The sequence below is a fragment of the Siphonobacter sp. SORGH_AS_1065 genome (assembly GCF_030818595.1).
GTDB lineage: Bacteria > Bacteroidota > Bacteroidia > Cytophagales > Spirosomataceae > Siphonobacter.
The window spans coordinates 2,317,060-2,432,402 of record NZ_JAUTAM010000004.1; the positions used below are offsets into that span (position 1 = coordinate 2,317,060).

General features: G+C 44.6%; 95 protein-coding genes and 2 tRNA genes (1 of these 97 running past the window's edge). 55 read left to right on the forward strand and 42 right to left on the reverse strand.

The genetic code is table 11. From position 1 onward, the window contains the following. From QE390_RS10280 to QE390_RS10290, 3 genes are all read left to right on the forward strand, one after another. Nucleotides 1-254 carry the end of an RHS repeat domain-containing protein gene (locus tag QE390_RS10280; RefSeq protein ID WP_307142073.1) on the forward strand. The gene continues 1,096 nt to the left of window position 1, outside the view, so the window shows 254 of its 1,350 coding nt (coding positions 1,097-1,350); the start codon falls outside the window, past its left edge; it ends in the stop codon at nt 252-254. Continuing rightward, nucleotides 254-721 (forward strand): hypothetical protein, encoded by a 468-nt coding sequence (locus QE390_RS10285; RefSeq protein ID WP_307142074.1) that lies wholly within the window; start codon nt 254-256, stop codon nt 719-721. Before QE390_RS10280 ends, QE390_RS10285 begins: the two co-directional genes overlap by 1 nt. Before the next feature lie 331 nt (nt 722-1,052). Next, nucleotides 1,053-3,440: a hypothetical protein gene (locus QE390_RS10290; RefSeq protein WP_307142075.1), complete on the forward strand. Its 2,388-nt coding sequence runs from the start codon at nt 1,053-1,055 to the stop codon at nt 3,438-3,440. Nucleotides 3,441-3,915: 475 nt separating this feature from the next. On the opposite strand, the gene QE390_RS10295 is transcribed toward QE390_RS10290, so the two are convergent. Further along, the gene (locus QE390_RS10295) at nt 3,916-4,335 is read right to left on the reverse strand and encodes a nucleoside-diphosphate kinase (protein WP_106635055.1); all 420 of its coding nucleotides are present in this window, start codon (nt 4,333-4,335) and stop codon (nt 3,916-3,918) included. Nucleotides 4,336-4,681: 346 nt separating this feature from the next. Here QE390_RS10295 and QE390_RS10300 point away from each other — a divergent pair, with 346 nt between their 5' ends. From QE390_RS10300 to QE390_RS10310, 3 genes are all read left to right on the forward strand, one after another. Continuing rightward, nucleotides 4,682-5,719, forward strand: coding sequence for a bifunctional oligoribonuclease/PAP phosphatase NrnA (locus QE390_RS10300; protein ID WP_106635056.1), 1,038 nt, complete (start codon nt 4,682-4,684; stop codon nt 5,717-5,719). A 92-nt stretch (nt 5,720-5,811) separates the two neighbouring features. Then, complete coding sequence (locus QE390_RS10305; RefSeq protein WP_307142076.1) at nt 5,812-6,684, forward strand: FKBP-type peptidyl-prolyl cis-trans isomerase; 873 nt, start codon at nt 5,812-5,814, stop codon at nt 6,682-6,684. Nucleotides 6,685-6,785: 101 nt separating this feature from the next. Next, a complete protein-coding gene (locus QE390_RS10310; RefSeq protein ID WP_307142077.1) occupies nt 6,786-7,664 on the forward strand; it encodes an FKBP-type peptidyl-prolyl cis-trans isomerase in 879 nt (292 codons plus the stop codon). 58 nt (nt 7,665-7,722) lie between these two features. Here QE390_RS10310 and QE390_RS10315 read toward each other — a convergent pair whose 3' ends face one another. The 4 genes from QE390_RS10315 to mnmD all read right to left on the reverse strand — a co-directional run bounded on the left by QE390_RS10315 (nt 7,723) and on the right by mnmD (nt 12,226). Further along, nucleotides 7,723-8,922, reverse strand: a complete 1,200-nt coding sequence (locus QE390_RS10315; RefSeq protein ID WP_307142078.1) for a hypothetical protein — start codon at nt 8,920-8,922, stop codon at nt 7,723-7,725. Between the two features lie 156 nt (nt 8,923-9,078). Beyond that, the gene (locus QE390_RS10320; RefSeq protein ID WP_106635060.1) at nt 9,079-10,602 is read right to left on the reverse strand and encodes a trypsin-like peptidase domain-containing protein; all 1,524 of its coding nucleotides are present in this window, start codon (nt 10,600-10,602) and stop codon (nt 9,079-9,081) included. Between the two features lie 279 nt (nt 10,603-10,881). Next, nucleotides 10,882-11,319: an Hsp20/alpha crystallin family protein gene (locus tag QE390_RS10325; RefSeq protein ID WP_106635061.1), complete on the reverse strand. Its 438-nt coding sequence runs from the start codon at nt 11,317-11,319 to the stop codon at nt 10,882-10,884. 181 nt (nt 11,320-11,500) lie between these two features. Then, complete coding sequence (gene mnmD / locus QE390_RS10330; RefSeq protein WP_307142079.1) at nt 11,501-12,226, reverse strand: tRNA (5-methylaminomethyl-2-thiouridine)(34)-methyltransferase MnmD; 726 nt, start codon at nt 12,224-12,226, stop codon at nt 11,501-11,503. Nucleotides 12,227-12,394: 168 nt separating this feature from the next. On the opposite strand from mnmD, the gene QE390_RS10335 reads away from it, so the two are divergent. The 3 genes from QE390_RS10335 (at nt 12,395) to uxuA (ending at nt 17,068) form a co-directional block, all read left to right on the forward strand. Continuing rightward, entirely contained in the window at nt 12,395-13,912 is a 1,518-nt protein-coding gene (locus tag QE390_RS10335; protein WP_307142080.1) for a tagaturonate reductase, read from the forward strand. Nucleotides 13,913-13,998: 86 nt separating this feature from the next. Continuing rightward, nucleotides 13,999-15,651: a UxaA family hydrolase gene (locus tag QE390_RS10340; RefSeq protein ID WP_106635063.1), complete on the forward strand. Its 1,653-nt coding sequence runs from the start codon at nt 13,999-14,001 to the stop codon at nt 15,649-15,651. Nucleotides 15,652-15,871: 220 nt separating this feature from the next. Continuing rightward, a complete protein-coding gene (uxuA, locus tag QE390_RS10345; protein ID WP_307142081.1) occupies nt 15,872-17,068 on the forward strand; it encodes a mannonate dehydratase in 1,197 nt (398 codons plus the stop codon). A gap of 508 nt (nt 17,069-17,576) precedes the next feature. On the opposite strand, the gene QE390_RS10350 is transcribed toward uxuA, so the two are convergent. After that, nucleotides 17,577-17,726, reverse strand: a complete 150-nt coding sequence (locus tag QE390_RS10350) for a hypothetical protein (protein ID WP_198555123.1) — start codon at nt 17,724-17,726, stop codon at nt 17,577-17,579. Nucleotides 17,727-17,981: 255 nt separating this feature from the next. Here QE390_RS10350 and gcvH point away from each other — a divergent pair, with 255 nt between their 5' ends. From gcvH to gldF, 5 genes are all read left to right on the forward strand, one after another. After that, a complete protein-coding gene (gene gcvH / locus QE390_RS10355; RefSeq protein ID WP_106635065.1) occupies nt 17,982-18,362 on the forward strand; it encodes a glycine cleavage system protein GcvH in 381 nt (126 codons plus the stop codon). A gap of 134 nt (nt 18,363-18,496) precedes the next feature. Continuing rightward, the gene (locus tag QE390_RS10360) at nt 18,497-19,801 is read left to right on the forward strand and encodes a dihydroorotase family protein (protein WP_307142082.1); all 1,305 of its coding nucleotides are present in this window, start codon (nt 18,497-18,499) and stop codon (nt 19,799-19,801) included. Nucleotides 19,802-19,849: 48 nt separating this feature from the next. Beyond that, the gene (locus QE390_RS10365) at nt 19,850-20,401 is read left to right on the forward strand and encodes a DUF4199 family protein (protein ID WP_307142083.1); all 552 of its coding nucleotides are present in this window, start codon (nt 19,850-19,852) and stop codon (nt 20,399-20,401) included. 50 nt (nt 20,402-20,451) lie between these two features. Next, complete coding sequence (locus QE390_RS10370; RefSeq protein WP_307142084.1) at nt 20,452-20,997, forward strand: DUF4199 domain-containing protein; 546 nt, start codon at nt 20,452-20,454, stop codon at nt 20,995-20,997. A 43-nt stretch (nt 20,998-21,040) separates the two neighbouring features. Continuing rightward, nucleotides 21,041-21,766 carry a gliding motility-associated ABC transporter permease subunit GldF gene (gene gldF / locus QE390_RS10375; RefSeq protein WP_106635069.1) on the forward strand — a complete coding sequence of 242 codons (726 nt, stop codon included), beginning with the start codon at nt 21,041-21,043 and terminating at the stop codon, nt 21,764-21,766. A 361-nt stretch (nt 21,767-22,127) separates the two neighbouring features. Here gldF and QE390_RS10380 read toward each other — a convergent pair whose 3' ends face one another. The 8 genes from QE390_RS10380 to QE390_RS10415 form a co-directional block, all read right to left on the reverse strand. Continuing rightward, on the reverse strand, nt 22,128-22,577 hold the full coding sequence (locus QE390_RS10380; RefSeq protein WP_307142085.1) for a DUF4920 domain-containing protein: 450 nt from the start codon (nt 22,575-22,577) through the stop codon (nt 22,128-22,130). Between the two features lie 66 nt (nt 22,578-22,643). Then, a complete protein-coding gene (locus QE390_RS10385) occupies nt 22,644-26,036 on the reverse strand; it encodes a gliding motility-associated C-terminal domain-containing protein (RefSeq protein WP_307142086.1) in 3,393 nt (1,130 codons plus the stop codon). Nucleotides 26,037-26,107: 71 nt separating this feature from the next. Beyond that, nucleotides 26,108-26,725, reverse strand: coding sequence for an ATP-binding cassette domain-containing protein (locus tag QE390_RS10390; protein ID WP_307142087.1), 618 nt, complete (start codon nt 26,723-26,725; stop codon nt 26,108-26,110). A gap of 56 nt (nt 26,726-26,781) precedes the next feature. Continuing rightward, nucleotides 26,782-27,576: an acyl-ACP--UDP-N-acetylglucosamine O-acyltransferase gene (lpxA, locus tag QE390_RS10395; protein WP_106635073.1), complete on the reverse strand. Its 795-nt coding sequence runs from the start codon at nt 27,574-27,576 to the stop codon at nt 26,782-26,784. 57 nt (nt 27,577-27,633) lie between these two features. Beyond that, complete coding sequence (locus tag QE390_RS10400) at nt 27,634-29,028, reverse strand: bifunctional UDP-3-O-[3-hydroxymyristoyl] N-acetylglucosamine deacetylase/3-hydroxyacyl-ACP dehydratase (protein ID WP_106635345.1); 1,395 nt, start codon at nt 29,026-29,028, stop codon at nt 27,634-27,636. Nucleotides 29,029-29,134: 106 nt separating this feature from the next. Further along, nucleotides 29,135-30,196, reverse strand: a complete 1,062-nt coding sequence (gene lpxD / locus QE390_RS10405; protein WP_307142088.1) for a UDP-3-O-(3-hydroxymyristoyl)glucosamine N-acyltransferase — start codon at nt 30,194-30,196, stop codon at nt 29,135-29,137. Nucleotides 30,197-30,570: 374 nt separating this feature from the next. Continuing rightward, nucleotides 30,571-31,431, reverse strand: a complete 861-nt coding sequence (locus QE390_RS10410) for a hypothetical protein (protein WP_307142089.1) — start codon at nt 31,429-31,431, stop codon at nt 30,571-30,573. 30 nt (nt 31,432-31,461) lie between these two features. Beyond that, nucleotides 31,462-32,430 (reverse strand): YihY/virulence factor BrkB family protein, encoded by a 969-nt coding sequence (locus QE390_RS10415; RefSeq protein WP_106635076.1) that lies wholly within the window; start codon nt 32,428-32,430, stop codon nt 31,462-31,464. 223 nt (nt 32,431-32,653) lie between these two features. Between QE390_RS10415 and QE390_RS10420 the strand changes: the two genes are divergently transcribed. The 4 genes from QE390_RS10420 to QE390_RS10435 all read left to right on the forward strand — a co-directional run bounded on the left by QE390_RS10420 (nt 32,654) and on the right by QE390_RS10435 (nt 36,185). Beyond that, entirely contained in the window at nt 32,654-32,806 is a 153-nt protein-coding gene (locus QE390_RS10420) for a lmo0937 family membrane protein (protein ID WP_157830183.1), read from the forward strand. Nucleotides 32,807-32,842: 36 nt separating this feature from the next. Next, nucleotides 32,843-33,019 (forward strand): hypothetical protein, encoded by a 177-nt coding sequence (locus QE390_RS10425; RefSeq protein ID WP_157830184.1) that lies wholly within the window; start codon nt 32,843-32,845, stop codon nt 33,017-33,019. Between the two features lie 301 nt (nt 33,020-33,320). After that, nucleotides 33,321-34,763 (forward strand): TolC family protein, encoded by a 1,443-nt coding sequence (locus QE390_RS10430; RefSeq protein WP_307142090.1) that lies wholly within the window; start codon nt 33,321-33,323, stop codon nt 34,761-34,763. 48 nt (nt 34,764-34,811) lie between these two features. Next, nucleotides 34,812-36,185: an efflux RND transporter periplasmic adaptor subunit gene (locus tag QE390_RS10435; protein ID WP_307142091.1), complete on the forward strand. Its 1,374-nt coding sequence runs from the start codon at nt 34,812-34,814 to the stop codon at nt 36,183-36,185. Nucleotides 36,186-36,377: 192 nt separating this feature from the next. On the opposite strand, the gene QE390_RS10440 is transcribed toward QE390_RS10435, so the two are convergent. Then, nucleotides 36,378-37,589: a DNA replication/repair protein RecF gene (locus QE390_RS10440; RefSeq protein WP_307142092.1), complete on the reverse strand. Its 1,212-nt coding sequence runs from the start codon at nt 37,587-37,589 to the stop codon at nt 36,378-36,380. A 130-nt stretch (nt 37,590-37,719) separates the two neighbouring features. On the opposite strand from QE390_RS10440, the gene pdhA reads away from it, so the two are divergent. Continuing rightward, entirely contained in the window at nt 37,720-38,736 is a 1,017-nt protein-coding gene (gene pdhA, locus QE390_RS10445; protein ID WP_106635082.1) for a pyruvate dehydrogenase (acetyl-transferring) E1 component subunit alpha, read from the forward strand. Between the two features lie 145 nt (nt 38,737-38,881). Here pdhA and glpK read toward each other — a convergent pair whose 3' ends face one another. From glpK to QE390_RS10460, 3 genes are all read right to left on the reverse strand, one after another. Beyond that, nucleotides 38,882-40,378, reverse strand: coding sequence for a glycerol kinase GlpK (gene glpK / locus QE390_RS10450; protein ID WP_307143543.1), 1,497 nt, complete (start codon nt 40,376-40,378; stop codon nt 38,882-38,884). A 68-nt stretch (nt 40,379-40,446) separates the two neighbouring features. Next, complete coding sequence (locus tag QE390_RS10455) at nt 40,447-41,163, reverse strand: MIP/aquaporin family protein (protein WP_106635083.1); 717 nt, start codon at nt 41,161-41,163, stop codon at nt 40,447-40,449. A gap of 121 nt (nt 41,164-41,284) precedes the next feature. Then, nucleotides 41,285-42,439: a DUF748 domain-containing protein gene (locus QE390_RS10460; RefSeq protein ID WP_307142093.1), complete on the reverse strand. Its 1,155-nt coding sequence runs from the start codon at nt 42,437-42,439 to the stop codon at nt 41,285-41,287. 128 nt (nt 42,440-42,567) lie between these two features. Between QE390_RS10460 and QE390_RS10465 the strand changes: the two genes are divergently transcribed. The 8 genes from QE390_RS10465 to QE390_RS10500 all read left to right on the forward strand — a co-directional run bounded on the left by QE390_RS10465 (nt 42,568) and on the right by QE390_RS10500 (nt 52,751). Then, a complete protein-coding gene (locus tag QE390_RS10465) occupies nt 42,568-43,470 on the forward strand; it encodes an AraC family transcriptional regulator (RefSeq protein ID WP_106635085.1) in 903 nt (300 codons plus the stop codon). Nucleotides 43,471-43,557: 87 nt separating this feature from the next. Then, nucleotides 43,558-44,388 carry an SDR family NAD(P)-dependent oxidoreductase gene (locus QE390_RS10470; protein ID WP_307142094.1) on the forward strand — a complete coding sequence of 277 codons (831 nt, stop codon included), beginning with the start codon at nt 43,558-43,560 and terminating at the stop codon, nt 44,386-44,388. 5 nt (nt 44,389-44,393) lie between these two features. Further along, entirely contained in the window at nt 44,394-45,224 is an 831-nt protein-coding gene (locus QE390_RS10475; protein WP_307142095.1) for an SDR family oxidoreductase, read from the forward strand. A gap of 483 nt (nt 45,225-45,707) precedes the next feature. Further along, complete coding sequence (locus tag QE390_RS10480) at nt 45,708-46,109, forward strand: hypothetical protein (RefSeq protein ID WP_307142096.1); 402 nt, start codon at nt 45,708-45,710, stop codon at nt 46,107-46,109. A 164-nt stretch (nt 46,110-46,273) separates the two neighbouring features. Then, entirely contained in the window at nt 46,274-47,356 is a 1,083-nt protein-coding gene (locus QE390_RS10485) for an efflux RND transporter periplasmic adaptor subunit (RefSeq protein ID WP_106635088.1), read from the forward strand. A gap of 25 nt (nt 47,357-47,381) precedes the next feature. Further along, complete coding sequence (locus QE390_RS10490) at nt 47,382-50,549, forward strand: efflux RND transporter permease subunit (RefSeq protein WP_106635089.1); 3,168 nt, start codon at nt 47,382-47,384, stop codon at nt 50,547-50,549. After that, on the forward strand, nt 50,542-51,978 hold the full coding sequence (locus QE390_RS10495) for a TolC family protein (protein WP_106635346.1): 1,437 nt from the start codon (nt 50,542-50,544) through the stop codon (nt 51,976-51,978). Before QE390_RS10490 ends, QE390_RS10495 begins: the two co-directional genes overlap by 8 nt. 200 nt (nt 51,979-52,178) lie before the next feature. Next, the gene (locus QE390_RS10500; RefSeq protein ID WP_307142097.1) at nt 52,179-52,751 is read left to right on the forward strand and encodes a hypothetical protein; all 573 of its coding nucleotides are present in this window, start codon (nt 52,179-52,181) and stop codon (nt 52,749-52,751) included. Between the two features lie 561 nt (nt 52,752-53,312). On the opposite strand, the gene QE390_RS10505 is transcribed toward QE390_RS10500, so the two are convergent. From QE390_RS10505 to QE390_RS10530, 6 genes are all read right to left on the reverse strand, one after another. Then, nucleotides 53,313-54,305 (reverse strand): LacI family DNA-binding transcriptional regulator, encoded by a 993-nt coding sequence (locus QE390_RS10505; protein WP_307142098.1) that lies wholly within the window; start codon nt 54,303-54,305, stop codon nt 53,313-53,315. Between the two features lie 123 nt (nt 54,306-54,428). After that, nucleotides 54,429-55,307, reverse strand: coding sequence for a carbohydrate kinase family protein (locus tag QE390_RS10510; protein WP_307142099.1), 879 nt, complete (start codon nt 55,305-55,307; stop codon nt 54,429-54,431). A gap of 11 nt (nt 55,308-55,318) precedes the next feature. Further along, nucleotides 55,319-56,509, reverse strand: coding sequence for an amylo-alpha-1,6-glucosidase (locus tag QE390_RS10515; RefSeq protein ID WP_307142100.1), 1,191 nt, complete (start codon nt 56,507-56,509; stop codon nt 55,319-55,321). Between the two features lie 12 nt (nt 56,510-56,521). Continuing rightward, nucleotides 56,522-57,862: an MFS transporter gene (locus tag QE390_RS10520; protein ID WP_307142101.1), complete on the reverse strand. Its 1,341-nt coding sequence runs from the start codon at nt 57,860-57,862 to the stop codon at nt 56,522-56,524. Nucleotides 57,863-57,935: 73 nt separating this feature from the next. Beyond that, nucleotides 57,936-58,937: a TonB-dependent receptor domain-containing protein gene (locus QE390_RS10525; protein ID WP_307142102.1), complete on the reverse strand. Its 1,002-nt coding sequence runs from the start codon at nt 58,935-58,937 to the stop codon at nt 57,936-57,938. Further along, on the reverse strand, nt 58,897-60,564 hold the full coding sequence (locus QE390_RS10530; protein WP_307142103.1) for a carboxypeptidase-like regulatory domain-containing protein: 1,668 nt from the start codon (nt 60,562-60,564) through the stop codon (nt 58,897-58,899). The genes QE390_RS10525 and QE390_RS10530 overlap by 41 nt, the downstream gene beginning before the upstream one ends. A gap of 662 nt (nt 60,565-61,226) precedes the next feature. On the opposite strand from QE390_RS10530, the gene QE390_RS10535 reads away from it, so the two are divergent. From QE390_RS10535 to QE390_RS10545, 3 genes are all read left to right on the forward strand, one after another. Next, nucleotides 61,227-62,492, forward strand: coding sequence for a site-specific integrase (locus QE390_RS10535; RefSeq protein WP_307142104.1), 1,266 nt, complete (start codon nt 61,227-61,229; stop codon nt 62,490-62,492). 91 nt (nt 62,493-62,583) lie between these two features. After that, nucleotides 62,584-64,752 carry a hypothetical protein gene (locus QE390_RS10540; protein WP_307142105.1) on the forward strand — a complete coding sequence of 723 codons (2,169 nt, stop codon included), beginning with the start codon at nt 62,584-62,586 and terminating at the stop codon, nt 64,750-64,752. 160 nt (nt 64,753-64,912) lie between these two features. Beyond that, a complete protein-coding gene (locus QE390_RS10545) occupies nt 64,913-65,530 on the forward strand; it encodes a hypothetical protein (RefSeq protein ID WP_307142106.1) in 618 nt (205 codons plus the stop codon). 444 nt (nt 65,531-65,974) lie between these two features. Here QE390_RS10545 and QE390_RS10550 read toward each other — a convergent pair. Together QE390_RS10550 and QE390_RS10555 are read right to left on the reverse strand one after the other, a co-directional pair. Next, nucleotides 65,975-66,048: transfer RNA gene (locus tag QE390_RS10550), tRNA-Pro, on the reverse strand. Nucleotides 66,049-66,180: 132 nt separating this feature from the next. Beyond that, a complete protein-coding gene (locus QE390_RS10555) occupies nt 66,181-68,541 on the reverse strand; it encodes a M1 family metallopeptidase (protein WP_307142107.1) in 2,361 nt (786 codons plus the stop codon). A gap of 320 nt (nt 68,542-68,861) precedes the next feature. Between QE390_RS10555 and QE390_RS10560 the strand changes: the two genes are divergently transcribed. The 6 genes from QE390_RS10560 (at nt 68,862) to purH (ending at nt 78,910) form a co-directional block, all read left to right on the forward strand. Beyond that, nucleotides 68,862-71,696: a TonB-dependent receptor gene (locus QE390_RS10560; RefSeq protein WP_307142108.1), complete on the forward strand. Its 2,835-nt coding sequence runs from the start codon at nt 68,862-68,864 to the stop codon at nt 71,694-71,696. 61 nt (nt 71,697-71,757) lie between these two features. Continuing rightward, entirely contained in the window at nt 71,758-73,431 is a 1,674-nt protein-coding gene (locus tag QE390_RS10565) for an IPT/TIG domain-containing protein (RefSeq protein WP_307142109.1), read from the forward strand. Nucleotides 73,432-73,534: 103 nt separating this feature from the next. Next, the gene (locus tag QE390_RS10570; protein WP_307142110.1) at nt 73,535-73,951 is read left to right on the forward strand and encodes a hypothetical protein; all 417 of its coding nucleotides are present in this window, start codon (nt 73,535-73,537) and stop codon (nt 73,949-73,951) included. 1,046 nt (nt 73,952-74,997) lie between these two features. Further along, a complete protein-coding gene (rpsA, locus tag QE390_RS10575) occupies nt 74,998-76,776 on the forward strand; it encodes a 30S ribosomal protein S1 (protein WP_106635348.1) in 1,779 nt (592 codons plus the stop codon). Nucleotides 76,777-77,155: 379 nt separating this feature from the next. Further along, nucleotides 77,156-77,226: transfer RNA gene (locus tag QE390_RS10580), tRNA-Cys, on the forward strand. A 148-nt stretch (nt 77,227-77,374) separates the two neighbouring features. Next, a complete protein-coding gene (gene purH / locus QE390_RS10585; RefSeq protein ID WP_106635100.1) occupies nt 77,375-78,910 on the forward strand; it encodes a bifunctional phosphoribosylaminoimidazolecarboxamide formyltransferase/IMP cyclohydrolase in 1,536 nt (511 codons plus the stop codon). 145 nt (nt 78,911-79,055) lie between these two features. Here purH and QE390_RS10590 read toward each other — a convergent pair whose 3' ends face one another. Next, nucleotides 79,056-81,725, reverse strand: coding sequence for a glucosidase (locus QE390_RS10590; RefSeq protein ID WP_307142111.1), 2,670 nt, complete (start codon nt 81,723-81,725; stop codon nt 79,056-79,058). 190 nt (nt 81,726-81,915) lie between these two features. Here QE390_RS10590 and QE390_RS10595 point away from each other — a divergent pair, with 190 nt between their 5' ends. Continuing rightward, nucleotides 81,916-82,296, forward strand: a complete 381-nt coding sequence (locus tag QE390_RS10595; protein ID WP_307142112.1) for a DUF423 domain-containing protein — start codon at nt 81,916-81,918, stop codon at nt 82,294-82,296. A 214-nt stretch (nt 82,297-82,510) separates the two neighbouring features. Here QE390_RS10595 and QE390_RS10600 read toward each other — a convergent pair whose 3' ends face one another. Then, complete coding sequence (locus QE390_RS10600; RefSeq protein WP_307142113.1) at nt 82,511-83,785, reverse strand: replication-associated recombination protein A; 1,275 nt, start codon at nt 83,783-83,785, stop codon at nt 82,511-82,513. 282 nt (nt 83,786-84,067) lie between these two features. Between QE390_RS10600 and QE390_RS10605 the strand changes: the two genes are divergently transcribed. From QE390_RS10605 to QE390_RS10620, 4 genes are all read left to right on the forward strand, one after another. Further along, the gene (locus QE390_RS10605; RefSeq protein WP_106635103.1) at nt 84,068-84,403 is read left to right on the forward strand and encodes a hypothetical protein; all 336 of its coding nucleotides are present in this window, start codon (nt 84,068-84,070) and stop codon (nt 84,401-84,403) included. Between the two features lie 118 nt (nt 84,404-84,521). Next, nucleotides 84,522-85,175 carry a hypothetical protein gene (locus QE390_RS10610; RefSeq protein WP_106635104.1) on the forward strand — a complete coding sequence of 218 codons (654 nt, stop codon included), beginning with the start codon at nt 84,522-84,524 and terminating at the stop codon, nt 85,173-85,175. Between the two features lie 166 nt (nt 85,176-85,341). Then, nucleotides 85,342-86,151: a sensor histidine kinase gene (locus QE390_RS10615; protein WP_106635105.1), complete on the forward strand. Its 810-nt coding sequence runs from the start codon at nt 85,342-85,344 to the stop codon at nt 86,149-86,151. After that, the gene (locus QE390_RS10620) at nt 86,148-86,813 is read left to right on the forward strand and encodes a response regulator transcription factor (protein ID WP_232793546.1); all 666 of its coding nucleotides are present in this window, start codon (nt 86,148-86,150) and stop codon (nt 86,811-86,813) included. Before QE390_RS10615 ends, QE390_RS10620 begins: the two co-directional genes overlap by 4 nt. Here QE390_RS10620 and QE390_RS10625 read toward each other — a convergent pair. From QE390_RS10625 to queA, 11 genes are all read right to left on the reverse strand, one after another. Continuing rightward, nucleotides 86,810-87,202, reverse strand: coding sequence for a gamma-glutamylcyclotransferase (locus tag QE390_RS10625; RefSeq protein ID WP_307142114.1), 393 nt, complete (start codon nt 87,200-87,202; stop codon nt 86,810-86,812). The two genes, QE390_RS10620 and QE390_RS10625, sit on opposite strands and share 4 nt — an antisense overlap. 102 nt (nt 87,203-87,304) lie before the next feature. Next, nucleotides 87,305-87,658, reverse strand: a complete 354-nt coding sequence (locus QE390_RS10630) for a hypothetical protein (protein ID WP_106635108.1) — start codon at nt 87,656-87,658, stop codon at nt 87,305-87,307. A 306-nt stretch (nt 87,659-87,964) separates the two neighbouring features. Further along, the gene (locus QE390_RS10635; RefSeq protein WP_307142115.1) at nt 87,965-88,288 is read right to left on the reverse strand and encodes an isoamylase early set domain-containing protein; all 324 of its coding nucleotides are present in this window, start codon (nt 88,286-88,288) and stop codon (nt 87,965-87,967) included. A gap of 209 nt (nt 88,289-88,497) precedes the next feature. Then, nucleotides 88,498-89,313 carry an energy transducer TonB gene (locus tag QE390_RS10640; RefSeq protein WP_307142116.1) on the reverse strand — a complete coding sequence of 272 codons (816 nt, stop codon included), beginning with the start codon at nt 89,311-89,313 and terminating at the stop codon, nt 88,498-88,500. Nucleotides 89,314-89,415: 102 nt separating this feature from the next. Next, nucleotides 89,416-90,717 carry a lipopolysaccharide assembly protein LapB gene (locus tag QE390_RS10645; protein WP_307142117.1) on the reverse strand — a complete coding sequence of 434 codons (1,302 nt, stop codon included), beginning with the start codon at nt 90,715-90,717 and terminating at the stop codon, nt 89,416-89,418. A gap of 138 nt (nt 90,718-90,855) precedes the next feature. After that, nucleotides 90,856-91,281 (reverse strand): energy transducer TonB, encoded by a 426-nt coding sequence (locus QE390_RS10650; RefSeq protein WP_307142118.1) that lies wholly within the window; start codon nt 91,279-91,281, stop codon nt 90,856-90,858. Nucleotides 91,282-91,376: 95 nt separating this feature from the next. After that, on the reverse strand, nt 91,377-92,615 hold the full coding sequence (locus tag QE390_RS10655; RefSeq protein ID WP_307142119.1) for a M56 family metallopeptidase: 1,239 nt from the start codon (nt 92,613-92,615) through the stop codon (nt 91,377-91,379). A gap of 100 nt (nt 92,616-92,715) precedes the next feature. Beyond that, complete coding sequence (locus QE390_RS10660; protein ID WP_106635114.1) at nt 92,716-93,087, reverse strand: BlaI/MecI/CopY family transcriptional regulator; 372 nt, start codon at nt 93,085-93,087, stop codon at nt 92,716-92,718. 784 nt (nt 93,088-93,871) lie between these two features. Then, on the reverse strand, nt 93,872-94,834 hold the full coding sequence (locus QE390_RS10665; protein ID WP_307142120.1) for a YitT family protein: 963 nt from the start codon (nt 94,832-94,834) through the stop codon (nt 93,872-93,874). Between the two features lie 248 nt (nt 94,835-95,082). Further along, entirely contained in the window at nt 95,083-95,769 is a 687-nt protein-coding gene (locus QE390_RS10670; protein ID WP_307142121.1) for a 2-C-methyl-D-erythritol 4-phosphate cytidylyltransferase, read from the reverse strand. A 49-nt stretch (nt 95,770-95,818) separates the two neighbouring features. Then, complete coding sequence (queA, locus tag QE390_RS10675) at nt 95,819-96,874, reverse strand: tRNA preQ1(34) S-adenosylmethionine ribosyltransferase-isomerase QueA (RefSeq protein WP_106635117.1); 1,056 nt, start codon at nt 96,872-96,874, stop codon at nt 95,819-95,821. A 206-nt stretch (nt 96,875-97,080) separates the two neighbouring features. Here queA and QE390_RS10680 point away from each other — a divergent pair, with 206 nt between their 5' ends. The 5 genes from QE390_RS10680 to namA all read left to right on the forward strand — a co-directional run bounded on the left by QE390_RS10680 (nt 97,081) and on the right by namA (nt 101,489). After that, nucleotides 97,081-98,325, forward strand: coding sequence for an ABC transporter permease (locus QE390_RS10680; protein WP_307142122.1), 1,245 nt, complete (start codon nt 97,081-97,083; stop codon nt 98,323-98,325). A 135-nt stretch (nt 98,326-98,460) separates the two neighbouring features. Continuing rightward, nucleotides 98,461-98,838, forward strand: coding sequence for a hypothetical protein (locus tag QE390_RS10685; protein ID WP_106635119.1), 378 nt, complete (start codon nt 98,461-98,463; stop codon nt 98,836-98,838). 141 nt (nt 98,839-98,979) lie between these two features. Then, a complete protein-coding gene (locus tag QE390_RS10690; protein ID WP_106635120.1) occupies nt 98,980-99,819 on the forward strand; it encodes a DUF3822 family protein in 840 nt (279 codons plus the stop codon). A gap of 52 nt (nt 99,820-99,871) precedes the next feature. Beyond that, on the forward strand, nt 99,872-100,330 hold the full coding sequence (gene coaD / locus QE390_RS10695) for a pantetheine-phosphate adenylyltransferase (RefSeq protein WP_106635121.1): 459 nt from the start codon (nt 99,872-99,874) through the stop codon (nt 100,328-100,330). Nucleotides 100,331-100,424: 94 nt separating this feature from the next. Continuing rightward, a complete protein-coding gene (gene namA, locus QE390_RS10700) occupies nt 100,425-101,489 on the forward strand; it encodes an NADPH dehydrogenase NamA (RefSeq protein ID WP_307142123.1) in 1,065 nt (354 codons plus the stop codon). Nucleotides 101,490-101,544: 55 nt separating this feature from the next. On the opposite strand, the gene QE390_RS10705 is transcribed toward namA, so the two are convergent. Then, on the reverse strand, nt 101,545-102,234 hold the full coding sequence (locus QE390_RS10705; protein WP_106635123.1) for an NUDIX hydrolase: 690 nt from the start codon (nt 102,232-102,234) through the stop codon (nt 101,545-101,547). A 207-nt stretch (nt 102,235-102,441) separates the two neighbouring features. Here QE390_RS10705 and pyrE point away from each other — a divergent pair, with 207 nt between their 5' ends. Continuing rightward, complete coding sequence (gene pyrE / locus QE390_RS10710; RefSeq protein WP_307142124.1) at nt 102,442-103,089, forward strand: orotate phosphoribosyltransferase; 648 nt, start codon at nt 102,442-102,444, stop codon at nt 103,087-103,089. 653 nt (nt 103,090-103,742) lie between these two features. Here pyrE and QE390_RS10715 read toward each other — a convergent pair. Further along, entirely contained in the window at nt 103,743-104,567 is an 825-nt protein-coding gene (locus QE390_RS10715; protein WP_307142125.1) for a J domain-containing protein, read from the reverse strand. Between the two features lie 72 nt (nt 104,568-104,639). Beyond that, on the reverse strand, nt 104,640-105,737 hold the full coding sequence (dprA, locus tag QE390_RS10720) for a DNA-processing protein DprA (protein WP_307142126.1): 1,098 nt from the start codon (nt 105,735-105,737) through the stop codon (nt 104,640-104,642). 189 nt (nt 105,738-105,926) lie between these two features. On the opposite strand from dprA, the gene QE390_RS10725 reads away from it, so the two are divergent. The 8 genes from QE390_RS10725 to QE390_RS10760 all read left to right on the forward strand — a co-directional run bounded on the left by QE390_RS10725 (nt 105,927) and on the right by QE390_RS10760 (nt 115,314). Then, nucleotides 105,927-107,702 carry a cytochrome c peroxidase gene (locus tag QE390_RS10725; RefSeq protein WP_307142127.1) on the forward strand — a complete coding sequence of 592 codons (1,776 nt, stop codon included), beginning with the start codon at nt 105,927-105,929 and terminating at the stop codon, nt 107,700-107,702. A 107-nt stretch (nt 107,703-107,809) separates the two neighbouring features. Continuing rightward, the gene (locus QE390_RS10730) at nt 107,810-108,832 is read left to right on the forward strand and encodes an SPASM domain-containing protein (protein ID WP_307143544.1); all 1,023 of its coding nucleotides are present in this window, start codon (nt 107,810-107,812) and stop codon (nt 108,830-108,832) included. 198 nt (nt 108,833-109,030) lie between these two features. Further along, nucleotides 109,031-109,810 carry a ParA family protein gene (locus QE390_RS10735; protein WP_106635128.1) on the forward strand — a complete coding sequence of 260 codons (780 nt, stop codon included), beginning with the start codon at nt 109,031-109,033 and terminating at the stop codon, nt 109,808-109,810. Between the two features lie 65 nt (nt 109,811-109,875). Next, entirely contained in the window at nt 109,876-110,787 is a 912-nt protein-coding gene (locus tag QE390_RS10740; RefSeq protein WP_106635129.1) for a ParB/RepB/Spo0J family partition protein, read from the forward strand. 73 nt (nt 110,788-110,860) lie between these two features. Then, nucleotides 110,861-111,475, forward strand: coding sequence for a DUF5683 domain-containing protein (locus tag QE390_RS10745; protein ID WP_307142128.1), 615 nt, complete (start codon nt 110,861-110,863; stop codon nt 111,473-111,475). A gap of 125 nt (nt 111,476-111,600) precedes the next feature. After that, on the forward strand, nt 111,601-112,320 hold the full coding sequence (gene dapB, locus QE390_RS10750; RefSeq protein ID WP_307142129.1) for a 4-hydroxy-tetrahydrodipicolinate reductase: 720 nt from the start codon (nt 111,601-111,603) through the stop codon (nt 112,318-112,320). Between the two features lie 74 nt (nt 112,321-112,394). Beyond that, nucleotides 112,395-113,528, forward strand: coding sequence for a signal peptidase I (lepB, locus tag QE390_RS10755; protein WP_307142130.1), 1,134 nt, complete (start codon nt 112,395-112,397; stop codon nt 113,526-113,528). A 175-nt stretch (nt 113,529-113,703) separates the two neighbouring features. Next, complete coding sequence (locus QE390_RS10760) at nt 113,704-115,314, forward strand: sodium/sugar symporter (RefSeq protein WP_307142131.1); 1,611 nt, start codon at nt 113,704-113,706, stop codon at nt 115,312-115,314. The last annotated feature ends 29 nt before the right edge of the window (nt 115,315-115,343 follow it).

The window sequence follows — 115,343 nt, forward strand, 5'->3', positions numbered from 1 at the left end:
CATTTGTAACAGACCCAAGCGGTAATAACTTATTTTTAGGAGTTGGGCAAATTGATGCGGGAGTTGGTCGAAATACAGGACCATTTACTGAACTACCAGGAGAAAATCGTACAAATCCAATTACGAGTTTTAATATAACAATTACAACCGATAAAAAAGGGAACTTTACAGGTGTTCAGTCAGGTGGTACAACTTACAGCATTTCAGACTGGAATAAAAAATATTCAAATACTCAACCTCAAAGACAAGAATAATGAAAATATATATTAGTTATTTTTCGACCGCATTTTTCAATTTTTGGCTAATTGCCTTTTATTTGGGATTTTCCGCAGGATTTGCTAGTTACATACCTATATTGGCACTTTTAGGAGCTATACTTTTATTTATAGTAGCTATTCCGATTCTAATTTACAATTCTCGAAGTGGTGTTATTGCAGGTTTACTCGCTTGTTTAATGCTTTTAGCTTATGGTATGTCTACATTTTTAGGAGTTATTGAAGATGGTGTATTTAATTGGGGCATACTTATTCTAACCCCTTTTGTTTTAACTTTAATAAGCATTTATCTTTCTCTTAATGTTTTAGTGGGCAAAAAACAAGTTCCAAACATTCCGAAAGATAAAATTATACGACTCATACTTTCAAGCGTTCCGACTGCATTATTTATACTTTATCTTATTTTTTACGGTGAATTTTGGAATATAAACGAGTTTAAAATTTAGCAAAAAAGCCCGAGCAATCGTTCGTTCCAAGTGGCGTCCTTAGGACGAACACTTGGAACGAACGATTGTAAAAGCGTAACTCAACAATTCGTCTACCTAACTATCCAAGGCAAATCATCTTATGAAAGCACCTGTACTAAGAAGCCTTTTAACGATCGCGAGCGGTTCTTTGTCAGCTCAGGTAAGTGGTTGGGTGTATGAAGATATTAATGCCAATTGGACAGTTCAATGCTTTTGAGTCTAGTAAAATAGGCATAGTTATTAAAGCCTTATCAATTCAAGTAACGTAAAAAGACTTGTGCTATTCAAGAGTTAGTAAAACGTAAATACTATGCGATTAAAATACTTTTTGATCATCCTTTCATTGATTCAGGCCTTAAATTCTTTTTCTCAAAAGCCTGAGGTAATTCCTCCGTCCCCTAACGTGGCAAGTTTTGCAAAGTATGGAGACATTCCCGTTAACTTAAGCACTGGGCAGGTGGGCTTGCAAATTCCCATTTATACGATTCAGGAGAAAGGATTGACCTGGCCCCTATACCTATCGTATTCCTATACGGGCTATCGTCCTTCTGAAGAAGCCAGCTGGGTCGGTAGAGGATGGGCTTTGTCTGGAGGCGTTGTAACAAGAATGGTTAGAGGATTACCCGATGAATCACTGAACAATGGTTACCTTTACACGTATGGTATGGTTAAAAATATTGTTGAATTGCATCAAAACAATGAAGATACTAATTTTTTCTTGCGAGAAGAAGTACCTGCAGGAGTTAAGGATGCAGAACCAGACCTTTTCACTTTTTCTTTTGCTTCGTACAGTGGTAAGTTTAGTTTTGGTTCGGATGGGTTAGTGCATGTGAGTTCAGACAAACCGATTAAAATTACCTATGAAATATCTGGACAGCCTTTAGATGCTGCCTACGCACTCATTAGCCGATCCATAACGAAATGGACGTTCACGGTTGAAGATGGGACGCAATATATTTTCTATGACGCTGAATATGGTTGGAGTGAATCTCCACTAGGAACGAATAATATCAAAAATAGTAAGTCTATTACTTCCTGGCATATTTCCAAAATAAAAAGTACTAATGGGAATATCGTAAGTTTTAATTATACCACTCCTTCAGATGATTATAAAAGAATACAGTGTAGTTATACGCAAAGGAAGATATCATCACTTCCTAGCACTTCCTGTGCGTCTACTGCGTCTACTTTAGATTATGATGGTATACAGTTTAATTATTCGGCGGAACGATATCTTTCATCCATAGAAAGTTCTACTGTAAAAATTAGTTTTAATTCTACTCTTCAAAGCAAATTGTTCAACGGAAGTACTAGTTACTTTCGGAAACTCAATGCCATACAAATTGCCTCTAACATAGGCACTAGTATACCTATCAAAAATTTTAGTTTTAATTATGATTCTGAAGGTCTGGATTTGTTAACAACTTTTCAGGAAAGTGGAGCAAATCCATATGTATTCTCATATGAATCATTAAATAAGCTTGGGACAACCAGAGCTGTTGACTACTGGGGATATTACAATGGTCCCGAACAAAATAGTTTGATTACTTACGGGGACATTATTTCCAATCGAGAGCCCTCTTATATCCATACTCTCATGGGAGCACTCAAAAAGGTGCAATACCCAATGGGAGGGTCATCAAGTTTCGAATATGAGCTTAATACCGCTAGTTATAAACAAGCTACAGTTAGTCCAAGAACTAGAACTGTTTACACAAATAAAGTTTTTGAATGGACTTATAATGGTCAAAGTCTAAACGTAAACAGTAGTAATAACTTTAGTCTATCTGTCACAACTAACTGTAAAATAACGTACTCATTGCGAGACAAAAATGGCAACAACCTTAGTATGTATCAAAGTTGTCAGGGTTTACCTAATTCCGATGTACTTTCCGCTGGTAATTATACAGCAGAAAACTTTATGAATAAGCATTGTCAGCTAGCTCCGTTTAATATGGGGGATGTACTTACGGCTACAGTTACGCTTATTACTACAGTAACTGATTTGATTTCTAATGTCGGCGGTCTGAGAATTAAAAAAATTACAGATTACGTAGGAGGCACTACTGTAGCTAAAGTAAAAGAGTATAACTATAATCGTTTTGATGCTAATAACCTATCTAGCGGAGCTGTGGCAGATTGGCCTATTTATTATTATACCGTATTATTTGACGTTCTATGCCCAGATCCGCTGCGGCCAGGTAAATCGTATGCAGAAAGGTATCAATTAAATATATGGAAGTCAGAACCGATTAACTCCATGGCGGTGACACCTATTCTATATTCTAATGTAGAAGAACGAACAGGTGATAGGGTTACTTCTTATACTTTTTTAAGTTACGAAAATGGCTACCCTGATTATTATGGATATACCTTGTTTGATCCCTCAGATGAACCTATTCGGGAACCGATACCAGGTCCTACAGAAAGCTACGAGTTTGCTCGTGGATTTAATACCTCTACTGTAACCAAAAATACAGCCGGGACTATATTGTTTAAGACAACGCATACCTACCCTACGGATAAAAATATAGTAACACTCCACCGAGCTCCGGGTATTTACATTGAAAATATAACAGGGTTACTATCAGGGGGGGAATTCAAAGTTTACGGGTTTAGCTCAAGAGCCTACAAAGTGCCATTAGGCTATATTCCAAAAACGAAAGAAGTCTCCGAAGACTATGGAGCGAATCCATAAGTCTTCGGGTTGAGGCTTGTTTCCATCGGAAAGATTGAAAAAAGCGTGGGTCATCCGTTCGTCTACCTAACCTAACTATTCAAGGTAAATCATCTTATGAAAGTACCTGTACTAATAAGCCTTTTAACGATCGCGAGTGGTTTTTTGTTAGCTCAGGTGAGTAGCCGGGCGTATGAGGAATATCAATAGTCAGTTGGATACCTTTGAGTCGGTCAAAGTGGGTAGTTTAGTCAAAGTCTACAGTCTGATTCAGGAGTTCGCAGTCCCAGTTGATGACTCAAAGCTGTAGTAATGAGCGTGGTCTGCCTATCGGGATTTGTTATAAAGACTTTAGTAGTTAAAAATCCTTAGAGCGTTTACGTCTAACTAGAACTATTCTCTCCCTTTCATTTTAAACTTATCAATATCTAAATACCATAAAAAACAAACGAGGCTTGAAAAAACTTCAAGCCTCGTTAAGAAAAGAGAAAATTACTTAATACTGTTCGGTCTGAGCAAAGAAGAAATTAGACTCAATTTCAGCGTTTTCATCTGAGTCAGATCCATGGATCGCATTGGCTTCCATCGATTTTGCAAATAATTTCCGGATGGTGCCTTCTTCTGCATTGGCAGGATTGGTGGCTCCAATCAGTTTACGGAAGTCAGCTACGGCGTTGTCTTTTTCCAGAATGATCGGAACGATAGGGCCAGAAGACATATACGCACACAAATCATTATAAAAAGGACGCTCGGCATGCACGGCATAGAACTTGCCCGCCAGCTCTTTCGTCAGCAGTGTTTTCTTCAAAGCAACAATACGAAATCCAGCTTCTTCAATTAGCTTGATGATTGCTCCGGTGTGACCATCGGCTGTGGCGTCAGGTTTAATCATCGTAAAGGTGCGGTTCTGTGCCATACTATTGAACAGGGTTAAAGAATTCAATTTAAAGTGGTGATGAAAAGAAGGGTAGATTCATGACCTGAAAAGCCTTGAATTTTACCATTATGGCCGCAATTTAGGGATACATTTTTACCAGAAGGCTAACCTACGCAGAAATGCAAAGGTTTTTGAACTGTTTTTCAATAACTTTGCCCGCCCAATAGACGGAAGACTTAGCAAAATGCGTTTGATAAAGAATTGATTCACAGAATATTGATGGATCAAATCGCTTCTTTCCAACGGTATGGGGATTCACGAACAGTAATCTTTACAAGCTGAAAACAAGCCTATGGGCCGTTTCAGTAAAGACTACGACTAAAAAATGAACGAATTGAGTATGAATCAGGATGCGTTGCAGGCTTTACAGACTTTGGTCGACACGCCACAACGGGTAGTTATCACCACTCATTATAATCCCGATGCCGACGCACTGGGTTCTTCGTTAGGCTGGGCTGGTTATCTGAAAAAGAAAGGGCACACAGTTAAGGTAATCACTCCGTCAGAGTCGCCAAGATTTCTTTCCTGGATGTCGGGTAATGAAGATGTTATTGAGTTTAGTCACCGAAACGCGGCCCTGGCGGCTCAGACCGTAGCGGCGGCAGACGTAATTTTTTGTCTGGACTTCAATGCTCTGGCTCGTTTGCACGATCTGGAGGCCATTATTCGCAATGCTACGGCTCCTAAGGTAATGATAGACCATCACTACCATCCCGAAGATTTTGCCATCATCGCTATTTCTGAACCCACCGCAGCGGCAACGGCTCAGATGATTTACCAGATCATTGGCGAACTGGGTGGAAAAGATCTGCTGGACGTAAGTATTGGCGAATGCTTATACGCCGGTTTGATGACGGATACGGGATCGTTTCGCCACCCCAGCACCAACCCAGCCGTTCACCGGATGGCTGCGGAGTTAATCGAGTTAGGCGTAAACACGAATCGCATTCACCGGCTGATTTTCGATAACAATTCCCTGACCCGAATGCAGTTTCTGGGGTACGTATTATCGCAAAAATTAATCGTATTACCTGAATACAAAGCTGCTTACGTTGCCCTGACGAACGAAGAGCTTAAACGCTTCAATTCCCAAACGGGCGATACGGAAGGGGTGGTTAACTATATCCTTTCGATTGAAAACGTGGTAATGGCTGTGTTACTCATTGAACGGGATCGCGAGGTTAAGTTATCATTCCGCTCCGTGGGCGACGTATTTGTGAATGAATTTGCCCGGAAGCATTTCAACGGTGGGGGACACCGCAATGCCGCTGGCGGACGTAGTCAGGATTCTCTGGAGGGAACGGTTAACCGATTGGTTTCCTTATTACCTGAAATTAAAGACCAGTTAGATCGGGAAATCTAACCAGTCTACCCCTGGCGGAGTTGAGGCTTTTTTTCTCCATTGTCTTCAATTCCGTACTTTTGTTTTTAAACTCTGAAATAGAATTAATTCTCATGCAAAAAAAACTCTGGATGCTGCCGGTTCTGGCTGCCACCACCCTGTGGTCCTGTAACCAATTTAAGGTCAGCGTCGCTGAAAATGGAGTAAAATACCAATTTCACGAACACGATGAAAAAGGTAAAGTAGCGAAAGATGGCGAAGTAATGACGTTCAACATGGTCGTGAAAACGGCTAGTGACTCTATCCTTCGCGATTCTCAAAAAGAAGGCCAGCCTTTGGTAATGCTGGCTCAGAAAGGCCCCTACAAAGGCAGTTTTGAAGATGGCATGAAAATGCTCGCTGCTGGTGACAGTGCTACGTTCTATATCAGTGTGGACTCCCTCTTCCGTGGAGCAAGTATGCAGGCTCCACCTCCATTTGCAAAACCCGGAACTGATTTTAAATTTCAGGTAAAGCTGCTGAAAATCGAAACCCAGGAAGCATTCCAGAAACGTGCCGAAGCCGAACGTGCGGCTCGTCCGAAGAAAGAAGAAGCGGATATTGCTGCTTACCTGGCAAAAAATAACCTTAAAAACGCGGTGAAGTTACCTTCAGGAGTGCAGTACGCCGTAACAACTCCCGGAACGGGCGTGGCTCCTGCCAAAGGTGATACGGTGAAAGTGTTCTACGCGGGTAAATTATTAAGCGGAAAAATATTTGACGAAAATCACAAAGAAGGCTTAACCTTCCCCGTGGGTGTGGGTCAGATGATTCCCGGTTTTGATGAGGCCGTTCAAAACCTGAAAAAAGGCGAAAAAGCTACCATCCTGATCCCTTCAACTCATGGGTACGGCGAGCAGGGTTCTCCAGGAGCCATTCCTCCAAACTCTATCCTTGTATTCGACGTACAAGTAATTGACATTAAAAAGGGTAAATTACCTGTTTAGTCACTGAATTTCGATTTTTCGACGAAACTTTTCAGGAATCTTCCAACCGAAAGACACCGCTTTGGTGTCTTTCATCGTTTACTAACAAAAATTGTGTCGCAATGAAATTCTATCTCCCTTTCGTATTGGCAGGAGCAAGTTTATTAGCAGGTTGCAAAGGAATTAACAATGAGGCCTCTGAGAAGCTTGATGAAAATGATAAACAAATTCAGGCTTATATCGCAAGTAACAATTTAGCTCCAACAAAGTCGCCTTCTGGTTTATATTATCAGTTAAAAAATACAATTCCTACCGCAAGGGCTCCTAAGGAAGCAGAACTGGTATCCTATACACGTGTAATTTCCCAATTGAACAACAAAGTAGTTGGTGATACTACCAACAAAATTTTCAAAGGCTATTTCGGTTACACGACTGGACCCTTAGCTGTCCACGAGGGCTTGTCTTACATGAAGGAAGGTGAGTCTAGCGTCCTTTTATCTCCTTACTCCATTGCGTTTGGGATGGATGCTATTAAAGATACGCTGGGTAACGTTCTTTTACCGGCTTATGCTCCCGTTCGGTTTGATCTTAAGCTTATAAAAACCCGTAATGAATCCGAACAGATTCAGGATTACATTGCAGAAAACAAGCTACAGGTGACAGGATCAACGACTGATAACCTGAATTACATCCGATTAAAAGAGGGAACAGGCTCCACTATTGCCGCAGGTAAAGCGGTAGTGGTGAAATATGTAGGAAAGCTTGTAACGGGTGCTGTGTTTGATAAAAGCGATTCTTTTTCCTTTACGGTAGGAGTAACTAGTTTGGTAAGTGGATTTACCCAAGGGGTACAAAAAATGAAAGTAGGAGAGAAAGCAATCATCATCTTCCCTTCTGCCTTGGGTTACGGTGTGAATGGCCGAAGAGATGGGTATGGTCAATACATCATTTACCCAAGTGTTCCATTAATATTCGAATTAGAGGTATTATCCGCTAATTAGCATTATGATTGATTAAAAAAAGGAACCCCCGACCTGAGCAGGTCGGGGGTTCCTTTTTTTAATTGAATTTTCTTCGAACAATCTCATAAAAATCGTCGGCCTCGTCGGCTACGTCCCGCCATTTGTACTGGGGAGCATAAACCCGATTCATCAAATCCTTGGCTTGATCGAAGCTCTGGGCTTTTTCCAGTTCATCAATGGCCTGATGGTAGGCGGTAGCGTCACCTTTAAAAAGCTGATTGATGAAAATGAATTTATGGTTCAGCGAAATGAAGCTATGAATGCTGGAAATGGGTCTATGCTGATACTGACTGCCCAGCGTTTCTGCTGGTTTTTCTTCCTTCAGTTTTTCATTAAGCATCGTCGGCTGCATCGAAAATTGATCGTTTACGCTGGCCGTCACGTCTTCGGCAGGGGTAATGGCCGGGGCCGTTGGAATTGCAGCGTAATCGGGAGCGGGCAGTGCCGTTTCCGGAGCTGAAGTAGTCGAAATGCTGGACGCAATAGAGTCAGGGCTGGATTCCGTACGGCTAATACCGGAAGTCGCTACGTAGTATTCATCTCTCGAAGGCGAAGACCCCGCTGTCGTTACTTCCACCTGATCAAAAAAGCTTTGATCCGATTCGGCTGGAATTTCTTTTTCGTACAACGATTGCTCATCAACGGGAAGAGTAGAAGCAAAAAGATCAAGGGTTGCCGGAATAGAATCCGGACGGCTGGCATCGGCGGTTAACTCCTGTACCCATTCAATGGCCCGTGCAGTATAAACGGCAGAATCGTTACCCAGCCGTTCGCTGAGGCCGCTGATAACTCCCTTGTGAAGTCGGTTATATTTCTGAAAAGCTTTCAGGTTTTCGGCTGTCAATCGAAAGTCAGGTAACTCACGTAACCAGCCTTCCAGGTATTCCTGCGGAGCCAGCAGAAACTCCAGACTTTCGTGTGTAGCCTTGGCCAGCAGTGGCTCCAGGTCTTTTTGCTGAACGGAAATATGCTTGGAAACAGTATTAAGAAAACTTTGCAGGGCCTTTTTTACTTCCTCACTTTCGAAATTGAAATAAGGACTACGGAAAGCCGTTGCGGTCTCTTTCCAGACGTCGTATAGATCCCGAACGACAAACAGATTCACTTGGGAAACCGGGCTTAACCGCAGGAGGGTATCTCCGTCAATCCGATCCCGATGAGCATACTGCTCTTTACAAAGCTGTGCCGCATACGCTTTAGCGTAGGTTTCAATGGCGGCAACGTCTAACTTCGGCATAAGGCTTTTACTGTTTTCTCTTCGAGGTAAAACGAAATATTCAATTTAAAAAGTAAGTATCTAAGGTAATTAAGTACGGAAAGTAATGTTTAGAAATCTAGAGAAACAAAAAATCCCCGTCAAATGACGAGGATTTTTTAAATTTTTAATGATTGATTAGCGTAAAGTGCCATCAATGCGGTACTGTTGTCCACTGGAAGGATCAATACCAATGATCCGTACGCGACCTCTGCGGTTCGCCAACAGGTCTCCGGCTTGTTTGGCATCCTTCACGGCCGTATCATCAATTTTCGTGATAATAAAACCAACGGGAACTTCCTGATATTCCATCCAGCCATCTGGCAGAACTTCTACGACTTTCGCTCCTCCGTTAATCCGGAATTTCGCTTTTTCGTTAGAGTTCACGTTATCCAGTTTCGCACCGATGGATTCTACCTGAACTAATGAAGTCACAGGGGATTTCACAATACCGGTGTTACCTTCCATGTTTTTTAGGGTAACGTTGAAGTCTTTCAACTGACCATCGCGGTTAACCGTTACCACTACCACGTCACCGGGTTTGTGCTGAGCACCTACCAGTTCAACCAGACGAGGCAGGTCACGCACTTCTTTACCGTCAATTTTAACGATTACGTCACCAATTTTCAGACCAGCAGCTTTGGCGGCACTGGCGTTGGCGTTTTCACCGAAACTACCGAAGTAGATACCGGAAGTGGCTTTCAGATCTTTCTGAGCGGCAAATTTTTCATCCACGGCTTGCATCTGAGAGATACCCAGGAAACCACGCTGAACATTACCGTATTTCAGCAGATCGCTGGCGACACGTTTCACCAGGTTCGAAGGAACGGCGAAGGAGTAACCTACATACGTTCCCGATTGACCACCGGCAATGGCCGTGTTGATACCAATCAGATCGCCTTTCGAATTGACAAGAGCACCACCGGAGTTACCAGGGTTTACGGCTGCATCCGTTTGAATAAAGGCTTCAATCGGGCTTTGAGCTTTGTCACGATCACCAATGATACCAATCGAACGACCTTTGGCACTAACAATACCAGCCGTTACGGTTGACTCCAGGTCGAAGGGGTTACCTACGGCCAGTACCCATTCTCCTACTTTAATATCGTCAGAGTTAGCAAAGGGCAGGTAAGGCAGGTTGTTAGGGATTTTATCACCCTGCAACTGAATAACAGCAATATCCGTGTTAGGGTCCGTACCGATCAGTTTTGCTTTGTAGGTGCGTTTATCGCTTAATACGACTTCCAGTTCGGAAGCATCGGCTACCACGTGGTTATTGGTGACAATGTATCCATCAGGGCTGATGATTACTCCAGAACCCGAAGAAATACCTTCCTGACGCTGCGGACGACGGCTACCTCCGCCGAAATCTTCATCACCGAAGAAATCGAAGAAGCTAGGCATCTGCCGCTGGCTTACCTGCCGAACGACTTTCGATTTAATATGCACTACCGCGGGCGTTGATTTATCCGCAGCTGAAACGAAATCACCGGGAATGCCGGCCATGTTCGTTGTGAACTTCGCGTTTGATCCTGAAGAGCTCGCCTCTGTGAAAATCACATCGCGACTCGATCCTAATCCTAATAAGTGGGCTCCTCCAAGGGTGATGCCACTACTCAAAACCCCTACAAGGGCTAGAGATTTCCAATTGCTGTTATTCATAGCTGTTAAACGTTGTTTGGAGAGGGAAATTCAAAAAATTTAGTTGAGTAACAGTGCTCCAAATCGATTCAACAAAAGTTTATACCAAAGTTTTGTAAGTACTTAGACTTGCTAACCTTAACGCAGTTTAGAGAAAATCTGTTGCGAAATTAGCGGCTTTAAGCTTTTTTAACAACAGAATGTGATGATAGGGGAATTGCAGGGCTGAAAGTTAAAAAAGCAGAGAGAATTATCAAACTCTCTCTGCTTTTCCTCACAATCCAACGGCACCATTTAAGGTTAGGCAATGGAAATTTCGCGGGGCTGAACTTTCGCTTCTTCTTTTTTAGGAAGCGTAATGTTCAGAATTCCATCGGTATAAGAAGCTTCGATTTTTTCGCCATCTACCGTTTTGGGTAACATGAACGAACGTTGGAAGCTGCTGTAGCTGAATTCCTTCCGGCTGTATTTTTCGGTAGTTTCTTCATTAGAACTTTCCTTTTTCACCGAAATCGACAGACGATTTTCGTGTACGCTGATTTTGAAATCTTCTTTTTTCAGACCGGGAGCGGCCAGTTCAATCTGAAAAGCACCTTCTACTTCTTTCACATTGACCGCAGGCAACGAATGAAACTCATCTTTCGTAGCTACGCCGTTGTAAGTCTTGAAAAAGTCGTCGTTAAAAAAACGATTAACTAAAGAAGGAAAAGCAGGTTGATTGAATTTAACGAGTGTCATGGCTATTCTTACGTTTTTATTGTTTTCGATAGTAACCGACGTATGAATTGTCGGACGCTCTACTTATTTAAACACTTGTGCCGAACGTAAAAAAAGTATTTATAATGACAAAATGACTTAAATTTTGATAGTCTAATTTTTATTAATGACAAAATGTCTCAAACTGCATTAAAATGTCATTTCATTGAAGAATAGCCCGAACAACCTCCCGCTTTCGTCCCGGTCCTGGATGTTTTTCAATGCGAAAACCAGCCGCTTGTAAGGCCCGCCGAACATCTCCTTTCGAGCAATAGGTTGTTAATACGCTGCCCGCATGTAATCGCTGAGCTAAACCTGCAAAGATTTCAGGTGTCCACAATTCAGGCTGGGAGTTAGGGGCGAAGGCGTCGTAATAAACCAAATCGTAAGGTTCGTCCTGAACCTCTTTTTGAATAAAATCCTGAATGGTTGTATGTAATTTGTAAAGCGTAAAATTCGGCTGGATCGTTACCGCTTCGTTCCAGGGAGCCTGATGAAGCGTTTGCAAGGCCGCCGAATGCATAAAGTCATCGTAATTCAGCTTTTGATATTCTTCTGCACTAACCGGATACGCCTCCAGACTGGTATAATGCACCGGAATGTTTTCTTCCTGAGCTTTTAATAAGGTTAGTAAGGCATTAAAGCCAGTACCAAAGCCCATTTCCAGAATGCGTAACGAGCTTTTACCAGAGGCTTTCATATAATCGAAACCCAATTCCAGAAAAATGCGGCGAGATTCTTCAAATGCCCCGGAAACGGAATGATACCATTGATTAAATCGAGCGGAGTATAACGTATGGCTCCCATCTTTAGTCACGACCAATTCATTCGAAAATGCTGGATTTTCCTTAGCGTCCTCTTCATTCTTCCAAGTTCTTTCGTTCATCATTTCTTTTTCTTCAGGGTGTTCTACAGTTTCGCCCGTCCTTTTTATAATTGATCGACGTTTAACAGCTACTTTTTGAATGGATTAAAAGCAGGACAGTGGCAGTGTGGGTTTTCTCCAACTGATCTTTTGTCCGGTCTTTCACCCAAAACTTATCATAACTACTCAGTCATGTTGCTCTCCCGCGAAAATTTGTCTCAAATTTCGGCATCGTCCGTACCGGTTCAATTGCCAGATCCCTCCGTTTTTGAATTGCCCGAACGCATTTTGCAATTCGGTACCGGCGTTTTACTACGTGGTTTATGCGATTATTTCGTTGACAAAGCCAACCGCCAGGGCGTATTCAACGGTCGGATTGTCGTTGTTAAATCCACAGGAACAGATACGTCTGAATTTGATCAGCAGGATCAGTTGTTCACGCAGGCCATTCGTGGGTTGGATGAAAACGGTCAGCCCATTGAAGAGTATATTATTAACGCCAGCATTTCCCGGACGCTGGCTGCTCCCAGCCAGTGGGATGCCATCGTTGCCTGTGCATCCAACCCAGATATGCAGATTGTCATTTCCAATACAACGGAAATTGGTATTCAGCTTGATGAGAATGAAAATCTTCAGGCATCGCCGCCGCAATCCTTTCCCGGTAAATTAACCGCCTTTTTATACGCTCGCTGGAAAGCCTTCGAAGGAGCCGCCGATAAAGGAATGGTAATTGTTCCAACGGAATTGGTACCCGATAATGGCACGAACCTTCGCAAAATCGTGCTGGAGCTAGCCAAACGGGGTCAGTTAGAAACAGAGTTTATCCAATGGCTGGAAACAGCTAACGCGTTCTGTAATTCCCTGGTAGACCGCATTGTTCCGGGCAAACCTAATGCCACCGATCAGGCTGATTATGAACAGAAACTGGGTTATCAGGATCACTTACTCTGTGTATCGGAAGTATACCGTCTTTGGGCCATTGAAGGCGACGAGAAAGTGAAAAGCGTACTAAGCTTCGACGAGGCGGATTGTGACGAAACTAATGCTCTGGGCGTAATTATTAAACCAGATATTGATCGATATCGTGAGCTAAAACTTCGCTTACTGAACGGTTCGCATTCTTTAACCTGCGGATTGAATTTCCTGGCGGGTAAAAATGCCGTTCGTGAAAGCATGGCGGATCCCGTTTCGGCTCGTTATGTGAAAGAGTTAATGTTTGAGGAACTGGCTCCCGCCATTCCGTATGACATTGACTTGGAAACAGCTCGTACGTACGGAGCCAGCTTGTTGAATCGATTTGCGAACCCATTTCTGGAACATAAGTTACTCAGCATTACGTTGTATTATACCTCTAAGATGAAAACACGTAACGTACCGCTATTGCTGAAACATTACCAGCAGGTAGGCACCGCTCCCGAGCGTTTTGCTCTGGGTTTTGCGGCGTATGTGTTATTCATGAAGGCCGTGAAGGAAGAAAATGGCAAATATTTCGGCGAACGTAACGGTGAGTCTTACCTTATTCAGGATGAGCCCGCAGGCTGGTATTTTGAGTGGTGGAACCGCCAAGGTGATCTGTCAGAAGTATTAAGCAATCAGGATTTCTGGGGAACGGATCTGAATGCTTTACCCGGTTTTAACGAACGCGTTTCGTACTACATCGGTAAGCTCCAGGAGAGCCCTAAAGCTGCCTTTGAAGAGGCTCTGGCGTAGTTAATAAACTATCTGTTCTTTTTTAGATAATTTAGGGTAGCAATTCCTGAGATTTTTCTTTTAAAGGAAAGAATCTTTTTACCTCCATGCAGCAACGAGTATTAAAAGTCCACCCCGCAGATAACGTTATTGTAGCCCTCACTGACTTACAGAAGGGCGAAGTCATTACGTTCGAAGGCGTTGAGTATGAGCTGGTCGATGATATTGCGGCCAAACATAAATTTCTTACGGAAGACCGGGCCGTAGATGAAGACATTACGATGTACGGCGTACTGGTGGGTAAAGCCAAACAGTTTATTCCCCGGGGCGGTTTGATGCACACGTTCAATACCCGGCATGCCTCTGAAGACTTCGGTTTAGGCTCGCGAAAGCTGGACTGGGAGAAGCCGGATACGTCTAAATTCAAACAGCGGACCTTCATGGGTTACCCACGTCAGGATGGCAGCGTCGGGACGGGTAACTACTGGATTGTATTGCCTATGGTTTTCTGCGAAACGCGGAACCTGGAAGTAATGCGGGAAGCTCTCGTCGATTCGCTGGGATATGGGAAAAACCAAACCTGGAAAGACCAGACCGAGCAGTTAATCAACCTGTATCGTTCGGGTAAATCCGTAGCCGAAATTCTGGAAGCTGATTTAGCGATTGAAGAGGAAGTGGGTACGCCTACTCGCTTGTTCCCGAACGTAGATGGCGTGAAATTTCTCAATCATGAAATGGGCTGTGGCGGCACGCGTTCCGATGCTCAGGCTCTTTGCGGATTGCTGGCAGGTTATGCCACGCACCCGAATGTAGCCGGAGTTACAGTGTTGAGTCTGGGTTGTCAGAATGCTCAGGTATCCATTCTGAAGGAAGAAATTGCCAAACGCGATCCTAATTTTGCCAAACCGCTGTACGTATTTGAGCAGCAGGAAATTGGTTCTGAAGAAAAACTCGTGGCTGGAGCTATCAAGCAAACCTTCGCAGGTCTGATTGAAGCGAATAAAATTGAACGTCAGCCCACGCCACTTTCTAAATTAGTCATTGGTCTGGAATGTGGGGGCTCCGACGGATTCTCGGGTATTTCAGCCAACCCCGCCATCGGTCATACGTCAGATATTCTGGTATCATTAGGTGGAACCGTTATTCTGGCGGAATTCCCCGAGTTATGCGGTGTAGAACAGGAGTTATCGGATCGTTGCGTAGACGAAGAAACAGCCAAGCGTTTCAATTCTCTGATGAAAGTCTATAACTCTCGGGCCGAAGCGGTGGGTTCTGGTTTTTACATGAACCCTTCGCCGGGAAACATCAAAGACGGATTGATTACCGATGCCATCAAATCTGCCGGAGCAGCTAAAAAAGGAGGTACTTCGCCCGTAGTTGACGTACTGGACTATCCCGAAAAGGTAACGAAACCGGGGTTGAACCTGGTTTGTACGCCGGGTAACGATGTGGAAAGCACTACGGCTGAGGTCGCTTCGGGAGCAACGGTAGTTTTATTTACGACTGGATTGGGTACGCCCACGGGTAACCCCATTACACCGGTAATCAAACTTTCAACGAACACGAAGTTGTACAACAAAATGAACGATATTATCGACATTAACTGTGGTACGATTATCGATGGCGAAGAAGGCATTGAAGAAGCGGGCGAACGTATTCTGGATTATGTGATTCAGGTAGCGAGCGGAACCGTTACGCCTCATTCGGTACGTCTGGGTCAGGATGATTTCATCCCCTGGAAACGCGGCGTTTCGTTGTAATTGACTTTTTGAATTACCATAGATTCCTAAAGAATGAATGTTTCACCGACGTATTTCAACTTCAATCGGTAACTTTCACTCTTTAGGAATTTTTTTAAGTTAGGGGTGAAGCGATTACTGATACGTTAGTAGGTTTAACTCCGCAGTAGACTCCTATTCTTACTTCAAACTCGTTTTAGAAATTAATTCACCACTCTAAACCGAAAACTCTAAACGCATTATGCCTTTATTACAATCATTCCGCTGGTTCGGACCGAAAGATCCGGTTAAGTTGTCGGACATTCGTCAGGCTGGGGCCACCGGAATTGTATCCGCTTTACACGATGTTCCCAACGGTAAAGTCTGGACTTCGGAAGCTATTGAGTCTCGCAAAACCATTATTGAAGCTGCCGGATTAACCTGGGCAGTGGTAGAAAGCGTTCCCGTACATGAGCATATCAAACGGGGTATGCCCGATCGAGATCAGCTTATTGCCAATTACCAGCAAACCCTGCGAAATCTGGCTGAACATGGCATTAAAACGGTTTGTTACAATTTCATGCCCGTTCTCGACTGGACACGTACCGACTTGGCGTATGTCGTAGAAGATGGCTCCGAAGCCTTACGTTTTGATGCGGTAGCCTTTGCGGCTTTTGAGTTATTTATCCTGAAACGTCCGGCGGCAGAGGCAGAATATTCGGAGTCGTTTAAAGCACGGGCAGCGGCTTATTATCAAGCGATGAGCGAAAGTGAAAAAATGCAGCTCATTCGGAATATCATTGCCGGACTGCCCGGTTCGGAGGAAAGCTTTACGGTGGAGCAATTCCAGAAAGTACTGGATTATTATGCTGAAGTAGGGGACTTCGAGTTACGTCAAAACTTATATTACTTCCTGCGGGCGGTGGTTCCGGTAGCGGAAGAAGTGGGGATTAATCTCTGCATTCACCCCGATGATCCTCCACGTCCCATTCTGGGCTTGCCTCGTGTTCTAAGTACAGCAGATGACGTGCGGGAAATGTTTGCTGCGGTGGATTCTCCCGCCAATGGATTAACCTTTTGCACGGGTAGCTTCGGTGTGCGGGCGGATAATGATATGCCTGCCATGCTTCGGGAATTTGGTCCGCGAATTCATTTCTTCCATTTCAGAAGTGTGCATCGCGAAATTGATGAAGTACCCGAAACTTTCCACGAAGCCAATCACCTGGAAGGACATGCAGATATGTATGAGGTCATGAAAGCGGCTGTAGAGGAGATGCGACGCCGTGAAAAAGAAGGGCGTACGGACATTGATATTCCCATGCGTCCCGACCACGGCCACCGCATGCTGGACGATTTAAATCCTGAAAGACGCACTAATCCGGGTTATACCGCGATTGGTCGTTTAAGAGGCTTAGCCGAGTTACGCGGATTAGAACTAGGCATCAGTCAAAGTCTTTGAGTGTTCAGTTGTCGGTTAACTGTTTTCAGCTAAGGACTTGCTTATCGAGGATCTTTTTTCAGCATAAGTTCTCTTCCGCTGCCAGCGTGGTCCGGCCAGCTTTTCGCTGGCAGCAATAAGCGTCTCATTTTGTTACTAGCTAGTCCTAAAGTAGTGCTGCCAGCGAAAAGGCTGGCAGCGGTAGGATAGGCTATTCGGTAATGAAGTTGACAGGTTATCATTTTCAGTTGTGTCTTGCTTGCCGAGGATATTTTTTCAGAATAGGTTCTCTTCCGCTGGCAGCAATAAGCTTCTCGTTTTGTTACTAGGTAGTCCTAAAGTAGTGCTGCCAGCGAAAAGGCTGGCAGCGGCTAATAACTACTTCGGGTTACCTAGTGATCCAAATAGGAAACTTGTTACTACCTGCAAAAAACGCTAGCAGCGATACATACATAAAAGCCGCTTCCATTTCTTTGAAAGCGGCTTTTATCACCTATTCAGTTCAAAACTGACAACTGCAAACGGAAAACTAATTATTGGCCTTTGGTTTGTGCAGTTTCACGTCTTTCTGGTTATTGGAGTTGTTGTTACGTTCTTCCTTTACCCGGCTGTCCAGATTATCCTTGTTTTCGGGTTTATTGATATGGCTTTGGCCTCTGGGTGCTGTGTTCGTTTTCATAGTGATTATTGGGTTGATGTACGGATAAAGGTAAAAACAGCGTACCAAAGTGAGGAAGAAGTCCAATTTTTATGAATTTCTAATACAAACGGAAGCAAAGAGACGGGGTAAAGAACCCTGTATTTCTACAGATCAAAACCCGTAGCCTCAACCCTAAACGCTTAAAGTTTAAAAAAACTCAAAACCCAGAACTCAAAACCCTAAACTCTTTGACTAACTTGCGTGCCATTTAGCACCGATTGGCATCACAAACACATGAACTTTCCCGCAGACCTTCGCTACACTACCGAACACGAATGGATTAAGCTCGTAGACGGTAACGTAGCATTGATTGGTATCACCGATTATGCTCAAGATCAATTGGGCGACGTAGTTTTCGTTGAGGTGAATTCACTGAACGAAGAACTGGCTGCTAACGAAGTATTTGGCTCCGTAGAAGCTGTGAAAACGGTTTCTGACCTGTTTTTGCCCGTAGCTGGTAAAGTTCTGGAAGTGAACGAATCACTCAACGATAATCCAGATACGCTGAACTCTGATCCTTACGGTGAAGGCTGGATCATTAAGCTGGAAGTAAACGATCCCGCTGATCTGGATAACCTGATGGATGCGGCAACGTATCAGCAGTCTGTACATTAATAGAAACGAAATGGGAATGAAAGATGGTAATTTTTCATTCCGCCGTTTTCTCCATTAAAGATCCTGAGCAAGGAACAAAGTGAATCGAGCCATCGGTCTGCTTTGTTCCTTGTTCAACATACGACCCTTCAGAAATGAATCTTCTCTTTCGTTCCGCCCGAATTCTTGATCCTCATTCGCCGCTGCATGGTCAATTGGCCGACGTATGGATTGAAGACGGGGTCATTCGTAAAATTGGTCAAAATCTTTCGTCCGCTTCGGCGGGGCAGGAAATCAACGTTCCCGGCTTGTGCCTTTCTCCCGGTTGGTGCGACTTACGCGTGCACGCTAAAGATCCCGGGTATGAGTCTAAAGAAGATTTATATAGCCTGAAACGGGCGGCAGCGGCGGGTGGTTTTACCGAGATTGTTTTACTGCCCAATACTAAACCGGTCATTCAGAGTAAGGAAAGTCTCAATTACATCCGTCGCTTTTCGGAGCAGCAGGCGGTTCAATTCCTGCCTACGGCTGCCTTAACGCTGGGTTGTGACGGTAAGGATTTTACCGAAATGCTTGACCTGCATCATGCGGGTGCTGTGGCATATACCGATGGCGAAGAACCCATCTGGAACCCTGACATTTTACTTAAATCACTTCAGTATCTGGCTCAGGTCAACGGACTTCTGATTCAGCGTCCAGAAGAACCTTCTTTAACGGTTCACGGACAAATGCACGAAGGTCAGGTAAGTACCTTGCTGGGCATGCGGGGTATCCCAACCATGGCCGAGGAGTTAATGATTCAACGGGATTTACGTTTGCTGGAATACGCTGTGGAAACGTTCGATTTACGTCCTCGACTGCATTTTTCACTGGTATCAACCGCTCGTTCAGTAGAGTTAATCCGTCAGGCTAAAGCTCAGGGATTACCCGTTACCTGCGATACGGCGGCACATTACCTGGCGTTCACGGATGCAGACCTGGTGAGTTTCGACACCAATCTGAAAGTAATGCCTCCCTTCCGTCCGGCTGAGGAAGTAGCGGCCCTGAAAGCAGGCTTAGCCGATGGGACCATCGACGCTCTGGTTTCTGATCATTACCCGCAGGATGCCGAATCTAAGAATCTGGAATTTGATTTAGCTGATTTTGGAATCAGTAGCCTGGAAACTGCCTTTGCTACTGCTATCACTTATGGCGATTTAGAGCTGGATACAGTATTAGCCTTATTTACTTCGCACCCCCGCTCTATTCTGAAACGTAGCCCCGTTACCATTGCCGAAGGACAGGTTGCTCAGTTAACGGCTTTCAATCCCGATGAAGAATGGACGGTATCCGCAGCGGAATGGAAATCGAAAGGAAAAAATACGCCTTTCCTGGGCAAGACCTTACGCGGAAAAGTGTATGGTATTGTTAATCAGGGTAAAAGTACGTTTCATAGTCAGCCCCTGAGTTTTAAAGTATAAACAGAAGGGCTAACGTTTGTCAAGCAAACGTTAGCCCTTCCTTTCTCCATGAAAAGTAAAGCGTTTCTTCAATTATCAGTCATTTCCGGCCTCGTGGCTGGACTGGTGTGTTTTTTATTTTTCTATATTCTGAAAATCAGCGACGCTATGCCGCTGGGGACTCGTCGGAATATCGGCATGATATTCATGTGGATTGCAATGACCGTAGGAGCTTATCGGTATTGGAAAACGGTTCATCAGACGGTTAACTTTCTGGAAATCTTTGGTTTTTGTATCATTGTTGTTCTGATCGCCAGTGCAGTAGATGGGGGCTTGGTTGCTTATTACACTTCTTCGGTTGAACCGTCGCTCATTCCTGAATTTATTGTCGAACTCAAGAAATTAGCTTTGCAGGATCAGGCTTCCATTCAGGAACAATTTGGAGATGACAAAGCCAGCGGACCGATTGATTTTCAGGTCTTCCTTCAGCAGATTGAACAGATTTCGCCTAGTTCAATTTTCTGGAGTAACTTCGGAGTTCTTCGGATGCTTTTTCATTTCCTGTATGCAGCTTTAGTCGGAGTTTATCTTCGAAAAACGAGTTTAAGTACCTATTATTAGCAGAACATTACCTAACTGAAAACAGAAAATACTAAACTGGAAATTGAGTCATGGAGCAGACACCCTCAACCGCCCGGATTGCTTTGAAATGGGGAGCCATTTCTGGAATTGTAACTTCTATAGCTCAGATTGGCTCACAGGTATTAAATCTAATGCCGGAAGATCCTACAAACATTAATGTAGGATTAGGCTTATTTACTAATTTTCTGGCAATAGCATTTGCCGTTTTTATATTAGTAATGGCTATGCGGGAGTTTAAAATTTTAAATGAGGGTTTTATTACGTATGGTCAAGGGGTAGGAGTAGCCGCATTGAGTGGAGCCGTTTGGGGTGTTGTTTCAGCCACTATTACAATGGTTTATACTCAATTTATTGACCCTTCCATACGTGAAAAAATGTTACGTGCCTTTAGAAATACGTACGAACAAAAAGGGATGAGTGATGAACAAATAGAGACTGCTATGAGAATTGCATCCATGATTACTAATCCTGGATTTGGATTTGTTATGACCATATTTACCGGAGTCCTGTCGGGAACACTCTTAGGTTTAATCGTAGCGGCAGTAGTAAAAAAAGACCGGCCGGTGTTTAGTTAATATTAGTTTTTACGTTCCTCCTACGAGCATTCCTTTCATATCCATGTTTACCATTTTCAAGAAAGAAGTCCATTCCTTTTTAAGCTCGCTGGTCGGTTATGTCGTGATGGCGGTGTTCCTCATGGCGATGGGCTTGCTGGTTTGGGTCTTTCCTGATACAAGTGTGCTGGAGGGCGGTTATGCCGATATGGCTTCGTTCTTCAACCTGGCTCCGTACGTTTTTCTCTTTCTGATTCCCGCTATTACCATGCGTTCCATCGCCGAAGAACGTAAAATTGGGACGTTGGAGTTATTGTTTACTAAACCCGTAACGGAGTGGCAAGTAGTAGGAGGAAAGTTTCTGGCTGCCTGTTTCTTACTGTTTTTAACTTTACTTCCTACGCTCCTGTATTATTTCTCGGTGTATCAGTTAGGTAACCCCGTCGGGAACATTGATACTGCCAGCGTGCAGGGTTCATATCTGGGACTTTTTCTATTGGGATGCGTTTTTGCAGCCATCGGGTTATTTACTTCTTCTTTAACGGATAATCAGATTGTAGCGTTCTTACTGGGCGTATTTATCAGCTTTATTCTATACGTAGGCTTCAGTTCTATTGCCGGACTGGAGTTATGGAATGGGGCAGCTTACTGGCTCGGCTGGCTCGGTCTTGATACGCAATACAATGCTCTGGGACGAGGGCTAATCGATTCCAGAAATGTGATCTATTTCCTTTCCCTGGTGCTATTGGCCTTATCCGCCACACGTTGGAAATTAACGCAACGGAACTAAGCCATTCATACCCCATTACAGTCGCTCGGATCTGCCGAGTGACGATCTAACCGTAGGTCTCTGGCCATCTTATGCACTGATTTCCTCGAAACAGAATACGATCACCCTACGCCTTTTGCTGTTTCAGATTTGCAATCCGAAACCTGACTATCGAGGATCTGTGATCCGCTTATAGTAATTACAATCTCATAAAGAGCAGCATTGTCAACATTGCATGTACCCAGACGCCATAAATGGACGTCTCTACAAAAATTGCATTCACAGGTAATGGCAGAAAGTAATCTCGCACCCGTTTTATTATTTATAAAGAAAGCCGGATCAGAAACTGCTGACCCGGCTTTCTTACCTTATAGAATATGTATTATTGCTTGACAATCACTCCGTCCGCAACGAAAACCAGAGCTTTTTCGGGTTCGGTGATTTTAGCAACTTCTTCTTTAGATTTACCCGCGTCTTCCGCGTAATGTTTCAGTTCTTTAATGGGTGTAATGCGGGAAAATGCTTTCCCTTCAAACACTACCGTTTTTCCTTCAATGTCTTTGGGCACGAAGAAATCATAATCCTTAAAGCTTACCCGCATGGTTTTACCTTCGGGTAATTTCACTTTCATCCAACAGCCTTTCATCTTGCAAACGGACTCAACCGTGCCGGTTACTTTCGTATCCAGCGTATCGGTAGTCTTCATTTTCTCAACGAGTTGTTTCGTGGAAAGAGCTTGATCTGCCGTAATTTTTGCTCCGTGATAGGAGTCCTGAGCCTGAGCGGTAGCTATCGAAAGGCCTAAAGCCAGAAAAAAGACGAGTGCTTTCATGGAGATTGGAATGATAGTAGGAAACAAAGATAAAAGATTAAATAAATTCAATGCATTGACCGCTAGTTAATTAACAATCTGAACCCAGCTTTTGCACTGCTTGCCGTCTGGGAAGGTAATGAGGTAATAATACGTTCCGGCGGCTAGTGATGGACTCCAGTCATTTTGATAACTAACCTGCTGAAAAACGGCTTTACCCCAACGATTATATACATCCAGTTTTAAGCCATTCGTGCCAATGACAAAACGATCATTTTTACCGTCCCCGTTCGGCGTTATTACGTTAGGAACATCAAGGGGGGGATCAATGGTCACGGGTGTTGCTGCCGATAAGGTACAGGAACCTCGTTTGGCCGAACCAGTAATCTGATACGTTCCGGGATGGAGATACGTATAAGGGTCGGGTTTCTGAACGCTCAATGAATCGCCGTTACCCATGTTCCAGGAATACTGCTCACCGCCGGAATTAGCCAGATTAATCCGTACCTGAGTAGGTCGGGTACAATCAAAAATGCGATCAACCGTAAAATCGGGCCGAAAGGATTCATCGATGGTGACTGTAGCCGTAGCCTGACCCCGACAGCCTTTTGAATCGCGTACCGTGACCGTGTAAACGGTGGTCTGGGTGGGTGTAACTTTAATATTGGGCTGAGTGACATTCGTAACACCGTCGCCGCTCCACTGGTAACTCGAACCCCCGCTGGCATTGATCTGAACGGTTTGACCTTTGCAGATTGTCGGCTCTGAAACTTGCACGGTTACCGGCAGGGGTTGAATTGTAACCGTAACAGACTTTTCGCCTCGGCAACCTTGGGCATCCGTAGCTTTAACCGTATAAGTCGTGGTTTGGCTAGGGCTGACACTAGGATTGGCCTGCGTCGTGCTGGAAAGGCTGGGGTCGGCGTTCCACTGGTAATTGGTGCCGCCAGTGACCGATAGGCGAGCAGTGCCCCCGAGACACATGGTAGTATCCTTACTAATCTGGAAAGCGGGTTCAGAAATACGAATGGTTCGCTGATAAACGGCTTCCTTTTTACAGCTTAATGGATTTCGTCCTACCAGTGAAATGACATAAATGCCTGGCTTGGTGAAGTTATATTCCGTCATTAATGGATTCGTAGAACGATCCAGGTTACCAATGGTCCACTCATAGTTTTTACCGCCCGTACTGGTATTGACAAATTGCAGTTTCAGGGGAGCACAGGCATTGACGGTATCCTGTTTTTTCCCGTCCAGCATGATGTCAAATTTTACATCAAGATTATCAATATCGAACTTGAAAACGGCATTATTACAATTGTTGGAGCGGTTCGTACTGGACCAGGCTCCCGGCGTAGTAGGAAAGGAAGATGGCTGACAGGAACAAACGGCCTGATAGACATAGCCACGTTTGTCAAAGCGGGAAGTTCCGCCATCCACGTGATCCCCACGGATTCGAGCAGAAACAGTCGTATTACCAAAATAAGTAGCGTATAGCAGCGACTTCGCTCCACTTTCCAGTAGGGCCAGATAGAAGTTATTACCATCGGTAGCTTTTTGGAAAGCGTCGTTGGTAATCGGTAAGCCACGGGTACTACTGGCTATGGCAATGGGGGTGTCCAAGGTATGATTTATCGCCCCGCCCCAGCCTGCTACGTAGATATTTCCGCATTCATTCACCAGAAAAGCCGTAGGAGCAAGGTCAGGGCGACCGCGACCACTGCCGATTACGGTGGAAAATAAGGTGCGGTCAAGCGTCGGGTCAAAGGCATGAATAAATTGTCCGCTGGAGCGATTGGAATAAGTGCCTGAAGTAACCGGATATTGTCCGCCATCGCTCAAACCCAGAATATAGACGTTCTCGTTTTTATCAATATCGAGTAACATGGCTACGTCCGCGTTGTTCGTTCCTACTCGTTTGGTTTTTAATACATTTCCGCTTCGGTCCAGCTTAATAATCCAGCCATCTTCAGGGGTTTGAAGGTTATCACGAACGGCCCCGCATACGTAAATAGTACCGGATGTGGCAGAACGAATGCCATACGCTCCACTAAAACCACCCATAAGCCGTGGTTTTTCCCAGACGAGGGTAGATAAATCAGCGGAAAATTTGAGAACCGTAGCCGCCAGGCGGTCGGGGCGGATTAGGGGAAGTTCGGAAGGTGTTGTCGTGGCGATGATGATGTTATCCTGATCATCCGTAACAATTTCACCTCGGTAAGCATCGCCATAATAACGAATGTCGAGAACCGTGTTCAGGTTCAAGCCATCGTTGGCAGTGGTGCCGTAATACGTAGCCCCCAGCAGGCTTTTTCCGTCGGCACTGAGTTTGGCGACGAAGATATCACTGCCGAAATTATAATCCATTCCAGAGAGGGGGGCTTCCGCACCCGCTAAGGCTTTACCTCCGGTAAAAGTACGTTTGTAAGCTTTCTCGTGCGTAGGAAAGTTCTGAGAGGAAGTTGTTCCGAAAATCAATAACTCGCCTTTACTGTTCACAATCAGGCTGTGCGGAACATCGGTTTGCGTTCCGCCGAGATAGGTGGCATAAAGTAAGCGGGTTCCGGTAGGGTTATACTTTAAAATGGCTACATCCCAAAGGGTACCACTGTTGTTCCCCCGGTAGTTGATCTGGTAAGCCCCTGCCGTAACGGGAAAACCCGAGGCATTAGCCGAGCCACCCGAAATCAGGTTACCTTCTGCATCATACGTAGCTGTGTGGCCCCAGTTATCCGCATAAGAACCCGAAAAAGTGGCAAAGATTAACTCCGGGTCGATTACCAGCGGATGCTTGGGGTCATAGCCGTTGGGTAACCTAAACCCAACCGTATTTTTATTCTGGATGGAAAAATGCCCTTTGACTTCCTTGGTTTTACCGCCAATTTCCTGATAGTTATACGGATTCAACTCCCGAAACCAGCCTACGGAAGTCTTCACTTCCAGATTACCGTGCTCCGAAATGCTCATTTGTTCGGAGCCTTCATATCGCATTTTAATCACCTCAGGGTTTGCCCCGCTGTGAACAATGAATTCGTATTTGATGGTGGCCTGGTGAGCATACAGCCGAAGGTCAATGCCGGGATATAACTCTTTGTAAATAACTTCCCCAAAACCAGTTACGCCCGTGGCCCAGCGGCTCTGGTTATTCCCCAGAAAGTAATTGCGGGAAATACCATCGGAAAGATCATGCTGTAGTGCAGGGCTGGTATTAGAACCCTCGAAATAGACCCGAACGCCGTGGAGTCGCAGAGGTGCATCCGCGTTCAGTTGTTGGTCGTGCAGTTTCCGGAAATAATCCGTGTCGTAAAAGACGTAATCCATACCATCCCGGCGAAGGTCCATCTGGCCGCCCGGAATCTGGACGCGATACAGTACGCCGTCCTCCCACTGACCTTTGTTAGGAACGAAGGTAACTGGCTGATTTTCTGCCTGAACAAAGGTGGTAAGGAAAAGAAATAGACAGGTAAAAAGGTTTCGCATATCTTCATGGGAGGTTATAAAACGAAGATACTACGAATGCCAGTAACCCTGATTAAGTAGGGACCTGAAAATTATTTATACGCCTGAATATCAAGCCTTTTTTCACAAAAGCTATACTCAGCCGGGACGTTCGAACCGATAATAACCAACTGAGAATCATCCAGCTTCTGTACTTCGCGGTAATACCACTCGCTGTTGCGAGCGTCAAGGTTTGAAGTGGGTTCGTCCAGAATGACAACGGGTACCTGACTGTGGAAAGCCAGACCGAGTTTCAGACGCTGTTTCATTCCTGAAGAAAAATTACGAATGAACTTATCGCTGGAAGCTTTCAGATCGAGTCTTTCGATGAATTCAGCCGTTTGAAGATTATTCTTGAAGGGTTTGAATTTCTGATGAAAGTCAACCAGCTCAGTTAAGGTAAACTCTTCAATCAACTCCAGGTAAGGAGCTGCAATGGCCACCTGTCGGAACACGTCGTCCGCTGGAATATCCTGATTTCCGTTGCGGTATGTGAGCTTTCCTTCACTGGCGGCTAAAGCTCCCGCCACGACCTGAAGGAGCGTGGATTTCCCCGAGCCGTTAGGACCGGTAATGGCCATTCGCTGGCCGGAAGAAAGTTCGAGGGATAATCGGCGGAAAATCCATTCCCGAATAAACCGTTTACCCAGCTGTTCGAGAATTAGTTGCATGGGAATCAGAGAAGAAAAAAGGTCAGGAATCGTCATGATAGCCTGACCTTTTTTAATTATTCAGCAGAAGAGCTCTTGTTAGGGCCTTTCATGATACCTCGTTCGGAAGAGCGGATGAAGTGTAGAATTTCATCCCGTTCAGCCGAGGCTGGTAATTCAATTTCAATGCGGTGTAAAGCTTCGGCGTTGTTATATCCCTTCTGGAAAACGTAGCGATAGATTTCCTGGATTTCAGCAATTTTCTCGTTACTAAAACCCCGGCGACGCAGACCGATGGAGTTTAAACCCACGTAAGCAATCGGCTCACGACCCGCTTTGGTATAGGGAGGAATATCTTTCAGGACGTGAGAACCGCCACCAATCATGCTGTGAGCACCGATTTTAGAAAACTGATGAATGGCAGTCGTACCTCCCACGAATGCCCAGTCGCCTAATTCTACGTGTCCTGCCATTTGCACACTATTCGCCATGATGCAGTGATCACCGATGATGCAATCGTGAGCAATGTGCGAGTAAGCCATAATCAGGCAGTTTTTGCCTACTACCGTTTTTCCGGCGGCTTTGGTGCCTTTATTAATGGTGACACATTCCCGAATGGTTGTATAATCACCAATGACGGTCAGTGTTTCTTCCCCTTCAAATTTCAAATCCTGAGGAACGGCTGAGATACTGGCAGATGGAAAAATCTGAACGTTTTTTCCAATGCGGGCACCTTCAAAAATGGTAACGTTAGAGCCAATCCAGCTTCCTTCGCCAATTTCAACGTTTTTATGAATAACCGCAAAGGGCTCAATAACCACATTGGGGGCGATTTTGGCGTCAGGGTGAACGTATGCTAAGGGCTGTATCATTCTTTCATTTACGGATTACGGTAGCGTATGGGAAGCTATTTACCGTAACGTTCTGGCTTATTTTTTACGAACTAAACTCGCAGTCATGTCACTTTCCATGACCAGCTGACCGGCCACCCAGGCCTGTCCGTGCATTTTGGCAATGCCACGTTTCATGGGAGCCATGAATTCGCATTTGAAAATGACCGTATCACCGGGAACTACGTTACGACGGAAACGGCAGTTTTCAATCGCTGCCAGGTACGCCCAGTAATTTTCAGGATCTGGTACGGTGCTCATTACGAGGATACCACCCGTCTGAGCCATAGCCTCAATCTGTAAAACGCCGGGCATTACCGGGTTTTCAGGAAAGTGACCCGTAAAGAAGGGCTCATTGATTGTAACATTCTTAACACCAACAACGCTGGTCTCGTCCATATGAATGATTTTATCAATCAACTGGAAGGGATAGCGGTGTGCCAGCAGATTAGAAATCTGCTTAATATCCATCACCGGGGGGACCTTGGGGTCATATACGGGGATACTGGGTTTTTGAGTTTCCCGCATCAGTTTTTTAATTTTTTTCGCCATTTCAACGTTTGCCGCGTGGCCAGGACGAGCCGCCAGAATTTGAGCCTTCAGGGGACGTCCGACCAGAGCCAAATCTCCTATAACATCAAGGAGTTTGTGGCGGGCAGGTTCATTGGCATAGTGTAAATCGATATTATTAAGAATTCCTTTTCCGGGGACCACACTTACTTTAGGCTTACCTAAGAGTGAAGAAAGGTGGTCAAGCTCGCCATCTTCAAACTCACGATCCACGATCACGATGGCATTTGAAAGGTCACCTCCTTTAATTAGGTTTGCTTTAAACAGAGCTTCCAGTTCGTGTAAGAAACAGAAGGTACGGCTCTTGGCAATTTCCTGTTTGAAAAGCGTAATATCGTTTAGAGAAGCATGCTGACTGCTAAGGACCTTGGAGTTATAGTCCACCATGACCGTTACGCGGTAATCGTCAAGGGGCAGAGCGGCGATTTCAACGTCGCGGTCTTTATCACGGAAGCGTACTTCCGAAGGAACCTCGAAGTAATTTCGTAAGGCATTCTGTTCTTCGATGCCCGCATCATCCAGAGCCTCGATGAACTTAATGGAAGAACCGTCCATGATAGGAGGTTCAGGACCATCTAGCTGGATGAGGCAGTTATCAATCTGAAGACCCACCAGGGCCGCCAGCGTATGCTCTACGGTATGAACACGGGCACCGCTCTGTTCAAGCGTTGTACCCCGGGAAACATCCACTACGTTATCTACATCAGCATCAATAATGGGTTGGCCGGGTAAGTCAATCCGTTGAAACTTGTAACCGTGGTTCGCTGGAGCCGGTAGGAACGTCATGGAGGCAACGACACCGGTATGTAACCCAACACCAGATACGGTGACAGGTTTTTGAATAGTATGCTGTTTAAGATTCATTTTAGACGAATGAGCAGCTATCGACTGGTAAATTCGATGGGCTTTATACACAAAAGGCCTCTTGAAAAAGAAGCCTCCTGCCAGCTTTGATCGACTCGCTGCTGAACTACTGGATGCTATTAGCCGGCAAAGATAATTCTTTCAGGAGTTTTTCCAGTTCTCTTACCCGCTTTTCCAATTCAGGAAGTCGACGAAATACGGCCTGCGATTTGAGGTTCTCCCGGTTTTCGTAGGCCGGAGACCCGGTTAATACGACTCCTTCTTTGGTAATTGTCTTTGAAATGCCGGATTGAGCAGTAATAATGGTATGATTAGGCAATTGCAGGTGACCAGAAATACCTACCTGGCCGCCAATCATGCAATATTCCCCAATTTTGACCGAACCAGACACACCACTCTGAGCGGCCATGACGGTATGACGGCCAATTTCCACGTTGTGAGCGATCTGAATCAGGTTATCCAGTTTAACTCCTTCATGGATAATGGTGGAAGCTTCTGGCATGGTTGCACAGTCAATAGTGGTATTAGAGCCAATGGAAACGTTATCTTCCAGAATCACATTACCCAACTGTGGAATGCTCTTGTACGAACCGTCTTCCTGAGGAGCAAAACCAAATCCGTCTGAGCCAATAACGGCATTGGCATGAATGGTACAATTCGCTCCAATTTTACAGTTATCGTAAATTTTAGCTCCGGCGTAAATAATAGTGTTATCTCCAATAACTACCTGATCTCCAATAAATGCCTGTGGATAGATCTTGACATTTTTGCCAATTCGGCAGTTATCACCAATGTAGGAAAAAGCTCCCTGATAAAGGCCTTCCCCAATTTCGGTATTCTTTCCGCGAGAGCTGGGTTCTTCAATGCCGGATTTACGAAAAGTAATGGCGTTATGATAAACCTCCAGCAGTTTAGTGAAGGCAGTGTATGCGTTATCAACCAGAATTAACGTCGGAGTATAGGCCTTTTTAGGCTCAAAACCTTTATCAACAATCACCGCCGAAGCAGAGGTCGTATAAAGAAAATGTTCGTATTTGAGGTTGGAAAGAAAACTGATAGCTCCTTCAGTTCCTTCCTCGATTTTAGCCAATCGACTTACTTTCTGATCGGCTTGACCTTTAACTTCACCGCCCAATAGCTGGGCCACCTGTGCAATAGTAAACTCCATGGAGAATATAGAAAACGACGGTTAGGAATGCGTTTCTCGGTAGCTCGTTTACTAAGCTTCGGACTTAGTAAAATACAATAAAATTGCCTAAAAACCGGGTTTTTTGTGGCAAAGATACAAGACTTTTGAAATGAAAAAGTATGCAGTACTTTCTAGCGGTAAAAAATGAATATTTTTTTGTAACACTGGCGTTTTCAGAAGGTTAGGTTTTAAAACTCTATTTTTTAAGTAGATTTTATTTTAGCTCATCCTATTTCTGAAAAACGTCCCTCGGTAATAAGTTGTTTTAACATTGGACAGATTATATGAAAAAACCTTCGATCCCGTACTCAAGAACGAAGGCTTTTGGGTTTATAAGTCTATGAATGAGATGGTTATACTTTAGGGTGCGTCCAGTTTAAAACGGGGCGGCGGCGAATCGGAATAACCAGATTGGTAAAGGCAATCAGTACTACGGAGATAGTAAGGACTAGAATACAGATTTCGCTAACGTATACAATAGTCATGTTAGGTTCTGGTGCCTGGTAACGCTGAAGGATAATACCTATTAATGCCCAGATAACCACTAAGCCATAAGCAACACTGCGATACGTGAAAAGTACAATCTGAGCCAGAATGGTACCCGTAATGATCATAATAACTGCCCACGTTTCTTCCGAAAGACCCAACTGATTCCAATTCATAGCAACTAACCAGGCCGTAATGTTAGTAATAGTGGCGATGGAAATCCAGCCCGCATAGAGTCCAAAAGGCGTACGTACCACGAAACGCTGCCACCAGCTCGTTTCTATCGACGATACTTCAAACATTTTAGATAATAACACCAATAAACTCACCAGTAAGCCCAGCATAATTGCTACGGAAAGACTCACGTATTCGTAGTGCCAGGCAATAATCCAACTGGCATTGAGCAGATTAGCCGCGATAAGCCAGCCGCTCGCCCGGGCTACTACCTGCTGTACGTACTCATGCGGGTGACGATTGAAGAGTCCTTTGAGCTGATAAATTATAAAAAGACCCAGGCTCAGATAAATCACACTCCACACAGAGAAAGTTAGGCCTGCCGGAGTAAAGAGATTCGGGTATTGATCCGAAAGCTGCTTGGTGGTTTTATTGTTCAAAGGCAAGCTTACCGCCGCCCAGTTGGCCGCGATGGTTACCAGAAAGGTAAGCAGATTTAAAACCTGTAAACTTTTGACGGCAAATGAATTGGGTTTTTCATAAATCGTATTCATGACCTTGATAAATTGATGGTGGGTAAATAATTAACGTCGCTCGTAATAACCCCGTAGGTTGTTGACATTCACATGGCCCAACTGGCCTTCTTCTAACTGATCGGGACTAATTTCCTGTTCGTAAACAATGACTGTTTCGCTTTTGGGAACAATGCCCCGACCAAAACGTCTGACGTAAACTTTCGTAAACTCTGCCCCGAAGTAGAGAATGGCTGCTGAATAGTTAACCCAAAGCAGCACGATCACAATAGAACCGGCTGAACCATAGGTAGAGCCTACGTTTGATTTGCTCAGGTAAAGGCCAATCAAAAACTTCCCGATCATGAATAGAATGGCGGTAAAGCCCGCTCCTACAAATGAATCTTTCCAGTAAAGTTTTCCGTCTGGTAATACATTAAAAACTAGTGCAAATAGTAAAGTAATGACCGCAAAAATGACCAGTAGGTTAACCACATAAAAAACGACAACCAGATCGTTATTGAAGATGCGTTCAAGCTGGTTGCTGAATACATCAATCATGGAATTCAGTACCAAGGATACCAGCAGTACGAAACCCATGCTGATGATCATAGAGAACGAAAGCAGGCGGTTAATTAATAGTTTCAGCCATCCTTTTTTGGGTTTAGCCCGCAACGACCAGATACGATTAATGGAATCCTGCATTTCACCGAAAACCCCGGTAGCTCCAATCACGAGCGTAATGATACCAACCGTTAGGGCTAAGGGCGAACGATTGGAGAGTTCGGCTTTCTTGATTAGATCCTGAATCTGGAGGGCGGCCTCTTTTCCTACCAACCCCTGAATCTGTCCGAAGACCTGCCCCTGAATGGCTTCCTGTCCATAAAAAATTCCTAACAGAGAAATAATGACCAGAAGCATGGGGGCCATGGAGAAGATCGTATAGTACGACAGAGATGCACTCATTTTTAGTGCATTGTCATTTGAAAACTCATTATAAACTTCCAGAAAAAAGTTACCAATAGACTTTAGACGATTCATACAGTGGAGGGTTGATAATTGATGTATCTATGGAATTACCATTATAATGCCACTTCCGCTCCCCGTTGTACCTCAGGGGTATTTCCCCGCCGTGGGGAATATTGTACTCGTTTTCTTTTTCTTTAAACGTATAGACCTAATATAAGGGCTTCTGGCACTGCTGGCAAACTGTTTTTATCTACCTAGTCAACATCCAAATCACGAAAAAAAAACTTTAACCGTCATGAGAAGTCTATTGTATATCATCGCAGTTATCCTGATTATCGGCTGGCTTATTGGAGTAGTAGGATACAGTGCTGGAGGTCTTATCCACATCCTATTAGTAATCGCCGTGGTATCATTCCTGTTAACCTTTATTCGTAGAGGCACAGTATAAGATTAGATAAAAACCAAGACCACATCTTAAATAATTATGTCATTAGCTCTAATCATGCTGTTAACCCTGGGAGTAGGGGCTGCAATCGCCGCAATACTGGACGCTTTTGGATCAAAGAAGGACCTGGGGTATTACCGTCCGCAAAACAGATTAGAGCGTACTGAATTTACTAACTTCATGCGAAATATCCGTAGTAAATCGGCTCGCGTGTAATTATAAAGAGTCTTACCCGAAAGGGTTTGTTAGGTTAGGTAAAACAATGGGGGAAAAGGAAAGTCCAGAAGTCGTTCTTCTGGACTTTTTTGTGTTTTGACGAGTTTTGGGTTTGGTGTTTGGAGTTGTGAATTTTTCTGCATCACCAATATACCAGGTTAAATAAATAAACTTTTAGTATTAACTATAAACCCCAAACTCAAAACCCACAACCCATAAACTAAATTATCACCGCTTATCCCAAAACTATTCGTCACTGTGGCTGGGCTTGTGTATCATTGATGAACAATAGTTTGGAAAGATGATGACAAGTCTCAAAGTTTGGTTTCTTGGCGTGAGTCTGGCGGTAACCTTACCCGCCTTTGGGCAGACGACTGCTCCGAAAAAATCGCTTCAGGACTGCGTGGATATAGCCTGGAAAAATAACCTTCAGGTCAAGCAGAGTGAAGTACAGGTGGAAGTGAATCGAAACACCTTCGAACAATCTAAATATACCCGGCTGCCTACACTCAACAGTGCTATTACTCAGGGCCTGAACCTGGGGCGTAACATTGACCCCTTCACCAATGCTTACGTAACCCAGACGTTGAATTATAATAACCTCAACCTGACTTCCTCAGAAATCATTTACAACGGTGGAATCGTTACGAATACCATCAAACAAAATCAGCAATTGCTGGAAGCCAGTAAGTTAGATGTACAGGCCACTCGCGATCAGGTAGCGTTGAACGTAGTACTGGCTTATTTGCAGGTATTAAATAACGAAGACGTTCTGGCCGTTTCCCGAACACAGGTGGATATTACAGGCCAACAGGTTGCCCGAACCGAAAAACTAGTTAGTGCCGGAGCCTTACCTCAGGCGAATCTGCTGGATTTACAAGCTCAATATGCCAACGATGAGTTATCGGTCGTGACGGCTGAGAATAACCTGGTTATTTCAAAATTGCAGTTGCTTCAATTGATGAATGATCCTGAAATTCAGGAAATTACACTGGATCGGATGAGCGTGAATACTCCTGATGATACTTACAACACGCCCATCCAGCAGATTTATGCTTCCGCTCTGAAAACGCAGGCGGCTGTTCAGGCCGCTGATCTTCGAACGCTGAGTGCCCGCACGGGGGTAGCCATTGCCCGGGGCTCTTACTTTCCCTCCCTGGCTTTTAACGTGAGTCTGGGTAGTAACTATTCGAGTGCCGCCCGCCGTTCGTTGGCAGGTAACCCCACCACTATCACGAATACGGCTTACGTTGATTTTCAAGGGCAACAGGTTCCAGTCACGTTTACAACCACTCAGCCCGGATACACTACTCAAAATATTCCCTGGTCCGAACAATTAACGAATAACCTAAACGGTGGGGTCGGATTAAGTCTCCGTATTCCCATTTTTAATGCTTTTCAGGTTCGGTATCGGACGGCAAATGCTTCGCTGAGTGTACAAAATCAGCAATATCAGGCCGACAATGTTCGGTTGCAGCTACGTCAGAATATTGAACAGGCTTATGTCAACATGACTGCGGCGGCTAAACGTTATGGTTCGTTGACGCGTCAGGTAGAGGCCTTAGCGTTGGCTTTTAAAGCTTCTGAAAGTCGGTTTAATGCCGGAGCCATCAACTCCGTAGATTACAATCTGGCGAAGTCAAATCTGGATCGTTCCCGCATTAATCAAATCCAGGCTAAGTATGATTATGTGCTGAGAATAAAGGTATTAGACTATTATCAGAATAAACCTTTGTCTTTTTGAGTTCATTATTAATTGACTAGACTATTACTTAAATAAGGGCTAAAAGCCATGGCAAAACGTTCTTCAAATCGAATTTGGTGGATTCTCGGTGGTATTGTGGTGGTACTGGTCGGAGGGCTTTTCGTAGCGAAAGCCACCGGTTGGATTGGAAAGGAAAAAGCCGAAGAAGCCACGTTCAGTACGGTAAAAACGGCTGACATTGTGGAAAGGGTTAGTGCTTCGGGAAAAATTCAGCCGGAGGTAGAAGTAAAAATCAGTCCCGATGTATCTGGGGAGATTATCGAATTGAATATTCATGAGGGGGATTCCGTCGTGAAGGGGCAGTTGTTATTACGCATTCGCCCGGATAACTACGAGTCGCTGGTGGCTCGGGCGAAGGCAACGGTTAATCAGGCGAAAGCCAGTTATGAACAGGCAAAGGCGAGTTTGGGACAGGTAGAGGCTCAATTAATTCGGGCTCAGGCTGATTATAACCGGAATAAGAAATTATACGCTGACAAAGTAATATCGGATGCGGATTTTGAAACCGTTGAGGCTAACTTTAAAGTAGCCAGGCAGAACGTAGAATCCACTAAGGCTAATATCGAAGCTGCCCGTTATGCCGTTGAAAGTGCCGATGCCGGCTTACGGGATGCCGTGGAAACCCTACGAAAAACAACCATTTACGCTCCATCGAATGGGATTATTTCCAAACTGGATGTCGAGCTGGGTGAGCGGGTCGTTGGAACTTCACAAATGGCTGGAACGGAGTTACTCCGCATTGCCAACCTGAATAATATGGAGGTGAGGGTGAATGTAAATGAAAACGATATCGTACGGGTCAATGTCGGCGATTCGGTGATTATTGACGTAGATGCTTACAGTTATTCAGGGCGGAAGTTTAAGGGTCTGGTCACTTCGATTGCCAATACAGCCAATGGTTCAGGAAGTTCACTTTCAGCGGCAGCAAGTTCGACAGATGCGGTTACTGAATTCGAAGTCAAAATGCGGATTTTACCGGATTCTTACCGAGATTTAGTAGATCGAAAAAAGAAAAGAAGTTTTCCCTTCAGACCCGGCATGACGGCTTCGGTTGAAGTGATTACTGAGCGGAAAAATGGGGTGTTAAGCGTACCTATTTCAGCCGTTACAACCCGTTCATCCGAAAAAGATGCAGAAGTAAATAATTCTGATACTCAGGGAAATGCTAACGTAAATCAGGTTCGTAAGGAAGCAAAACCGGAAGAAGTAGTTTTTGTAAATAAAAATGGAGTAGTGGAGCAGCGAACGGTAAAGACGGGTATTAGCGATTTTGAAAATATTGAAATTCTGTCAGGAGTGAAGGCTGGAGAAGAAATTGTATCAGGGCCGTTTTTACTGGTATCTAAAAATCTGAAAGCGGGCGACAAAGTGATGAAGAAGGCAGAACAAGTAAAAAAATAAATAATTAGTTTGTTGGTCGTAGTTAGGAAAATCTTCACTTCAATAGGTGGAGATTTTTTTGTTTTTAGGCTGGTCAAGGATTGCAAATCCTTGACCGATTGCTTTCGGATTTATAATCTGAAAGAGCAGCGGAGTCTCATGAACTGGTACGAGATGGAATCTCGCACCAGCATAGATTGTTCCTTTCAACCTTTAAGTCGTTCGGATAATATTCGCTGTAATCCCCGATTCTGCTAATAAAGACTGCGTTCGTTCGGGGCGAGCATCGGTTAGAAACACCTGGCCAAAGGTACCATCCTGCATCATATCCATAAGCTTGGCAATTCGGCGATCGTCCAGTTTATCAAAAATATCATCCAGCAGTAAAATGGGTTGATGGCCTTTTTCCTGGGTTAATAAATGAAACTGAGCCAGTTTTAAAGCGACCACAAAAGATTTTTGCTGACCCTGCGAACCAAATTTTTTCAGCGGATACGAGTCAATTTCAAAGACAAAGTCATCCCGGTGTATACCGAGGGTGGTGCGTTGAGCGGCCACATCCCGGTGGCGATTAAGCCAGAATTGATGTTTGAACTGTTCGATATCTACCTCTGAGTCATAACGAATCTCTACCGTTTCGCGACTTTCACTCAACTGAGCGTAATGCTCCTGAAAAACCGGGAGAAATTCCTGTAGAAAGCTTTTTCGGATCGCATTTAGCCGTAAAGCCAGCTCCACCAGCGGTTGAGAATAGGCTTCCAGCAGGTCTTCGTCCATGTAATGGCGTTCGTGGAATTGCTTTAATAAGATATTCCGTTGATCCAGAATACGGTTATACTGCAATAAATCGCTCAAATAATCCGGGCGTTGCTGGGACAATACCCCATCAAAAAACTTCCGACGCTCGTCTGAACCTTCCCGGATCAAATCTGTATCGTCAGGAGCGATTAATACTACGGGGAATTTTCCAATATGATCCGCCAGCCGTTCGTACGCTTTACGATCATTCATCACCACTTTTCGCTGACCTCGCGGTAATGAAATGGTAATCTGAGACGAGCGAAGGGGGGCAGCTATTCGGGACTCTTCGGAGGGTTCGGCAATCGTCTCTTCAGAAATAGACATCGGAGAATGGTTTTCCTCCGAATCATTCGTTATTTTCGCCAGGTTAACGGCAGGCTCGTGAGCCTCGTAACGGGAGAACACGCCGTCTATAAGCATAAAATCCGCCCCATGCTGGATAGACAGAGCATCCTGGCTGGTAAAGGCACTTTTCGTCAGCGACAAAAAATAAATGGCATCGAGCAGGTTGGTTTTGCCACTGCCATTTTCGCCGACAATGGCATTTACCTGCTCGGAAAAGAGAAAGGCTCCCGATTCGTAGGACTTATAATGAGTTAAATGAAGCCGTTCTAGAAAAAGCATCTTTGTGTTTTGACGATTGCAGGCTAATTTCGCCGAAAGTTTTGTACCAGGTTTTCCAAATTCGTGCCTTTGGCCGGAGAAAAAGTTCGGAAAATCAGACGTTATTTCCACTCTTCTAATCCCGCGTGTAATGGCCACAAAAGAAAAAGCCAAAGCGAAGGTAAAATACCCGAAAGAAACCTACCTCTATTGGTTTGAAAATATGATGCTTCAACGGCGTTTTGAAGAAAAAGCCGGTCAGCTCTATGGACAACAAAAAATCCGTGGTTTTTGCCACTTGTACATTGGTCAGGAAGCCTGTTCCGTAGGTTCAGTATCTGCTTTGACGAAAGATGACAAATGGATCACCGCCTACCGTGACCACGGTTTTCCTTTGGCTTTAGGAACGAGCCCCAATGCCATCATGGCCGAATTGTACGGCAAAGCTACGGGTACGACTAAAGGAAAAGGCGGTTCGATGCACATTTTTGACAAAGAAGTAAACTTTGTTGGCGGTCACGGAATTGTAGGTGCTCAGATTCCCCTGGGTGCTGGTATCGCCTTTGCTGAGAAATACCTGAAAACGAAAAACCTGTGTATCTGTTTCTTCGGAGATGGTGCCGTTCGTCAGGGTGCTCTGCACGAAGCCTTTAACATGGCAATGACCTGGAAACTGCCCGTTATCTTCGTGGTAGAAAACAACGGTTACGCGATGGGTACTTCGGTAGCTCGTACGTCAAACGTAACGGATCTGTACACGATTGGTGAAGCGTATGACATGCCTTCAGAGCCAGTAGATGGGATGAGCGTTGAAGCCGTTCACGAAGCGGTTAGCCGTGCGGCAGAGCGTGCTCGTGCCGGTGAAGGCCCTACCTTCCTGGAATTCAAGACGTATCGTTATCGTGGTCACTCCATGTCCGATCCTCAGAAATACCGGACGAAAGAAGAAGTAGAAGAATACAAACGCCGTGACCCTATTGAGTGGACCCGGGCAACGATTCTTGAAAACGGTTTCGCAACGGAAGAAGAGCTGACTGCGATTGAAGATAAAGTAAAAGAGCAGGTAGCTGAATCCGTGAAGTTTGCGGAAGAATCTCCCTGGCCAGATCCAAGCGAAGCGTACAAAGACGTGTACGTTCAGGAGGATTACCCATTCATTCAGGAATAGTTATTCGTTGTTGGTTGAGGGTTGTTCGTAATAACTTACCGTTACCAACTAATAGCAAAGCGGGGTAATGATTATCAAAACCGATAGTCATTACCCCGTTTCCTTTATTCTAATATTCTAACAACTAATAACCAACAACTTAAAACTACTCCTCCCACCCAAATGAACGCCGCACGGCTTTTCGCCAGCTTCGATACATGGAGTTTCGTTTGGCTCGGGGCATTTGGGGTTTCCAGGTTTTTTCGATGCCCCAGTTTTGGCGTAAATCGTCCAAATCTTTCCAGTAACCCACCGCCAGTCCGGCAGCGTAGGCGGCACCTAAAGCCGTGGTTTCAATCATTTTTGGACGTACAACGGGTACATTTAATAAGTCTGACTGAAACTGCATGAGTAATTCATTGACCGTCATGCCGCCGTCGGCCCGTAACTCGGATAACCGAATTCCAGCGTCTTTTTCCATCGCTTCCAGAATTTCCAGCGTTTGAAAAGCAGTAGCTTCCAGAGCGGCTCGACCTAAATGCCCTTTCGTAACAAATCGGGTTAACCCTGCCACCACGCCCCGGGCATCACTTCGCCAGTAGGGAGCGTAAATGCCCGAAAAAGCAGGAACAAAGTAGCAGCCGCCATTGTCTTCCACGGTTCGGGCCAGAGCTTCAATATCCGAGCTTTTTTCAATGAGACCCAGGTTATCTCTCAGCCACTGAACCAATGCTCCAGCAATAGCCACTGAACCTTCCAGGGCATATTGAACGGGTTGATTCCCTAATTGATACGCAACGGTCGTGATGAGTCCATGCGTCGATTGGGTTAGAGCATCGCCGGTATTTAATAACATGAAACACCCGGTGCCGTAGGTATTCTTCGCTTCACCCGGACGAAAACAGGTTTGTCCAACCAAGGCTGCCTGCTGGTCACCCAAAATTCCGGCTATCGGTACGCCTTCCAGCACCCCTTTTGCTTTTGCATACACTTCCGAAGACGAGCGGATTTCGGGTAACATTTTTCGGGGAATACCGAAGGTTTCCAGTAACGAATCATCCCATTTCAGCGTCCGTAAATCCATGAGCTGCGTACGGCTGGCATTGGTTACATCGGTAATATGTTTGGCATTTTTGTTACCTCCCGTCAGTTGCCAGATGACATACGTGTCCATCGTGCCAAAAAGGACTTCGCCCTTAATCGCGTCTTTTTCAAGCGTAGCCACATGCTTCAATAACCATTTGATTTTTAAGCTGCTGAAGTAAGTAGCCAGCGGTAAACCCGTCTTTTCCCGAAAGCGATCGGGCCCGCCGTCGGTGGCCAGTTCGTTCACTAATGAACTCGTTCGGGTATCCTGCCAGACAATGGCATTGTAATAAGGCTTCCCCGTAAATTTATTCCAGACGACGGTCGTTTCGCGTTGATTGGTAATGCCGACGGCGGTTAAACTTTTAGTCGTCAGTTTAGCCTTTGCCAGGGCTTCTTTAATCACTTCCTGTGTATTCGCCCAGATTTCATCGGGGTTATGTTCCACCCAGCCGGGTTGGGGGTAGTACTGGGTATGTTCTTTCTGGGCCATGGAAATAATCTCGCCCTTTTTATCGAAAATGATGAAACGAGTACTCGTCGTACCCTGATCTATGGAGCCAATGTACATCTTCAGTTTGTAGTTTTCGGTTTACGGGTTTCAGGGAAGGCTCGGCAGCGTAAGAAGCCGGGAGCCACGCTGAATTAATGAAAAGCCATGAATAACAGACTTCCCGCCACGCCGCCCAGTAGAGGAGCCACGACGGGAATCCAGGCGTAGGACCAATCGGAAGAACCTTTGCCGGGAATCGGTAATAAGGCGTGAGCAATCCGCGGAGCCAGGTCCCGGGCTGGGCTCATGGCATAACCCGTTGGGCCGCCTAATGACAATCCGATGCTCCAGACTAATAAACCCACGAGATAAGGTCCTAAACCAATGGCTAGTTCACCCGCCCCGGAAATAGAACTAACGCCCAGAATTAATAAGGCTGTGGCAATGAACTCTGAAATGAAGTTACCCGCTGGTTTGCGGACGGCAGGACTCGTAGCAAAAACAGCTAGTTTGAGGCCTGGATCATTTGTTTCAGACCAGTGTGGAAGGTAGTGCAGCCAGACCAGAACGGCTCCCAGAAAAGCCCCAATCATCTGAGCTAACCAGTAGGAAAGCACGTTGGAATAATCGTGATTGGAAACGGCGAAGGCTAGCGTAACCGCCGGGTTCAGATGAGCATCTGCACTTCCAAAGGCTTTGGCTACGAAAATTCCAAGCATCACGGCAAAACCCCAGCCTGCTGTAATGACAATCCAGCCGCTGTTTTCGCCTTTGGAGTGTTTCAAAAGAACGTTCGCTACAACGCCATCGCCCAACAAAATCAACACAAGTGTGCCGACTAATTCACCCCAAAACGGAGAAGGTTGCATAGGTAGACTTAGAGTAATTATTTGAATATTTTCTTGTACAAATAAAAGTATTTGTAAGAATCAGACAAGAAAACACCTAATAAATAACTCTATCACTCTACCTATGCATCATGCATCAAGGTTAATCCTTTTTCTTTTTATCTTTTTTATCGTCCTTACTGCCAAAGACTTTTTCCAGAAAGGTCTTCTTTTCTTCTTTTCGGGTACCCACCGTTCCTAAACTAACTTCATGATCCAGTGAAGGTTGAATGGCCCGGATGAAGGCATTTTGCAAAATATTTCCAATCACGAACCAGACATTGGTTTCCGGTTCCTTGATATCGCCTTCAAAGGGAATCTTTGTGGCTAATTGGTCTTTTCGCTGGTTTTTAAAAATCTGGGCAACGCCTCCGGCAATACCCTCCCAGATTTTCTGCAAAAGGGTGTCGTGTCGGTCTTCAGGGCCTAGCACTTTCAGGTTAGTAATGAGGGGCTTCACATAACCGTCAAAACGACCATTTTTCGCCGCCGCCTCAGAGTAAAGCCCAAAGCTTCCGCGGTTAATATCGACACTAGCGTAAGCCTTAAAAAAGTCATTCAGCTTAACCAGATTGGTGTTTTTTACTTCAGCGTTGACGTCAAAAGTAGGCCGGGGACTCATCGGGTTTAACCGGGCATTGATGGTCAGAGTGCCCTCGTACACATCGGCTTGAGCGGTAACGGTGGCGGGCAGTACGCTCGTAGAATCGTAGCTGTTTCGCAAATTGAGGGCCAGCAGATGAGCATTGGTAAGGGCAATGTCTACTTTAGGGCTGGAATGTTCATCGATGTAAGCAATACGACCGTTATTAATTTCCACCCGGTTTACATCCAGCGGCATGAAATTATTCAGCAGGGTACGGAAATCGCTGGAGTCTTTCTGCACCTGATTCGGCTCAACCTTATCTTTCGTAAAACGTAACGTAGGCGAGTCAAAAACCAGCTCACCCACAATTCCACCTTTGAAAAGAGCCTTCCATTCTACTGAAAGATCAATCATTTTTGCCCCAAAAAATGCCGTTTGCTGCTGCGAAACTGAATCATACTTATTAAGATATACGCTGTCAATTTTATAAGCTCCCCGTAACAAAGCCAGATCAATGTCTTTGATGTGACCGCGGTAACCATCCATGGTAGCCAGCGTTTTATTGGCGTAATGCAGAATGACATAGGGCAGAGCCAGCCGAATCACAACGAACAGAGCTAGTACGGCGAGAACAATCCGCCAGGTTTTCTTTTTCCGGGAAGTGGTTTTCATAAAGCTAAGGTTGTTGGAAGGTTTTTAATGCAGAAAAATCAATGCCAAACCGGGAGGTTACCTGACTAGTGCTTGCCATCAAGGAGTAAGAATACAGAAATTCCGTTTGATTTTTGTAAGTTTGTTTTATGGAAAAGACGGAAAGCGTTCAGGATTTTTATTATCATAAATTCAATCAACTACCCCATAATTTTCAGCCCAGCGTGGGTCACTTCAATGTCTTTCGGCTGGAAGATTGTTTTCGGCCTGAAAGTACGCCCATCCATTACAGTCGACGAGAGTTTTATAAAATTTTGCTGATTAGGGGTCGAAACCTGTATCATTATGCGGACAAGAGTATCGAAATTTCCGGTACGACCTTAATGTTTTTCAATCCCCAGGTGCCTTATACTTGGGAGGCTCTTTCCGAAGAGCGAACGGGTTATTTCTGTATTTTCACGGATTCCTTTTATACGGAAAGGTACCGAGGGAATATCGGTGAAATGCCGATGTTTACTCCCGCCGGAAAACCCGCTTACGTGCTTACTGAAGAACAGGATCGGCAGGTTTCTGCTTTATATGATAAGATGCTGGATGAAATGGCTGGTGATTACCAGTATAAATACGATCTCTTGCAGAGTTATACGATGGAGTTGATTCACACGGCTCTGAAGATGCAGCCAACGCAGACGATTTATAAGCATGCTGACGCGAACACGCGAATCACGACTGTTTTTACGGAGTTACTGGAACGCCAGTTCCCGATTGAAACACCCGTACAACGATTTACCATGCGTTCGGCCAGCGACTTTGCCGACCAGCTTTCCATGCACGTCAATCACCTGAACCGGGCCGTTCGGCAGACAACCGGCATGACCACTTCTTCCGTAATCGCTCAGCGAGTATTGAACGAAGCCAAAGCTTTACTCAAGCATACCGACTGGAATATTTCTGAAATCAGCTACAGTCTGGGTTTCGAAGAAGCAACGCATTTCAATAACTTTTTCAAGAAACACACCCAGCAAAGCCCAACCGTTTTTAGAACTGTTTGATTTTTGTAATCATTCGTTTGTTCTACGTAAAGTCCAGCCATTAGCCTGATTCTACCTTTGTGTCAACCAAAAAAGGTAGAAAAAGCTATGAAAAAAGTATGGTTTATTACCGGAGCATCCAAAGGCTTAGGGCTGGCTCTGGTTAAAAAATTACTGGCAGAAGGCCACTCGGTCGCTGCTACTTCCCGCTCGTTTGACAGCCTAGTGCAGGCGGTAGGAGCGTCTTCTTCTTCATTTTTACCCCTTCAGGTGGACCTTACCAGCGAAAGTTCGGTTCAGCAAGCCATTACGCAAACACACCAGACTTTTGGAAAACTCGACGTGATCCTTAATAATGCGGGTTATGGGATTGGTGGGAGCATTGAAGAGCTCAGCGATGCGGAGACACGGACGAGTTTTGATGTTAATGTTTTCGCTACGCTGAACGTCATTCGTAAGGCTATGCCCCTGCTGCGGGAGCAGCGTTCCGGTCACATCATTAATATTGCTTCCATTGCTGGCTTTTCGGCCAATACGGGTTGGGCTATTTATGCTGCCAGCAAGTTTGCGGTGGTTGGTTTTTCAGAAGTATTAGCCGAAGACGTTCGGGAGTTGGGTATCAAAGTAACCGTGCTGGAGCCGGGAGCGTTCCGCACCAGTTTTCTTACCGAAGAATCCCTGGTATTCGCCCAGGAGCAGATTGCTGATTATCAATCCATCCGGGATTCTCATGATAAATATCGCCACATGAACGGCACCCAAATAGGAGATCCTGATCGGGCCGCGGAGGTAATTCTTTCCCTGACTACGATGGAAAATCCGCCCGTTCGCCTTTTCATGGGAAGTGATGCCTACAAACGGGCTACGCAAAAAGTGAACCTGCTTCAACGGGAGTTAGAAGAGTTTAAAGCAATTTCTCATTCAACTGATTTTCAATAAATAAAATGAAAAATATATGGTTTGTGACGGGAGCCTCCAAGGGTTTAGGTCTCTCGCTGGTTAAAAAATTATTGGCTCAGGGATATGCTGTGGCTGCCACTTCGCGTAATAAAAAATCATTGCAGGAAGCAGTGAGTGAAACGGGCCAGTTTCTGGCTTTGGAAATGGATCTTTCGAGTGAAGCTTCCGTACAACAGGCGGTGAACCAGACGCTAGAGAAATTTGGTCGTATAGACGTAGTAGTGAATAATGCAGGCTACGGCCAAATCGGAAGTCTGGAAGAGTTAAGCGATACCGAGTCCAGAGACAATTTTGAGGTAAATGTCTTTGGTTTGCTGAATGTGATTCGGGCTACCATGCCCCAGTTACGAGCCCAGCAGTCGGGGCGTTACTATAATATTTCTTCCATTGGAGGTTTCTCAGGGGCTTTCCCCGGTTGGGGGATTTATTGTGCAACGAAGTTTGCCGTACAGGGGCTTTCCGAGTCTTTTGCGGCTGAATCTGAAGCTTTTGGTGTGAAGGTGACCATTGTTAGTCCCGGTTACTTCCGTACGGATTTCCTGACCGATAACTCCCTGGGCTTACCCAAACAGCCCATTGAAGCCTATCAGGCCGTTCGGACTTCACAGCAGATGCATCGCGAACAGATCAATCAAGCCCAGCCCGGTGATCCGGAAAAAGCGGTTCAGGTATTAATTGATTTATCTCAGGTAGAGAATCCTCCATTACACCTATTCTTAGGAGAAGATGCATACACGACCGCTGAGACTAAAATTCAGAACGTTCAAAAAGATATGGCAGACTGGAGAAGCGTAGCGACATCAACTGGATTTTAATGATATTAAATTAGATTTAAAAAGGTTATGCTTATTTCTAAGCATAACCTTTTTGCTTTACGATTGAAATAACTTTTAAAAATACTTTATGTAAATCATTTACAGTCAATTGGTTAATTCAAGTAATCCATTTTTTGAATGTATGGATTTGACCTACAAAGCCCACAAACGTCATTGGTAAAGAGGTTGAATATCATTAAGAAAATGGATCATTTTAATTCCATTTTAATCTGTATTCAAGATGGATTTTATGTGATGCGTCTACTTTTGAAGTACAAAGGGAGTAGAAGTAACAGTTAAGTTTCTGATTATCAGTATTATAGGTAATTGGTTAGAGGTCTGTTATTAGATAGGTTTTAAATTATCTTCTTTTTGTTACATAATGATTATAAATGCTTTTTAATCTCAGTCATTAACGGTTAGAAAAGTGTTTTCATAACGGGTGTCCTGCTTAATTCAGGTTCTTTTTAATCAACGATGAAGGTGCTAATTCGATTCTTGTTATCGCTAAGTTTTATCCTTCTAAATGGATACAGTTACTCCTATGCTTCGTCGTATGAGAACCCTATTCATTATTCCCCCGTCCAGATTAAAAAGTCAGTTAAAGAAGTTTCTGCAAACGAAGGATCCTTACTAATCAAAACCATTCCATTCACGGCTGAAGAAGCTACGGATTCAATTGAAACTGCTGAAAGGAAGGTTGAAGAAGAGGAGCTCAAATCCTTGGAGAAAAGCCTGGAAGTAAGCCAGTACTTCTCCAGTTTCTACGATGCCTTAACGTCCGTATATGATCATCGTTACGTTAACCATCCTTATTCTTTCTACACAACATCCTCAGGTACATCCGCTAATAAATACATCGTTCTGCGGGTGCTTCGCTTATGAATCAAGAAGTAGTCATTTGTGTTTAAATGGCTGATTATAAATAGATTAATCATTGATTTAAAGTCTGGCTGCCAATTTTAAGTGGGCCGGATCCCATTACCCTTTTCCTACTTATATCCATTTCGAAAACCGTATTGCTCCCTAAAAGCAAAACCGCTCCCGCTATGAAGAGAATTCTCATGCTGATGAGCTTGTCTGGCCTGTTCTACCTAACAAGCTGTGAATCAAAACACGAAGAAAAGGAAGAAGAGACCAAGTATCTGGTCACCAGTCCTGCTCAAATGGACACCTTAATTACACAGAATTATGTGTGTCAAATCCACTCCATTAGTCACATCGAATTAAGAGCTCAGGAGCGAGGTTACCTTCAGAACATTTACGTAGACGAGGGTAAGTTTGTGAAGAAAGGCCAGCTGTTGTTCCGTATCATGCCTAACATCTATCAGGCTGAAATGGAAAAAGCTCAGGCTGAGGCAAAAGCCGCTGAAATCGAAGTGGAAAATACCAGACCACTGGCGGAGAAAAACGTCGTTGCTAAAAACGAACTGGCAATGGCCAATGCCAAACTGGAAAAAGCCAAAGCCGAACTTTCCTTAGCTAAAGTACACCTTCAGTTTACCGAAATCCGGGCTCCTTTTGATGGCATTATCGACCGTTTTCAGGTTCGGTTAGGAAGCTTGGTGGACGAAGGTCAGTTATTAACCACTCTTTCTGATAACCGTCAGCTCTGGGTTTACTTCAACGTTCCTGAAGCTGAGTATCTGAACTTTAAGGCTCATAATCAAACAGATGATAAAATGAAAGTTCATCTGTTGATGGCTAATAACGAGCTTTTCCCACACGTAGGGGTGGTTGAAACCATTGAAGCGGACTTCAATAACGAAACGGGTAACATTGCTTTCCGGGCTACCTTCCCCAACCCTAAAGGTCTGTTACGTCACGGTGAGACGGGTAATATTCAAATGACCGTTCCCCTGAAAAACGCCCTTATTATTCCGCAGAAAGCCACCTTCGAGGTGCTTGAAAAACGCTACGTTTTCGTAGTTGGAAAAGATAATAAAGTACACACTCGGGAAATCAATATCGCCGCTGAAATGCCGGACTTATACGTCGTAAGAGACGGTTTGAAGGCGGACGAGAAAATTCTATTAGAAGGTATTCGGAAAGTGAAAGATGGTGACAAGATCACCTTCGATTACGAAGACCCCAAAGCGGTAATTCCGAAACTGAAAGTGTATTCCGAGTAGTACAAGCCTTTAAAAGAGCAAGAACATGTTTAAACAGTTCATTCATAGACCAGTACTTGCTATTGTTATATCGTTGGTAATCGTATTTACGGGTATCCTTGCGATCAATAGCTTGCCTATTTCCCAATTCCCTGAAATTTCACCGCCAATGGTTATCGTTCGGGCTTCTTATCCCGGAGCGAGTGCCAAAGTATTAACGGAATCCGTACTGATTCCAATGGAACAAGCCATTAACGGCGTTCCTGGTATGAAATACATGACTTCCGATGCCACCAGTGCGGGGGAAGCTAACATTCAGGTAGTTTTTAACTTAGGAACTAACCCTGACCAAGCGGTTTTGAACATCAACACCCGTATTGCTCAGGTTCTGAACCGTTTGCCGGTTCTGGTTCAACGGGAAGGGGTAATTGTAAACCGGATTGTTCCGAACATGTTGATGTACGTCAACTTGTACAGTAAAGATCCGCACGCCGACATGAAGTTCCTCTTCAACTTTGCCGGGGTGAACATGATTCCCGAATTACAACGTCTGAACGGGATCGGACAGGCGAGTATCCTCGGTAGCCGTCAGTACGCCATGCGTATCTGGCTGAAACCCGACCGGATGCGGGCCTATAATATTTCGGCTGAAGAAGTGATGGATGCTCTGGATGAGCAGAGTGTGATTGGATCACCCGGTCGTTTGGGCCGAAGTGATGGAAAGCGGGCCGAAGCACTCGAGTACGTATTGACCTATCAGGGTCGCTTTAACGAAGTAGAGCAATATAAGAACGTAATCGTACGGGCTAACCCTAACGGTGAAATTCTGTATCTGAAAGACGTAGCCAACGTAGAGTTAGGTAGTGAGTATTACGATATTTACTCGAACTTGAATGGCTATCCTTCCGCCGCTATCGTGCTCAAGCAGACCTACGGTAGTAATGCGAGTGATGTAATTAAGGAAGTAAAAGCTAAGCTGGACGAACTGAAAAAATCATCCTTCCCTCCCGGAATGGATTATAAAATCAGCTATGACGTATCTAACTTCCTGGATGCTTCCATTGAAAATGTAATCCATACCCTGCGGGATGCCTTTATTCTGGTAGCTCTCGTGGTATTCATCTTCCTTGGTGACTGGCGTTCAACGCTCATTCCAACCATTGCCGTTCCAGTATCGCTGGTTGGGGCCTTTATGTTCATGCAGCTCTTCGGGCTGACCATTAACATGATTACGCTTTTCGCCCTGGTATTAGCGATTGGTATCGTAGTCGATGATGCGATTGTGGTGGTGGAGGCCGTTCACGCCAAGATGGAGGAAGAGCACTTATCGCCCTATAAAGCGGTAAAAAAAGTACTTAACGAAATCAGCGGGGCCGTAATTGCCATTACCTTATTGATGACGGCGGTGTTTATTCCCGTAGCCTTCATGTCGGGTCCGGTGGGTATCTTCTACCGTCAGTTCTCGATTACCATGGCTACGTCTATCGTACTTTCTGGTCTGGTGGCTTTAACGCTGACGCCAGTGCTTTGTGCGATGATCCTGAAAAATAATCACGGTAAGCCTCGGAAGAAAACCATCCTTAATCGTGGTCTGGATGCTTTTAACCGTGGTTTCGATAAACTAACGGGTAAGTACACCGGTCTGCTTCGACTGATTGTCAATCGTCGGGTGATCACCTTCGGTATTTTGTTAGCTTTTGGTGCCGGTATTTTCGGTATCAGTACAACACTCCCTTCTGGCTTTATTCCGAGCGAAGATCAGGGGATGATTTATGCGATTATTCAAACGCCTCCGGGTTCTACGCTGGAACGGACGAATGACATTGGTCGCAAATTGCAGGCAATTGCCGAAAAAGTTGAAGGAATCGAATCGGTATCAGCACTGGCAGGTTATGAGGTATTAACGGAAGGTCGTGGTTCTAACGCCGGTACTTGTTTGATTAACCTTAAACCCTGGTCGGAACGTAAGCAGACGGTAAACGAGATCATTTACGAACTTGAAGAAAAAGCGAAGGTAATCCCTGGAGCGACCATCGAGTTCTTCGATCCCCCAGCCGTTCCTGGATACGGTGCTGCGGGTGGGTTCTCGCTGCAATTGTTAGATAAAACGAACTCTGGCGATTATCAGCAGCTTCAGAAAGTGAGTAACGACTTTATGGCGGAGCTGAAAAAACGTAAAGAACTGACGGGTCTGTTCACCTTCTTCAGTGCGAACTATCCCCAGTACGAACTGGAAATTGATAACAAACTAGCCATGCAGAAAGGCGTCTCGATTGGCAAAGCCATGAACACGCTGTCCATCCTGATTGGTAGTTCGTATGAATTAGGTTTCATCAAGTTCCAGCGTTTCTTCAAGGTGTTCGTGCAGGCTGGTCCAGAATATCGCCGCTTACCCGACGATCTGATGCAGCTCTACGTGAAAAACAACCGCGATGAAATGGTGCCTTTCTCGGCATTCATGAAGATCAAGAAAACTCAGGGAGCCAACGAGATTAACCGCTATAACATGTACACAACTGCGGCCTTCCGGGGTGCTCCAGCGAAGGGATATAGTAGTGGTGAGGCCATTAAAGTGATTCAGGAAGTAGCGGCAAAAACGCTGCCCCGGGGATTTGACATTGATTGGGCAGGTCTATCCAAAGATGAGGTGGTTCGTGGAAATGAAGCGGTAGTCATCTTCCTGATTGTATTAGCCTTCGTTTACATGGTATTGGCAGCTCAGTACGAAAGCTTTATCCTGCCGCTGGCCGTTATTTTCTCACTGCCCGCCGGGATTTTCGGATCCTTCCTGTTAATTAAAACGATGGGTCTGGCCAATGACATTTATGCTCAGGTAGGTTTGGTCATGCTGGTAGGTCTGTTAGGTAAGAACGCCGTGTTGATTGTAGAGTTCGCCGTCCAGCGACACGAGCAGGGGGTAAGCGTTTTTGAAGCCGCCATTGAAGGAGCAAAAGAACGTTTCCGCCCCATTTTGATGACCTCTTTCGCGTTCATCGCTGGTCTGATCCCTCTGGTTATCGCTACCGGTCCTGGTGCCATCGGTAACCGTACGATTGGTTCTTCAGCTCTGGGAGGTATGCTTTTCGGGACCGTATTCGGAGTAATCATTGTGCCCGGCTTGTATTACATCTTCGGCAGTATTGCCGCTAAGCGTAAACTCATCAAGCATGAAGACGAAAATCCCCTCACTGAAGAAATTGAACATCATGGTTAAAAATAGAATTGTTCAGTACGTAGGGATTACGCTGTTCACCTTACTGTACACAACGGCCTGTAAAGTACCTTCGCTGGTACCAAAAACCGAGAATAGAAAAACCCCTGCGAGTTATAACAACTCGCAGGACAGTACCAACACTGCTCAGTTGAAGTGGAAGGAATTCTATAACGATCCTTACCTGACGGCCCTGATTGACACCGCCCTGCATAATAACCAGGAGTTAAATATGGTGTTGCAGGAGATTGAAATTTCCCGGAACGAAATCAGAGTCAGAAGAGGGGAGTACTTACCTTTCGTTGGCTTGAAAGCCGGAGTGGGTGTGGATAAAGTGGCCCGTTATACCAACATCGGAGCAATGGAAGCGACTACGGAAATGAAGCCCGGTCGTGCCATGCCTGATCCGGTGCCTGACTTCCTGGGAGGAGCGTATGCTCGCTGGGAAATTGACATCTGGAATAAGCTGCATAATGCTCAAAAAGCCGCAGTGAATCGGTATCTGGCGACGGTTGAAGGTAAAAACTTCGTCATTACTTCCCTGGTTGCTGAAATTGCCAACTCCTATTTTGAGTTGCTGGCTCTCGATAACCAGTTAGCGATCCTGAAGCAGAACATCGACATTCAGACCAACGCTCTGGAAATTGTTCGCTTGCAGAAGCAGGCCACGCGGGTAACGGAATTAGCCGTTCGTCGATTTGAAGCTCAGGTATTAAATACACGCAGTTTGCAGTATAAAATTCAGCAACAAATCACTGAAACAGAAAACCGGATTAACTTCCTGCTGGCTCGTTATCCTCAGCCAATTCCCCGTAACGATGATAGCTTCAATCGCTTAACCCCTCAAGCCATTCAGGCGGGTTTGCCTTCGCAGTTATTAGCCAATCGCCCCGACATCAAACGGGCGGAACAGGAACTGGCGGCAGCCAAACTGGATGTACAGGTAGCGAAAGCTCAGTTTTATCCCTCGTTGGGAATCAGTGCGGCTTTGGGTTACCGGGCATTTAATCCGGCCTATCTGATTAAAACGCCCGAGTCAATTCTGTATTCGCTGGCGGGTGAATTGGTAGGGCCATTGGTAAACCGGAATGCGATCAAAGCAACCTACGCCAATGCGAACGCAAAACAGATTCAGGCCGTTTATAACTACGAGAAAACCATTTTGAACGCCTACTTTGAAGTAGCCAATCAGATGGCAAAAATCGGTAACCTGGAGCAGAGTTACAGTTTGCAGGAAAGAGAAGTGGAAGCTCTGACGCAGTCAACGGCCATTTCCAATGATCTGTTTCAGGCCGCTCGTGCCGATTACATGGAGGTGTTATTAACCCAACGTGATGCCCTGGAATCGAAGTTTGAATTGATTGAAACCAAAAAGCAGCAACTGAACGCCATGGTAAATATTTACCAGGCTCTAGGCGGTGGCTGGAATTAGGTTTGTTTAGAAATAGTTTCCCAAATGCCCTGCTGAGAAGCAGGGCATTTTTTGTTTATAATCAAAACAACAGCTTTCTGTCGTGACTCAGTAATGCTACCTGAGATCGCCTCAGCGATGCATAACTGCCAATTATTCCAGTCCAACCTATTACAGGGAAGGAAGGGTTATCTTTGAGTGATCAACATAACGCATTACTCGTGAAGTTACTTTGTTTATTACCCCTTGCCTTCCTAGCAGCCTTAGTGGCCTGCACGCCGACGAAAGAAGAAGTCTGTTCAAAGATTGATGAAGCCGTTCGGGCCAACATGGAGGACATCGCCGAAACCTATCAGCTTTCCCTGGCTATTTTTGATATCAAGACCGTCGCTTTCGATACGATCAATGAAAACCAACTCGACCGCATGCGATTGGCTACGAATGAAGGATATACTAAGGTATTCTGGAATAAATATCAGGATCAAAAAGAGAGGATCGAAGAAAAGCTTAATGAAGTAGAAGCTGATCAGAAAAGGGGTGTACAGCCTACGGCTGCTCATAAAATGGAGATGGAAGACGCGGCCAAGCGAATGATTATTCTTTACGACTCTCTGAAACATTACCTGACGATAGATTCCACCCTACAGGCCCGCATTAAAACGCGTCAGGACACCAGCAAAACGTATTTGTATAGCAGAACCTACAACAAGTATAGGCTCGGAGGAAAGTTAACTACGGATACGAGTCGGTATGTGATTGATGAAAAATATAAAGTGGTTCGGTTGATGAATTAAAAAAGAGGAGTGAGTTTAAAGGAAACTAAAATATAGAAGGCAAAAGGATGCCTGAATAGGTATGGTTAACTAATTCAAAAAGATCTGGTAAGCGATATGCCCACATGTAAAGGTTGAAGAAATGTAAGCTGTTGCGATTGTTGGGTAGCATCAATTTTAGTAAACTGAATTTTTTTTACGTTTGTTAGATTATTCGCAAACGTTTCGATATTCCATTTTTTCAAGTAGTTAGGCATCCAGTTGATTCTAAAATCAACCATACTTATCATGGTAGTATGTGGGCTGTTCTTCCAACTTACTTGCGTTAGCTGAGTATATACTTTAATATTTCTATCAGGTTGGTAGATTAGTTTAAATGTAAAAGGCATACTCCAATTAGTTAAAGGCTGCTTCAGCCCCGTAATTATATACTGGTTTCTAGTAGCGGATATACTGAAGTTAAAAGACTGCTGCCAATTTGATTCCAGCTGAATCTGTGGAGAAATAGAATGAATGTGCCTTAAGCTAGTAGATTCACTATTAATAGCGAAGTAAGATAGGTAATAATTTCAAGAGAGACAGTTACAGCGTCCCCCCAGACACATACACAGACTCTACCATCCACTGCTGAGCGGTTAGCCCGTAATGCATGCATTCAAACATGGCGGCAATCGCTTGTTTTCCTAGTTTGCGACCACTGGTTTCTACGTAGGAAACTTCGGGATAATAATTCTGAGGAATGGTGCCGTCGCTGATCGCAATGATGCCTACCTGAGTTGGAACCTGAATGCCTGATTGCTGAACCGCTTTTAACACACCCAGAAGAATTTCATCGCTCATGGAAAAAATGGTATCAAAGGAAGCGTCCGAGGTAAGCATCTGATACGTTTGTTGATAGGCGTGCGTCTGACTGGTGACTTCAAGAGCCTTATACGCTACGCCTTGGCTTTCCAGCTCATCGAGGAAAGCCTGCCGACGAATCATGGAAATGGACATGTTATGATGACCAAACAAAGCCAATACTCGCTGTTTTTTCTGGGCAATGAGTGCCTGAGCCGCCAGACGAGCCGCCTGTTCATCGGCCAGGCATACCTTAAGACAAGGTTCCCAGGTAGGAACCTTGTCGAAAAACAGAACCGGAATGGAATGTTCAGCTAGCTTGAGAAAGGCACTAATGTCTTTGGTTTCGGACGTCAGAGAAGCGAAGATTCCAGCTACTCGATTTTCCTTGCATACCTTCAGATTAAATAACTCCATAACCGGATCGTCCCCGGACTGCAAAATCAGCAGCGAGTATCCCTGCTTTTTCACTTCTTCTTCCAGAGAAGCCAGAAAGAAGTTATAAAAATAGCTGGATATGGAAGGAACTATCACCCCAAAGAGCTTGCTCTGATTGGTCCTTAAGTTGACGGCATAGGTATTGGGTTCGTAGTCGAGTTCGGCTGATAATTCCCACACTTTCTTTTTAGTGGCTTCAGAAATATCCGGATGGTTTTTAAGTGCTCGGGATACGGTACTGATACTCAGGCCTAAAAGTTCAGAAAGTTTTCGTAGTGTGGTAGGTTCAGCTTTCATGAGGATTGTATCTACAATTTACGCTACTCGTCAGTAGGTATAAATCGTTTCGAGCGGAAAGAAATTTATTTTGTAAAATAGTGCAAAATAAATAAAATTTAGCACGATACAATCACACTCTACTTAGAGTATTCCTCTCAATCGCTGGGAGGCAGTATCAATACCCTGCTGAACGCATATGGCCAGAGGACTATTTCGTAGATACGCCTTAACGAAGCCCGCCCAGAACGCATCGCCCGCCCCCGTAGCATCTTTAATGTCGGAAATAGCTTGAGCAGGTAAGTATTGCCAGTCTTCCTGAGCGTGTTTGTACCACACTCCATCCCCGCCGCAGGTAAGACATACTACGTTGGACTGGAGATTGGACAAGTATACTTTCGCCTGCACAATGCTCATGGGCTCGCCCGTCATTCGGCTTACATCGTCGAGACTGAATTTGAACAAAGGTTTAAACATTTGTAGCTTCTCCAAGGTCTGGCGGGCCTCCTCAGGATTCGCCCAGATTTTTTCGGAGTAATTCCAGTCAATCGATACCGGAATGCCTCGCTGAGCGGCTTTGTCGAAAGCCTGTAAAATGGTGTCACGGGCGGGTTGCTGGCTCAGGGCAAAGGCAGAGGTATGCAGTAGGCCTGCTGGCTCAATCAAATCGTCGGTAATGGGAGCAATCTGAGCATCGGCACCCCGATACGGTATAAAATCGGGCGTACCCTTTGTGCGACCTACAACGATGAGTGACGTGGCGTGCTGAGCCACCGTCGCTACATATGAGGTATCGAGGCCAATGCTTTGTAAATGATCGATCAGTTGACGGCCCAGTCCATCTTGACCCACTGCAGCAACCAGTCGCGTTGGAACCTGATAAGTATGAAGGAATCGGCAAAAGTTTGCAGCACTTCCGCCAGGATGAAGGCTAAGGGAGGCCGCCTGTCCCAAATGATCTACATATTCACAGCTAATGGCGTCTATTAGTAATTCCCCTATAACAAGGACGTAAGATTGCATGAGTTAGTGGATTAGATAAGCGAAAAAGAAAATCCAGATAAGCTTAGTTCGGCAATTACGGCTCCGGCGGCACTCCAGGTACAGAGCGGAACGCCAATGGGATCCTTGCTTAACCCGTGTAGATTTTCGTAAAAACCGAAGGAAGCGGCGGAGGTATGTTTGTGATTGGCTCGGTGGATGTATTCGGTTACCTGCTGGGCCAATTCTACTTCCTGACAGGCCATGAGTCCAGCAACGAGGAAGCCGTTCCAGACGGGCCATAACCCCCCGTTGTGAAATTCATGGGGAAAATTCCTGAACCCATAGGCGTGATTATGCCGGAGTTCCTCCATGAAAAAAGTATCTTCTTCAATGGCCGGAGAAAAGGAAGCTAACAAATCCTGCTGGGACTGCAAAGATGCCCGGATGAAGTTGATCAGGGTCACCTTTTGATCCGGCGTACCCAGTCCCAAAAGCAGAGCCAGAGCGTTAGCCTGTAGATCGAACTGCGGATAGATTCGGGCGGGATTGAACCCCAACAACCAGTATGGTTTCTGCACTAACGGCATTTGGTGCACCATATTGGCGGCATATAATCCGGTAGTTCGCTCACTGTACCAGAAATTGACTTGCAGAAGTGAGCGAATCTGCTGAGCTTTTTCACGATAAGCCTGATCATGGTAATAGGCTGCCGCCAGCTCCAGTGCCCAGAGTCTAAGCAACTGGTCGTATAAAATGTAGCCGTGTTGAATGTATTCGTCGGCCCAGTCGCCACTTTGGGGGACGTAGATCAGACCTTTTCCGTTGAATTCCCAGGTTTCCAGTACTGACAAACACTTTTGCACCTGGGGCTGGTATTGGTCGGCCAGGGTCGTATCCCCCGTATGAAGCGTATAGAATAGCAGGCCAATCACCGCCCAGGAAGGATTGTCGGCCCGGCCAACGGTACCGCCGTAGCTAACAGCGTTTGTACCGGGCGTAACGTTGCTGGGCATAAACCCCACCGGATGCTGATGATCGAACAAGGTCTGAAGGGTCGCCTTTGCCGTTTGGATCAGGGCAGGGTCCTGACTGGCCAGGGCGGCCAGACTCGTGATGACGCCGTCGCGGGTCCAGACGCGTTTGTAGTTGTCGTGTTCATGAACGGCAGCGGTAAATCCCGTTGGGGTTGCCGCTTGTTGCAACAAATGCAGACTTCGTTCGTAATCAGAAATAGATAGCATGAAAGCAATTAATTAGCGTGAAGCATACGCCAGTTCTGGCTGGCGGGTGCGGCCCATTTTCAGCGTGAGGGTCAATGCCGCCGCTATTGTAATCAGTACGCCCGCAAAGTAGATGGCATATACAGGATTACCCTGGAGCACATACCGATAGATGTAGCGAAACGTCAGAGTTTCCAGCATCATTGGCATCACAATGAACATATTGAGGATACCCATATAAATGCCCGTCTTTTCTTCGGGAATGCTTCCGGCTAGAATGACGTACGGCGTTCCCATCATACTGGCCCAGCCAATTCCGAAACCAATCATCGGCAGAAAGAGCAGAGAGGTATTGGAAATCAGTGGTAGTACCAGCAAGCCAACTCCTGCCAGCAGCAAACTCAACGTGTGGATACCCACTGGACTGAATTTCTTGGCTAGCCAGCCCAGCAGGAAAGCCGTACAAAACGTCACAATGTTATAGGTGGCATTGACCTTCCCCGTTAGTAGCTGAGCCGAGCTAAAAGCCAGTGAGTTAGGGTCCTGGGTATTGAAAATGGTTTTGGCCAGACACAACGTGATGAATTGCCAGTAAACAAACATGGCGTACCAGTTGAAAAGATAGACCACCCCCAATCGCCGCATCAGCGGAGGCATGTCCTGAAAGGCCTGAGCAATGTCCCGAAAAATATAACCGATGCCGTGATGAGTTTCTTGTTTAATCTGTTGAATCTGCTGCTCGGTTAAGGGGTACTCTTTCGTGGTAAAAATTGTGTAAAGGACCGAAGTAAGGGAGGCCACGGCCCCAATGAGAAAGGCCGCGTACGTAGTGTAGGTAATGTGATTGCTGCTGCGACTATTTTCAAGAATCAGTCCCGAAGCGACCAGCAAACTGGGCGTCAGGTTGGCCAGAGTAATGCCCAGGCCGGTAAAAAAGCTTTGGGTTAAAAAACCCGTAGCGTGTTGGGAGGGTGGAAGTTTATCACTGACGAAAGCCCGGTACGGTTCCATTGTAATGTTATTAGCCGCATCCAGAATCCACAGTAAACCCGCTGCCATCCATAGTGTTCGGCTGAAAGGCATCAGGAGTAAGCAGATGCTACAAAAAATAGCCCCGATCATGAAGTAAGGAACCCGTCGGCCAAAGCGGCTGATGGTTTTATCGCTCATGGCTCCTACAATGGGCTGGATGATCAACCCCGTCATGGGACCAGCCAGATTTAACAGGGGAATATCATCCGGATTGGCTCCCAGGTAGGAATACAGCGGTGTCATGTTGGTTTGCTGTAATCCAAAACTGTATTGAATGCCGAAAAAGCCCACATTCATATTGATGATGGACCTGAAACTGAGCGGTGGCTTAATGAATGCCATACGTGCTGGAAGGCAAGGGGGGTGAAATGGAGAAAAAAACGGGCGGAGGACGTTCCCCCCGCCCGGTAAATACTCAGAAAGTTAATAATAAACTGGCTGAGATGGTACGACCCGTGATGGATCGTGCCCGAACAATATTGGTAGCGTTATCCGTAATGGAGCTATCTTCGGCCTCCGTCAGCCCCAGGGTATTGGTAATATTGTTACCACTGATGGTTCCCGTGAGGAAAGAGCTGAATCGGTAGTTGATGTACGGATTGAAAATAACGTATCCTTTCATCTTCAACTGATTGACATCCTGCGTATACGAACCTGCCGTTCCAATCGTACTTACACCGATGGACAGGGGACCCGCCGTATAGCTGGGCAGAAGGGTAAAGATAAAGGGAGACTGGCGGCGGGGGAAGTTACCCTGATTAGCACCCTGCGTAATTTTAGCGTCGGTCAGTGTAGCACTGGCATTGATCGTGAAGGCTTTGGACAGCTTCACAATGGTTTCAATCTCCAGACCAAACGAGCGGTAGTGGTTGGCTATCACTCGCTGAGTAGTGGCTTCAAAGCCCCCCTGCTCGTTCACGCGAGAGTAAAAAGCGGTCACGAATAATCCTCCGAAGCCCAGATTTCCTTTATAGCCAAGTTCTGCCTGATCAATCTGATCTTTCACGCCACGGATGCTTCCGTCAGCCAAAACGTTACTAGTGAAAAGAATCCGGTCAGCTTTCGTAGTGGCACCGCTGCTGTAACGGGCAAACACCGACTGATTTTCCTGAAGTTTGTAATTGGCTCCCAGCGAGAATGAACCGTAATTGTACTTATAGTTGACGGGTTTAGTGCTAGCGTAGTCAATAGAGGCCACTTTTTCTTCTGAGGCAAGAATGACACCGTCATTGTTCATATCCTTACGTACCGTAGTTCCCCCGCTATAGGTACCGTTAACCTGACCAAAGTCCCAGCGTACACTGGCATCAACGTTGAGGGATGGCGTAACTTCCCAGGAGCCACTTACGTAAGGAGCGGACATATTGTAAGCTGTGTTATAGTCCCGTTGCAGATTTCCCCACAAGGGTACACCCATAAGCAAACTGGCCGTTTTGCGTAAGTCGCGTGCCACTGGCATTCGTAATATCCAGGGGCCGCAGTCCCTTGCCTGACAGGGTAGTCAGGTAAGAATTCCACAGCCAGGACATGGCAATATTCTGGTATGCTTTATAGAAACCAAACGTTACGGAACCTGCTCCAAAATCTTTCTTTAACTTGAAGTCGTTAACGAAATTATTAAGGTTGTTCAGCTCCACATCGAACATGTGAATAATCATGGCCCGGCTACCCGTAAAAGCAGCTCCTGTGATGGCGTCAGTCAGTCGTGCATTGTTCAGATTCCAGCCCTGAGCACCTGCAATTGCACTCAGCATAGATGATGTACTACCCGCTGTGCCCGGAAAAGGAGAGATGAAACGGCCACTATTGAGTGAATAACGAGCCCGGCTCTCGATGGACCAGTTTTCGCCCAAATCAAAGCTAAACTCTGCACCAACCGAAGAAGAGACGGGATGCATTCCATCGGCTACGTTAGCCTGACGTAATTCGCCGTTTACGCCCAAACCCAAATCATGCAGTAGGTAAGGACTCTGTAAGGATCCGTGCTTGGGATCAAATCCCTCTAAGGCGGAATAGGTAGGATGGCTATTCGTTCCAGTTACCTGGATGGGCATGGGCATGTACGAAGCAGCCCGGTCATTAAGGTACTTAGCGTACAGACGAACATATCCATTCGAGAAATTTTTCGTCAGGTTCATTTTAAGCTGACCGCCGTTGTTGGCAGTAAAACCAGCCGTCCGAGGTCCTTGGCCGAGTCGGTAGAAGCCACCTACGTTGAAGTGAAAACCATTGCCGATAGGAGATCCATAATTAAAATCCGTACGGAAATTACCATAATCAAGACCTGCACTCATGCCGATGCTTCCTTCCTGCTTCTGACCCGTTTTACTGATAAAGTTGATGATACCAGCGGGTGAGTTTGTTCCCAGTGTAGAAGCGGAACCGCCGCGAATAGCTTCCACCCGAGCCAGCGTCTGATCCGCTCGCAGGAAGATGTCGGAAGTAGCAAAGGCAATATCTCCGAACTGCAATACGGGCAAACCATCTTCCTGAAGTTGCAGGTATTTCGAACCCCCTGAAGAAATGGGGACACCCCGAACAGTTATGTTGGTGTTACCTTCACCTCCTGAGGCTTCAGCTTTAATACCGGGAATGGTACGAAAGATTTCAGCCGTAGTACGAGGCGATGACTTCTGGATATCGTCCACTTTAATCGTACTGATCGAGACACTGGAGGTCAGCTTGGAAACGGGATTCGCTACACCAGTAACTACTACAGCGGATAATTCGAGTGGATCATCCTTAAGAACAACGACCAAGTTAGGAGCCGTTCCCGAACTTAAATCAACTACTCGTTCCGTAGCGGTATACCCCGAATAGGAAAACTTAAGCCTGACATCCTTAGCGGCAGGAAGACCTTCCAGAGTAAAGTTTCCGTCCTGGTCAGTAATAAAATATTTATTGTCAGGTAACAAGACAATAGAGGCACCAATGAGGGGTTCATTTTTAGTGCCCAGTACCCGCCCTTTCAGAGTGGCAACAACTGATTGTGCGAAACTGGTATATCCCCCGAGGAGCAGTAGAGTAAATAATAATTTTTTCATTTTTTATTTCATTTGCCTAAGGAGAGCAAATAGAATAAAAAGAAAAATATAATTAAAACACGTTTTTGTTAAACTTTTCTGCAAACGTTTGCGAAATCATTTCCGCAAACGTTTGCAGTCTGAAATTTTTTTTATTGCATTTAAAAAAGATGAATTAGACTTGAAGTGAGAAAACAGGAAGGATAGTCTTCGCTTACCTTTATTGATAAAGAACAAGATTTTTTGGTCTGTCAGTACAATGAAATAGGCCGTAAGAACTATGGTTTTTTCGGAAGGATGAAAGATGTAACCAACTCCGAAGCAGACCTTACAGAATCGACATTCATTTTGTGTAAGTTCAGGATTCGCTTCAGAAAGGAATAGAATCTGGGCTCAGCATTCCAGTTTTATTAGCTATTCCTGGCAACTTTCTGCGAAGAGTAAAGCCTTAAAAACAAACAGACCCACCCATTGCTGAGCAGGTCTGTTTTTGTAAAGTCGGGATGGCGGGATTCGAACGCGGACGGCTAGTTGCGAACGGCTAGTTCCACGACCCCTTGCACCCCATGCAATTGAAACTGTAATTTTTGATAAATATTTTATGTGATATTATTTGCAAGTGTTTAATATACAGTGATTTGTGTAATATTGAATAGTGTTCATTTAGGAAGTTTAGTCGCAATATGTTTGACCTGAAACTATGCATAAGTATTTCATTATCAGCTAAGTTTATCGTCAAAGTTAAGAATTCTGGTGAAGATTCTGAGCATCCAATCCATCTTCAGATTATTATCAATCGAAAGAACCAGCTCGTTAGTACTAAAAAGCACACTTCTCTTAAAGATTGGGATAGTAAAACTCAAACAGTAAAAAAAGGGCACCCACAAGCTCAGGCAATCAATACCTTACTAATAACTATCCGATCAGAAATCGACTATTTCATACTTTCCGCAGGCAGGCAAAACCAAACAATTTCGTTTGATGATCTTAAAGCAATTGTTCGAAGGCTAACAGGAGTACAGGAAAAGAAACCAGTTCAAAAGCTATTAGGGTATTTTCAACAGCAAGTCAAAGGCTTGAAGGAGAAGGGACGGTTAGGGTATGCCGAAACCTTCATACACACTCATAATAGTCTAAAAGCATTTTTGAATGGCAAGAATATAGACATAGCTTCAATAAATCTAGAGTTCATCAAAAGATATGAAGAGTATTTAGTTAAAAGAAATTGTGCGGTGACAACCAGAAGTGTCTATCTAAGAACATTTAGAACTTTATGGAGAAACGGTATGAAAGATGGAGTCTGTGCAGAAACTCACTACCCATTTAAAGATTTCGAATTTGGGAAATATAATAACCCAAGGACTAAAAAGCGTGCCATATCAAAGGAGCAGATAGAATTGTTAGCCTCCATAAATATTGATCCCGAGAAGGATACCTATATAAATTCACGTAACTATTTTCTTTTCAGTTTTTTCTGTCGAGGTATCAATTTTACGGATTTAGCTAGTTTAAAATGGGAAAATGTTAAAAACAACGTGCTTCACTATACGAGGGCTAAGACTAAAGAAGAGTTTATATTCTCGCTTCACCCTAAAGCAGTTGAAATAATTGAGTATTATCAAAATATGGAAGGCAATAGCGATGCAGGGTATATCTTCCCAATTTTATATAAAAGACACAAAACACTTCAGTCCATTCGAGATCGCAAAAAGAAGGTACTGGCCAGGGTAAACAAAAACCTGAAAGAGCTAGCTCAAAAAGTTGGCATCGAAAAAGAACTTACTACCTATGCAGCACGACACTCTTATGCTACAGTTCTAAGGCGTAATGGCTTTTCAAATGAAGATATAGGAAGATCATTAGGCCATGATAGTGTAAAAACTACAAAAATATACCTCGAAGATATTGGAGACCCATTGTTTGATGAAATAATTAATTCAAATCTGTAGCTTATAAAGTTTGTACCTATAAATGGGTATTGAATAATAATAAAATTTTAATTCATATTGTAATTCAATTGTAATTAAACACAAAATATATATGAAAATATTTACGATAATAATATGTTTTTTTTATACTTTCTGTCAAGCTCAAAATTTCCCTAAGAAAACTTTGGGAAGTTTTGTTGCTAAAGGAAAAGTATATAGTTATGAATTTATTCAAGACAATATCAATAATTACTCATTTGTTATAACTAGTTTGCATAGTGGAAAGATGGAAGATTCTACTAATAATAAACCGATTTATGCTAAAAATAATGCAAATGTTGAATATGTTTTTTCCGAGTTTTCAAAAGATATTTTTGTTGTAGTATTCAAGGATCAGATGAAACAGCTAGGTGATTTTTCGGATAATGATTTAAGGGATAAGTCCTTTGAAATATTTTATAAAATTAAAGCAAGTATAGAATTAATAGATGATGAGCCTACGACAGCATATTTTATATTGAAAGATGATTATATAAGTAGTTTTTTAAAAGATTATAAAGGCGGATACTATAATGGAGAATTAACATGGCCTATAGCGAATCATGAAGTTAATAATGTAGTAATAGAAACTAATAATGGAACTATAAAGAATATAAAAGTTCATCTTGTTGAAAAAAACATTGTAAAGCATAAGAACCACAACCCTAGAAAATATTTAGAGTTTATAAATAATTACCCTATAAGTATATCTGGCAAATTCGATTCAGAACGTTTTGCGAATGTTAATCTGTATTGTTCGAATTGTAATGGTGTTAAGGGATTGTCAAGATTTATAAGATTGTCAGATTTGATTAATTATGATACGCAGTTAGAAAATGAAAAAGAAGACTACAGTCCAGTTAATAAAATAATAAATTTAAATTCAAATAATCCAATTGTTGAAGTTAGGAAAGAGAAACGATCAAAAATTTTAGAAGTTGCTGCTTTTTCTGATCTGATGGGATTAAATCAGAGCGATCCTAATGGTTTAATACAATTTGAAATAAAGAGAAAAATCACATTAAATTCTAAGCATAAGTTGATCGGATCAAAAATTAATAAAAGTCCTATATCTTCAGTCAATATTAATGATGATAAATTTAAAAAAGATGATGTTAAATTTTTTAATAAGATAGAAAATACTAATAATAAATTGAATGTTTCAACTGTTAATGTTGATAGTATTAAGAGTGAGAAGATTAAAGCCGCTCAAATAGAGTATACAAGTAAAAAGAAAGCTTATGAAAAGAGGAAAGCTGAACATGATACAATACAGAAATTATCGAAAGATGTATTAGGAAGAAGATATAGAAAAAAAATATTCTACGAAGATACTTCTTCTTGGAATAAAGATATGATTGAATTACTTAAAGATACTATTAAATCAATAAAAGTAACCCCAGAAGTAAATAAGGTATATAGTAAAGAAAATAATGTTGATGACAAAGGAAGAGTTGAAACTATGGAAGCTATTTTGGATAAATATAATGTATCAGGACTTAAGTTAAATTTTAACAGAATGTATAATGATAAAATTGTAATTTATGATGTAGAAAATATAAAAAAGGACTCTCAAAATATTTTAAATTATTCAGTACCTAAACAGTTATTTGTTTATTATAAAGATTTTAATCCTAATAATAGCGTTTTTTTTAATTTTATAGATTTCAAACTTCAGTTTACTAAATTAGAGGATAATAATCGTTATATACCATTTGATAAACAAAATTTTAACGATAAAAAAATAAGATTAAGACCAATTGATGTGTATAGATACCAGCTTTTGTCTTTTTCGTCAATCCTTGATATTTATAGGGTTAATTATACGCAATTGAAGTTTTCATGGAGCTTAATAAATATGGGATTATCCTATTCAAATTTTAAAACAATTGATTCTACTGGTAACCAGAATGAACGAAATACATCTACTTTTCAAAATTGTATTACTCTTGAACCAGGATCAAGTATTACGTTTAGGCCAGATAGTCGATGGGGAATAACACTTGGAGTTAAATACATAAAGCAATACTTGTGGAATGTAGATTATAGTTTAGATAATAAATTTGGATTAATGCAATACTATTTTGATGGGCATCATAATATATCGGATAATTCTAAAGTTTTTTTTAGATTTAAACTTTCTAATGAATTAAAACATTCATTCTATAATTTTACACAGATTCAGATAGGTTATACAGTGGATTTGTTTAATTTCACTAATAATGCCACTAAATCTAATTAATTATGGTTTTTAATCATTGGGTATACTTTTGGTAAAGAGGATTATATAGTCATGGTTAATATGTTAGAAAATAAGTGTAATATTTTAGTATTTGATATCTGTTTTATATTAATATATGCTTAGTTTGTGTTCTGACTTGTTTATGATATAATAAGACTTTATGAAATCATTCGAATTTGGAATATTTTTTCTTGACTTACCCGGATTTGATCCTGTAAAAGCTTTTCCGGGATTAGGAGGAAATGATTTTAATAAGCATGCTTTCGTATCTTATAGGGAGCATCGGATATTCGAAAAGGATTTTAAAACTGATTTAAATTACTTAATTAGGTTTTGGGCTTTTTATCCCATTGATGTGCTAGGTAAGAAGGTATGGATTAATGAACCTAATCTTTACTTTGTACTCACCAGACCTCATGAGGTAAGGGTAGATCATTGGTCTGATTTATCAAATGAACATCTTAGACAGATTGAAGAGCGTTTCTTAAAAGGATATCAAGAGGGAGAGGCGGGCTTTTCAAAAGAACTAGGGATTGCTTTTCCAGGGTTAAGCCTGAACGAAAAGCTTAAGCATTTAAAGAATTTAATTCAGGTTAGTGATTATTACTTATTCTTTGAAGGATTTTTAGCCCCTACTTATTTGTATTGCTTGGGTTACATTCAAGCATTAGCCTGCAAAGAGTTTAGTAATTTATTCATGATAAAAAGGCCGGAGATTCAGGAATACACTCCTAAAACTGTAAGTCAGTTCCTGCACTATTTATTTCCCAGGAATTAAATATAATATTAAAAGATTTTTAGAATTTCTTAAAATATCTACGAGGATAAAATTTTTTACTTCTATCTTAATGGATAGCAGGGCATTTCAATAGAAGCTTTTCTTTTGTATGTGAGCTTATATCACCGCTTGATAGCCAATCTTCATTGCTTAGTGAAAAAGCGTTTCTATCATAGAAGCGTTTTAGCTTGCCACTTTCATAGAAAGTATAATCATCATCGCGTAAATTATCTCCTACATGAAATAGTAGTAATTTTTTGATCTAGTTGTTCCATTTGGTAATAAAATTGAAGTTTGTTTTGCTCCTTACAATATACATTTACTACTTGTAGGTATCTACAAAACTCAAATTTTTGATAATGATTCTCCAATCTTTTCTTCGACTAATGTTCGACCAAAATAAAAAAGCAGTTAGATTTTTACATCTAACTGCTTTTTGTAAAGTCGGGATGGCGGGATTCGAACCCACGACCCCTTGCACCCCATGCAAGTACGCTACCGGACTGCGCCACATCCCGAAAATGTGGGTGCAAATATAGGGGTAAAAATGCCCTTTCCGCAACTTGAGCCCGATAAATTTCTAAAAAAAAGTGTCCCGAACTTGGTTCGGGACACTAAAGGGTTGATTACCACCTTGTAATCAAAGAAAATTAATTGCGACCTCCAACGGCTCCGCTGGCTCCCTGACGCTGTTGTTGCATCGGGTTTGGTTGCTGAGAGCCTCCCTGACGTTGTTTGTACATCTGGAAACGGGTTGGTTGTGCTGCCTGACGGGGGTAGCTGTTGTTCTCGGTATCAATGTCGGCAATCTCCAGGAAGGGATCGAGCGTCCATTGAGCTACTTTTTTATCCGTTGGAATTACCTTTTTGATGCTGACATCGTTCATCCGCCAGATTTCAGCGGGGAAACGGAATACTTCCGTCGTGCCATCTTCGTACTTCGCCTGAAGAATAACGGGCATCGGAACGCCTCCCTTGTTTTTCAGACTCAAGGTATAGAAATTCTTACCGGACTCTAATAACTTACGTTCGTCGTCAGATAAAGTAGCCAGGTAATCGGCGTATTTCTTTTTGTCGGCTTCAGTAACGGCATAACGGTCGTAGCTATTATAGAAATCATTCATCGCCGGATTGGCTTCAACCACGGTCTGTTTGATGTCTTTTTTATTCCGTTGTACGGCCATCGTCTGGCGTTTCTTTTCATCGGCAGCTTTCTGAGCAGCCTTGGTGATGGCTGGGTCCATTGCATCAATGGCAAACCATTCTACTTCCGCTAAATCCTGATCAACGGGTTCAACGCCGTAGAACCAGCCTTTCCAGAACCAGTCCAGATCTACACCGGAAGCATCTTCCATCGTACGGAAGAAATCCGCAGGTGTAGGATGTTTGAAGGCCCAGCGACGAGCGTATTCCTGGAAGGCGTAATCAAATAATTCACGACCCATTACCGTTTCCCGCAGAATGTTCAGAGCGGTGGCAGGTTTTGCGTAAGCATTAGGACCAAACTGCATGATGTTATCCGAAGAAGCCATGATAGGCACCTGCGTGTTGGGAGCAGATTTCATGTAATCAACAATATACTGAGGCTCACCACGACGGCTGGGGTAGTTGCGATCCCATTCCTGCTCGGCCAGGTACTGGCAGAAGGTATTCAAACCTTCATCCATCCATGACCACTGACGCTCATCGGAGTTCACAATCATGGGGAAGAAGTTGTGACCTACTTCGTGAATGATAACGCCAATCATCCCGTATTTTACAGACTCTGAGTACGTTCCATCGGGCTCAGGACGACCACCGTTGAAGGAAATCATGGGATATTCCATTCCACCGCCGGGTGTTGCGTGGCAGGAAATAGCCACGGGGTAGGGGTAAGGAATCGTACGGGCAGAGTAACTCTTCAGCGTGTGAGCAATCACCTGAGTCGAGTATTTTTCCCAAAGAGGATTCCCTTCTTTCGAGAAGTAACTCATGCAAAGGATGTCTTTACCCTGCACGTTCGTCATCATGGCATCCCAGATAAATTTCCGGCTGCTGGTAAAGGCGAAGTCACGAACATTATCGGCTTTGAAAACCCAGGTTTTTTTGCCCGTTGCCTTATTCTTCTCAGCGGCTACGGCCTCTTCCTGCGTAACGATCAACGTAGGCTCCTTAAAGTTTTTCTTCGCTTTGTTCAGGCGATCCATCTGCGTTTTGGATAACACCTGCGAATAGTTCTGGCACTCGCCCGTTGCTCCTACGATGTGATCGCTGGGAGCAGTGATGGCTACTTTATAATTTCCGAAAGGCACGGTGAATTCACCCTGACCCAGGAATTGCTTGTGTTGCCAGCCGTTTACGTCGTCATAAACCGCCATGCGGGGGAACCAGTGAGCGATGAAGTAATTGTAGTTACCGTCTTTGAAAAACTCATAACCCGAGCGACCATAGTATTCCGTGATGTTGTAATTCCATTCGACCGAAAAACTAACGGATTGATTGGGTTTCAAAGGCGTAGGTAAATCGATCCGCATCATGGTGTGGTTAGTCACCGTGTGCAGCGGATTCCCTTTCGCGTCTTTGATCGAAGTGATGTTATAGCCGTACTCTTTCGTCGACGTACCCGCCAGCTTCGATAACTGACCTGCTGACATACCCTGTGGATTAACCCCACCCAACTGCGTTGTGGCTCCGATGGCGTCTTTCTTGAACAGGTTCTGATCCAGCTGAATCCAGAGGTAAGGCAGATCGTCGGGAGAATGGTTAAAGTAGGTAACCGTCTCCGTTCCGATGATGCGTTGGTTGGCATCATCCAATTCTACTTTAATGTCATAATCAGCCCGTTGCTGCCAGTATTCTTTTCCTGGAGCTCCCGAAGCAGCACGCGTCGAGTTGGGGGTAGGCAGGGCGGTGCCGAGTTGTTCAAATCGCGTGTTCGCATTGAACTCCGCTGAGGGAAGATTGCCCCGTTGGGCATACACTGAAGACCATCCTGCACAAAAAACGCCGATGGCCAAAATCAATCGTCTCATCCGTGATGAAGCTAAATTAGGTGAACAGTGGTCGAAATATACAGAAAATTTGGCAAAAATGAGCAAAAGGCAATGAGCCTTCGGCGACTTGGACTTTTTCTGCGACAACTAGATAAAAATAGGATTAAAAATAGAGCCTGCTAGCTCTAAGTAGTTCTAAGCCAAGAGGCTAATGTATTACCAAATTGTTAACTGACCCTGGCCTAAACTTCACTTTCTGTTAAAACTGCCGAAAAACTCAGGTAATACGCCCGAACGAATTTTGCACCAGCAAATACCAATATCGAAAACTAAAATTTATGAAACCCTCAAAGACGATTATGCAACGTCTAATTTTTACCTGGTTCCTTTCCCTGACCGCACTGGTCACCATGGCCCAAACGGGTAGTATCCGAGGTAAAATCAACGATGCTAAAAGCAAAGAAGGCATCATCGGTGCAACGATTCGAATCGATGGCACTAACCTGGGAACACAAACCGATGTAAGCGGCTCGTTTGTGATCAGTAATGTTCCCACAGGTACACACAAGGTTTTTGTGACGTACATTTCTTACCAAACCCGCGAAATTCCAAATGTTCGCGTAGAATCCGGAAACACAACCGTTTTAGAGACGGAATTAGTGGAAGAAGGTAAAAATCTTTCAGACGTCGTCATTCGGGCGAGTCGGGCTACTAATACAGAAGTAGCTGTTATTTCCGAAATCAAACAATTCAAACCCATTGCCGTAGGTATTTCTTCCCTGCAAATCCAAAAATCACAGGATCGCGATGCGGCTGCGGCCATTCGTCGGGTCCCCGGTGTATCTATCGTAGATAACCGTTTCGTGATGGTTAGGGGTTTGAGTTCCCGTTACAATACGGTAATGGTGAATGACATGATTACGCCTTCGTCAGAAGTAGACGTGCGTGCCTTCTCATTTGACCTTATTCCCAGTAACATCCTGGACCGCATGATTATCTTCAAATCAGGTGCGGCTGAGTTACCTGGCGATTTTGCCGGTGGGGTTATTAAAATATATACCAAGAAAAAGCCAGATAATAACTTTACCGATGCTGGTTTCACGGTAGGATACCGAGCCAATACTACATTTCAAAGTGCTCAAACGCATGATCGGGGAAGTCTGGCGTGGTTAGGTTTGTGGGATAAGAATCAACAAATTCCAACCAGTTTCCCTGCAACGGCTAATGGCTTTAATGCCATGAACGCCGCTTCACGGGCTTCTTACGCACAGTTATTCCCTAATACCTGGGGTCTGAATAACATTGCCGTGTCTCCCGACATTCGTTTTGCCTTTAATATGGGTCGCCGGATTGACATTGGTGACAAGCGTCTGAGCAGTTTAACGAGCGTGAACTACTCGATGACAAATCAGTTAGCAGATATTCAATTGAATACCTATAATAACGGTGCATCGGTAAATGATTTCGCTGAAAAGAACATGGACCATAGCTATCAGCGTAATACGCGTTTAGGTGTTTTACAAAACTGGGCTTTGCGTTTTAACCCTAACTTCACATTAGAGTGGAAAACTTTATTTAATCAGTTAGGGAACACAGAAACGGTTATGCGGGAAGGTAAAAACTTCTCGATTGAGCAAGATCGTCTGAGTTATTCAGAACGTTTTGAAAATCGTAGTATCCTAACCAGTCAGCTTTCTGGCGAGCACCAGATTGATGAGCAAACAAAACTGGACTGGATGGGTGGTTTTGGTTTCACTGGTCGTTGGGAGCCTGACTGGAAACGTGTTCGTTACATCCGTCCTTCGGATGGCAGCCAGCCTTTTACAGTATCTACGCCTAATGATCCTTCTCCGCAAGAATCGGGACGTTTTTGGTCTACGCTTCATGAATACGTATATACAGGTTCGGCTAACTTCCAGAAAAAATTAGGTAACCCTGCCGATCGTGAGCCTGCTGTAATTCGTGCCGGTGCCTATGTTGAGCAGAAGAATCGTGATTTTCATGCTCGTTTCTATGGTTATCAGCGTTTAGGTAACGTTCAGAATATTGCTAGCCAAGGTATTGGACAGGTATTTAGCTCTGCCAATGTAAACGGTGGCGACGGTGCTTACTCTATGCTGGACGGTACAAAACCTACCGATGCTTATAACGCAACGAATACTTATGCTGCGGGTTACGTAGGTGGTGACATCAACTTCTCTCCTAAAGCCAGCTTAACGTTAGGTTTCCGCGGTGAGTATAACATTCGGAAATTAAGTAATGTGCTTCAGTCAAACCTGGTGAATCAGTCGGTATTTAGCCCACTTCCTTCGGCTAACTTCACCTACAAACTGAATGATAAGCAAAATGTACGGTTAGCCTACTCTTATACAGTGAACCGTCCTGAGTTTCGTGAGCAGGCTCCATTTAACTACTTTGACTTCGCTCTGAATGCAGATATTCGGGGTAATGAAACGCTGGTTAACGCACAGATTCAGAACATCGACGCGAAATGGGAATTGTACCCTAGCGATGGGGAAGTAATCTCGATAACTGGTTTCTATAAAGATTTCAAAAATCCAATTGAAAGCTTCCTGATTCCTCAGGTAAATGGATTGGCATACACGTTCATTAACTCGAAAAGTGCCATGAGTTATGGTCTGGAGCTGGAAGCAAGAAAGTCATTGGCTAACTCAGGTAGTGAATTTCTTAAAAACCTGACGTTGGTAGCTAACATATCACTGATCCGAAGTAAAATCAAATTAGGTGATTTCGTAACGGCTCCCGGTTTGAGCGGAGTAGTACAAACCATCGACATTCGCGGCCTTACGGACACGGAGCGTCCGATGATGAACCAATCTCCTTACCTGGTTAATGCTGGTGTTTATTATGCAGATAAAAAAGGATGGCAGGCTAACATTCTTTACAACGTATTCGGTCCCCGGATTTTCGCTGTAGGAAACGTAGATAGCCCAACGATTTACGAAATGCCTCGTAACGTCATTGACCTGAACGTAAGTAAGACCTTCAGCAAGAAATGGGAGTTACGTCTAGGAGTACAGGATCTGTTAAACCAAGCCGTTCGCCTGGAACAGGACTTCAATCGTAATGGGAAAATTGATGGAGGTAAAGAGCAAACCATCCGTAGCTTCAAGAGAGGCAGTTATAGCACGCTTAGCGTAGTTTATTCTTTCGGCAGAACCGTTATCCCTTAATAAACAAGTAAGACCAGATTAGTTAATCAAACCTTTCCACAAGTCAAAACCCTTATTGACTATGCAATTGTTCAAACGAGTAAATATTGTCATTCTGGCCCTGTTTTCGACGGGGATTACGTTGACAAGTTGTAACAACGACAAGTCTCCAGAACCAGCATTAAGTATCACGGGAATCAATCCAGCTTCTGCTCCTGTAGGAACAGATATCACCATCTCAGGAACTGAATTCGGCACCAGCACTTCAGCCGTTACGGTAACTTTCAGTGGAAACGTAAGTGCCACGCCTAAAGCGGTTACTTCTACCAGCATCACGACAACAGTACCCGCAGGTGCTCAGGATGGTCCTGTTACAGTTAAAGTAGGTGATAAAACCGTAACGAGCTCTACGAGCTTCACATTATCGGCAAAAGCAGTACAGGAAGTTTCAGGACGTATCACTGCTGATCAAACCTGGACTGCCGATAAAGTGTATCTATTGAAAGGCTATGTATACGTAAACAGCGGAGTAACCTTAACGATTAAGCCTGGTACGGTTATCAAAGGTGGTGGTAAAGATTTAGATCCTAACGGTCGTGCAGCTACGTTGATTATTACTAAGGGTGCTAAAATTATGGCTGAAGGTACCGAAACACAGCCCATCGTATTTACTTCTTCAAAAGCTGCGGGTTCTCGCTACTACGGTGACTGGGGTGGAGTTGTTATTGCTGGTAACGGTACGCACAACCAGATTACTCAAAAGGATTTCGAAGGTGGTATTGAAGGTAACCTGGCTCCTAGTGCAAGTTTAGTAGCTAATGACAATTCAGGTGTCTTGAAATATGTACGTATCGAATTTGCTGGTGTAGCTCTGTCTGCACAGGCTAACTCTGAAATTAACGGTCTTACTTTATACGGTGTAGGTTCAGGAACAACGATCGATTACGTTCAGGTTTCTTATAGTGGTGACGATTCATTCGAGTGGTTTGGTGGTTCTGTAAATGCTAAACACCTGATAGCTTACCGTACCTGGGATGATGATTTCGATACAGATTTTGGTTACAACGGTAAAGTACAATACGCTTTAGCTCTTCGTGATCCTGAGTTTGCGGATCAATCTGGTTCTAACGGTTTTGAATCTGACAACCAGTCTGGTGACGGTACAAATTCTGGTACAGCTCCAGAACCTTATACTGCACCTGTTTTTGCTAACGTAAGTGTCTTTGGAACGAGTGGTACACCTACAAATGCTACGATTAAAGGTAATGGTGGATTCCAGTCTGCTATGCACTTACGTCGTGCCACTTCTTTGAGCGTATTTAACTCTCTGTTTGTTGGTTTCCCTGAAGGTTTGCGTTTAGATAACTCAACTACTTTGCCAAGCACAGTAGGCAACCCTTCACGCATGCAGATTCGTAAAGTAATCCTGGCTAATGTAAACACAGACGTTCGTGGTGCAAATGGTCTGACTGATACCGAGGCAAAAACCTTCTTCAATACGACAGCTTTCGCTAACCAAATCATTGCTGCGGCTAACGTTTCTACGCTGTCGCTAAATGATGGCAACTGGAAACTGGATGCTACGGTAAACTTCCTGCCTAAAACGGGATCTCCTTTATTAACGGGTGCCGTTTGGACAGATAAAGCGTCTGACTCTTTCTTCACGAAAGAAAATTTCATTGGAGCTTTCGGAACTACAAACTGGACTGCTAACTGGACCAACTTCAACCCACAGAACACAAACTACGATAAATAGTCATTACGGATTTTTCATATTGGTGTTGCTCGAAAAGCCGGAGATTCTGTCTCCGGTTTTTCTTTTACTTAAAGAAAATACGAAACTCTTAACTAGCTAAATAATGTGGAAATCTTTCTTTAAAATACTGATTAACCTCTACTTCTGTTTGTTCGTATATGTAGTTTTTTCAGTAGGAACTGATACTAAATACGGCGGAGCCGCAGCCTATCCCTCTGAACCAGGAACGTACGCTTTAGGGGGACATATTCTGTCTGTTTATCTGTATATCGTTCTGCTATTCTTTCCAGCTTATCTGGCGATACCCGCTATGTATCATCTAATAGTTTATCGCTTTAAGATTCAATCGCTTTGGGCTTTAGTGATCGGAGCGGGTATTGCTGGAAGTATAGGAGCATCCGTATTCTTGGCTCTTAGGTTAATGGGAAGTAACTTTTGGTTAATAGATATAATAGGGCTGGGAGTAACAGGTTTGCTGTATGGGCTAATAGATGGTCTTTGGGTAAGGAGAAAGAATTAGTAATTAAAGCCATTTTAAAACTACATTTAGCTATATAACGATGGGAAGAATATTTTTTAAGGTATTGATAGTCGTATTAATCACCCTTTGGTCCCATGCTTTAGTTTACGATGGATTAATAGATACATTAGGCAAAGCATATGAAACAGATTATTTAAATAATTCGTTGGACACATTTATAGTTTTTGTTTTTTATGGAATGTTACTCTTTTACCTGTTTCCTATAGGGACATTTCATAGTTTGATTAATTACTTTAAAATAAAGAATAAATTTCATTATGTTATCTTGAGTATGGGGTGTTTTGGGTTCTATGGAACCATTTTATTTTTCCTGACACGTGAAGGTAAATACTATACTTTGACTTTAATATCCTGGCTACTGGCAGGCCTTACTTACGGCATTATTTATTCATTATGGCTTAAGAAATATTTGAGGTTCTGGAAAAGTTAATAGCTTAAAATAAGTTATAAACTAGAAACTCCGGCAGGTTTTCTGTCGGAGTTTTGCGTTAATAAAAAAGAAAAGGTCACTTAATCCCCTGCATTCTACGAATACAAACCGGGTTGAGCGTCCAGTTTAGCCTGAGGTAGACGATAGACTCTGCATTTGTTTTGTACGTCTTCTTTTGCAATCCAGGTCGGAATGATGGAGGTGATCTGGCCGCTTCGAACAGCGGGTACCTACGGCGAATTCTAACGGCTGACGATCATAGTTCAGACGGTTAGCCGGAGTTTAGGTTACGTCTGCATATTTTTTAAAGAAGGAACGACTTTTGGTAACGCCATTGATAAGTATAATCTGAAACAATGTGGAAGCTAAGTATGCTGATTCAGGGCAAGAGACAGCATAGGGTGTGCTAGCATCAAATACGAAAGGCAGAAAGAAGCAGGGACGGAAAAAAAGAGCGTATATTTTGAAGATTACCTGCTCAGTATCAGTAAAAATGACTACCTTTGCATTCCGTTTTGAAAAAACGGATTCACTAAAGTTCAGCAGGCTCTTCGCCCGGTCGGCTGATGTATCCAGGGCGAGCCAAATTCTTATTATGGCAAAACCACAAGTAACTGATTTTGATTGGGATCACGCGGACAATCGCGGCTTTGGTAGTGGTTACTCTAAAGCTGAGCGTGATGAATTAGCTGCTCTGTACGAAGGTACGCTGAGTCAGGTAGCTGAGAAAGAAGTTGTTAAAGGTACCGTTGTTGGAGTTACGGATCGTGAAGTAATCTTAAACATTGGTTTCAAATCAGACGGGATGGTTCCCCGTGCTGAATTCCGTGACATGCCCGAGCTGAAAGCTGGTGATGAAGTGGAAGTGTATATCGAAAATCAGGAAGATCCTAACGGTCAGTTGATCCTTTCTCGTAAGAAAGCGAAGGTAATCACTGCCTGGGATAATATTCAGAAAGCTCTGGATCAAGACCTCGTAATCGATGGTTTTGTGAAGCGTCGGACGAAAGGTGGTCTGATCGTAGATATCTACGGTGTAGAAGCCTTCTTACCCGGTTCTCAAATTGACGTTAAACCCATCCGTGACTTCGATATTTTCGTTGGCAAGCGTATGGAAGTAAAAGTGGTGAAAATCAACTACGCTAATGATAACGTAGTCGTTTCTCACAAAGTCCTCATCGAGAAAGATCTGGAGCAGCAACGTCAGCAAATCCTGACGAACCTGGAAAAAGGTCAGGTACTCGAAGGCGTGATCAAAAACATGACCAACTTCGGTGTATTCATCGATCTGGGTGGTGTAGATGGTCTGCTGCACATTACCGATATCTCCTGGGGTCGTATCAACCACCCAAGCGAAGTCCTCAAATTGGACCAACGCATTCAGGTGGTTGTGCTGGACTTCGACGAAGACAAGAAGCGTATCTCTCTCGGCATGAAGCAACTGACTGCTCATCCTTGGGAAGCACTTCCTGCCGAAGTAGAGCCCGGTGCCCGCGTGAAAGGCAAAATCGTGAACGTAGCCGATTACGGTGCGTTCTTAGAAGTTCAGCCTGGCGTAGAAGGTCTGATTCACGTGTCAGAAATGTCATGGTCTCAGCATCTGCGTAATCCTCAGGACTTCCTGAAAGTAGGTGACGAAATCGAAGCAGTAGTACTGACGATCGATCGTGCTGAACGCAAGATGTCTTTAGGTATCAAACAACTGACGGCTGATCCCTGGACTCGTACAGAGCTGTTGTCTAAATACGCTCCTGGTACGAAACATTCAGGAACCGTTCGTAACCTGACTAACTTCGGCTTGTTCCTGGAAATGGAAGAAGGAATCGATGGTCTGGTACACGTTTCTGACCTGTCTTGGACTCGCAAAATCAAGCATCCTTCTGAGTACACGAAAGTAGGTGACAAAATGGATGTGGTTGTTCTGGAACTCGACGCTGAAAACCGTCGTCTTTCATTAGGCCACAAACAACTTGAAGAAAACCCATGGGATACCTTCGAGAACATCTTCACGATCGGTTCTGTACACAAAGGAACGATCATTGCTAAGTCTGACAAGTTAGCTCAAATCGAGCTTCCTTACGGTATCGAAGGACAAGCTCCGATCAAGCAATTAGCGAAAGAAGACGGATCAAATGCTGAAGTAGGTGAGTCTATCGACTTCAAAGTAATTGAATTCCACAAAGAAGAACGTCGTATCGTTGTATCTCACTCTAAAATCTGGAGTGATGCGAAGGAAGAAGTGAAAGTTGAAGAGAAGAAGAAGACGCAGAAAGCGGTTGAGAAAACCAACACAACGGCTGCTGCTGAAAAGTCTACTCTTGGCGATCTGGACGCTCTGGCTGCTCTGAAAGAGCAAATGGAACGCGGAAACTAATTCCACAGGCGATTCAATAACGCTTAAGACAGGGCGGGCTGAAAGGCTCGCCCTTCTTTATGATCTATCATTTGATTACTGTCGAATAGTTACACCCATCCGAAACGTCTACAATTTTATCGAAGGTTATCTTTCGTAGAGACGTCGATTTATCGCGTCTCTTTTTTGAAAGCAAATGATTTAAAAACTGACCGAGTAGGAGACGCGATAAATCGACGTCTCTACCTATGTGAAAATATATTTTTAAATACTTATTAGTCAGTGTTTTATAAAAAAATAGTTAATAAATAATAAAAAAAACGAAGCGAATGAATGGAAAACGCAATTTTCGCCCTATTTTTGCAGCCTCAAGAGCGGAAGAGCTTTTGAGAAACAACAAGGTACCATGGCCGAGAGGCTAGGCTGAGGTCTGCAAAACCTCCTACAGCGGTTCGAATCCGCTTGGTACCTCCCTAAAAAATCCCTGAGCTTTCCTCGGGGTTTTTTTATTCATACTCAATTCTTTTGGGAAGTAATAGCCATTGGCAAGGAGTTTAAGGATAAAGCCAAAGCCCCCTGTAAACTCGAAACTGCAAACTGAGTTTTAATCGACGAATCCATGTCGCACAAGAAAATCACTTCCGCTCTTCTATCTGTATTCCATAAGGAAGGCTTAGCTCCTATTGTTGAATCTCTGCACGCTCAGGGGGTTAAATTGTATTCAACGGGCGGTACCCAGTCATTCATCGAGGAAATGGGGATTCCTGTAACTCCCGTAGAAGAACTGACCAGTTATCCTTCTATTTTCGGTGGCCGGGTAAAAACCCTGCACCCTAAAATTTTCGGTGGTATTCTGTACCGTCGGGATAACGAGGACGATGTTAAAACGGCTGAGCAATACGAAATCGCTCCCATTGATCTGGTGGTAGTAGATTTATACCCTTTCGAAGAAACAGTAGCAGCGGGTGGTTCAACAGACGAAATCATCGAGAAAATTGACATTGGTGGCATCTCGCTGATTCGTGGAGCAGCTAAAAACTTCGAAGATGTTCTGATCGTATCCAGCCGTTCTCAATATGCGGAGTTACTTCGCATTTTGTCCGAACATCAGGCCACGACCAGCCTTGAGTTACGTCGTTACTTTGCCACATTGGCGTTCGGAGTTACTTCTCAGTATGATTCAGCAATTTACCAGTGGTTTGCAGGCCAGACGTACACGGGTCGTGCCGCTGATATCTTTAACTTCAAGCAGTTACCCGCCAATTCTTTACGGTACGGTGAAAACCCTCACCAGTCGGCAACGTTCTACGGCGATCTGAAAGGCATGTTCGAGCAACTGAACGGCAAAGAGCTTTCCTATAACAACCTGGTTGACGTAGACGCATCCGTGCAATTGATTGATGAATTTACGGATACTACGTTCGTCATTATCAAGCATACGAACGCCTGCGGTATTGCTACGGCTCCTACGGCGAAAGAAGCGTATCTGAATGCTCTTTCCTGCGATCCCGTTTCGGCGTTTGGTGGCGTAGTGGCTACGAATGCAAAAGTGGATATTGCCGTAGCGGAAGAACTGAACAAACTGTTCATGGAAATCCTGATTGCTCCTGAATTCGATCAGGATGCTATTGATCTGCTGAAGTCTAAAAAGAACCGCATTCTGCTGAAGCGTAATGTAGTGCAGCCAACAAAGCAGATGTTCAAGACTATCCTGAATGGCGTATTGGTTCAGGATAAAGATAACGTAGCGGAAACGGCAGCGGAAATGTCGCCTAAAACGGAAAAAGCTCCGACTGAAAGCGAATACAAAGCTCTGGAGTTTGCTCTGAAAGTTTGTAAACACACGAAATCCAATACCATCGTTCTGGCGAAAGAAAACCAGTTATTGGCCAGTGGAGTAGGGCAGACCTCTCGCGTGGATGCTCTGAAACAGGCTATTGCGAAGGCGGCTGAATTCGGCTTTGATCTGAACGGTGCAGTGATGGCTTCTGACGCGTTCTTCCCCTTCGCCGATTGTGTGGAGATTGCTCACAAGGCGGGTATTACGGCAGTGGTTCAGCCCGGCGGTTCTGTTCGTGATCAGGATTCCATTACCTATTGCAACGAAAATGGAATGGCAATGGTCTTCACGGGCGTTCGTCACTTCAAACATTAATAGCTTGTCACCCCAAGCATGGGAAGCGTCCTTTTCTTCTGAGAGGGACGCTTTTTTATGTTCTATAGAAATCGTTGCTGGGATAAAGCCCCTAACGAATGAAGGCCTTTCCCGATTCAGAAAAGGCCTTCATTCGTTAATAAAGTTATGACTTTGCAATTTCCGCCTCGACGGTCTGCTGAAGCGTGTGCACGTATTCGATTAACTCCGCTACCAGACCCGTCCAGCCCGTTTGGTGAGCTGCTCCCAGACCCGAACCGTCATTTCCGTTGAAGTATTCAAAGAATTGCAGACAATCCTTGAAATACGGATCGGTATTAAACTTACTGTATTGCTGTTGGTAAGGACGTAATCCCGTTTGGGGATCAGGCGTAAAGATTTTAATCAGCCGGCCCGCAACGGCCAAGGCGGCTTCCTTGATAGTGACCAGTTGTCCTGAATTCGTCGGATATTCAATCTCGAAATCATCTCCGTAATACTGATGAAATTTGAGTAAGGAATCCACAATCAGGAAGTTCATGGGGAACCACACGGGACCCCGCCAGTTGGAGTTACCCCCAAACATGGCTCCGGTACTTTCAGCGGGCGTGTACGCCACCCGTAATACCTCATTGCCCACCCGAAATTCATAAGGGTTGGTGGCGTAATACTTGGAAAGCGAACGCACGCCGTGATCGGAGAGAAATTCAGCTTCGTCGAATACCCGTTTCAAAATCATCTTCATCCGGTGACCACGAATGATCGACAACAGACGGGTTTCGCCTTTACCGGGTTCGTACCAGCGGGAAATCAGCGAAGCCAAATCCGGGCGGTTTGCCAATACCCATTCTACCCGACGTTTGAAATCAGGTAAGCGTTCCAGCAAGTCAGGGTCAAGAACCTCAACGGCGAACAGTGGAATCAGCCCTACCATTGACCGGAGTTTCAGTAACATACTCGGTCCATTTGGAATGTGCAACAAGTCATAATAAAACTGGTCGTCTTCATCCCAAAGGCTAATTTCTTCACGGCCCAGCGATTTCATGGCTCCGGCAATGTGCAGGAAGTGTTCGAAGAATTTCGAAGCCATATCCTGATAAGTCGAACGCTCCAGAGCAATTTCACAGGCAATCCGCAACATATTCAGGGTATACATGGCCATCCAGCCCGTACCATCCGCCTGCTCTAAATGCCCGCCCAGGGGTAACTGAGCGGAGCGGTCAAACACCCCGATGTTATCCATGCCGAGGAAACCACCGCCGAAGATGTTGTTACCCTGTTCATCCTTGATGTTAACCCACCAGGTGAAGTTGAGTAACAATTTATGGAAGACGCGTTCGAGGAAACCAATGTCTCCCTTCCCGTTCATTTGCTTGTCAATCTCATACACTTTCCAGGTAGCCCAGGCGTGTACGGGAGGGTTTACGTCCGAAAAAGTCCACTCATAGGCCGGAATCTGACCGTTCGGGTGCATGTAATACTCCCGAAGAACTACGGCTAACTGACGCTTGGCAAAGTCAGGATCCAGGCGGGCCAGGGGAACACAGTGGAAGGCCAGATCCCAGGCCGCAAACCAGGGATATTCCCACTTGTCGGGCATGGAGAGAATGTTGGCGGTATACATGTGTCGCCACGTGCGGTTACGGCCAAACTTCCGCTCGGGAGCGGGCTTGGGCATGGCGGGGTCACCATTGAGCCATTCGTTGACGTTGTAGTAATAAAATTGCTTCGACCAGAGCATACCCGCATACGCCTGACGCTGAATTTTCTTCAGTTCAGCATCTTTGACGTTTTTCTGAAGATCGTCGTAATATTCGTCGGCTTCCTGAATTCGCTGGTTGAAAACGGTATCAAAATCCTCGAAAGGCTCGTGATTGGAATAATTAGCAAAGCGTAAACGAACGGTAAAGCTTTCGCCTGCGGCTACTTTTCGGGTAAATTTCGCCGAAGCTTTAGTCCCGATATGATTGGGGTTAACCGTCTTTTTCTTACCACCGGAAACGACATAATCGTTAATTCCATCTTTAGGGTAAGGAGAGAAGTTAGGGCTATTAAAAACGCGTTCGAAGTTGGTTTCGTTTTCGCAAAAAAGCAGCGAATCCGCGTCTTCGATGTAGAGTTTGTATTTTCCCAGAATTTTATGGTCAACGTCAATGAGCGACTTGGAGTAACCCGTCAGCATCGGACGCACGCTGTAGTTTTCATAACCCCATATCCAGGTATTTCTGAACCAAAGCGTAGGTAATACCGTAATGGGAGCCGCCTTAGGGCCACGGTTATGTACCGTTAGGCGAATGAGAATGTCGTTTTCGTCGGCCTTCGCGTATTCCATCTCCATGTCGAAATACTCGTTTTTATCGAAAACGCCCGTATCCATTAATTCAAATTCGGGTTGTTCGCGATTCCGATTCCGGTTTTCCCGCAAGATCTGTTCGTACGGAAAAGCTTGCTGTGGATACTTGTACAGCATTTTCATGTACGAGTGCGTCGGAGTGGAGTCGAGGTAATAGTATAATTCCTTGACATCTTCTCCGTGATTCGACTCGGGGTTGGTCAAACCAAAAAGACGTTCTTTGATAATGCCATCTTTATGATTCCAGAAAGCGAAGGCAAAACAGATGTGACCCTTATTGTCGGAAAGGCCACCAATGCCGTCTTCGCCCCAGCGGTAGGCACGGCTGCGGGCGGTATCATGCGAGAAAAAATTCCAGGCGTCGCCATTCGATGAATAATCTTCTCGTACCGTACCCCACTGACGTTCAGCGAGGTATGGCCCCCACTTTTTCCAGCCTTTGTTATCCGCACGTTGGGAAAGTCGTATTTTTTCTACAATCATAAGCTATGAATCAAGATAGTCTCTGAATGGGAATATGAACAAAGAACGGAATTAGAATAAAAACTTACGCCTTTGCTCGTTATTATTAAGAGAAATGTAACAATCGTACCCGAAATTTACGCTCTCGGAGCGTAGCCGAAAGGATACTCCTAAATAGCTCAAATTTTCTTATTAAAACGTATATTTTTCTATGACTGCAAAATTTGCCCTGCTGGCGGGTTCATTATTGGGAGCGTTAGGCGTAGGGCTGGGAGCTTTCGGAGCCCATGCACTCAAGCCTATGTTAGTGGCAACGGGTCGGTTTGATACCTTTGAAACCGCAGTTCGATACCAGTTTTATCACGCCCTGGCTTTACTGGCCATCGGATTATTAATTAATCAATTACCAGTCATTGAAAAAGGCTTAGGTTGGGCGGGCTGGGCTTTTCTGATTGGCGTAATCATTTTTAGCGGCTCGCTGTATACGATCTGTTTTGCCGGTATTAAAGCCTTCGGAGCCGTGGCTCCCATCGGCGGAACGTCCCTCATCATTGGCTGGTTAATTCTGGCTTATCAGGTAACAAAGGCTTAGTGCATACGTTTAAGGTGGTTTGATGTAGGTTCCAGGAGTTGAAAATAGCCTCCCCAAAGGTTCAAACATTGGGGAGGTTATCAATACAGTAGGGTAAGGGTCAGCAAAACCCCAGCGGGATTAAATTACGAATAGCCCTGGACTATCCAGCCTAGGGAAGAATTTATAAGCTGAAAAGAACCTTATCAAACCATTTCAAACGCACTCAACCCCTTTAATACCCGTATTTTTCTTTCCACAAAGCCTTCAGCCGCTCCCTGATTTTCTCTTCAGCGGCGTTGCTCTGCGGTTCAAATAGCTTCGTACCTTTCAGGGATTCCGGTAAAAATTCCTGCTCCACAAAATTGCCTTTATACTGGTGGGCGTAGCGATAATCTTTACCATAATCCAGTTCTTTCATCAGTTTCGTTGGAGCATTTCGCAAGTGCAAGGGAATCGGCTGGGCTCCGGTTTTCTGAACTAGTTCCAAGGCCTGATTAATGGCCGAATACGCTGAGTTACTTTTAGGCGAAGTGGCTAAATAAATTGTTGCTTCAGCCAGGGGAATGCGGGCTTCGGGCAATCCCAGCACCTTAACGGCCTGAAAACAGCTTTCGGCCAGTAATAGAGCATTAGGGTTGGCCAAACCAATGTCTTCTGCGGCTGAAATAAGAATACGGCGGGCAATGAATTCAATATCTTCTCCGCCGTCCAGCATCCGGGCCAGGTAATAAATCGCCGCATTGGGGTCAGAACCGCGAATGGATTTAATGAAAGCCGAAGCGATGTCATAATGAGCTTCGCCGCCTTTGTCGTATAAAGCAATGTTTTGCTGGACTTTATCGAAGACCAATTCGTTGGTAATCAGAAGTGGCTCGCCGGCTCGCTGAAAGTTGGTAATTAACTCCAGTACATTATATAATTTCCGACCATCGCCACCGGATAACTGTAGCATTGCCTCGTATTCTCCCACCTGAATGTTACGATCTTTCAGAAATTCATCCTGCTGTAAAGCTCGATTAATCATTTCGATGAGGTCTTCTTTCTCAATCGATTTCAAGACGTATACCTGACAGCGGGAGAGCAAAGCCGGAATCACTTCAAAGGAAGGATTTTCGGTAGTAGCCCCAATGAGAGTGACAATGCCGCGTTCTACGGCCCCAAGTAATGAATCCTGCTGAGACTTGGAAAAGCGGTGAATTTCGTCGATAAACAGAATGGGACTGGCGGAGCTAAAAAAACGTTGTTTAGAAGCAGCCTCAATGGTTTCCCGAATATCCTTAACTCCCGAATTGATAGCAGAAAGGCTAAAAAATGGAACTTTCAGCGATTGAGAAATCAGCGTCGCTAACGTTGTTTTACCCACACCCGGCGGGCCCCATAAAATCATGGAGGGAATGCGTTGAGCTTCAATCGCCTGCCTTAGCACCGAGGTCGGTCCTAATAAATGACGTTGACCAATGTATTCATCGATTGTTTTCGGACGCATGCGTTCCGCAAGTGGTTGCATAAGCTAGGCAGGTTTATCTTCAGGCTTTTCGTACTTCAAAAATAGATAAGCAAAATACAAACAAACGAGCCAGCATAAGACAGTAAAGCTTAAAAGCAGGCGTTTTGAGTAATAATGCTTACGTATTTTCACCTTTTTTTATGCGGGTAATTACCCGATTTACCTCTTGGTAAAAGTCAATATAAAAAACTTGGTGCAAATTTACTTAGGTAACCATGCTGCCTTCTTAGGTAAGTATTGTTAATGAATACTTTACATAATCTCCCTTTATCTACTTAACATATGGCAGATTCAGTCTTACCTACGGGCGAGTTAATTCCTTTTAAAGAAGCCGAAGAATTGATAGCCCGTTACCAGAAAACGCATCCGGGTCAACTGGAAGGTTTTATTGTCGGTAGAAACATTGTTGAACAATTGCTGGCTCCTGAAGGTGTGGACACCGTTAAAATTCTCTTTGGAGAATTTGAGGACGGTAAAGTCAACATCGTCTTGTATCCTTCTGATAAGGATGGAAATCGGATTCCTCTGCGAAACGATGCTTCGGCTCAACGCGGAGAGGAAGATGGGGGCGATTATGCTGCCGATCGAGTTGGAACCATTCCTCCAGGAAAAGGCTAGTAATCAATTGAATGGATTGGGGGAATTCTCCCAATCCAGCTTTTATTTTATAGGATCACCTGGTTTTAAAAAATGGAAGACCTCTATATTTATGAATCTATAATCTGAATCTATTTCTATGAGTTCGCAGGAGTGGTTGCGTCACATTTCTATTGCCTTTGTCTTATTACCTTTCATAGTAGGGTTATTAAGATTTCATTACCTCAAAGAAGATTATAAATTATTACTAGGATACTTAACGGCATCTGTTCTGGTAGAAACCTGGGGAGAAATTACCTTTTTCATGAACTCTAAGGGTAACATGATTGGGTATAATATATATACAATCCTGGAGGTTACGTTATTAGGCTTATTATACGTAAAATTCATTAAAACTAAACTGTTTAAAAGAATAGTTCTCATTTCAATTGTTGCTTTTGATTTACTAGCTACCGTTCGTTGTCTCATTGATCCGCACGCCTACGATGATTTAAGCTGGAGTTTGTCCAACGCATTATTGATTACTTACGTACTGTTATTCTTTTACGATTTACTAAAGCAACCGGAAATAGCCGTCCTAACGAAATATCCCATGTTCTGGATTAGTGCGGGCATTCTGATTTTCTTCTCAGGAACCATTTTTGTGTTCCTTTTCGGGAAGTATATCATTGCAGATATGGATACGATGGGGGACTTATGGGATATGATTAAATGGCTGAATATTTTCTATAATATTCTTCTGACCATAGGATTAGCTCAGAAAAAATCAGTAATAAAAATCCAACCTAATTAAGTGATGAACTATATTCAACTGCATTTGAGAGAAATTATTATTATTGGTTCTTCTGGTATGATTAGTCTTTCACTCGTCATTATAGGGTTAGTCTGGTTTCTACACCGAAAATTAGTGGAGCAACATTGGGAGTTGAATCAATTCAAAGAATAGCTTATAGTCAACGATGAATATTTCGCTGGGAGGCGTCCGTTTAGCTTTAATTGCCGGCATCGCCATCATGCTTTTGATGGCGATATTCATCGTATTATTTCTAGTGTTGTATAAACGCAGGCAGGATAAGCAGAAGGAGGAGGTTCGGCAACTCGAAGAACAACACCAGAAAGCGTTACTGGAAGCAAGTATTCGCTCGCAGGAAGTAGAAGCCAAGCGAATTGCAGCAGATTTACACGATGATATCGGAACCTTACTCTCCGCCACACGGATGAGTTTTTCGCAGGTAACGAAACACCTGGATGATAGCGTAGAATCCAAAGAAACAGCCGATCATACGAAGAAGCTACTCGAAGAGGCCGTAGAAAACGTTCGACGCATCACCAAAGATATTCAACCTCCTGCTCTCGAGAAATTGGGTTTGGTAGCCGTTTTGCATGATTTGGTACGAAAGCTTCAACTAGCCAACCCGGCTATTGCTATTGACCTGGAATGCCAGGGTGAAGGCGAAAGACTCGAACGCTCCATTGAATTTACACTCTTTCGCATTGCCCAGGAGCTACTCCATAACAGCCTGAAGCATTCCCGGGCTTCTCGCATTGAGTTATTCCTTCTGTTTAAACCTCATCGCGTGTTGTTAACCTTTAGTGATGATGGCGTTGGGTTTAATCTGAAAGAAGCTCAGCAACAGACGGTTTCGCTGGGTTTGAAAAATATTGAAAGTCGCCTCAACGTTGTGGGCGGTCACGTTATTTTTGAAACTTCACCCGGTGAAGGCATGCATACCGTTATAGAAATTCCATTACTCCATTCCAACCCATGATGTCAATTATTACTGATCAAATTCGAGTTGCTGTTGCTGATGATCACGCACTTTTTCGGCGGGGTTTGGCTAACATTCTTAATACCTATGACGGGATCAAAGTCATTATTGAAGCCCAGGACGGTCAGGATTTACTAACCCAAATGGCTTTCGAAGCTCCCGACGTAATCCTGCTGGACTTGCAAATGCCCGTGATGGATGGCATCAAGGCTACGGAGCAACTTCGCCTTCGCTTCCCTGACGTAAAGATCATTATTATCTCCATGCACGATGATGACGGCTTTGTAGCTCACCTGATGGAGCTTGGGGCGAATGGGTATATCATTAAAGACAGCGATCCAGATGAGGTGGTAAAAGCCATTCAAACCGTTGTGAAGGAAAATTATTACTACGGAGCCTTTATCAATAAGGTAATGCACCGCCGAATGCTGGATAAAGCCAAAACCAAGAAGCCCAGCTTTACGGCTCAGCCTGCCTTAAGCGAACGCGAGCTGGAAGTGCTTCAGCTCATTTGTAGTGGCTTGACGAATGCCCAGATTGCCGCCAAATTATTTCTGAGCGACCGAACCGTGGAAGGGCATCGAACCAGAATTATGGAAAAAATTGGGGCAAAAAACACGGCAGCGATGGTTGTGTACGCCGTGAAAAACGGTTTATATTAACGCTTCATAAAATCACCACTGGTAATTTGGGAGAGGCCAATGATGGGTAAATTGTAGACATAAACCCAAGCCGTGACAGAAGAGCCGTCGCTGAGTTGAACAGTCTCCTGCTGTCGTAAATAATCGGAATGAGCTTCATCATCGGGATAATACCCTTCGTAAGGATCTAATTCGAAGAAGGTTTTTTCAGGATTAGCTAATAAATACACCTCTCCCTGTACCCGCTCTTCATGCTGCGTTGTTGAAATCAACGCGGGGTACCAGTCCACCAAATAAAGTTTTCCAGGTACGGAGCCGTCGGCAACCCACTCGGCCTGATTTTTCAGTACCTGGTGCATGGCGTGATCAGCCGTACGGCGTAGGGTACCGTATACGAATAGATAATGCATAGAGGGATGAGAAGCAAGATTGAACTCCAGGGTTGGTTGTAAAGGCAAAGCCGCTCAAGTGAGCGGCTTTGTCCAACTAACCCTTAACCAAAACTAAAAAAATCATGAAGCCCGGCAATAGACAGAATCCGTCAGAGGAGTGCTCTTCAGGCCGGGGTAGGTATGTATCGTGACGTCTTCCTGAGACAGGAACAACTGAATGGCCCAGTCAAGGACAATATTCATGAGCGAACGGGCAACTTTAGGATAAGAAGTTAGATTCGCTGCGTTTTCTGAAAGATCTTTTTTCGGGGTTGGTTGTACAAACGTGCTGGTTTTTTTGGCCAGCTGGTTTACCAGGCTTTTACCATTATACAGGCGATGGGGCATACCCATGCCAAAACCCTGAACATTAAACAGGCCTATAAGAACCAGCAAAAAGGAAATTTTTCGGAAAGCTAAACCAAAGAACTTCATAGCTGAAAGAAGGTTAAAGTCAGACGGTGATTCTAAGTAACAAATTCAGGATGAGCTTTACCAGCAATTTCGGATGAACGGATGATAGCTCGGTTTCAATAGCTTACCCTGATGATACAAAGATAGGTGTTGTTAGGTACTTTGCAATACATGGTACCTATTTTTTTACTAATTTGTTTGTATCCGGTCTATTGAAGCGTTTACAGGATAAGGATGCAATGGAAAGGAAAAACGTTGCAGAACAGACAAAAAAAATCCCCAACTTTTTATTAAAGCCGGGGAAGGGTATAGAGAAGATCGAAAAATTTACAATACTACGACTGAGTTTTCTTCGAATGAGACACCGCTGGATACATACTTATCAGCTTCCGAATCATTGATCCAATTGGTACCATCGATTAAGTAGCGGAACTGATATTCTTTACCTGTGCTTAATTCAACAGTGGCTTTGAACGATCCATCCTTTTGTTTTTTCAAAGGCGTGGCGTTTACATCCCAGCTGTTAAATTCACCTACAACTGCTACTTTTTCTGCTCCTTTGCCAGATTCAGCAGGAACTAAGAAGGTTACCTTAGTGATTGGCTTGCTTTTGAGAGATTGCTTAGACAGACTCATGGTTGGATTATTCATTTTGATTTCCGAAACAAATATGCAAGCAACGGAACAATAAAACAACTGACTATCAGAATTTTATATAAAGTGCAGCACGGTAATATCCAATTTTAAATTTTTTATTGGGATAATTCTATTTTCATTTACCGTAGATTAAAAAGTTAGAAATGAACGGAAGCTAACTTTCTACTAAATCAGACAGTTAAATTCCGTTCATCATAACTGACTCATTCTAAAGTAAATGCAATGGGTAAATGGAATCTGCACCGAACAGACCGACCCTGTTGACGACCGGGTTTCCAGCGAGGCATTTCCCTTAAAACGCGTCGGGCTTCTTCATCGCAACCAAAGCCGATGCCTTTCTCAACTTCGATTTGTGATATACTACCGTCCCGGTCTACTACGAAAGAAACAAAAACTCTGCCCGAAACATTAGCTTGCTGAGCCTGCGTAGGGTAACGCAGATTTTTCTGTAAAAAACGATTCAGAGCTTCAATACCACCGGGGAATTCAGGTTGTATTTCTACATTTAACAGCGGAGCATCGTTGTCGGCGGATGGTTTAATTTCAACAATTGCATTTTTGATTCCTCCCGTATGATCAGAAATATCTACCACCGCGGGCATATCACTGCCGTCCAGAACGGTCTGACTTCCCGCCTGATGATCCTGCAACATTTTCTGGGTAACGTCTACTTCTTCTTTGACGAGTACATCGGGCGTAATCTCCGGTTGTAATAACTTATAAGTGTTCACGGGTTGTGTCTCCACTGGAGGCGGAGGAGTAACTACGGGTGGCTCAGGTAAGGGTTCGGGTTCTTCGATGATGACATCTTTCGTTAATAGCTTAGCTTTTACTTCGATTTCTGGTTTAGTAATTTTTGCAAAAAGCAAAGGTGAGAACGCCGTAAGCAGAAAGAAGCTAACACCAATCAGCAGAGCCAGGCGGATATTTTTTCCGTATACCTGACGCAGTTCGTAGGCTCCATAACTCCGATTTCGGTTGGAGAATACGTAATCCTCCAAAGTTTGCAGGGTTTCCATAGTTTAACTAAATTTTTAGTTGATTGGGGTTTAAGAAAAGCCCAGCAAGTGGGCTACGTTAGAGATGATTGTAAAGGTTGAAGGAAAGGTTAGGTTTGGGCGTTAGTCTTTTTTGAGCGTGTCAGGAATACTATGACTGGTATCCTGAGCGACAACAGCGACGGGAGCGGGGAGGATAATTACCTTTTCCGGTTTTAGTTCTGCCAGCCGTTGGGCCGCTGCTTTATCAACCGCCATACAATCCAGGCGATCCTGTGGGCTGCTATACTTTCTCGAATACACGTTTTTACAGAGCCTGAGTGTCTCCTCGTAATACAGCAGAGCTAGTTCGGCGTTGATATGATGTGTATCGTTCAGTTGAGCCAGCCGGAAAACGGCCTTCGGACGTCTGAAATTGTTAAAAATGGCCTGGTACTGCTTTATGGCGGTTTTAATGGAAGAAGGTTGTTTCTCCAGTTCGTAAAGATCCGCCATGCCCATCTGATAATCCGGTACGCGGGTTTGAGCCAGTCGAACGGCCTGATCGAAACGTCTGAAAGAATTAATATTAAAAATCGTAGAAGAATCTTTTTTTGCTTGTAACAGATAAGCCGTGCCGAGCCCGCCGTAGTTATGCTCGGTTTCTTCTCCCAGATTAATCAGACGATTGAAGGTGAAAATCGATTTATCAAATCGGCCCGTTTCATAGTAGGCCCGCCCCAGCATTCGCTGAAAATAAGCGGTTGAGTCGCCCATAGCCATCGTTTTTTCCAGCGATTGCACCACGGCTTCGAATCGGGCCAGGCGAAAATCAACCCGACTGTTCAGTAATAGAAAACGGATGGAGGTGGAATCTTTCGCCAGCCCGCGTTCAATATATTCCCCCGCAATGGTTAGGTACTTATTGGGATTCAGGTCCAGATACAGACGAGCCAGTTCCGCCAAAGACTCCCGATCCTCTGGATTGATCTTTAAAGCCTTTTCATAATGAATGATTGCCTGCTCATCCTGCTCCAGTCGGTCGTATTGCAGGGCCGCTTGCCGTTGGAAATATGCATTCAAAGAGTCGATCTGAATGAGTTTCTGATACTGAGCCAGGGCGTTGCGGTATTGAGCGTCTTTCTCGAAAAGAATTCCTAACTGATGCAGGGCATCCCGTTGGGAAGTATCCCGTTTCAGGATGCGTTCGTAGGTTCGGCGGGCCGCCAGCGAATTCCCAATTCGTTGATGAGCGATTCCAAGTTCCAGTGCGAGATTATTATTTAATGAATCTGTCTCGCTAAGTTTTTGAAGCAGAGGAATGGCCTGCGAATAATTGCCGGAACGTACCAATCGCTGGGCTTCTGCGTAAGCATCTACTGGCATTTGGGCAAAAGCAGCATAGGTTCCCAGCAAAAATGCCAGGACAGGTAAAAGTCGTTTCATACGTCATCAGAGGTTAGTAATGAATGGTTTGATGAGTTTTGAGCGGAGAATTAGTAGCTAACCTGTTAACTCAGAACATCAAACGGCTAGGGTATCTCGCGTATTAGTTACCAATAGAACGGTTAGGTGGATGATTTATCAATCTCGGTAAGTAGTCACTACCAGATCCGCTTTTTCGGCTTCTGGCAATCGGGTAATGGCTGCATTTTTGCTATCAATAACAAACGCAAATACTAATTCGTGGGTACTAATGATCGGTTGACCATTTTTATCTTTAGCTGCCTGCCACTTCGGCATGGTTTGAATTACCCGCAAAACTTCCTCTGAAAGGCCGGAATTCTCCCCATTGGCTTTCGCTTCCTGAATGATTCCATCTTTACCCACAGTAAACGAGGCCCTTACTATACCCTGAGCATTTTCTTCCTGCGAAGCCGTGGGGTAACGGGTGTTTTTCGCCAGAAATTTTAGCATTTCCGATCGGCCACCGGCGTAATGAGCAGGACTTTGGGCCTGGGTAATAAAACTGAGGAATCCAAGTACGAACACGAATACGATTGAACGCATAACAATAAACGTTTAATAAGTGGGGATAATCACTTCGACTAAAATAGTCGTCACTTATTACCTAAAAAGTCGTACTCGAAACCGAGCCAGGAGGGCTATTCCATGGTAAATGTAATGGGTAAATTAAAGCGGCTTCTAACGGCATGGCCTGAATGATAACCGGGCTTCCATTTAGGCATATCCTTCATAATTCTTAATACTTCTTCATCGCAGCCAAAGCCAATGCCCTTCATAATTTCTACATCGGTGATGGAACCGTCTTTCTCAACTATAAAGCTGGTAAAAACTTTACCCTCAACGTTCGCTCGTTGAGCCGCAGCCGGATACTTGACGTGCTGAGAAAGGTATCGGTACATTTCTGAGTCACCACCTGGAAACTGAGCCTGCTTTTCAACTACGGTAAAAACTTCCTCCTTCGCATTCGTTTGTGCCGGAGCCGGAGTTTCAATGGGAATAATGACGAGTTCCTCCTTTTTTTCTTGCTGAGCACAAGCCGTTGCCAGAAAGATCATCGATCCGAAAACGGGAACAATCAGGGCGTATTTTACCAGAGCCGACGTTTGCGAAGGCTTTTGCTTCAGCATGGAAATCCGGGCTTTGAGAAAAGATTTATTAAAGAAGGTGTGAGCCAGCTCCATTTGCTGAACGCCAAACTGTTGCGAGAACAATAGCATGGCATAATCTGCCCGGCTGGTTTCCAGCCGACTGGCTACTTCGTCGGCCAGGTATTCGTGAATGAGGCAAATGTCCTGTTTCAGGAAATAAACCACCGGATTGAACCAGTTCATGATGGCAATCAGCTCAAAGAAGATCACATCAGCTGAGTGTAACTGGCGAACGTGTACCCGCTCGTGCATTTCAATGGTGCGGCGATTCGACAGATTCTTGCCTACAAAAAAGTGGTTAAAGAAAGCAAATGCCATATTCTGATCTACTTTGCGATTCGTTCGATACCGAACCAGATCGCCCAGTCGCATGAGTCGAAATGCAAATCTGCCCAGCAGAATCAAAATCCCACAGAGGTAAGCAACGGCTAACAAATGACCCCAGGCCATGGGGTGTGCCGAGCGGGAATTGTCGAGGTAATCAGGTGTAATAAAAACGACGCCGGGATTATAATAGGTGTAAAGCGACTCGTTTACCTGCTGGGTAAGCAGCCAGGTACGAATCCAGTCGGACTGCATGGCCGGGATAAAAAAGGCCAGTGCGGTTCCCGCCAGCAGAAAACTCCGGTTCAACTGATGAAACGTTTCTTTACGGAGGATCAGGCGATAAAACCCATAAAATCCAGCCAAATACAGATTTACTTGCAGGAGATAGTGCAACCAATTCATAGTTGTATGATGGCCTCAGCGGTCGTCTAAAGGTGAGAGGGTTGGAAAGCGGTCGAATCGGTTTAGAGTGTAAATCCAGTTCACACTCTAAACCGGATTCTTACTTTTGTTTCATTTGCTCGATCATCTTGAGGATATCGTCAGCTTCGTTGAGTTCTACTTTCTTTTTCTTCACGAAAAAGGAAAACAGACTACCGATCGAATTACCGAAATAGCTTTCCATCAATTTCTCCGTTGCGAAGGTGCGGTATTGCTCTTTAGTAATCAACGGATGGTATTGGTGTGACTTGCCGTATGCTTTATGCCCCACAAAGCCTTTCTGTTCCAGAATGCGAACAATGGTGGAAACGGTATTATACGCTGGCTTAGGCTCAGGCAATTGGTCAAGAACGTCTTTCACAAAACCTTTCTCAAGAGACCAGAGTACGTGCATAATCTGTTCTTCGGCCCGGGTAAGTTCTTTTTCAACCATAATTGTTCTTGCGTTTGGATACAAAAGGAACTTTCGCCCGATTTTGTATCAGAGAATAATAACTTGATTCAAAGATTAAACTAATATTTTAGTTCTACAACTATTTTTTTCGTTTTGTGCGAAAAAAATTTCGTTAGGTGGGGTTTTACTGAAACGGAATGAAAAACTTCTGAGTAGGTAACCTATTCTAAAGAATAATAATTCGCTGAAAGAAAGTCAATTACCAGCTAATATCTGGTTTTCGCTGGTAATGACAAGGACTTGTTTCTGTATTAACGAAAAAATGGAAGCAATCTGAAGAGACCATCTAAAATTTATGATAATTGTCGGACGCTAAAGCGAATCGTGACACCTGCACTGATGGAGCGTACGACGAAAGACTAGCCAATTTCTGAAGGACGGCAGGTGGAACCTGCCGCTTGGTAGGAACGAGATGGAATCTCGCACCAGTCAGTTTTAGGTCTTCTCTATGTTTTAAACCCAAATCTTTGATGAAGCCGACTACACTACAAGTTCCCCAGTAGAGACGCGACTTTATCGCGTCTGGGTAAGAGGCGGTTTTTATCCTTACGCCGTGGTTGGTGTTCCACGCAAACACGGTTTTCGTACAAATGACTGGTGGGACACCAGCCATGGCGGAGCGACACAGTTGTGGATGGCTGAACTAAGCGTTAGAAATACGGGCTAACAAAGGCCTGCTACTTTAATTAGTCTCGTATTCAGGAAAAGGCTATAAAAAAATCCCCGAACAAGCGAAGGTCCGGGGATTGGTTTTCGAGGTTAATTAATGAAACGCCCGCTTTTTGATCATGCCGCCTTTGGTATCCTGAATACTGTGCTGCACAATGAACGCCTGGTTATCTATTTTGTCAACGGCGTTTTTCAGCCGGGTAATTTCTAAGCGAGTAATAACGGTATATACAATATCAATATCTCCTTCGCGGTCGCCACGTTTGCCGAAGCCGCGTTGGCCTTTATACATGGTAACACCCCGGCCCATTTCATTCACAATCATGCGGCGGATGGCGTCACTTTTTTCGGATACAATAGTAATGGCCGTATATTCTTCCAGGCCGGTAATAATAAATTCAATCGTACGAGAGGCTGAAAAATACGTCAGCATGGCGTACAAAGCGGTTTCTACGTTAATTAAGAGGGCAGAGATACTAAAAATAAAGACGTTGATGGCCATGATGATGTCCCCAACGGTAAATCCGGTTTTACGGCTCAGGTATAAGGCCAGAATCTCTGTTCCATCTAATACACAGCCCCCCCGAATGGAAAGCCCGATACCTGCTCCCAGGAAGAAACCTCCAAAGACGGCAATCAGCAGCTTATCGTGCGTGAAGACGGGCAATTCCAAAAAGGCCAGACAGAGAGCCAGAGCAATAATCGCAAACAGCGTACGAATGGCAAAACCCAGCGAAATCTGTCGGAAGCCTAGAAAAATAAAGGGGATGTTAAAGATGACCAGCAAAATGGAAAGATTCCAATCGGTCAGAGCACGTACGAGTAGGGAAATCCCGGTAACGCCACCATCCAGAAAGTGACTGGGTAATAAAAAGCCACGAAGCCCTATCGCTGCAGTGAAGATCCCAAAGACGATGAGAAGGGTATCTTTGGTGACCTGCTTTGGATTCAGCGTGCGAAAGTTTCGAACCTGATGATAAAAAAAGCGGCGGAAGGGCGAGCGATGAGTAATAGTAACGCCGGGGAGCCGCAATGGAGGTGAAGTATTGTGTAACATAGAGCGAATTGAGAAGGTGATGAATAGAAAATACTAACTATTCCGCTATGGATAGTATAGTAAATATATCGATTTTATCCTACTCTATCCCGCTAAAACGCACTTATCCACAGAAGATTAGAAAATTCTAATCCGGTTAATCACAAATTAAGCGTCTGATTTAGAGAAAGAATCAGAAAAAGCTGTATTGTTTTCAGTCGCTTTAAAACTACGTAACTGCCTGATAATGGAGAAAATAAGAAAAAACGTTAAGCTAAAGAGCTGCCTTTCAGCAGAGCTTCTGCGAAGGCGAGGTCTTCGGGCGTCGTGATTTTAATGTTTTCGTACGAACCTTCCAGCAGGTGAATGGGGTAACCCGCCGCTTCGGCTACGCTGGCATCGTCCGTAAATAAAGGACTTTCGGCCTGTTCAAAAGCTTTTTTGAGCAGGGAAACCTGAAACGTCTGCGGCGTTTGCACGAGGCGAAGTTTAGAACGATCCAGAGCACTATTCCCCGCATCTTCGGTAACCAGACGAATAGAATCTTTGGCCGCAACGGCGGCAATGGCTGTACCGCTTTCTGCCGCGACTTCGAAACTACGGGCAATCACCGAAACCGGAACCAGCGGACGAACACCATCATGAACCGCCACGAGTCCATCTGTAGTAACCTGTTGTAAGCCATTGCGAACCGACTGAAAACGAGTAGCTCCGCCGGGCGTTTCAATAATAGGCTGAGAAAAGGGCAGGGGATATTCTTTACGAAGCTGTTCCCAGTAGGAAAACTGGTCGGCGGGCAAACATAGAATAACCTGTAGATCGGGAGAATACTCCAGAAAACGCTCCAGTGTATGGATCAGGATGGGTTTTCCAGCAAGAGATAAGAATTGTTTGGGCAATGAAACGCCCATGCGACTGCCGCTGCCACCGGCAACGAGGATAACGTATCGTTTCATAACTATGGGCTGTTAGCTATCAGCTACCAGCCCATAGCTAACGAGCCAATTACAGAATCAGCATTAAATCGCCGTAACTGAAGAACTTATATTTTTCCTTAATGGCCGTTTGGTACGCTTCCATCATCAAGTCATACCCACCAAAGGCACAAACGCCCATGAGCAGTACGGATTCTGGTAAGTGGAAGTTCGTTAACAAGGCATTACTGATTTTGAAATCGTAAGGAGGGAAAATGAAACGATCCGTCCAGCCTTCGCTTGGTTTCAGTCGTGAATTCGCAGAAACCGACGATTCCAGCGTTTTCAATACCGTATTGCCTACGGAACAAACCCGTTTTCCGGCGTCCAGAGAAGCATTAACTACGTCCGCTGTTTGTGCAGGAATGAAGTAAGGCTCAGAATCCGTCTTGTGCTTGGTGAGATCTTCTACGTCTACCTGACGGAAAGTGCCCAAACCTACATGAAGGGTAATCGGCGTAAAGTCGGTGCCGTTAATCTCCATGCGTTTCTTGATATTTTTCGTGAAATGCAAACCGGCGGTAGGGGCAGCTACGGCTCCTACTTTCGAATCATCCGCAAAGATGGTTTGGTAACGCTCCCGGTCTTCATCCGTAGCTTTCCGGCGACTTTTAATTTCTTCGGGTAGAGGCGTTTCGCCCAGCTCGTGAATGGCTTTCATCAAAGCATTGTGGTCGCCATCGTACAAGAAACGAATGGTACGGCCCCGCGAAGTGGTATTGTCGATTACCTCTGCTACCAGATCGCTATCGCCAAAGTACAGCTTATTACCCACCCGAATTTTACGGGCCGGGTCTACCAGCACATCCCACAGGCGATGTTCACGATTTAGCTCACGGAGTAAGAATACCTCAATCTGTGCTCCGGTTTTTTCCTTGCTACCGTACAAACGAGCTGGAAAAACCTTAGTATCGTTCACAACCATCGTGTCGCCTTCGCCAAAATAATTCACGATATCACCGAATTTTCGATGTTCGAATTGCCGGGTTTGACGATTAACTACCATCAGTCGTGCTTCGCCGCGTTCGACTGGATGGAGGGCAATGAGATTTTGCGGCAAATCAAATTTAAATTCGGATAACTTCATGGAATTCAGCTAGATACCAGATAGTGTTGGCTAAATATGCACTTTATCAAGGCCGAATGTCAAGCTTTTTTGGAAATTTTATAAAAAATATTTAAAAAGCGGTATTCCGTTTAACCTTTAAAAAGTATAGTTGAACCAACTTTTTCTTGTAAAACATTTGGAATGATTTCTACTTTGAAACTTGCACCTCAGATAGACTCATAAACATGAAATTTCTTCGGCAGGTTTTCGAAAGTCTTCGCTTTGCCTGGCAGGCCTTACGTTCTAATTTGTTACGAACCGTATTGTCGCTACTGGGCGTAAGCGTGGGTATTTTTTCAATTATTGCCGTTTTTACCATGGTCGACTCACTGGAAAGCAGCATTCGGGAAAGCCTGAGTTTTACAGGCAGTAATACCATTTTCGTTTCCAAGTGGTCCTGGGATTACAGCAGCCCGGATTATGCCTGGTGGAAATTTTTCCGGCGGCCTGCTCCGAGTTATTCTGATTTTCAGTTCTTAGAACGTAACCTTGAAAACGCCCAATATGTTGCCATTTCGGACGGACGGGGTGGCCAGACCATCAAAAATGGGAATAATTCCATGACGGCTGGCGTGCGGGGTATTAGTTATCAATACAACCAAATTTCAGATTTACCCGTTGAATCAGGACGCTATTTTAGTCCGATGGAAGAAGAGGCTGCCCGAAACGTGGTCGTTATCGGGGCGGATGTGGCGGCTAATTTGTTCCCTTTTCAGGAAGCCGTCGGGAAATTTGTCCAGATTAAAGGACTGCGGTTTCAGGTAATTGGCGTAATAGAACGCATTGGTACGGGCATGTTTGAGATCGGCGGTAAGCCAGACATCCGTTGTTATATTCCTTATAAATCCTTCTCAAAACTCTTTCACACCAGATACTCAGAACCTAATATTTCCATAAAAGGATATGATCGGGACGAAAAACTTCAGGAACTTGAAGGCGAATTAACGGGGCTCATGCGGAGCAAACGCGGGTTGAAGCCTTATCAGGAAGATAACTTCTCCCTTAATCGCCCCGAGGCCATTCAGAATCTGGTGGAAACGATCTTTAGTGCCCTTCGCGGAGCCGGGATTATTATTGCTCTCTTTTCTTTATTAATCGGAGGCTTCGGGATTGCCAATATTATGTTCGTTTCGGTGAAAGAGCGAACCAGCCTCATTGGAATTCAGAAATCATTGGGGGCAAAAACCTACTTTATTCTGTTCCAGTTTCTCTTCGAAGCCATTTTCCTGAGTCTAATTGGAGGTATGGTCGGCATTCTCTGGGTTTGGGTATTAACGTTTTACCCGCAGGATTTATTAATCATTCAGCTTTCCTTACGAAACGTCGTTATTGGCCTGGTCGTATCGAGTAGTATTGGCTTGTTATCGGGGATTATTCCAGCCTGGATTGCCGCCCGAATGGACCCCGTTTTAGCCATCCGCTCGAAGTAAACAGAGTTGGCAATGTTTTTTAGGGAACTTCGCCTGAAAAATGGTTAATAATTCAACGAAGATATTTTTCTTTGAGTCTAAATGATTCCTTTTACTCATATCCCTGAGTAGGGCACCTAAACAATTCAACCTGAAATGAAAACATTTGGTAAAGTATTATTGATTCTGGCCGTCGTAACGCTGGTCGTTTTCTGGATTCTTACAAAAATTAATTATTCGGAAGGCGAACGAGCAGGAACCATCACTCGCTTCAGTAAACGGGGTTATGTCTTTAAGACCTGGGAGGGCGAGCTATTATTGGGTGGTTTTTCGGAAGGGACGGGCCAGATGAACGCTGAAAAATGGCAGTTCAGTGTCGATAATGGGAAGGATTCCACGATTAGTACCATTAACGAAGCTCTGCGTTCGGGAAGACGGGTAACGCTTTTTTACGAAGAAAAACTCTTCCAGTTTGACTTTGACGGCGAAACCAAGTTCTTCGTCACGAAGGCTGAATTTGCCGATGGCCGCTAAAAGCTGAAGGTAAAAAGGGGGTCTGGTGCAACACTAGAAACGAATCTTTGCCGAAATGTTGATAGTTTTGGTACTTTAATACCCGGTTACTGCTTTAGTTAACTGTGGGTAACGAACCATCAGTAATCAATCCATAGGCGTATGACCCCCGCTTTTCAATTTCGGCAGGAGGCATTTTTACTAACCTCGGTTAGTTCATATATACTTACCCTGGCTCTGAATCCCAAGGATTTTCAGATTAGTATTATTGATCCCGTCAATAATCTGTGTCTGTGGCTGGACGAATTCGCTTTACCTGAAACGACTTCAGAACAAGAATACCTGGCTCAGATTCAGGAGATTGTCAGTAAGCATCCCATTGCTGAAAAAACATTCTGGAAGTCTATTCGGCTTATTGTCAATAACCAATCTTTTACCCTGGTACCGACGGCTCTATTCAAGAAGGAATATGCTGCTCGCACGTTGTCACTGGCCCGTGGTCAGGTAACTAGCCAGGAGACGGTTCAGCATACGCTACATCCGACGTGGGAGGCTACTAATCTATTTGCTTTCCCAACGCTGTTTTCGGACTGGATTCTTGACATTTATCCGCTGGAAAAAATTCAGGTTTTTCACCAATCGGACCTTCTGCTGGAATTAAGCTCCAAACTAAAAAGTACGGGGTTAATGATTTACGTAGAAAAACAGGCAGCCACACTGGTCTATGTGAATGAAACGAAGCTCCATTACTGCAATCGCTTTGTATACCGGGCCGCTTCTGACTTAGTTTATTACGTACTTTTTGTAATGAATGAATTAAAAATCGATGCGGAAGAAATTCCGGCCTGGGTTTTTGGCGTGGTGACGGAAGAGGATGACTCCTACAAAGGGCTTTATAATCACATTAAAAATCTGTCGCTGGGCTTACCTGATGCGGTTTCCATTCCCCGCCTGCCCGGAGATTCCCCGGTTTTCTATCACGTAGCTACTTTATTGAGCTAGCCAATCGAAATGCCTGTAACCCTCCCTGCTTTCTTAACCCCATCCTTTAGTTATGTCGAAAATCGCTTTTTTCCCCGGTTCATTTGATCCTTTCACGAAAGGACATGAAGATATTGTACGACGGGGCCTGAAGCTCTTCGACGAGATTATCATCGGTATAGGACATAATACCAGCAAAAAGCGGTATTTCTCGGTGGAAGTAATGACACGGGCCATTCAGCGAACCTTTATTAATGAACCGGTTCAGGTAGTTCCTTACCAAGACTTAACGGCCCGGGTGGCTAAAGAATACAACGCTTCCTTTTTGTTGAGAGGACTCAGAAATACAACGGATTTCGAATACGAAAACAGTATTGCCCAGGTTAACCGGGATCTATACGAAGGGTTGGAAACAGTATTCCTGATTTGCTCGCCGGAATTAGCTCCCATTTCCAGTACCATCATCCGGGATTTGCATCGGTATGGAGCCAGCGTAGATCAATATCTGCCCTATTCGGTGAAAGATCTCTAGACACACAGGCTCGTCTAATGTTCGAATTTGCTCGCTCGGGAACGGAAGTTTATCCTAACTTATTTACTACTTAGGTTTAAACATCTTTCCGAATATGTCACTATTATTTTCTCCACTGACGCTCAAGAAAATCACTTTTCGTAATCGAATCGTGATTTCTCCCATGTGCCAGTATTCATCCGTCGATGGTTTTGCCAATGACTGGCATCTGGTTCACTTAGGCTCACGGGCCGTGGGTGGGGCCGGGTTAATTATTCAGGAAGCCACGGCAATTTCTCCCGAAGCCCGTATTTCTCGCGAAGACCTGGGGATCTGGAAAGACGAGCACATCGAAAAATTACAGCAAATCACTTCTTTCATTCGTCAGCAGGGAGCTGTGGCAGGTATTCAACTGGCTCACGCTGGACGCAAAGCCAGCGTATTTCGTCCCTGGGATGGAGGGGGGCAGGTACCCGAAACGCAGGGGGGCTGGAAACCCGTTGCTCCAAGTAACATCCCTTTTCAGGAGGCTGATGTTCAGCCAACGGCTCTGGATAAAGAGGGTATTCAAAAAGTGATTGCTGACTTTAAAGACGCCGCTGCCCGATCCTTCCGGGCGGGTTATGAAGTGCTGGAAATTCATGCGGCTCATGGGTACTTAATTCATCAGTTTTTCTCGCCTCTTAGTAATAACCGCACCGACGAGTACGGCGGTAGTTTCGAAAATCGAATCCGAATTCTACTGGAAATTCTGGAAGCTGTACAAACCGTTTGGCCCGTAGAGTTACCCGTGTTTGTACGAGTTTCGGCAACGGATTGGGTAGAGAATGGCTGGGATGTTGAGCAGTCCGTTCAACTGGCCAAAATCCTTAAAGAAAAAGGCGTAGATATCATTGATACTTCGTCGGGAGGTCTGGCTTCTTATGCCAAGATTCAGGCGGGGCCGAACTATCAGGTACCTTTTTCGGATCAGATCAAAAATCAGGCGGACGTACAAACCGGAGCCGTAGGTATCATTACTGAAGCTCAGCAGGCCGAAGAAATTCTTCAGAAGGGTCAGGCCGATCTGATTTTCATTGCTCGTGAATCGCTGCGAGATCCTTACTTCCCGATTCATGCCGCGAAGGTTCTCGGAGACGAAATTAAATGGCCTTCTCAATACGAGCGGGCAAAACGATAAGCTCTAAAAAACAACTTCCCGAAAGTTATAAGCTTTCGGGAAGTTAATAATGACCTTAGTTTTTGGCAGGGACCGTACTCCAGAGCCGCTCAAAAACATAGCGAATGGAGCTATAGGAATCGACCATCGCATTCTGCACTTCTTTTTTAGACATCCAGCTAATCTTCTCGATGTCTTCTTCCCATTGCGGAGTCATGTTTTCATCACTCAGGCAATTCATCTGATACCATTTGGTTCGTTTCAGAATACGGTTACCGTTGTGCGTGTACGTATGCCAGGTCGTACAGATTTTATCGACAAGTTCTGCATCCACACCCGTTTCTTCCTTCACCTCGCGAATAGAAGCTCCTCTTGATTTTTCACCCGGATCCAGTTTGCCCTTGGGTAAATCCCAGCGTTTCAGACGATAGATTAACAGGATTTTATTATCCTTAAAAACTACGCCACCGGCGGCTTTAACCACTTTGAAGTAACTTTTTAACCGGCTTTCAGCTGCTTTCTGATCGGCTACTTGTACCAGAATGCTTTGTAAAGCGGCAGGATGTTCATCGTGTAAAATGTTCATTAAACGTTCCAGAGACGCTAGTGAAGCATTCAGAATTAAAACATGACCGTGAAGCTGATCCGTTTTAATTCCCTCCAGACGGGTATCAATGACCACGTCAAAATCACTCTTTTCCCGTAATAGATTGGCTCGTTGAGCATCAGTAATTTTTACGGGACGGTCGTTGATAAACAGGACCATGAATCTCTCTCTAAATGGTTAGTAATACAAAGATAAAGGAAGTGTGGTAAAGTCCAGAAGTAGGAAACTGATAAAGAAGATAAGCCTTCAAATGGTTCCTTAGGTTGGATAAAGTTAAGGATTGTTTGTCAAAGAAAGGACTGAAAAAAGGGAAGGGAACTTCAGTGCAACTCCTCGACGACGGACAGAATTTCCTACCTTTGTGGCATGGAACTCGTACCCTCATCAACCGTAGCCGCTCGCGTGGCTGAAATGCTTTTGGAAGTAAAAGCAGTACGTCTAAGCCCCGAATCGCCCTTTACATGGGCCTCTGGCTGGAAATCACCCATTTATTGCGATAACCGCGTTACGCTTTCTTCGGCCTCCGTTCGGACGTATATCAAAGATGCGTTAGCCGAAATGATTAAGAATGAATTCGCAGGTGTAGACGCCATTGCAGGAGTTGCCACGGCGGGTATTCCTCAGGGAGCTTTGGTGGCGGATGTGTTAGGGTTGCCATTTCTGTACGTTCGTCCTAAACCGAAAGATCATGGCATGGGTAATCAGATTGAGGGTCGTCTGGAAGCGGGACAGAAAGTAGTGGTTATTGAAGACTTAATTTCAACGGGAGGCAGTTCTCTGAAAGCCGTTGAAGCTTTACGCAAAGGCGGAGCTGAGGTCGTAGGAATGGCGGCTATCTTCACCTACGGATTCCCAATTTCCGAACAGAATTTTGAGCAGGCCGGAGTAAAACTTCGTTGCCTGAGTGATTATAATGCTCTCGTGCAGGCCGCTTTACCGCTTGGTTACATCACCGAAGATCAGGTAACTACGCTGAAAGAATGGCGTCAGGCTCCTGAAACCTGGAAGCAGTAGGAGTTTGGAGTTTGGAGCGGCCGCCGCTGCGGTTTGGAGTTTGGAGTTTGGAGTTTGGAGTTTGGAGTTTGGAGTTTGGAGTTTGGAGTTTGGAGTTTGGAGTTTGGAGTTTGGAGTTTGGAGTTTGGAGTTTGGAGTTTGGAGAGAGAAAACCCATAAAGGTAGGGGAGTTGTTTGAAAAAGAAGACCCTAACCCCAGAGGGGTTAAATATGAATAGTCCCGGTCTGGATGGACCCAGGCTGGATAGCCCCGGATGAAAATCCGGGGTTTTTCGTGTGAGGTATATGTTTTCCCCTGGCTGGTGTCCTCACCAGCCTGTCTGCTAAAGGTAGGGGAGTTGTTTGGAAATGGAGACCCTAACCCCGGAGGGGTTCAACGTGGATAGCCCCGGATGTTAATCCGGGGTTTTTCGTATGAGGTACATGCCCTCGCCTTGGCTGGTGTCCTCACCAGCCATTACTAAAAGCCTAGTGGTTGGTGAGGACACCAGCCAAGGCGGGAGCGGCGGCTTTGGTTACCATTTAAATGGACTTCCATTTCCCGGCTAGACGCGATGAAGTCGCGTCTCTACGTGGATGCCTAACGGGAAAAATCTCCTAACAAACGATTCGGATGTTAATGAATTCATTAGAACCGTAGGCTAACACCTCTTTTACTGACAGTACTTATTCATTAACGCTGCGGCTTCCTGTTCTCCTAAACGAACGGCCTGTTGCCAGTCATCGCAGGCCCGGAGGCTATCTTTTTCCAGCCAGAAATTCGTTCCCCGCATCTGAAAAAGCTTTCCATTTTCCGGGTTACTTCGCAGAGCTTTATTGAGGTGACTGCGACTTTGAGCGTATTTTTTTAGGTAATAGCTACAAGTAGCCAGTTCCATCTCCAGCCCTTCTTCGGGTAAGGTTTGCTGGGATACCGTGGATAAATCACCGTATGCTTTTTCAAATTCCCGCAAGTGTAACAATACCTGGCCTCGCAATCGATAAGCAAGCATGAGCTGATCATCGTGCACAATGGCCATGTTCAGTTTTCCCAAAGCGGCTAGTGTGTCCTCATCCACCAGCATCCGCGTAGCCTGAGCTACTTCCTGTTCGGCCTGTTTATGGTTATATTGCTGCAACCCGAAAAAACCAATAATAACGCTGAGGATCAGAAGCGAAACGCCCGGAATAAGCCAGCGGCGATACGTCGATCGTGATGAGGGAGGCGGTGACGGGGCAGCAGGTTTGGGTTTCGGCGGCGGGGGTGGTGTTTGCGTTTGAGTCCTTTGAGCAGAATTTAGTTTGAAGTCATACGAAGCCCGCAATGACGGGTCCGAAAGAACTCGATACGCCTCATTGATTGCTTTAAATTTCTCTTCCGCCTGCGAATGATTAGGGTTTTTATCGGGATGCCAGCGAACGGCCAACTGACGATACGCTCGCTTGATTTCTTCGGCTGAAGCCGTTCTTGAAACGCCAAGTTGTTGGTAATGTGTCAATAGTCTCTGATTTTGCTTAGAACGAAGGTTCCCACTGAAAGGTATTTCATGAACCGAAACCATGAACCAAACTTAAGAAAGTCCATACACTTTTCCGGGCAGACTTCGGATAAGACCCTGAAATTCCAAATTAAGTAACAAAGAAGCCAGCTTAGCCATGGGAATCTGTGATCGCCAGGCCAGATCATCAATGTGCTGAGAACCAGCATCTCGTAACAAGCTCATAATCTGACTCTCTTCCTGTGAAAGCATACTCAAATCCTGTAAATGATCTTTAGCATTAGCTGATTGTTCACCCCAATTCAAACTGTCCACCATCGAAGGCACATCAAGAAAGAGTTGGGCTTTGTTGTGATAAATCAGGAAATTACAGCCTTCCGAACCGGGACTTTTCAGATTACCCGGAATAGCGAAAACATCCCGATTATAGTTGTTCGCGTACTCTGCCGTTCCCATCGCTCCGCCTTTCTTCGCCGATTCAATCACAAGTACCACGTCAGAAAGCCCAGCAATGATCCGGTTTCGATTTAGAAAAAAACGTCGGTCGGGTTTGATACCCAAGGGTTGTTCAGACACAATACCGCCCAGTTCCTGCATCTGAAAAGCCGTTTTCTGGTGTTCTGCCGGGTAAATCGTATCAAGTCCATTGGCCATTACTCCAAACGTGGGTAAATCATATTTCAGGGCTGCTTTATGAGCAGTGATGTCAATGCCGTAGGCCAGTCCGCTTATAATGGCCGGTTGGTAAGGAGCCAATTGTTCCACTATTTCTTCAGTCAGGCGACGGCCATAATCTGTTGCTTTGCGGGTGCCTACAATACCCACCGTTCGCGGGTGGTTCATAGTTCCCTGCCCTTTAAAGAAAAGCACAGCCGGAGCATCGTAAAGCGATTTCAAACGAGGAGGGTAATTTTTATCCGTAAAAAACAGAAAAGTATAACCACCCTGGTCCAGCCGTTGAAGCATTTGTTCGGTCTGAACAAAGCTAGTCTTGGCAGCAATGGTTCGGGATAATAAGTCACCGATACCCCGGATTTTCTGAAGTTTTCCCGGAGGTAACTTAAAAACGGCCTCAGCCGACCCGCAGTTGGATACCAGTAAACGAGTAAGCATATCACCCACACCAGGCGTGAGCCATAAAGCCAATTGGTAGAATCGTTCGGAATACATACAGTTACTAAATAAAGGCTGATAAAATTGAATAATTTTGAGTATAAATAATCATAATGGCTTGATTAATACCTGAACGGTAAGGCTGATTAATTAATCATGATTTTTCTGAGCAGGCATTTTTGATGGCTAAAGAGCGGTACTTTTGAAGTAGAAAGGCACGTATCCTTCCCAAACTCAAGCTTTAATATGCCCCGTTTATGGATTTGTTTACTGCTCATCATAGCCTTGCCTACCTTACCGTCTTGGCGGTCGGAACGTACGCAGGCAGATGACTTGAAAGAACGTTTTCGCGAGCGACTGGCAGAATTTAACCGGGCCACCGAACGCCTCGAACGAAGTTATCCCCTGGATACCCTAAACTCCCGTGAATCTTTTTTGAAAGCCCGGCTTGCCTACAAGCGAATAGAATGGCTGGTGGAGGGGTATGACCCCATCATGGCCCGGCAGATGAATGGCCCGCCCGTAGAGGAAGTTGAAATGGAAGATCAGTTGTTGATCGAACCGACAGGGTTTCAGGTAATCGAAGAAATCATTTTTCCCCGACTGGATACAACCCGGCTGGATGAGCTGCAACAGGAGTGCGAAGAATTGCAGGCCAACGCCCGACTAGTAGCCAAACATCCCTGGCTCAATGAGTTACAGACGGTGCATTTCTGGGATGCCCTGCGGCTCGAACTGGCTCGTATAGGTACATTGGGAATTACGGGGTATGATTCACCCGTGGTGCATTACTCCTTGCCCGAAGCCCTGGCTTCGCTGGAAGGCTGCGAGGATTTGATTAATGCCTATGAAGTAAGTGCTGAAACGGAAGCGTATCTAGAGAAAACCAAAGCTGCTTTAAAAGGTGATTTTGATACCTTCGACCGGGCCGAATTTCTGATTCAGTGCCTGCGTCCGTTGTGCCAGTCGTTGCAGAAAGATCAACAACGGTTTGGGATTCCGGCGTTAAGAGACAATGGTCGTTTTCTTGCAACGGATGCCTGGTGGATATTTGATAAAGACGTTTTTCAACCTGAATTGTACAGTCCGCAACCCGAATGGCCCGCAACCGAAGGCCGCATTGCCCTGGGCGAAAAGCTTTTTGAAGAGCCCTTACTTTCGGGAAACGGGCAGCGAAGTTGTGCAACCTGTCATCAGCCCGGGCAGGCTTTTACCGATGGGTTACCGAAAAGTCAGGCCCTGGGTCATCAAGGAACCGTAGCCCGCAATGCTCCTACGCTTTGGAATGTAGCCTTGCAGGCGACTTTGTTTCAGGATGCCCGCTCGGCTTCGCTGGAAATGCAGATTGCGGATGTGATGAAAAATCCGCTGGAAATGAATAGCTCGCTTTCAATCGCTGTATCTAAGTTATCTCAGAACAAAAGTTATAAGGAAGCCTTTAGAAAAGCGTATGGTTCGGAGGTAAAGTCAGATCAGGTTATGAACGCTCTGGCGGCTTACTTACGCTCCTTAATCCGGCTGGACTCCCGTTTTGATCAGTTTATGCGGAGTAATGCCCATGCTCTTACTGCCGAAGAAAAACGCGGTTTTAACCTCTTTGCCGGAAAGGCGAAATGTGCCACCTGCCATTTCATGCCTTTGACAAATAGTATGTTACCGCCTTCCTATGAACATTCGGATGTGGAAGTATTAGGTGTTCCGGCTCAGGCTGAGCTGGATCACCCCACGCTGGACTCCGACTGGGGAGCTGGAAAGATCGCCAATTTCAGTGTATTACGTTATGCTTTTAAAACGCCGACGCTACGGAATGTTGAACACACGGCTCCTTACATGCATAACGGCGTTTTTAAAACCCTGGAGGAAGTCGTGGAGTTTTATGATCGGGGCGGTGGTCAGGGCATTGGGCTGGACGTTCCAAACCAGACTTTGCCGCCCGAACCACTGGGATTAACCGTTCAGGAAAAGGCCGATTTGGTCTTGTTTATGAAAACTCTGACCGATGTACCTGATTCACAGAAATAGAAAATTTCAGAGCCACTCTGGAATAATTCACCAAGAAATGCAGTTAGCCTTTCACGAATGCCGATTCTGAAATGTAAGCAGGCATTGGCGTTCGCTACAAACCTATGATCAATCGAAATCTTGTCGACGGGCTTAATTTTGTTTCCAAACTCAACGCCAAACGGGTTTGGAATGGCCTCAAAGTCGTCTCCAGTTATATAGAATCCAAGATTACCCAAAAGCCGGTTCACCGGGGTTTACCTATTGCTTTATCGTTTGAGCCGACGACTTCGTGCAACCTGCGTTGCCCCGAATGCCCGAGCGGGTTACGTTCCTTTACGCGTCCGACGGGGATGCTGGAAGGAGATTTATTCAAACGAACCATGGATGAAATCGGAGATGAGCTACTGTACTTGATCTTCTATTTTCAGGGCGAACCGTATTTACACCCGCAATTTCTGGACATGGTTCAGTACGCTTCCCAAAAGAAAATTTATACCGCTACCTCCACCAACGCCCATTACCTGACGGATTCCTACGCGAAAAAAACGGTTGAAAGTGGGTTGGATCGGTTGATTATTTCCATTGATGGTACAACGCAGGAAGTCTATCAGCAATACCGGGTAGGGGGAAAACTGCACAAGGTTATCGAAGGAACAAAAAACATCTTGAAGTGGAAAAAGGAGCTGAAGTCTCAAACGCCACACGTGATTTTTCAGTTTCTGGTCGTGCAGCCCAATGAACATCAGATTGAAGAGGTGAGGCAGTTAGCGGCTGAGCTAGGCGTAGACGAAGTGGGTTTGAAAACCGCTCAGATTTACGATTACGAAGACGGCGATCCGCTGATTCCGACGATTGACAAATATTCCAGGTACGCCAAAGAAGCTGACGGCAAGTATCGCATCAAAAATAAGTTTATGGATCACTGCTGGAAAATGTGGCACAGTTGCGTCATTACCTGGGATGGGCTGGTGGTTCCCTGCTGTTTTGATAAGGACGCAGAGTATCGGCTGGGAGATTTGAAAGAACAGTCCTTTAAAAGCCTCTGGAAGTCAAAAGCATACGAACAGTTTCGGGCTTCCCTGATACGAAGCCGTTCTGAAATAGAAATGTGTAAAAATTGCACGGAGGGAACGAAAGTTTGGGGGTAATGAGTTCTTTTTCAGGCTATTAAATAGATTTCATAAATTAGTAACATCAATATTTATAGTAATAAGTAACTGATTTTCAATAAGTAGACTTTCCGGGAGTCTACTTATTTTTTTTTGCGTGAAACTTTCGTGGAACATTCCTAGGCAATCCGACTGAATGTTCGCATCTTTGAAATTCTAACGCACCGAGTTTAACGTATGGCCAAAGTAATTGCCATTGCCAACCAGAAAGGGGGCGTCGGGAAAACCACCACGACGATTAACCTGGCCGCTAGTTTGGCAACCCTGGAGTACCGAACTTTGATTGTAGATGCCGATCCACAGGCAAACTCTACTTCAGGCTTGGGCTTCAATCCGAAAGAAATTGAGAATTCCATCTACGAATGCATGGTCGATGGAATTAACGTCTCCGATATTATCATTCAAACCGACATTGATTACCTGGATCTGATTCCTTCGCACATTGATCTGGTCGGTGCTGAAATCGAGATGATTAACCTGAAAACCAGGGAAGAGAAAATGAAGGAAGCTCTGGCTTCCGTTCGGGATGATTACGATTTCGTAATCATTGACTGCTCGCCTTCGCTGGGTCTGATCACCATTAACAGCCTCGTGGCGTCTGATTCGGTTATTATTCCGGTTCAGTGCGAATACTTTGCTCTGGAAGGTTTAGGCAAGCTGCTCAATACGATCAAGATTATTCAGAGCCGCCTGAATACCAACTTAAGCATTGAAGGGATCTTGTTAACGATGTACGACCTGCGGGTACGGTTATCGAATCAGGTGGTGAATGAGGTAACGGCTCACTTCCAGAATATGGTGTTCAATACCATCATTCCCCGTAACATTCGCTTGTCGGAATCTCCCAGCTTTGGCGTTCCCGCCATCGCCCATGATGCTGACTCGAAGGGAGCCATTAGTTACCTGAATCTGGCTCGGGAAATTCTTACCAAAAATGGCTTAGTAACTATTGATTGAGAACGTGTTTAGGATTTAGAGCAACGAAAACCTCGAACGACTAAGTCTGAACAGGGAAGGAAGATATGAATAACACCAATAAAAAACGGGTTGGGTTAGGACGTGGTCTGGGAGCCTTATTACAGGACTCAGACTCGGTCAATAGCCGGCCCAGTGCCACCCCACTATCGGCTCTGGAGCACATTAGCTCCATGAACGAGATTAATGTTAATTTTATTGAAACCAACCCTTTCCAGCCGCGTACTCATTTCGATGAGGAATCGTTACTGGAACTGGCGGAATCGATTAAAATTCAGGGTATTATCCAGCCAATCACGGTTCGCCAGTTAGGCCGTGATCAGTATCAGCTTATTTCTGGCGAACGGCGATTGCAGGCTTCCAAACGGGCCGGGTTAACGCACATCCCTGCGTACGTTCGGACGGCCAATGACCAGCAAATGCTGGAAATGGCTTTGATTGAGAACATCCAACGCGAAAACCTGAATGCCATCGAAATCGCTCTGAGTTATCAGCGGCTGATTTCGGAGTGTAACCTCCGTCAGGAAGAACTGGGCGACCGCGTAGGGAAAAACCGGACAACGGTTAATAACTACATTCGTCTGCTGAAACTTCCTCCAGTGATTCAGGCTTCCCTGCGGGATAATAAAATCTCAATGGGTCACGCCCGGGCCATTATTAACATTGACGACGTTGATACACAACTAAGTTTGTTCAAACGCATTGTTGATGAAGACTGGTCCGTACGGCGGGTAGAAGAGGAAGTTCGTAAAATTCAGAACCCTGAGCTGGCGGATTCGAAGACGAAAAAGGTGCCATTGAAGCAGGAAATTCGGAATATTCAGTTCCGTTTATCTTCGTTTTTTGGTTCAAAGGTTTCGATTAAATCGGACGAAAAAGACAAAGGCGAAATTCGCATTCCCTTTACCAATCAGGAAGATCTGGAGCGAATCATTGGTGCTTTAGGTGAGTTATCATAAGAATATTTAACAGTTTTTAGAAGTGATACGAAGTAATTCAGAGCGTTCTTTGGCCTTTCAATTTCCGATAGCCATGAAATATCTGCTTTACTTCGTATTGTTTTTAGGGTTAACCCAGTCGGCCTTCGCTCAAAAAGTGGATTCGCTGGAGATCGCCAAAGTGGGTGTAGACTCGCTGGTAAAGACGATTCCGGCTCCGAAGGGTAAGCTCAAAAAGCCTCTGAATATTGTTCCTCGCTACGCAACGTACAAATCTTTGGCTTTGCCTGGTTTAGGGCAGGCTTATGTCCGCCAATATTGGACGATTCCTATCATTTATGCTGGTTTTGGTGGGTTAGCTTATGCCATCCATTGGAACCAGATACGGTATAAGGATGCTATTGGAGGCTGGCAAACCCTGATTAATGAGAAGGCTACAACGGTTCCGGTTCAAATTGGAAATACTTATTATCCAGCATTGACTGAAAATCAGTTACGACAAGCAACCGCACAATATCGCCGTCAACGCGATTTATCCATCATTGGCTGTGTCGTTTTATATGCCTTTCAGTTGGTGGAAGCGAACGTTTCGGCTCACTTAAAAACGTTTGATAATACCGACGATATTTCCCTGAAATTTAAACCCGGCGTTCGAACGGACTACGCAAGTACGCCCATTGGCATTACTGCCGTTTATACATTTAAGTAACTGAGTTTGAATGTTGTTTGATAAAACAGGTTTGAAATTTGAATAAAGTTTGAAGATTTTCACACGTTCTTAAACATTCAAACAGCCTCAAACTACATTCAAACTTTCCTCATACAAGAATTAATATGCGAATAGTACTCTTAGGTTACGGAAAAATGGGCAAAGTCATTGAACGCATTGCTCAGGAACGTGGCCACGAAATTGTAGGTCGGATTGACGAAACCAATCGGGAAAGTTTTTCCGAATTTTCTCCCGCGACCGCTGATGTGGTTATTGAGTTCAGTCACCCCTCGGCGGCTCTGCAAAATTTGAAAGATTCCATTGGTCAGGGCTTACCCACCGTTTGCGGAACGACCGGCTGGCTTGAACATCGCTCCGAAATTGAGGCCCTCACTGCTAAAACCAGCGGAGCTTTCTTCTACGCTTCCAACTATAGCATTGGCGTCAATCTGTTTTTCCGTATCAATAAGCGACTGGCTAAGTTAATCAGTCCTTATCCCCAATACAGCGTGGAAATGACGGAAGTCCATCATATTCATAAACTTGACGCTCCCAGCGGTACCGCGATTACGTTAGCCGAAGGAATTCTGGAAACGAATGACCGTTTATCCCAATGGGTATTGGAAGAAGGCGACGGACAAACTACCTTGCCGATCCATGCCGTTAGGGAAGGTGAAGTGCCCGGAACGCACATCGTTACATATCAGTCAGAAGTGGACTCCATCGAGATTAAACATACCGCTCACAATCGTCAGGGTTTCGCCCTCGGGGCAGTGGTAGCCGCTGAATGGCTGGTAGGTAAAGTAGGCGTGTTCGGAATGGACGATTTATTAGGAGAAGAGTAATGTAGTTGCTGGTTATGGGTTGTCAGCATATCTAACAACCCATACCTAACAACCAATACCTAAAACAAAAGATAATGGAAGTAAAAACGGCTCAGCAGGGTCAGCCTAAAAAACAAAAATCGGCCTTTCGCGAGTGGATTGATTCGGTCACGTTTGCAGTGGTAGCGGCTACGCTCATTCGCTGGTTATTTCTGGAAGCTTATACCATTCCAACCCCTTCGATGGAAAATAGCCTGTTAGTGGGTGATTTTCTTTTCGTAAGTAAGTTGCATTACGGAACCCGCACGCCCCAAACGCCTTTGCAGGTTCCTTTAACCCACCAGAAAATCTGGGGAACGAATATTGATTCGTACCTCGACTGGATCAAGTTACCCATGTACCGCCTGCCCGGTTTTTCAAGCGTGAAAAATGGCGATGTTGTGGTTTTCAACTACCCTGACTCTCTACACTTGCCGGCTGATCTACGTCCCAATTACATCAAGCGTTGCATTGGTATTCCCGGCGATGTTGTGGAAGTTCGTGATACGCAGGTATGGATCAATGGCAAGGCGATGGAGAATCCCGAAAAGATGCTTGAACCGTATTTCGTTCATACGAAAGAACAGTTGGACCAAAAGTTTTTTCTGAAATACGATATCTGGAATCGTCAGAACGAATCACGTAACTGGACTGAACATTTTGACATTGATTCTGTACGTAAAGAAACGGTCCTAACGGGATATGATGTAACCACGAGTGCAGGAGTGGTGAAGCAATTTCAGGACATGGGACTTCAGGTAGAGCCACTAATATACCCTAAAGGTCAGCAGGATCTCAGTGTCTATCCTAACTCTCCTTTGTTTAACTGGAATCGGGATAATTACGGTCCGATCAAAATTCCTAAAAAAGGGGAAACCATTCAGTTGACTACTGAAAATGTTGCTTTGTACCGCGATGTTATTGAAAACTACGAATACAATGATAAAGTAGAAATTGATGGTACTTCGGTAAAAATCAATGGTCAGGCAGTTTCGACTTATACCTTCAAACAGGATTATTACTTCATGATGGGGGATAATCGCAGTAACTCAGCCGATTCGCGTTATTGGGGTTTCGTTCCTTCCGATCATATCGTGGGTAAGGCTGTATTCGTCTGGATGTCACTTGATCCCGAAGGAACCTTCCTTAATAAAATCCGTTGGAAACGTCTGTTCCGCCTGATTGATTAAGTAATTTCATCGATCATAACTGAAAGCCCGTGCTGAAAACCAGCACGGGCTTTTTTAATAGGTTGTATGGGTTTGAGATAAATAATTAAATAAATAATCCTATTTTGTGGTCCGATACCCCACTCATCTTCCTGAAAGGATTTATCTCTAACCTCCTAAAACTTTTACAACCGAAATGCAGGGCTTGCAAAGTATTGATTACGGTGTCTTTTTGATCTATTTTCTACTGGTTTCCCTCTACGGGTACTGGATTTATCGTCGGAAAAAGTCCAGTGAAATCAACACCAAAGATTTCTTCCTGGCCGAAGGTTCTCTGACCTGGTGGGCCATTGGAGCTTCGCTGATTGCCTCGAATATTTCGGCTGAACACTTTATTGGCATGTCTGGCTCGGGTTTTGCGATGGGTCTGGCCATTTCTTCCTACGAGTGGATGTCGGCGGCTACCTTGATTATCGTTGCCATTTTCTTTATCCCGATTTACCTGAAAAACAAGATTTATACCATGCCACAGTTTCTGTCGCAGCGGTATAATGACACAGTGGCCACAATCATGGCGATTTTCTGGCTGTTGCTTTACGTCTTTGTTAACCTTACTTCCATCCTGTATTTGGGAGCTTTAGCGGTCGAAACCATCTCGGGGGTTCCATTCACGTATTGCATGTTTGGACTGGCTCTATTTGCCATTTTCATTACCCTGGGTGGTATGAAAGTAATTGGATACACCGATCTGATTCAAGTGGTAGTGTTAGTCATGGGTGGTGTAGCGGTAACCTTTCTGGCTTTGCAAATGGTCTCGGATCAATGGGGAGGAAGTGGCGTCATGGATGGATTAAGCTTACTTCGAACCCACGCTGACGGGCATTTTCACATGATCTTCTCGGAAGGGCATCAGTATTATTACGAATTACCGGGTATGGCCGTGTTGTTTGGTGGTATGTGGATTAATAACCTGAATTACTGGGGCTGCAATCAATACATTGTACAGCGGGCTCTAGGGGCTGATTTACCCACGGCCCGTAATGGAATTCTGTTTGCGGCTTTTCTGAAGTTAGTTATACCCCTGATCTGCGTGATTCCCGGCATTGCGGCGTATGTACTCTACCAGAATGGAGCTTTCCAGCAGGAGATGGTCGATGCAGCGGGAAATGTCAAACCCGATCATGCCTATCCCACATTAATGAATTTGCTGCCGAACGGATTGAAAGGTCTGGCTTTTGCGGCCTTGACTGCCGCTATTGTGGCTTCCCTAGCGGGTAAATGCAATAGTATTTCGACCATTTTTAGTCTGGATATTTACAAGAAATTTCTCAATAAAGACGCTTCTGAAAAGCAGACGGTCTGGATTGGTCGTATTGCGGTTTGGGTGGCTTTCGCGATTGCCCTCATGATTACTCCGCAGTTGCGACGACTGGAACAGGCCTACCAATTCATTCAGGAATATTCGAATTACCTCACTCCCGGAGCTTTCGCTCTGTTTTTCCTGGGCTTATTCTGGAAACGAACGACCTCCACGGCGGCTCTGGTGGCCGCGAGTTTATCAATTCCCCTGGCTTTATTATTCAAGTTTGTTCCTGAAACGCCAATTCCTTTTCTCCACCGTACGGGCTGGTGCTTCCTGATTCTGGTGAGTATTATGGTGGTAGTGTCCCTACTGGATTCCGCCAGTAAGTTTAACCCCAAAGGCCTTACCTTAACCCGAAGCATGTTTCGCATTTCACCCTCTTTCGTGGTGTTCTCGGTATTAGTCTGGGGAATTATTGCGGCTTTGTATACCGTATTCTGGTAAAAGCTTAGTATTTGAATTGTGCAAAATTA

Bases quoted from the DNA above. Each gene is read 5' to 3' on its own strand.
- QE390_RS10625 (WP_307142114.1), bottom strand. From the start codon at position 87,202: ATGCATTATCTATTCGTATACGGTACCCTACGCCGTACGGCTGATCAC.
- QE390_RS10560 (WP_307142108.1), top strand. From the start codon at position 68,862: ATGCAACGTCTAATTTTTACCTGGTTCCTTTCCCTGACCGCACTGGTC.
- QE390_RS10425 (WP_157830184.1), top strand. From the start codon at position 32,843: ATGTCATTAGCTCTAATCATGCTGTTAACCCTGGGAGTAGGGGCTGCA.
- QE390_RS10630 (WP_106635108.1), bottom strand. From the start codon at position 87,658: ATGAAGTTCTTTGGTTTAGCTTTCCGAAAAATTTCCTTTTTGCTGGTT.
- QE390_RS10635 (WP_307142115.1), bottom strand. From the start codon at position 88,288: ATGAATAATCCAACCATGAGTCTGTCTAAGCAATCTCTCAAAAGCAAG.
- QE390_RS10510 (WP_307142099.1), bottom strand. From the start codon at position 55,307: ATGCAATCTTACGTCCTTGTTATAGGGGAATTACTAATAGACGCCATT.
- gldF (WP_106635069.1), top strand. From the start codon at position 21,041: ATGTTTACCATTTTCAAGAAAGAAGTCCATTCCTTTTTAAGCTCGCTG.
- rpsA (WP_106635348.1), top strand. From the start codon at position 74,998: ATGGCAAAACCACAAGTAACTGATTTTGATTGGGATCACGCGGACAAT.
- QE390_RS10410 (WP_307142089.1), bottom strand. From the start codon at position 31,431: ATGAATACGATTTATGAAAAACCCAATTCATTTGCCGTCAAAAGTTTA.
- QE390_RS10290 (WP_307142075.1), top strand. From the start codon at position 1,053: ATGCGATTAAAATACTTTTTGATCATCCTTTCATTGATTCAGGCCTTA.
- QE390_RS10590 (WP_307142111.1), bottom strand. From the start codon at position 81,725: ATGATTGTAGAAAAAATACGACTTTCCCAACGTGCGGATAACAAAGGC.
- QE390_RS10415 (WP_106635076.1), bottom strand. From the start codon at position 32,430: ATGAATCGTCTAAAGTCTATTGGTAACTTTTTTCTGGAAGTTTATAAT.
- QE390_RS10610 (WP_106635104.1), top strand. From the start codon at position 84,522: ATGAGTTCGCAGGAGTGGTTGCGTCACATTTCTATTGCCTTTGTCTTA.
- queA (WP_106635117.1), bottom strand. From the start codon at position 96,874: ATGAAGTTATCCGAATTTAAATTTGATTTGCCGCAAAATCTCATTGCC.
- QE390_RS10390 (WP_307142087.1), bottom strand. From the start codon at position 26,725: ATGCAACTAATTCTCGAACAGCTGGGTAAACGGTTTATTCGGGAATGG.
- coaD (WP_106635121.1), top strand. From the start codon at position 99,872: ATGTCGAAAATCGCTTTTTTCCCCGGTTCATTTGATCCTTTCACGAAA.
- lpxD (WP_307142088.1), bottom strand. From the start codon at position 30,196: ATGGAGTTTACTATTGCACAGGTGGCCCAGCTATTGGGCGGTGAAGTT.
- QE390_RS10645 (WP_307142117.1), bottom strand. From the start codon at position 90,717: ATGAAACGACTTTTACCTGTCCTGGCATTTTTGCTGGGAACCTATGCT.
- QE390_RS10655 (WP_307142119.1), bottom strand. From the start codon at position 92,615: ATGAATTGGTTGCACTATCTCCTGCAAGTAAATCTGTATTTGGCTGGA.
- QE390_RS10385 (WP_307142086.1), bottom strand. From the start codon at position 26,036: ATGCGAAACCTTTTTACCTGTCTATTTCTTTTCCTTACCACCTTTGTT.
- QE390_RS10380 (WP_307142085.1), bottom strand. From the start codon at position 22,577: ATGAAAGCACTCGTCTTTTTTCTGGCTTTAGGCCTTTCGATAGCTACC.
- QE390_RS10735 (WP_106635128.1), top strand. From the start codon at position 109,031: ATGGCCAAAGTAATTGCCATTGCCAACCAGAAAGGGGGCGTCGGGAAA.
- QE390_RS10725 (WP_307142127.1), top strand. From the start codon at position 105,927: ATGCCCCGTTTATGGATTTGTTTACTGCTCATCATAGCCTTGCCTACC.
- gcvH (WP_106635065.1), top strand. From the start codon at position 17,982: ATGAACTTTCCCGCAGACCTTCGCTACACTACCGAACACGAATGGATT.
- QE390_RS10615 (WP_106635105.1), top strand. From the start codon at position 85,342: ATGAATATTTCGCTGGGAGGCGTCCGTTTAGCTTTAATTGCCGGCATC.
- QE390_RS10665 (WP_307142120.1), bottom strand. From the start codon at position 94,834: ATGTTACACAATACTTCACCTCCATTGCGGCTCCCCGGCGTTACTATT.
- QE390_RS10365 (WP_307142083.1), top strand. From the start codon at position 19,850: ATGAAAAGTAAAGCGTTTCTTCAATTATCAGTCATTTCCGGCCTCGTG.
- QE390_RS10285 (WP_307142074.1), top strand. From the start codon at position 254: ATGAAAATATATATTAGTTATTTTTCGACCGCATTTTTCAATTTTTGG.
- QE390_RS10420 (WP_157830183.1), top strand. From the start codon at position 32,654: ATGAGAAGTCTATTGTATATCATCGCAGTTATCCTGATTATCGGCTGG.
- QE390_RS10670 (WP_307142121.1), bottom strand. From the start codon at position 95,769: ATGAAACGATACGTTATCCTCGTTGCCGGTGGCAGCGGCAGTCGCATG.
- QE390_RS10600 (WP_307142113.1), bottom strand. From the start codon at position 83,785: ATGCAACCACTTGCGGAACGCATGCGTCCGAAAACAATCGATGAATAC.
- QE390_RS10540 (WP_307142105.1), top strand. From the start codon at position 62,584: ATGAAAATATTTACGATAATAATATGTTTTTTTTATACTTTCTGTCAA.
- QE390_RS10465 (WP_106635085.1), top strand. From the start codon at position 42,568: ATGGAAAAGACGGAAAGCGTTCAGGATTTTTATTATCATAAATTCAAT.
- QE390_RS10315 (WP_307142078.1), bottom strand. From the start codon at position 8,922: ATGCCGAAGTTAGACGTTGCCGCCATTGAAACCTACGCTAAAGCGTAT.
- mnmD (WP_307142079.1), bottom strand. From the start codon at position 12,226: ATGATGAACGAAAGAACTTGGAAGAATGAAGAGGACGCTAAGGAAAAT.
- QE390_RS10650 (WP_307142118.1), bottom strand. From the start codon at position 91,281: ATGCGTTCAATCGTATTCGTGTTCGTACTTGGATTCCTCAGTTTTATT.
- QE390_RS10520 (WP_307142101.1), bottom strand. From the start codon at position 57,862: ATGGCATTCATTAAGCCACCGCTCAGTTTCAGGTCCATCATCAATATG.
- QE390_RS10430 (WP_307142090.1), top strand. From the start codon at position 33,321: ATGATGACAAGTCTCAAAGTTTGGTTTCTTGGCGTGAGTCTGGCGGTA.
- uxuA (WP_307142081.1), top strand. From the start codon at position 15,872: ATGCCTTTATTACAATCATTCCGCTGGTTCGGACCGAAAGATCCGGTT.
- QE390_RS10485 (WP_106635088.1), top strand. From the start codon at position 46,274: ATGAAGAGAATTCTCATGCTGATGAGCTTGTCTGGCCTGTTCTACCTA.
- QE390_RS10475 (WP_307142095.1), top strand. From the start codon at position 44,394: ATGAAAAATATATGGTTTGTGACGGGAGCCTCCAAGGGTTTAGGTCTC.
- QE390_RS10340 (WP_106635063.1), top strand. From the start codon at position 13,999: ATGCAGCAACGAGTATTAAAAGTCCACCCCGCAGATAACGTTATTGTA.
- pdhA (WP_106635082.1), top strand. From the start codon at position 37,720: ATGGCCACAAAAGAAAAAGCCAAAGCGAAGGTAAAATACCCGAAAGAA.
- lepB (WP_307142130.1), top strand. From the start codon at position 112,395: ATGGAAGTAAAAACGGCTCAGCAGGGTCAGCCTAAAAAACAAAAATCG.
- purH (WP_106635100.1), top strand. From the start codon at position 77,375: ATGTCGCACAAGAAAATCACTTCCGCTCTTCTATCTGTATTCCATAAG.
- QE390_RS10495 (WP_106635346.1), top strand. From the start codon at position 50,542: ATGGTTAAAAATAGAATTGTTCAGTACGTAGGGATTACGCTGTTCACC.
- namA (WP_307142123.1), top strand. From the start codon at position 100,425: ATGTCACTATTATTTTCTCCACTGACGCTCAAGAAAATCACTTTTCGT.
- QE390_RS10440 (WP_307142092.1), bottom strand. From the start codon at position 37,589: ATGCTTTTTCTAGAACGGCTTCATTTAACTCATTATAAGTCCTACGAA.
- QE390_RS10595 (WP_307142112.1), top strand. From the start codon at position 81,916: ATGACTGCAAAATTTGCCCTGCTGGCGGGTTCATTATTGGGAGCGTTA.
- QE390_RS10660 (WP_106635114.1), bottom strand. From the start codon at position 93,087: ATGGTTGAAAAAGAACTTACCCGGGCCGAAGAACAGATTATGCACGTA.
- QE390_RS10295 (WP_106635055.1), bottom strand. From the start codon at position 4,335: ATGGCACAGAACCGCACCTTTACGATGATTAAACCTGACGCCACAGCC.
- pyrE (WP_307142124.1), top strand. From the start codon at position 102,442: ATGGAACTCGTACCCTCATCAACCGTAGCCGCTCGCGTGGCTGAAATG.
- QE390_RS10640 (WP_307142116.1), bottom strand. From the start codon at position 89,313: ATGGAAACCCTGCAAACTTTGGAGGATTACGTATTCTCCAACCGAAAT.
- QE390_RS10320 (WP_106635060.1), bottom strand. From the start codon at position 10,602: ATGAATAACAGCAATTGGAAATCTCTAGCCCTTGTAGGGGTTTTGAGT.
- QE390_RS10490 (WP_106635089.1), top strand. From the start codon at position 47,382: ATGTTTAAACAGTTCATTCATAGACCAGTACTTGCTATTGTTATATCG.
- QE390_RS10300 (WP_106635056.1), top strand. From the start codon at position 4,682: ATGAACGAATTGAGTATGAATCAGGATGCGTTGCAGGCTTTACAGACT.
- QE390_RS10325 (WP_106635061.1), bottom strand. From the start codon at position 11,319: ATGACACTCGTTAAATTCAATCAACCTGCTTTTCCTTCTTTAGTTAAT.
- QE390_RS10400 (WP_106635345.1), bottom strand. From the start codon at position 29,028: ATGAATCTTAAACAGCATACTATTCAAAAACCTGTCACCGTATCTGGT.
- QE390_RS10310 (WP_307142077.1), top strand. From the start codon at position 6,786: ATGAAATTCTATCTCCCTTTCGTATTGGCAGGAGCAAGTTTATTAGCA.
- QE390_RS10360 (WP_307142082.1), top strand. From the start codon at position 18,497: ATGAATCTTCTCTTTCGTTCCGCCCGAATTCTTGATCCTCATTCGCCG.
- QE390_RS10570 (WP_307142110.1), top strand. From the start codon at position 73,535: ATGTGGAAATCTTTCTTTAAAATACTGATTAACCTCTACTTCTGTTTG.
- QE390_RS10745 (WP_307142128.1), top strand. From the start codon at position 110,861: ATGAAATATCTGCTTTACTTCGTATTGTTTTTAGGGTTAACCCAGTCG.
- lpxA (WP_106635073.1), bottom strand. From the start codon at position 27,576: ATGATACAGCCCTTAGCATACGTTCACCCTGACGCCAAAATCGCCCCC.
- QE390_RS10690 (WP_106635120.1), top strand. From the start codon at position 98,980: ATGACCCCCGCTTTTCAATTTCGGCAGGAGGCATTTTTACTAACCTCG.
- QE390_RS10535 (WP_307142104.1), top strand. From the start codon at position 61,227: ATGTTTGACCTGAAACTATGCATAAGTATTTCATTATCAGCTAAGTTT.
- QE390_RS10760 (WP_307142131.1), top strand. From the start codon at position 113,704: ATGCAGGGCTTGCAAAGTATTGATTACGGTGTCTTTTTGATCTATTTT.
- QE390_RS10740 (WP_106635129.1), top strand. From the start codon at position 109,876: ATGAATAACACCAATAAAAAACGGGTTGGGTTAGGACGTGGTCTGGGA.
- QE390_RS10545 (WP_307142106.1), top strand. From the start codon at position 64,913: ATGAAATCATTCGAATTTGGAATATTTTTTCTTGACTTACCCGGATTT.
- QE390_RS10515 (WP_307142100.1), bottom strand. From the start codon at position 56,509: ATGCTATCTATTTCTGATTACGAACGAAGTCTGCATTTGTTGCAACAA.
- QE390_RS10620 (WP_232793546.1), top strand. From the start codon at position 86,148: ATGATGTCAATTATTACTGATCAAATTCGAGTTGCTGTTGCTGATGAT.
- QE390_RS10455 (WP_106635083.1), bottom strand. From the start codon at position 41,163: ATGCAACCTTCTCCGTTTTGGGGTGAATTAGTCGGCACACTTGTGTTG.
- QE390_RS10685 (WP_106635119.1), top strand. From the start codon at position 98,461: ATGAAAACATTTGGTAAAGTATTATTGATTCTGGCCGTCGTAACGCTG.
- QE390_RS10305 (WP_307142076.1), top strand. From the start codon at position 5,812: ATGCAAAAAAAACTCTGGATGCTGCCGGTTCTGGCTGCCACCACCCTG.
- QE390_RS10680 (WP_307142122.1), top strand. From the start codon at position 97,081: ATGAAATTTCTTCGGCAGGTTTTCGAAAGTCTTCGCTTTGCCTGGCAG.
- QE390_RS10370 (WP_307142084.1), top strand. From the start codon at position 20,452: ATGGAGCAGACACCCTCAACCGCCCGGATTGCTTTGAAATGGGGAGCC.
- QE390_RS10470 (WP_307142094.1), top strand. From the start codon at position 43,558: ATGAAAAAAGTATGGTTTATTACCGGAGCATCCAAAGGCTTAGGGCTG.
- dprA (WP_307142126.1), bottom strand. From the start codon at position 105,737: ATGTATTCCGAACGATTCTACCAATTGGCTTTATGGCTCACGCCTGGT.
- QE390_RS10605 (WP_106635103.1), top strand. From the start codon at position 84,068: ATGGCAGATTCAGTCTTACCTACGGGCGAGTTAATTCCTTTTAAAGAA.
- QE390_RS10350 (WP_198555123.1), bottom strand. From the start codon at position 17,726: ATGAAAACGAACACAGCACCCAGAGGCCAAAGCCATATCAATAAACCC.
- dapB (WP_307142129.1), top strand. From the start codon at position 111,601: ATGCGAATAGTACTCTTAGGTTACGGAAAAATGGGCAAAGTCATTGAA.
- QE390_RS10525 (WP_307142102.1), bottom strand. From the start codon at position 58,937: ATGGGTGTACCCTTGTGGGGAAATCTGCAACGGGACTATAACACAGCT.
- QE390_RS10335 (WP_307142080.1), top strand. From the start codon at position 12,395: ATGTTGCTCTCCCGCGAAAATTTGTCTCAAATTTCGGCATCGTCCGTA.
- QE390_RS10530 (WP_307142103.1), bottom strand. From the start codon at position 60,564: ATGAAAAAATTATTATTTACTCTACTGCTCCTCGGGGGATATACCAGT.
- QE390_RS10565 (WP_307142109.1), top strand. From the start codon at position 71,758: ATGCAATTGTTCAAACGAGTAAATATTGTCATTCTGGCCCTGTTTTCG.
- QE390_RS10555 (WP_307142107.1), bottom strand. From the start codon at position 68,541: ATGAGACGATTGATTTTGGCCATCGGCGTTTTTTGTGCAGGATGGTCT.
- QE390_RS10460 (WP_307142093.1), bottom strand. From the start codon at position 42,439: ATGAAAACCACTTCCCGGAAAAAGAAAACCTGGCGGATTGTTCTCGCC.
- QE390_RS10505 (WP_307142098.1), bottom strand. From the start codon at position 54,305: ATGAAAGCTGAACCTACCACACTACGAAAACTTTCTGAACTTTTAGGC.
- QE390_RS10705 (WP_106635123.1), bottom strand. From the start codon at position 102,234: ATGGTCCTGTTTATCAACGACCGTCCCGTAAAAATTACTGATGCTCAA.
- QE390_RS10435 (WP_307142091.1), top strand. From the start codon at position 34,812: ATGGCAAAACGTTCTTCAAATCGAATTTGGTGGATTCTCGGTGGTATT.